This window comes from Streptomyces sp. NPDC047853, from assembly GCF_043204535.1.
GTDB lineage: Bacteria > Actinomycetota > Actinomycetes > Streptomycetales > Streptomycetaceae > Streptomyces.
The window spans coordinates 222,791-335,209 of the sequence record NZ_JBIDCI010000007.1 but is presented as its reverse complement, the minus strand read 5'-3'; the positions used below and the strand labels follow the sequence as shown (position 1 = coordinate 335,209).

The following is a 112,419-nucleotide window of genomic DNA, read 5'->3' as shown; positions in this document are numbered from 1 at the left end:
TCGACGGCGACCCGGGAGGTCGGGTCCTCACGCAGAAGCGCGTCGAGAATGGTGTCGCTGATCTGGTCAGCGATCTTGTCGGGGTGACCTTCGGTCACGGACTCCGAGGTGAAAAGGCGACGGGACACAACGCTCCCTGGGGTTGCAGCGGCTGCTGGCTGATCATTGGTGGACGGCACGGGGAGCTGCACCCGGCGACGTCCGAGAACAGTTTATCGGTCGCACTCGGCCGCGGACCCACCCGTCTCAGCTCTCGGGAGTGCTGTGACCTGCGGCACGGGCATTCTGCCCAGAACGAAGCGCCGATGGCCAGGGGCGCCACGCTCGAATGCGCGGGGTTCGCGAGGACCGGCGGAACGAATGAGTCATTCAGCCGAGCCGTTCGGCCACGAGGTCCCACACGGTTTCGGCCAGCTCCTCCTTCGGACCGTGGGCCACCGGGGTCTCGGTGCCGTCGGCGCCGAGGACCACGGCCTCGTTCTCCTCGGAGCCGAAGGTCTTGCGCTCCCCCACCTCGTTCACCACGAGGAGGTCGCAGCCCTTGCGCTTCAGCTTGGCCCGTCCGTTGGCGAGGACGTCGTCCGTCTCGGCGGCGAAGCCGACGACCACCTGCCCCGGTCGGGCCCGGTCCGCGGCGATCTCCGCGAGGACGTCCGGGTTGCGCACGAGGGTGATCGGCGCGGGTTCCTGGTCGTCCTTCTTCTTGATCTTGCCGGTGGCGTACGTCGCCGGGCGGAAGTCCGCGACCGCCGCCGCCATGACCACGGCGTCGGCGTCCGCCGCGGCGGTGAGCATCGCCTCGCGCAGCTCGACGGCGGTGCCCACCGGGACCACGTCCACGCCGGCCGGGTCCGGCAGCGAGGCGTTGGCCGCGACCAGCGTGACGCGGGCGCCCCGGGCGGCGGCGGTGCGGGCCAGGGCGTAGCCCTGCTTGCCCGAGGAGCGGTTGCCGAGGAAGCGGACCGGGTCGAGGGGCTCCCTGGTGCCGCCGGCGCTCACGACCACGTGGCGGCCGGCGAGGTCGGGCTCGGCCGCACCGCGGGCGAGGACCCGGCGGCACACCTCGAAGATCTCGCCCGGGTCGGGCAGCCGCCCCTTGCCGGTGTCGACGCCGGTGAGGCGGCCGACGGCGGGTTCGACGACGACGGCCCCGCGGCGGCGCAGCGTCGCCACGTTCTCCTGGGTGGCCGGGTGCTCCCACATCTCCGTGTGCATGGCGGGGGCGAAGACGACCGGGCAGCGGGCGGTGAGCAGCGTGTTGGTGAGGAGGTCGTCGGCGAGTCCGTGGGCGGCCTTGGCGAGCATGTCCGCGGTGGCCGGGGCGACGACGACCAGGTCGGCGTGCTGGCCGATGCGCACGTGCGGGACCTGGTGGACGTCGTCCCACACCTCGGTCGACACGGGGTTGCCCGAGAGGGCGGACCAGGTGGCGGCGCCGACGAAGTGCAGCGCGGAGGCGGTGGGGACGACCCGTACCTCGTGTCCCGACTCGGTGAACCTGCGCAGCAGCTCGCAGGCCTTGTAGGCGGCGATACCGCCGCTGACCCCCAGAACGACCTTGGGCTTGTCCACCGTCTCTCCCCGGCTCGGATAACGCGCTCGGACCACGCGTACGACCCATCACACACCACAGGCCCGACAGTCGGACTGCCGGGCCTGTGGAAAAGTCAGCGCGAGGCTGAAAATAGTACCGCCGGTGTTACTGCGCCGGGCCTTCGATGGCCTCGGAGGTCAGCAGCCCCGCGTTGATCTCGCGCAGCGCGATCGAGAGCGGCTTCTCGTGGACGTGGGTGTCCACCAGCGGACCGACGTACTCGAGGAGGCCCTCGCCGAGCTGCGAGTAGTACGCGTTGATCTGGCGGGCCCGCTTGGCCGCGTAGATCACGAGGCTGTACTTCGAGTCCGTGGCCTCGAGGAGCTCGTCGATCGGCGGGTTGATGATGCCCTCGGGCGCGGAGATGGAAGAGGACACGCTCTACCTTCCGATGGATGGGAAAGATGAAGTCGGGGTGATCACAGGGTGATCAGTACAGACTGACCAGTAACGATCACACGACGTTCGTCAAGGCTAGCAGCTCGCGGGCCACGTCCTCGACGGAGGTGTTGACCAGGGTCTCGTCGAACTCCGACTCGGCCGCCAGCTCCACCTTGGCCGCGGCGAGCCGGCGCTCGATCACCTCCGGCGGTTCGGTCCCCCGGCCGGTGAGCCTGCGCACCAGCTCCTCCCAGGAGGGCGGGGCCAGGAAGACCAGCTGGGCCTCCGGCATGGACTCGCGGACCTGCCGCGCGCCCTGGAGGTCGATCTCCAGGAGCACCGGCTCACCGGCCTCCAGGCGCTCCAGGACGGCCGTACGCGGTGTGCCGTAGCGGTTGCCGGCGAACTCGGCCCACTCCAGCAGCTCACCGTTGGCGATCAGCTTGTCCATCTCCTCGTCGGTGACGAAGAAGTAGTGGACGCCGTGCTGCTCGCCGGGGCGGGGCCGGCGGGTCGTCGCCGAGACCGACAGCCATACCTCGGGGTGTTCCATGCGCATATGGGCGACGACCGTGCTCTTGCCGACCCCCGAGGGGCCGGAGAGCACGGTCAGCCGCGGACGTGCGTCCGGGGGTACGGGGGACGTCCCCCGGGGTGTTGCAGCCATGCAGCGATTATTCCAGCAATCCCGGAGTGGTCCGGACTCAGCTGCCGGTGCTGCCGAACTCGCGCTCCAGGGAGGCGATCTGGTTGGAACCGAGCCCGCGCACACGGCGGCTCTCGGAGATGCCCAGTCGCTCCATGATCTGCTTGGCACGGACCTTGCCCACGCCCGGCAGGGACTCGAGGAGGGCGGAGACCTTCATCTTGCCGATGACGTCGTTCTCCTGGCCCTGCTTGATGACCTCGTGGAGGGAGGCGCCGGAGTGCTTGAGTCGATTCTTGACCTCGGCCCGCTCCCGGCGAGCCGCGGCGGCCTTTTCGAGCGCGGCTGCGCGCTGTTCAGGGGTAAGGGGCGGAAGAGCCACGCCTACGTCACCTCGGATGTCGAACTGTCGGATACGGACCGGTGAGGAACCTAGTCGCCCCACACCTGGGGAGCCACGAGCAACACGCTCGCCCGTTGACTCTTCCCGGAGACTAGCGTCCAAGTCCTTCAGAGTCAGCGAGAACAGCGGAAAAGTCCTGGTCAGCCTCCGTCAGGACGGACATTCCTGACATATTGCCTCGGATTTGAGGATGTATCCAGGCTCAGGCGGTCGTGACCGCGCCACGGATCTCCTCCGCGAAGCGGTCCGCGGCCGTCCGCAAGGCGTCCACATCGGGGCCGTGACGGAGAACACCCCGGCTGACGTTGGGTACGACGTTGCGCGACGCGGCGCCGAAGACCCGCGGCAGATCCGCGGGGGTGGCCCCCTGGGCGCCGATGCCCGGTGCCAGGAGCGGGCCGTTGATGTCCAGGTCGTACGACGACAGGTCGCCGAGGGTGGCGCCCACCACGGCGCCGAAGGAGCCGAGCGGCTCCTCGCCCGCGTTCTCGGCGGCCAGGTGCGCCAGCATCGTCGCCCCGACGCCCCGCCCGTCCGCGCGCACCGCGTGCTGGACCTCGCCGCCCTCCGGGTTCGAGGTCAGCGCCAGGACGAACAGGCCCGCGCCGTTCTCGCGCGCCATGTCGACGGCCGGCTTCAGGGAGCCGTACCCGAGGTACGGCGAGACGGTCAGCGCGTCGGAGAACAGCGGGGCGTCCCTGTGCAGGAACGACTCGGCGTACGCGGCCATGGTCGAGCCGATGTCGCCGCGCTTGGCGTCCATGACGACCAGGGCGCCGGCCGCCCGGGCCTCCTCGACCGCCTTCTCCAGGACGGCGACGCCGCGCGAGCCGAAGCGCTCGAAGAAGGCGCTCTGCGGCTTGAGGACGGCCACCCGGTCGGCCACCGCCTCCACCACAGTGCGACTGAAGCGCTCCAGGCCCGCCACGTCGTCGCCGAGACCCCACTCGGCGAGCAGGGAGGCGTGCGGGTCGATGCCGACGCACAGCGGGCCGCGCTCGTCCATCGCGCGGCGCAGCCGGGCGCCGAAGGGTTCGGGTACCGCCGTGCCGCTCATCGGGACTTCCTCACGTCGGCGCCGACCGCGTCGGCGAGGGTGGCGTACGGGCTCTGCCGCAGGCGCGCGGCGAGGCCCTTGTGGACGGCGCGGCCCCAGAAGGGCCCTTCGTAGACGAAGGCGCTGTAGCCCTGGACCAGGGTGGCGCCCGCCAGGATGCGCTGCCAGGCGTCCTCGGCGCTCTCGACGCCGCCGACGCCCACCAGGGTGATGCGGTCGCCCACGCGCGCGTAGAGGCGGCGCAGCACCTCCAGGGACCGCTCCTTGAGGGGGGCGCCGGAGAGGCCGCCGGTCTCCCGGACGAGGACGGGCGAGGAGGTGAGGCCCAGCCCTTCGCGCGCGACGGTGGTGTTGGTGGCGATGATGCCGTCGAGGCCCAGCTCCACGGCCAGGTCGGCGACCGCGTCGACGTCCTCGTCGGCGAGGTCCGGCGCGATCTTGACCAGGAGGGGGACGCGCCGTGCGGTGACCGCGCGGTCGGCGGCCTCGCGGACGGCGCTCAGCAGCGGACGCAGGTGGTCGACCGCCTGGAGGTTGCGCAGGCCCGGCGTGTTCGGCGACGACACGTTGACGACCAGGTAGTCGGCGTAGGGCGCCAGTCGTTCGGCCGACTTCACGTAGTCGCCGGCCGCCTCCTCCTCGGGCACGACCTTGGTCTTGCCGATGTTGACGCCGACGACCGTCCGCAGGACGGGCGTCCGGGAGGCCAGGCGGGCGGCCACGGCGAGCGAGCCGTCGTTGTTGAAGCCCATGCGGTTGATCAGGGCCCGGTCGCCGACCAGGCGGAACAGCCGCTTCTTGGGGTTGCCGGGCTGCGGCTCCCCGGTGACGGTGCCGATCTCGACGTGGTCGAAGCCGAGCATCGCCATCCCGTCGACGGCGACCGCGTTCTTGTCGAAGCCGGCGGCCAGCCCGAAGGGGCCGTGCATCCGCAGGCCGAAGGCCTCGGTGCGCAGCTCCTTGTACCGGGGGGCGAGCACGGCCGCGACGAAGGTGCGCAGGACGGGGACGCGGACGGCGAGGCGGATCCAGCGGAAGGCCAGGTGGTGGGCGGTCTCCGGGTCCATCCGTCGGAAGACCAGGCGGAAGAAGAGTTCGTACATCTCTCAGGCTCTCGGTGTCCTCATGAGGAACCGTCCTCATGAAGAGGGGGACACCGTTTCCGGTGTCCCCCTCGGGGCTGCTAGTCGCGGGCCGCGGTCAGGAACGCGGCGTGTTCCTGGAGGGAGCGCACTCCCACGTCGCCGTGGTTGAGGGCGTCGATGCCCTGGACCGCCGCGGCGAGCGCCTGGACGGTCGTCAGGCACGGCACGGAGCGGGCCACGGCCGCCGTGCGGATGTCGTAGCCGTCGAGGCGGCCGCCGGTGCCGTACGGGGTGTTGACGATGAGGTCGACCTGGCCGTCGTGGATCAGCTGGACGATGGTCTTCTCGCCGTTCGGGCCGGTGCCCTCGGACTGCTTGCGCACGACGGTGGCGTTGATGCCGTTGCGGCGCAGGACCTCGGCGGTGCCGGAGGTGGCCATCAGCTCGAAGCCGTGGGCGACCAGCTCACGCGCCGGGAAGATCATCGAGCGCTTGTCGCGGTTGGCGACCGAGATGAAGGCGCGCCCCTTGGTCGGCAGCGGCCCGTAGGCGCCCGCCTGCGACTTGGCGTAGGCCGTGCCGAAGACGGAGTCGATGCCCATGACCTCGCCGGTGGACCGCATCTCCGGGCCGAGGACGGTGTCGACGCCGCGGCCGTGGATGTCCCGGAAGCGGGACCACGGCATCACGGCCTCCTTGACGGAGATCGGCGCGTCCAGCGGCAGCTCGCCGCCGTCACCGGTGGCCGGGAGCAGGCCCTCGGCGCGCAGCTCGGCGATGGTGGCGCCGAGCGAGATGCGGGCGGCGGCCTTGGCCAGCGGCACCGCGGTCGCCTTCGAGGTGAAGGGGACGGTGCGCGAGGCGCGCGGGTTGGCCTCCAGGACGTAGAGGATGTCCCCGGCCAGCGCGAACTGGATGTTGATCAGGCCGCGCACGCCGACGCCCTTGGCGATGCCCTCGGTGGAGGCGCGCAGCCGCTTGATGTCGAAGCCGCCCAGCGTGATCGGGGGCAGGGCGCACGCCGAGTCACCGGAGTGGATGCCGGCCTCCTCGATGTGCTCCATGACGCCGCCGAGGTACAGCACCTCGCCGTCGTACAGGGCGTCGACGTCGATCTCGATGGCGTCGTCCAGGAACCGGTCGACCAGGACCGGGCGGGACGGGCTGATCTCGGTCGACTCGGCGATGTACGACTCCAGGCGGGTCTCGTCGTAGACGATCTCCATGCCACGTCCGCCGAGGACGTAGGAGGGCCGCACGAGGACCGGGTAGCCGATCTCGTCGGCGATGGCCTTGGCCTCGGTGAAGGTGGTGGCGGTGCCGTGCTTGGGGGCGGGCAGGCCCGCCTCCTTCAGGACCCGGCCGAAGGCGCCGCGGTCCTCGGCGGCGTGGATGGCCTCGGGCGAGGTGCCGACGACCGGCACGCCGTTGTCCTTGAGCGCCTGGGACAGGCCCAGCGGGGTCTGGCCGCCGAGCTGGACGATCACGCCCGCGAGGGGGCCGGCCTGCTGCTCCGCGTGGACGATCTCCAGGACGTCCTCCAGGGTGAGCGGCTCGAAGTACAGCCGGTCGGAGGTGTCGTAGTCGGTGGAGACGGTCTCCGGGTTGCAGTTGACCATCACGGTCTCGTACCCGGCGTCGCTGAGCGCGAAGGAGGCGTGCACGCAGGAGTAGTCGAACTCGATGCCCTGGCCGATGCGGTTCGGACCGGAGCCCAGGATGATCACGGCCGGCTTCTCGCGGCGCGCGACCTCGCTCTCCTCGTCGTAGGAGGAGTAGAAGTACGGCGTCCGCGCGGCGAACTCGGCGGCGCAGGTGTCGACCGTCTTGTAGACCGGGCGGATGCCGAGCGCGTGCCGGACCTCGCGGACGACGTCCTCGCGCAGGCCGCGGATCTCGCCGATCTGCTGGTCGGAGAAGCCGTGTCGCTTGGCCTCGGCGAGCAGGTCGGGGGTCAGCTCGGGGGCTGCGGCCAGCTCGTCGGCGATCTCCTTGATCAGGAAGAGCTGGTCCACGAACCAGGGGTCGATCTTCGTGTACGCGAAGACCTCCTCGGGCGTGGCGCCGGCGCGGATGGCCTGCATGACGGCGTTGATCCGGCCGTCGGTGGGCCGGACGGCCTCTTCGAGGAGCGCGGTCTTGTCGCCGGGCTCGCCGACGAAGGTGAACTGGCTGCCCTTCTTCTCCAGGGAGCGCAGCGCCTTCTGGAAGGCCTCGGTGAAGTTGCGGCCGATGGCCATGGCCTCGCCGACCGACTTCATGGTGGTCGTCAGCGTGGAGTCCGCCGAGGGGAACTTCTCGAAGGCGAAGCGCGGAGCCTTGACCACCACGTAGTCGAGCGTGGGCTCGAAGGAGGCCGGGGTCTCCTGCGTGATGTCGTTGGGGATCTCGTCCAGCGTGTAGCCCACGGCGAGCTTGGCCGCGATCTTCGCGATCGGGAAGCCGGTCGCCTTGGAGGCGAGCGCCGAGGAACGCGACACGCGCGGGTTCATCTCGATGACGATGACGCGGCCGTCCGCCGGGTCGACCGCGAACTGGATGTTGCAGCCGCCCGTGTCGACGCCGACCTCGCGGATGATCGCGATGCCGACGTCGCGCAGCACCTGGTACTCGCGGTCGGTCAGCGTCATCGCGGGGGCGACGGTGATCGAGTCGCCGGTGTGGACGCCCATGGGGTCGAAGTTCTCGATGGAGCAGACGACCACGACGTTGTCGTTCTTGTCGCGCATCAGCTCCAGCTCGTACTCCTTCCAGCCGAGGATGGACTCCTCCAGGAGCACCTCGGTGGTCGGCGAGAGGGTGAGGCCCTGCCCGGCGATGCGGCGCAGCTCCTCCTCGTCGTGCGCGAAGCCGGAGCCGGCGCCGCCCATGGTGAAGGAGGGGCGGACGACGACCGGGTAGCCGCCGAGTTCCTCGACGCCCTTGAGGACGTCGTCCATGGAGTGGCAGATGTAGGAGCGGGCCGACTCGCCGTGCCCGATCTTCTTGCGGACCTCCTCGACGACCTCCTTGAACAGGTCGCGGTCCTCGCCCTTGTTGATGGCCTCGACGTTGGCGCCGATCAGTTCGACGCCGTACTTCTCCAGGACGCCGTTACCGTGCAGCGAGATGGCGGTGTTGAGCGCCGTCTGGCCGCCCAGGGTGGGCAGCAGCGCGTCGGGGCGCTCCTTGGCGATGATCTTCTCGACGAACTCGGGGGTGATCGGCTCGACGTAGGTGGCGTCGGCGATCTCCGGGTCGGTCATGATCGTCGCCGGGTTGGAGTTCACCAGGATGACGCGCAGGCCCTCGGCCTTGAGCACGCGGCAGGCCTGGGTGCCGGAGTAGTCGAACTCGGCGGCCTGGCCGATGACGATCGGGCCGGAGCCGATGACCAGGACGGACTGGATATCGGAGCGCTTAGGCACGCTGGCCCTCCATCGAAGCGGTGCTCATCAAAGACGTGAAGCGGTCGAACAGGTAGGCGGCGTCGTGCGGGCCGGCCGCCGCCTCGGGGTGGTACTGGACGCTGAAGGCCGGCCGGTCGAGGAGCTGGAGGCCTTCCACCACGTTGTCGTTGAGGCAGACGTGGGAGACCTCGGCGCGCCCGTAGGGGGTGTCGGAGACCTTGTCGAGCGGGGCGTCGACGGCGAAGCCGTGGTTGTGCGCGGTGACCTCGACCTTGCCGGTCGTGCGGTCCTGCACCGGCTGGTTGATGCCGCGGTGGCCGTACTTCAGCTTGAAGGTGCCGAAGCCGAGGGCGCGGCCCAGGATCTGGTTGCCGAAGCAGATGCCGAAGAGCGGGGTGCCGCGCTCCAGGACGCCCTGCATCACGGAGACCGGGTGGTCGGCGGTGGCGGGGTCGCCGGGGCCGTTGGAGAAGAACACGCCGTCGGGGTTGACGGCGTAGACGTCCTCGACGGTGGCCGTGGCGGGCAGGACGTGCACCTCGATGCCGCGCTCGGCCATGCGGTGCGGGGTCATGCCCTTGATGCCGAGGTCGATCGCGGCGACGGTGAACTTCTTCTCGCCGATCGCCGGGACGACGTACGCCTCGGTGGTGGCGACCTCGGCGGAGAGGTCGGCGCCGGTCATCTCGGGGGCTTCCTGGACGCGGACCAGCAGCGCGGCGTCGTCCTGGATCGCGTCGCCGCTGAAGATGCCGACGCGCATGGCGCCGCGTTCGCGCAGGTGGCGGGTGAGGGCGCGGGTGTCGATGCCGGAGATGCCGACGACGCCCTGGGCGGCCAGTTCCTCGTCCAGGGTGCGCGTGGAGCGCCAGCTGGAGGGCACGCGCGCGGGGTCGCGCACGACGTAGCCGGAGACCCAGATCTTCTTGGACTCCATGTCCTCGTCGTTGACGCCGGTGTTGCCCACGTGCGGGGCGGTCATCACGACGACCTGGCGGTGATACGACGGGTCGGTGAGGGTCTCCTGGTAGCCGGTCATGCCGGTGGAGAACACGGCTTCGCCGAACGTGGCCCCCACGGCCCCGTAGGCGCGGCCGCGGAAGATCCGGCCGTCCTCCAGGACGAGTACGGCGGGAGTCCTGGACACTCCCCTGGTGGAGGTCGTCATCGTGCGCCTTCCGTTTCCGTCTTGTTGATCATGTCGTTCAGTGTTTCGACCCACTCGTTGTGCTCGGCCGCGTGGTCGGAGCGGAAACCGGAGTCGATCAGCTTGTCGCCGTGCTCCCAGGTGACGACCAGCAGGCCGCCCTCGGTGAGCACCTTGCCGGCGATGCCCTTGTCGAGCCGGGCCTCGCGCAGCGCGGTGACGGGGACGAAGAAGTCGGTCGCGCCGGGCCGCACCACGTCCAGTCCCGCGTCCGTCAGGGTGAGCTCGACCCGGCTGCGGGTGCCCAGGCCGTGCGCCACGATGCGGTCCAGCCACTGACCGGCGGTGGTGGAGCCGTGGTAGCGGCCGCTCATGCCCAGTCTCGCCGGGCCGGGGGCGTCCGGCGCGTCAGGAAGCTCCGGAAGGTCGCCCTGGAGGGTGCTGCGCCACTTCCAGCCCTCGCGCATCAGCCAGTAGACGAGCGCGACGAACAGGCCGAGGCCGACGACCCAGCCGATACGGGCGGCCCAGTCGGTCACTTCCGCCGATTCCTTCTCGGCGGCCAGCAGGATTACAGGTGTCACGTGAGCTTCCCGTCGACGAGCGTGGCCTTGCCCCGCAGCCACGTGTGCGTCACACGGCCCGGCAGCTCACGCCCCTGGTAGGGGGTGTTGCGGCTGCGCGAGGCGAAGCCCGCGGGGTCCACCTGGCCACGGTATGCCGTGTCGACGAGGGTGAGGTTGGCGGGCTCACCAGCCGAGACGGGACGGCCGTGCCCGGTGGCCTGTCCGATCTGCGCGGGCTTGAAGGACATCCGGTCGGCGACGCCGGCCCAGTCCAGCAGGCCCGTGTCCACCATCGTCTCCTGGACCACCGACAGGGCGGTCTCCAGGCCCACCATGCCCATGGCGGCGGCGGCCCACTCGCAGTCCTTGTCCTCGTGCGGGTGCGGGGCGTGGTCGGTGGCGACGATGTCGATGGTGCCGTCGGCGAGCGCCTCGCGCAGGGCGAGCACGTCCCGCTCGGTGCGCAGCGGCGGGTTGACCTTGTAGACCGGGTTGTACGACCGGACCAGCTCGTCGGTGAGGAGCAGGTGGTGCGGGGTGACCTCGGCGGTGACGTCGATGCCGCGGGACTTGGCCCAGCGGACGATCTCGACGCTGCCGGCCGTCGAGAGGTGGCAGATGTGGACGCGGGAGCCGACGTGCTCGGCGAGCAGCACGTCCCGCGCGATGATCGACTCCTCGGCGACCGCCGGCCAGCCGCCGAGGCCCAGCTCGGCGGAGACGACGCCCTCGTTCATCTGGGCGCCCTCGGTGAGCCGGGGCTCCTGGGCGTGCTGGGCGACGACGCCGCCGAAGGCCTTCACGTACTCCAGGGCGCGGCGCATGATCACCGCGTCGTGGACGCACTTGCCGTCGTCGGAGAAGACGGTGACGCCGGCCGCGGACTCGTGCATCGCGCCCAGCTCGGCGAGCTTGCTGCCCTCCAGGCCGACGGTGACGGCGCCGATGGGCTGCACGTCGCAGTAGCCGGACTCCTGGCCGAGCCGCCAGACCTGCTCGACGACGCCGGCGGTGTCGGCGACCGGGAAGGTGTTGGCCATGGCGAAGACGTTGGTGTAGCCGCCGCTCGCCGCCGCGCGGGTGCCGGTCAGGACCGTCTCGGAGTCCTCGCGGCCGGGCTCGCGCAGGTGGGTGTGGAGGTCGACCAGGCCCGGCAGCAGCACCTGGCCGGCCGCCTCGACGACCTCGGCGCCCTCGGCGGACAGGCCGGTGCCGACCTCGGCGACGGTGCCGCCGTCGATCAGCACGTCCTGCGGCTCGCCGCCGAGCACCTTCGCACCGCGGATCAGGGTCTTGCTCATCGTCTTACTTCTCCTCGGTGGTGCGGAGTTCGGAGGCGGGCGCGGAGCGCCTCGTTGAAAGGGTGGTGGCGGGCGACGGGTGGGCGACGGCGGGCTCGGCGCCGCCGAGCAGCAGGTACAGGACGGCCATCCGGACGGAGACGCCGTTGGTGACCTGCTCGACGACGGTGCAGCGGTCGGAGTCGGCGACCTCGGCGGTGATCTCCATGCCCCGCACCATCGGGCCGGGGTGCATGACGATGGCGTGGTCGGGCATCTTCGCCATGCGCTCGCCGTCGAGGCCGTAGCGGCGGGAGTACTCGCGCTCGGTGGGGAAGAACGCGGCGTTCATGCGTTCGCGCTGCACGCGCAGCAGCATCACCGCGTCGGACTTGGTCAGCGTGGAGTCGAGGTCGTAGGAGACCTCGCAGGGCCAGGTCTCGACGCCGACCGGCAGCAGGGTGGGCGGTGCGACGAGGGTGACCTCGGCGCCGAGGGTGTGCAGCAGGTCGACGTTGGAGCGGGCGACGCGGCTGTGCAGGATGTCGCCGACCAGGGTGACGCGGCGGCCGTCGAGGTCCTTGCCGAGGCCGGCGTCGCGGCCGACCAGCCGACGGCGCATGGTGAAGGCGTCCAGCAGGGCCTGCGTGGGGTGCTGGTGGGTGCCGTCACCGGCGTTGATGACGTGGGCGTCGATCCAGCCCGAGGTGGCCAGGCGGTAGGGGGCGCCCGAGGCGCCGTGCCGGATGACGACGGCGTCGACGCCCATCGCCTCCAGGGTCTGCGCGGTGTCCTTGAGCGACTCGCCCTTGGAGACGCTCGATCCCTTGGCGGTGAAGTTGATGACGTCCGCGGACAGGCGCTTCTCGGCCGCCTCGAAGGAGATCCGGGTCCGGGTCGAGTCCTCGAAGAAGAGGTTGACGACGGTACGGCCGCGCAGGGTCGGCAGTTTCTTGATCGGCCGGTCCGCGACCCGGGCCATCTCCTCGGCGGTGTCGAGGATCAGGACGGCGTCGTCGCGGGTGAGGTCGGCGGCCGAGATGAGATGACGCTGCATCTGTCAGGCTCCGTAGGGCGATTCTTGCGGAAGAGCGGGATAATTCGGGCGGCCGGGCGTGCGCGTGGGCACACCGAGCGGGTGTACGGCACGAGGGCGCGCGTACGTGAGGTTGCTACGGGTGGGCGCCCGGGGCGGCCGGCTTGGCGCCGAGCAGCACGGTGTCGCGACCGTCCTCCTCGGCGAGCTGGACCTTGACCGTCTCCCGCAGCGACGTCGGGAGGTTCTTGCCGACGTAGTCGGCGCGGATGGGCAGTTCACGGTGGCCGCGGTCGACGAGGACGGCGAGCTGCACCGCGCGCGGGCGGCCGATGTCGTTCAGCGCGTCGAGGGCGGCGCGGATGGTGCGGCCGGAGAAGAGCACGTCGTCGACGAGGACGACCAGGCGGCCGTCGATGCCGTCACCGGGGATCTCGGTGCGGGCCAGGGCGCGCGGCGGGTGCATGCGCAGGTCGTCGCGGTACATGGTGATGTCGAGCGAGCCGACCGGCATCTTCCGCTCGGTGATCTGCTCCAGCTTGTCGGCGAGCCGCCGGGCGAGGAAGACGCCACGGGTCGGGATGCCGAGGAGCACCACGTCGTCGGCGCCCTTGGCGCGTTCGACGATCTCGTGGGCGATGCGGGTCAGGACCCGTGCGATGTCGGGCCCTTCGAGAACGGGCCTGGCGTCCGCCTGGGCGTCGGCCCGCGTGCCCGGCTCGTCACGCTCGTCGTGCCTGCTGTGCTTGTCCATACGAAACGGACCTCCTTCTCCGCCTCACGGGACGGACCTTAAAGGACGTCGGGATGTGCGTCACCCACGGTATCAGGCTCACAGAGCGGCCCCGGTGACCCCCCGGACACTCCCCCGTCACCCTTCTGCCGCCCTCATGTCACCCGCTTGGAGCAATGGAGAGCGGATATCACGGAAGCGTCGGTGCGGACCATTCGGCTTGACGCAGGAGAGTAACGCTGCGTAACCTCACAGTGAGTTACCAGCCGCGCGGCACGCAACAGCAGTCCGCGTCGACACCTTGTCCGGGGAGCCATATGTCCAGCGAATACGCCAAACAGCTCGGGGCCAAGCTCCGGGCCATCCGCACCCAGCAGGGCCTTTCCCTCCACGGTGTCGAGGAGAAGTCACAGGGCCGCTGGAAGGCCGTCGTGGTCGGTTCGTACGAGCGCGGTGACCGAGCCGTGACCGTGCAGCGCCTCGCCGAGCTGGCGGATTTCTACGGCGTCCCCGTGCAGGAGCTGCTGCCGGGCACCACCCCCGGCGGCGCCGCCGAGCCGCCGCCGAAGCTGGTCCTGGACCTGGAGCGGCTGGCCACCGTGCCGGCCGAGAAGGCGGGCCCGCTGCAGCGGTACGCGGCCACGATCCAGTCGCAGCGCGGTGACTACAACGGCAAGGTGCTCTCGATCCGCCAGGACGATCTGCGCACGCTCGCCGTCATCTACGACCAGTCCCCCTCGGTCCTCACCGAGCAGCTGATCAGCTGGGGCGTCCTGGACGCGGACGCGCGCCGCGCGGTCGCGTCGCACGAGGAGCTCTGAGGCCGCGACCGGCTCAGCAGAAACGTGCCGCCGGGGTGGCCGGGACCAAGGGTCCCGGCCACCCCGGCGGCTTTGTCATGAGCCCCGTGCGGCGCGCGGCGGCCGGAGAACGCCGCAGGGCCCACAGCACATGGCCGTGGGCCCTCCGGCAGGGTGGGCGTCTCCCCCGGGGCGCCGCTCAGCTCTCGTCGTCGCGACGCAGCGAGGGCTTGAGGTCCTTCAGCCGGCCGAGCAGGCCGTTGACGAAAGCGGGCGACTCGTCCGTGGAGAACTCCTTCGCCAGCTGCACCATCTCGTCCAGGACGACGGCGTCCGGGGTCGCGTCCATCCAGATCAGCTCGTACGCACCCAGACGCAGGATGTTGCGGTCGACGACCGGCATGCGGTCCAGCGTCCAGCCGACCGAGTACTGGGCGATGAGCTCGTCGATGCGCTTGGCGCGCTCGGCGTAGCCCTCGACCAGCTCCATCGTGTACTCGCTCACCGGCGGCTGCCGGGTGTCGGACCGGGAGTGCCGGACCCAGTCGGCGAGCACCGTCAGGACGTCGGCGCCGCGCTGATCGCCCTCGAAGAGGATCTGGAAGGCGCGCTTGCGGGCCGTGTTGCGGGCAGCCACGGTTAGCTGTTCACCCGGCCGAGGTAGTCGCTCGTGCGGGTGTCGACCTTGATCTTCTCACCGGTGGTGATGAAGAGCGGGACGTTGATCTGGTGACCGGTCTCCAGGGTGGCGGGCTTGGTGCCGCCGGTGGAGCGGTCGCCCTGCACGCCCGGCTCGGTCTCCTGGATGACCAGCTCGACGGCGGCCGGCAGCTCGACGAAGAGCACCTCGCCCTCGTGCTGCGCGACGGTGGCGGTGAAGCCCTCGATCAGGAAGTTGGCGGCGTCGCCGACGGCCTTGCGGTCGACGTGCAGCTGGTCGTAGGTCTCCATGTCCATGAAGACGAAGTACTCGCCGTCCATGTAGGAGAACTGCATGTCACGCTTGTCGACAGTGGCCGTCTCGACCTTGACGCCGGCGTTGAAGGTCTTGTCGACGACCTTGCCGGAAAGCACGTTCTTGAGCTTGGTGCGCACGAAGGCCGGGCCCTTGCCGGGCTTGACGTGCTGGAACTCGACGACGGACCAGAGCTGGCCGCCTTCGAGCTTGAGCACCATGCCGTTCTTGAGGTCGTTCGTGGAAGCCACGGTTGCGGAATCTCCTGGACTGGACTGACGTGGACGACCCCGGTGCCGGCCTGCGCACAGCGTGAAGGCTAGAGCGCGAGCAGCTCCTTGGTCGTGATGGTGAGTAGCTCGGGTCCGCCGTCCGCCTCGGGGCGCACGACGAGCGTGTCATCGATCCGGACCCCGCCCCGGCCCGGGAGGTGGACCCCCGGTTCGACGGTGACCGGCACACAAGCGTCCAGTTTACCCATGGCCGCGGGGGCCAACTGCGGGTCCTCGTCGATTTCGAGTCCGACGCCGTGACCGGTGAGGTTCGGAAGGTTCTCCGCGTACCCGGCCGAGTCCAGTGCCTGGCGGGCCGCGCGGTCCACGTCACGGCAGGCGGCGCCCGGTGCGAGGGCCTCCCGGCCGGCCCGCTGGGCGGAGAAGACCAGGTCGTACAGCTCGATCTGCCAGTCGGCCGGCGAGGTGCCGATGACGAACGTACGGCCGATCTCGCAGCGGTACCCGCGATAGGTCGCGCCCAGGCAGACGGAGAGGAAGTCGCCCTCCTCCACCCGCCGGTCGGTGGGCCGGTGGCCGCGGCGCCCGGAGTTCGGGCCGGTGCCGACGGAGGTGGGGAACGCGGGGCCGTCGGCCCCGTGGTCGACGAGCCGGCGCTCCAGTTCCAGGGCGAGGTGCCGCTCGGTGCGGCCGACCAGGATGGACTCCAGCAGTTCACCGAGGGCCTGGTCGGCGATCTCGGCGCCGATGCGCAGACAGGAGATCTCCTCCTCGTCCTTGACGACCCTGAGCTGCTCGACCGCCTGACCGAGGTCGGTCAGGCGCAGCCGGGGTGCGACCGAGCCCATGGCGCGGTGCCGGACGACGGTGAGGTGGTGGTCCTCGGTGGCGAGGGACTCCGCGCCCTGGGCCGCGGCGAGGCCGGCGGCCGAGACGGCCGGGTCGCCGCCGGGGCCGGGCAGGGCGCGCACCGGGAGGGAGTCGTCGGGCCGGCCCTCGGTGGGCCGGTCGTCGAGCGGGCCGGAGCAGACCAGCAGGTCCTCGGTCTTGCCCAGCAGCAGCACGGCGCCGTGCGGGGCGGCGCCCGCGAGATAGCGCACGTTGGCGGGCCGGGAGACGAGCGCCGCCGCGCTGCCGCCCGCGTTGCAGCGTTCTCGTAGGCGCGTCCGGCGGGCCGCGTACACCTCTGACATGAGCCGAGCGTAAGAGCTCCGCCCGCAAGGCGCCGCTCGGGAGAGGCCGAGTGGGGAAGCGCGGGTGGTCGGTCCGCGGGAGCCGCTGGAGGTCGTGCGCCGTCAGGCCGCCGGTGAGGGCTGGTCGCGCAGTCCCCCGCGCCCCTTCGGGCGCCCCCGGTCCCTCTCGCTACCAGTTCGGGGGGCTCGCTATGGAACGGGCGAGGACCTCGTCCAGGACCCGGGCCGTTTCCGGTACGCCGAGCTGCGAGTTGTCGATGATCGGCAGGCCCGATCCGTACCAGCCGGCCATCCGGCCGTGGATGCGGGCCACCTCCTCGTCGGTGAGGCGGCGGTTGCCGCTGCGTTCGGCGTTGCGCTCCAGGACGACGTCCAGGCCCGGCAGGAGGACGACCGGGAGCAGGCCGGGGCCCACGTGCCGCTTCCAGCCGCCGAGCCCGACGACCGGGCGGTCCGGGAAGACGGCGTCGTCGAGGATGCAGGAGATGCCGTTGGCGAGGAAGTTGCGCGCGGAGAAGCCGCAGGTGCGGCGGGCGAGGCGGTACTGGGCCTCGGAGTTCTCGTTCCACCCGGTCTGGGGGTCGGCGAAGCCGGAGCGGACCCACTCGCGGACGTCGTCGAGGCTGATGTGCGCGGTGGGGACCCGGCGGTGGTCGGCCCAGTACTTGGCGACGCTGGTCTTGCCGGCGCCCGCGGGGCCGATGAGGAGCACCGCGAGGGTGGTCGTCGTCGGGTCGGGGGCGGCGGCCGTGGCCGGGGGCACGGCGACGGGCCCGCCGGGCGGCAGCGGTACGTGACCGGTGGTGTCCGGCGGGGGCGGGACGGGCGCCGCCCGGTGCGGTCCCGGGGCCGCGGCCTGGTGGGGCGCCACGGGGGGCGGGGCCTGGTGGGGCGCCACGGGGGGCGGGGCCTGCATCGGGTAGCCCGGCGCCGCGGGCGGCGGCACGGGGGCGGGGCCCTGCTGCGGGCCCGGGTGGTGCGCGGCCGGGGACCAGCCGACGGCCGGTCCGTGCCCCGGCTGATGGGGCGGCGGCAGCGGAGAACCCACTGCGTGCTGCATCCGGTGCCACTCCGTCTCGTACAGGCGATGGGCGCTGACAGCAGGAGGGGTCCCCCGCTTTCCCCCACAGCCTAGAGGGCGTGGGAGGACGACCGACCGAACGGTACCGCCCCCGGCCGTCGTTTGGTGAACGGCCGGGGGCGGCACGAAGTGCCCGTCGCGCGAGGCGAATCGGACGGAAGGTGCGCCGGGGTACTACTCGCCCACCTCGCCGTAGGCCGCGAGGAGGACGGCCGGGTCGGGTCCCTCCAGCACGGTGGGCTTGCCCAGGCCGTCCAGGACGATGAAGCGCAGCAGGTCCCCGCGGGACTTCTTGTCGATCTTCATGTTCTCGACGAGCTTGGGCCACTGGTCGTAGCGGTAGTGCAGCGGCAGCCCGACCGCTTCCAGGATGGTGCGGTGGCGGTCGGCGGTGGCGTCGTCCAGCCGGCCCGCGAGGCGGCCCAGTTCCGCGGCGAAGTGCATGCCGACGGAGACCGCGGCACCGTGGCGCCACTTGTAGCGCTCGTTCTTCTCGATGGCGTGGCCGAGCGTGTGGCCGTAGTTGAGGATCTCGCGGCGGCCGGCCTCCTTGAGGTCGGAGGAGACCACCTCCGCCTTCACCTTGATCGAGCGCACGATCAGCTCGGCCGTGTGCGGTCCGGCCGGGGTGCGGGCGGCCTGCGGGTCGGACTCGATCAGGTCGAGGATCGCCGGGTCGGCGATGAAGCCGGCCTTGATGACCTCGGCGAGGCCGGAGACGTAGTCGTTGACCGGGAGGGAGTCCAGCGCGGCCAGGTCGCACAGGACACCGGCGGGCGGGTGGAAGGAGCCGACGAGGTTCTTGCCCTCGGCGGTGTTGATGCCGGTCTTGCCGCCGACGGCCGCGTCCACCATGGCCAGCACGGTGGTCGGTACGGCGATCCAGCGGACACCGCGCAGCCAGGTCGCGGCCACGAAGCCCGCCAGGTCGGTGCTGGCGCCGCCGCCGACACCGACGACGACGTCGGTGCGGGTGAAACCGGACTGGCCGAGCGCCTTCCAGCAGTAGGCGGCGACCTCGGCGGTCTTCGCCTCCTCGGCGTTGGGCACCTGGATGGCGACGGCCTCGTAGCCCTGCTCGGCGAGGTCGGCGCGCAGCGCGTCGCCGGTCTCGGCGAGCGCCTCGGGGTGGATCACCGCGACCCGCTTGGCCTTGGTGCCGATCAGGCCGCCGAGCTCGCCCAGGAGCTGCCGCCCCACCAGGACCTCGTAGGGGTCGGACCCCTCGGTGCCGCCGACCTGGATCCGGGTGACTGCCTCGCTCATGCTTCCTTCAACTCCAGTGCGTCCAGGGCGGCTCGGGTGACTTCTTCGGGGGTGCGGCCGTCCGTGGCCACGACGACCGTGGCGAGCTCCTCGTACAGGTGACGGCGGGCCTCCATCAGCTCGCGCCACTGCTTGCGCGGGTTGACCGCGAGCAGGGGGCGGGCGGCGTTCAGGCCCGTGCGCCTGACGGCCTCCTCGACGTCCATGGAGAGGTAGACGACCCGTCGGCCGGCGAGCAGGGCCCGGGTGTCCGCGTCCAGGACGGCGCCGCCGCCGAGGGCGAGGACCCCGTCGTGTTCGGCGAGCGCGGTCCGTACGGCCTCCTTCTCCAGGGAGCGGAAGGCGTCCTCGCCCTCGTCCACGAAGATCTCGGCGATGGTCCGCCCCTGCGCGGAGACGATGTCCTCGTCCGTGTCCCGGTAGCCGGTGCCGAGGCGCTCGGCCAGCAGCTGCCCGACCGTGGACTTGCCGACGCCCATCGGTCCGACCAGCACGATCAGCGGCGTGCTCATCGGATGGCCAGGTTGTCGAGGTAGGAGCGCACGTTGCGGCGCGTCTCCGGCACGCTGTCGCCGCCGAACTTCTCGGCGACCGCGTCCGCCAGGACCAGGGCGACCATCGCCTCGGCGACGATGCCGGCGGCGGGCACCGCGCACACGTCGGAGCGCTGGTGGTGGGCCTGCGCGGCCTCGCCGGTGGCGACGTCCACGGTCTGCAGGGCGCGCGGCACCGTCGCGATCGGCTTCATCGCCGCCTTGACGCGCAGCAGCTCGCCGGTGGTCAGACCGCCCTCGGTGCCGCCGGAGCGGCCGGTGGCGCGCTTGATGCCGTCGGGGCCGGTCAGGATCTCGTCGTGCGCCTTCGAGCCCGGCACCCGGGCCAGCCCGAAGCCGTCGCCGACCTCGACGCCCTTGATGGCCTGGATGCCCATGAGGGCGGCGGCCAGCCGGGCGTCCAGCCGGCGGTCCCAGTGCACGTGCGAGCCGAGCCCGACCGGGACGTCGTACGCCAGGACCTCGACCACGCCACCGAGGGTGTCGCCGTCCTTGTGGGCCTGGTCGATCTCCGCGACCATCGCCTTCGAGGCGTCCGCGTCGAGGCAGCGCACCGGGTCGGCGTCCAGCTTCTCCACGTCGGCCGGGGTCGGGTACACGCCGTACGGGGCCTTGGCCGCCGCCAGTTCCACGACGTGGCTGACGATCTCGATGCCCGCCGTCTCCTTCAGGTACGACCGCGCCACGGCGCCGAGGGCCACCCGGGCGGCCGTCTCCCGCGCGGAGGCGCGTTCCAGGATCGGCCGGGCCTCGTCGAAGCCGTACTTCTGCATGCCCGCGAGATCGGCGTGGCCGGGGCGGGGGCGCGTCAGCGGGGCGTTGCGGGCGAGGCCGGCCAGCACCTCGGGGTCCACCGGGTCGGCGGCCATGACCTGCTCCCACTTCGGCCATTCGGTGTTGCCCACCATGACCGCGACCGGGGAACCGAGGGTGAGGCCGTGCCGGACGCCGCCGAGGAAGGTGACCTCGTCCCGCTCGAACTTCATCCGGGCACCGCGTCCATAGCCGAGCCGCCGCCTCGCCAGATGGTCCGCCACCATGTCCGTGGTGATCGGCACGCCGGCGGGCAGTCCCTCCAGCGTCGCGACGAGTGCGGGACCGTGGGACTCCCCCGCGGTCAGCCAGCGCAACCTGCTCAACGATGCTCCTCAGTGCTCGCGCCCCGGTATGCCCTGCGCACGCGTCTGCTCCGCGTGCGGCAACGGCCCGACCGGGTGCGCGGCCCCGGCCCGCCACCGACGATCCTCCCACGTCCGGAGGTACGGGCCGGAATCGGTCCGCTGGCCGGACAGGGTGCGGGGGGCGCCGGGGACCGCCTCCGGCGGGCGCGGGGATGCTCCGCTGTCAGCCGCCGGCGAGGGCGCGCTCCCCGGCGGACCGCATCGCCGCGAGCGGTACCGACGGGCTGCCGGTCATCTGCTCCACCTGGAGCACCGCCTGGTGCAGCAGCAGGTCGAGGCCGCTGACGACGGCACCGCCGTGTGCCGACCAGCGGGCGGCGAGCGCGGTCGGCCACGGGTCGTAGAGCACGTCGAAGAGGGTCGCGGGCATCTCGGGTACGGCGGCGGCGAGCGCGTCGGTGGTACCGGCCGGGGTGGTGGAGAGGACCAGCGGGGCGCGCAGCGCCTCCTCGGCGTCCGCCCAGTCGGCGATGCGCACGCCGACGTCCAGCCGCTCGGCCCAGCCCCGCATCTCGGCGGCGCGGGCCTCGCTCCGCACGTAGACGGCGATCTCGCCGGTGCAGATCCGGGCGAGCGCGGCCAGGGCGGAGGAGGCGGTGGCACCGGCGCCGAGGATGGCGGCGGTCTCGGTCTTCTCGATGCCGTGCTCGCGCAGGGCGGCGACCATGCCGGGGATGTCGGTGTTGTCGCCGGTCCTGCGGCCGTCCCGGGTGAGGACCACGGTGTTCACCGCGTCCACGGAGGCCGCCGTGTCACTGATCCCGTCGAGCAGCGGGATCACCGCCCGCTTCAGCGGCATGGTGAGCGACAGCCCCGCCCATTCGGGGCCGAGCCCCTCGAGGAAGCCCGGCAGCGCCGCCTCGTCGACCTCGAAGCGGTCGTACGTCCAGCCTTCGAGGCCCAGCTCCGCGTAGGCGGCGCGGTGCAGTACCGGGGAGAGGGAGTGGGCGATCGGGGAGCCGAGCACAGCTGCCCGACGGGGCTCAGTTGCCCGAGCTGGCATCGAACTTTTCCTTCAGCTTCAGGAACTCGTCGTGGGTCTTGGCGAACTCGGTCTTGCTCACGCCGTCGGTGGCCACGAAGTAGATCCAGCCGTCCTTCGTGGGGTTCAGCGCCGCTTGCAGGGCCTCTTCGCCGGGGTTGCCGATGGGTCCGGGCGGCAGGCCCCGGTTGGTGTAGGTGTTGTACGGGTCCATGTTGCTGTTGATCTCGGACTCGCTGATGTGGATCTTGCTCTGACCCATCAGGTAGTTGAAGGACGAGTCGAACTGGAGCTTCTGGTTGGTCTCGGTGTTGGTGGGCTTGAGCCGGTTGTAGATCACTTCGGACATCATCCGGAAGTCGTCGTGCGTCTTGCCCTCCGCCTGCACCAGGCTGGCGACCGTGAGCAGCTGCCACGGTCCGTCGAGTCCGAGGCCCTCGGCCTTCTCCGCCAGGCCGATCCGCTCGTACTGCTCGTCGGCCCGCGCCACCATCTGCTTCAGCACCTCCGCCGGCTTCTGGCCCTTGGCCGCCGAGTAGCTCGACGGGTAGAGGAAGCCTTCGAGCGGGTCCTTGACGTTCTCGTGGTTGAGCGCCCAGTCGGGCAGACCGAGGCTCTTCCACTCCGTCTTGGCCACCTTGGCCGTGGTGCCCTGGGCCACTCCGAGCTGCTTGTCGATCATCTTGTAGACGTCGACGTTGCGTTTGCCCTCGGCGATGATCAGGTTGCTGCGGCTCTTGGGGCTGAGCAGGAGTTCGACCGCGCTCTCGGCCGACATCTCCTTCTGCAGCGTGTAGGCGCCGTCCTGGATGCTCTTGCCGCGGGGGTTGCTCTGCTGGGCGGCGATGAAGGCGTCGACGCTCTTCACCACGCCCGCGCGCTTGAGCTCCTGGCCGATCGTCGAGCCGCCGGCTCCCTTGGGGATGGTGACGGTCACCTGCTCGCCGTTGCCCTCGCCCGCGTAGTCCGGAGCCGCGCCGAAACGATCCTGGTAGAACTGGAAGCCGAAATATCCGACTCCCGCCACGCCGCCGCCGAGAACCAGGCAGACCACGAGGCACGCGACTCCGTTGCGTCCCTTCTTGGGCTTGCCGCCCCGTCCGCCCCGGCGGTCACCGCGCCCGCGACCGCCCGCGTCGTCGTCCTCCCCGTCCGCGGCCCCGCCCGCGAAGAAGGCGTGCTCCCCCTGGTCGGGGCCCGGGTCCCAGTCGTCCTGCCGCGGCTCGGGATCGGCGCGCCGACGGCCGGGCGGCTCGGGGGGCGGGTACGCCTCCGGGGTGCCGTAGAAGTCGGGCTGCTCCGCGTCGAAGGCGGCCGGCTGCGGACCGTAGGGGTCCGACGGGTCGGCGGGGTACTGCGCGGGGGGATGCGCGCCGGTGTCCCAGCCACCCTCGCCGTAGCCCTGCTGCTGGTGCTGGTGCTGCGGCTCATGCTGGTGCTGGTGCTGGTGCTGGTGCTGGTGCTGCTGGGACGCGTACTGCTGGTCGTACTGCGGCCGGCCGTACTGGTCGTACTGCGGCTCGGGATGCTGCTGCCCGTACGGGTCGTACTGCGGCTGCTGACCATAGGCGGACTGACCGCCGTCACCCCAGTCGCCGTACTGCTGCTGCGACTGCTGCTGCTCCGGATACTGCTGTGGCTGGCCGCCGTAGGGGGACTGCTGACCCGTGTGGGCCTGCTGTCCGCCCCATCCGCCGTCCCCGTACAACGGGTCCTCCGGATGCCACGGTTCGGAGCCTGGGCCCCGGCCATACTCAGTCATCGATCCCCTAGAGCCGCGAGGCGACGGGGCGTGCCCGGCCTGACAGGGAGGGCCGGCTTCCGTTCCGCCTCTTGCTGTGCGGTGGCTGTTCGAATGCCTCCGCATCGCGCGGAACGTTACCGTATCGCGATCAGATGACCACTTCGACGCCCTCGCCGGGCGCTCTGCCTGACACCCGTTCGGATTCCAGTGCCTGCTGGAGGATGATCACAGCGGCGGCCTGGTCGATGACGGACCGGCCCTTCTTGGACTTCACCCCCGAGGCACGCAGTCCCTGACCGGCCGTCACCGTCGTCATCCGCTCGTCGACGAGACGCACCGGGACGGGTGCGATGCCGCGGGCCAGCTCCTGGGCGAAGCCTCTGACCTTGACCGCGGCCGGGCCCTCGCCCCCCTTGAGGGAGCGAGGGAGCCCGACGACGACCTCGATCGCCTCGTACTCCTCGACCAGCTGCCTGAGGCGGCGGTGCGCCGCCGGGACGTCGCGGCCGGGGACGGTCTCCACCGGGGTGGCGAGGATCCCGTCGGGGTCGCACGAGGCGACCCCGATCCGGGCGTCGCCCACGTCGACGGCGAGGCGGCGGCCCCGGCGCAGCGCCGGGGCGTCCTGCTGGTCGGCGCTCACTTGGCGGTGTCCGCCACGAGACGCTCGACGGCGTCGACGGCGTCACCGATGGCGGCCGGGTTCTGGCCGCCGCCCTGGGCGACGTCCGGCTTGCCGCCACCGCCGCCGCCGAGCGTCTTGGCGGCGGTGCGGACCAGGTCGCCGGCCTTGAGACCGCGCTCACGGGCGGCCTCGTTGGTGGCGATGACCGTCAGCGGCTTGCCGTTGACCGTCGTGAACAGGGCCACGACCGCGGCCCGGCCGCCCTGGATGCGGCCGCGCACGTCGAGGACCAGCTTGCGCAGGTCGTCGGCGGTGGTGCCGTCCGGCACCTGACCGGTGACCAGGGCGATCCCGCGGACGTCCTTGGCGGACTCGGCGAGACCGGCGGCGGCCTGGAGGACCTTCTCCGCGCGGAACTTCTCGATCTCCTTCTCGGCGTCCTTCAGCTTGCCGAGCATGGCGGAGACCTTCTCCGGCAGCTCCTCCGGGCGCCCCTTGATCAGCTCCTGGAGCTGGGCGACGACGGTGTGCTCACGGGCGAGGAAGTTGTAGGCGTCCACGCCGACCAGGGCCTCGATGCGGCGCACGCCGGAGCCGATGGAGGACTCGCCGAGCAGCTTCACCAGGCCGAGCTGGGCGGTGTTGTGCACGTGGGTGCCGCCGCACAGCTCCTTGGAGAAGTCGCCGATGGTCACGACGCGCACGCGCTCGCCGTACTTCTCGCCGAACTCGGCGATGGCGCCCTGCTTCTTGGCCTCGTCGATGCCCATGACCTCGGCCTGGACGTCGAGGTCGCGGGCGAGCACCTCGTTGATCTTCTGCTCGACGTCGGTCATCACGGCCGTGGGCACGGCGGAGGGCGAACCGAAGTCGAAGCGGAAGCGGCCGGGCTGGTTCTCGGAACCGGCCTGGGCGGCCGTCGGGCCGAGCGCGTCGCGCAGGGCCTGGTGGGTGAGGTGGGTGGCCGAGTGGGCACGGGCGATGGCCGTGCGGCGGCGGCCGTCGATGGAGGCGTGGGCCTTGGCGCCGACGGTGATCTCGCCGACCTGGACGACGCCCTTGTGGACGTAGACGCCCGGGACCGGCTTCTGGCAGTCGCGGACCTCGATGACGGCACCGGTGTCGACCTTGATCCGCCCGGTGTCGCCGATCTGGCCGCCGCCCTCGGCGTAGAACGGGGTGCGGTCGAGGACGATCTCCACCTCGTCGCCCTCGGTGGCCGCCGGGGAGGAGGCACCGTCGACGAGGATGCCGACGATCGTCGACTCGCTCTCGGTGTCGGTGTAGCCGATGAAGTCGGTGGCACCGGCCTGGTCGGCGATCTCGCGGTAGGCACCGACGCCGGCGTGGCCGGTCTTCTTGGCCTGGGCGTCGGCCTTGGCGCGCTCGCGCTGCTCCTTCATCAGACGGCGGAACCCGTCCTCGTCCACGGAGAGGCCCTGTTCGGCGGCCATCTCCAGGGTGAGGTCGATCGGGAAGCCCCAGGTGTCGTGGAGCAGGAAGGCCTTGTCCCCGGCGAGGACGCTGCCACCGGCGGCCTTGGTGTCGCTGACCGCGGTGTCGAGGATGTTGGTGCCGGCCTTCAGCGTCTTCAGGAAGGCGTTCTCCTCGGCGAGGGCGACCTTCTCGATCCGCTCGCGGTCGGTGATCAGCTCGGGGTACTGCTGCCCCATCATCTCGATCACGACGTCGATCAGGTCCTTGACGACCGGACCGGTGGCGCCGAGCAGGCGCATGTTGCGGATGGCGCGGCGCATGATGCGACGCAGCACGTAGCCGCGGCCCTCGTTGCCGGGGGTGACGCCGTCGCCGATGAGCATCACGGAGGTGCGCATGTGGTCGGTGACCACGCGCAGGGAGACGTCCGAGGCGTGGGCGTCGCCGTAGGCCACGCCGGTGAGGTCGGTGGCCTTCCTGATGACGGCCATCGAGGTGTCGATCTCGTACATGTTCTGCACGCCCTGCAGAATCATGGCGAGCCGCTCCAGGCCGAGGCCCGTGTCGATGTTCTGGCTCGGCAGGTCCCCGAGGATCTCGAAGTCCTCCTTGCCGATGCCCTCGCCCCGCTCGTACTGCATGAAGACGAGGTTCCAGATCTCCACGTAGCGCTCGTCGTTGACGGCGGGGCCGCCCTCGACGCCGAAGTCGGGGCCGCGGTCGTAGTTGATCTCGGAGCAGGGACCGCAGGGGCCGGGGACGCCCATGGACCAGTAGTTGTCCTTCTTGCCGAGGCGCTGGATGCGCTCGGACGGGACACCGACGACGTCGTGCCAGATGCGCTCGGCCTCGTCGTCGTCCTGGTAGACGGTGATCCACAGGCGCTCGGGGTCGAGGCCGTAACCGCCCTTGTCCTGGGCGCTGGTGAGCAGCTCCCAGGCGTACTTGATGGCGCCTTCCTTGAAGTAGTCGCCGAAGGAGAAGTTGCCGCACATCTGGAAGAACGTGCCGTGGCGCGTGGTCTTGCCGACCTCTTCGATGTCGGGGGTGCGCACGCACTTCTGCACGCTGGTGGCGCGGGCGAAGGGCGGCTTGACCTCACCGAGGAAGTAGGGCTTGAAGGGCACCATGCCGGCCGGGACCAGGAGCAGAGTCGGGTCGTCCGCGATGAGCGACGCCGAAGGGACGACGGTGTGACCGCGCTCCTCGAAGAAGCTCAACCAGCGGCGACGAATCTCGGCCGACTCCATCAGTGGTCCTCATTCCGGTTGTACGAGTCCGTCGTCCTGACGTCGACGACGGACTTGGGGTTGTTGCGGTTCTCGATGGTGCGGTTCTCGATGGCGGCGCGGCGCCGGGACGCGGGGAGTTCACCGTCGACGGGGGCGTTCAGCCCGAGCGCGTCGTCCAGTTCGGCCTCCCGCTGGGCCATGTTCTCCCGGACGTCGAGTGCGAAGCCCACCGCGCGGTCCCTCAGCCGGGTGCCCGCGTCGAGTGCCTTGTTCGCCGCGGTCGCGGCGAGGCTCTCGGGGGTCAGCTGCTTGAGCTTCCGGTTGACCTTGGTGGTGGCCCAGACTCCGGCGGCGACACCGGAGCCGAACCAGAAGGTACGGCGGAACATCGCTGGATCAGTCCTTCTTCCGCTTCGTCCGCCGCGCGGCCGGGATCGTACGGCCGACGATCACGGTGCGCCGCGGCTCCTTGGCCGGGCCCGCGGGGCCCTCCTTGCGACCGCCGAGTGCCCGGCGAACGCCGTAACCGAACGCGGCGACCTTGACCAACGGCCCGCCGAAGGTGGAGGCCACGGTGGTGGAGAGCGCGGAGGCGTTCGACGTGACCTCCTGGACGTCCGTGGCGATCGCGTCGACCCGGTCGATCTGGGTCTGCGCGGAACGCACCGCCGACGAGGCGTCGGCCAGCAGGGGGACGGCCTGGTCGGTGACGTCCGCCACCAGCTTGGTGGTCGCCCTGAGCGTCTGGGCCAGTCTCGCCAGTGCCACGGCGAGGAAGGAGACCAGGATCGCCCAGAAGACGGCCACCAGGATTCCGGCCACCTCGCCACCGGACACTGTGCACCCGCTCCCTGGAAGTCGTGCCTGAACATCGGGAAAAGTCGTGCACCGAGCCTATCGCGCCGGGCGCGAAGCTCCGTACCGGATTACCGCCCGCGGCCGGGGGCGTACGGCGGAGGCGCGTGAACCGATTGTACGGAGTGAATACGGTTCAGTACGCTCTGTGTTCCATGCGAGACCATCGACGCGACGGCATCCCGCACGGCAACCTGCCGCTGGAACTCGACGCCTTCGTGGGGAGAGCGGCGGAACTCGCCGCACTGGCCGGTGCGCTGGACTCCGGTCGACTGGTGACCGTGACCGGGACCGGCGGGGTCGGGAAGTCGCGCCTGGCGGCGAGGGCGGCCTCGCGGTGCGCGCCCCGGGACGGGGTGTGGCGGGTGGATCTGGCGCCGGTGCGCGACGAGGAGTTCGTCGACTACGCCGTCGTGGAGGCGCTGGGGCTCACCGACCACACGACCCGGCTGCCGCGCGAGACGCTGATCGCCCACCTCGCCGAGCGGGAGCTGCTGCTGGTCCTGGACGGGGTCGAGCACCTGGTGGACGCCTGCGCCGCGCTCACGGCGGAACTGCTGGGCCGCGCGCCGGCCCTCCGCGTGCTGGCGGTGGGCCGCAGACCGCTGGGGGTGCCCGGGGAGCGGCTGATACCGCTGGCGCCGCTGCGGCCGCATGAGGCGGTGGAGCTGCTGACGGTGCGGGCCGGGCAGCGGCACCTGCCGGGCGGGCACGACGCCGCGTCGGTGGAGGGCGACGAGGAGGTACGCGAGCTGTGCCGGCGCCTGGACGGGATTCCGCTGGCCATCGAGCTGGCGGCCGGGCGGCTGGACGCGTTGTCGCCCGGCCAGGTGCTGCGCCGGCTGGACGACCGGTTCCGCCTGCTGACCGGCGGCGACCGTACCGCTCTCCCCCGGCACCGGACGCTGCGCACGGCGATCGGCTGGAGCCACGAGCTGTGCACGCCGCAGGAGCGGCTGCTGTGGGCGCGGCTGTCGGTGTTCGCCGGGCCGTTCGACCTGGAGGCGGCCGAATACGTGTGCAGCGGGGAGGGCCTGGCCGCCGACGACGTCCTGGACGTGCTCTCCGCACTGCTCGCCCAGTCCGTGCTGACCCGTGAGGAGACTCCGGCCGGGGTGCGCTACCGGATGCTCGACACGGTGCGGGCGTACGGCGCCGACTGGCTGGAGGCGACGGGTGACGCGGCGCGGCTGCGCAGGCGGCACCGGGACTGGTACGTGGGCCTGGCGACCTGGTGCGAGCTGGAGTGGTTCTCGCCACGCCAGCGGGAGATCGCCGTGCGGGTGGACGCGGAGCTGCCCAACCTGCGCAACGCGCTGGAGCACTGCCTGACCGAGCCGGACGAGGCGCACCTGGGCCAGTACCTGGCGGGCGCCCTCTGGTTCCACTGGGTGGGCTGCGGACGGCTGTCGGAGGGGCGGCGCTGGCTGGAGCAGGCGGTGCGGCTGGACGCGGAGGGCACGGCGGGCGAGCAGTCCCGGCTGAAGGCGCTGTGGGTGCTCGGCTACGTGGCGATCCTGCAGGGCGACACGGTGCCCGCGCTGGCGGCGCTGCAGGAGTGCCGGGAGGAGGCCGAGCGGTCGGCGAACCCGACGGCGGTGGCCTACGCGGAGCACCGCACCGGCTGCCTGGCCCTGGTCACGGACGACATGCAGCGTGCGGAAACGCTGCTGCGCTCCGCGCTCGACCGCTATCGGGAGATCGGGGAGCTGAACAGCAACGTACTGATGGGCCAGGTGGAGCTGGCCATGACGCGGGCCTTCCAGGGCGATCTGGCGGACGCCGTGCGTCTGTGCGAGGACGTGCGCCAGGTGTGCGAGGACCACGGGGAGCGCTGGGCCCGGGGCTACGCCCTGTACGTCCTGGCCTACGCCGCCTGGAGCGAGAGCCGGCCGGAACGAGCCCGCGAGCTGCTCACCGACTGCCTGAGCGGCGCCCACCGCTTCCGCGACCAGCTGGGCTCGGTGCTCGCGGTGGAACTGCTGGCCCTGGTCACGGTGGCGCAGGGCGATCCGGCGGAGGCCGCGGTGCTCCAGGGCGCGGCCGGGCGGATGTGGCCGTCGGTGGGGCTGCCGCTGTTCGGCTCGGCGCACTACAACGCGCCCCACGAGCTGTGCGAGGCGGCGGCGCGGGAGCAGCTGGGCGACGAGCGGTACGAGGAGTGCGTACGGCACGGGGCGCGGCTCGGCCGTCGGGAGGCGGTGTCGCGGGCGCTGCGGCGGCCCGGGGCCCCGCTGCCGGTGCCGCGCGGCGCGGGGCGGCGCGCCAAGGCGGGCACGCGTACGGCGAAGCCCGCCGCCTCACCCACCCGGAAGGGCGAGGAGACGACGGGCTGAGTACCGCTGGTACTGCGCCGGGGCTGGGATCAGCGGGCGTAGTACTCGACGACGAGCTGCTCGTCGCAGATCACCGGGATCTCCTTGCGGTTCGGCTCGCGGTCCAGGCGGAACGCCAGGGCCTTGAGGTTCACCTGGAGGTAGCGCGGGGTCTCGCCGTCGGGGGCGAAGCCACCCTCACGGGCGATGGTGAAGAGCGTCTTCTCCTTGGAGCGCTCGCGCACCTGCACGACGTCGTCCGGGCGGACACGGAAGGACGGCTTGTCGACCTTCTGGCCGTTGACCTGGATGTGGCCGTGGACGACCATCTGGCGGGCCTGGTAGATCGTGCGGGCGATGCCCGAACGCAGGACCAGCGCGTCGAGGCGGCGCTCGAGCTCGATGACCAGGGCCTCGCCGGTCTTCATGTTGGTCTTGGAGGCGCGCTCGTAGGCGCGGACGAGCTGACGCTCGCTGAGGTCGTACTGCGCGCGCAGACGCTGCTTCTCGAGCAGACGGACCTTGTAGTCCGAGTTCTGCTTGCGGCCGCGGCCGTGCTCGCCCGGCGGGTAGGGGCGGGCCTCGAAGTACTTGACGGCCTTCGGGGTCAGCGCGATGCCGAGGGCACGCGACTTCTTGACCTTGGGGCGGGGCTGGTTCGCCACTGTGTGTCTCTTTCCTGGATTTCCGGCTTGTCAGGGTTGAGGGAGGTCGCAATCCGCAGCCGGGGAAACCCGCCGGGTCCGCGTGGGACCTGTCGGGCAGCCGCTCCCCTGGTCTGGGCACATACGTGCAGCACGCGAGTGGCCCACCGACCGCTCCCGGAACTCCGGGTGGTGGTGGGCTGCCCGCGACACCTATCGACGGTGCGCGACGCTCCTGGAACCCGCTGAGGGCTCCGGCCGGTTGTCCCGTTCTGACTGCACGGGACTCGGCACTCCGGGCGAGTCTACAGGTTGCTCAGCTCCGCTTGCGACCGAGGTGTCCGCGGGTCCACTCGACGGCGTCCGCGTACCGGGCCTCGGCGCCGTGCCGGGTGGGCTCGTAGTAGGTGCGGTCCTTCAGCTCGTCCGGGGCGTACTGCTGGGCGGCGATGCCCTCCGGGAGGTCGTGCGGGTACACGTAGCCCTGTCCGTGACCGAGCTTGCCCGCTCCCTTGTAGTGGCTGTCCCGCAGGTGCGACGGCACGGGACCGGCGAACCCCTTGCGTACGTCCTCCAGGGCGGCGCCGATGGCGGTGGTCGCCGCGTTGGACTTGGGGGCGAGCGCGAGGGCGATGGTCGCGTGGCTCAGGGTGAGCGCGGCCTCCGGGAAGCCGATCATCGCGACGGCCTGGGCGGCGGCGACGGCGATCGGCAGCGCGTTCGGATCGGCGAGGCCGATGTCCTCGCTGGCGGAGATCATCAGACGGCGGGCGATGAACCGGGGGTCCTCGCCGGCCTCGATCATGCGGGCCAGGTAGTGCAGGGCGGCGTCCACGTCGGAGCCGCGGATGGACTTGATCAGGGCGCTGGCCACGTCGTAGTGCTGGTCGCCGTCGCGGTCGTACTTCACCGCGGCCCGGTCGACCGTCTCCTCCAGCGTGGTGAGGGCGATCTCCGTCTCGCCCTTGTCCAGCGCGGCCCCGGCGGCGGCCTCCAGCGCGGTCAGGGCGCGGCGGGCGTCGCCGCCGGCGATGCGCAGCAGGTGCTCCTCGGTGTCCCCGGGCAGGCCCACGGTGTCCTTCAGGCCGCGCTCGTCGGTCAGGGCCCGGCGGAGCAGGCCGCGGACGTCGTCGTCGGTGAGGGGTTCGAGGGTGAGGAGGAGGGAGCGGGAGAGCAGGGGGGAGATCACCGAGAAGTACGGGTTCTCCGTGGTGGCGGCGATCAGGGTGACCCAGCGGTTCTCGACGGCCGGGAGCAGGGAGTCCTGCTGGGCCTTGCTGAAGCGGTGGATCTCGTCGAGGAAGAGGACGGTCTCCTTGCCGTACCCGCCGACCGCGCGGCGGGCGCCGTCGATGACCGCGCGGACCTCCTTGACGCCCGCGGTGATCGCCGACAGCTCCACGAAGCGCTTGTTGGTGGCCTTGGAGACGACGTACGCCAGGGTGGTCTTGCCGGTGCCCGGCGGGCCCCACAGGATGACCGAGGACGGCCCGGCGGGACCGGACGCGCCCTCGCCGACCAGGCGGCGCAGGGGCGAACCGGGCTTGAGCAGGTGCTGCTGGCCCACGACCTCGTCGAGGGTGCGCGGGCGCATCCGCACGGCGAGGGGACTGCCGGTCGGGTCCTTCTCCTGGCGTTCTTCGGCTGCGGCGGTGAACAGGTCGGGCTCCACGCTTGAACCCTAGTTCACCGCACCGACAACGCGACGGGCGCCGTCGAAGGCCGACGGCCGGCCCGTCAGCTGGTCCAGAAGTCCCACCAGCGGGTCAGGATCATCATGCCGACGATGCCGATGTGCAGCACCGGCAGGACCCAGGTGAACTCGCCGAAGAAGCCCTTGAGCCAGGTCGGCGCCGGCAGGAAGCCCTTGCGGACGTTGAAGGACGTCACGTACCAGAACATGATGATCGTGGCGACCCAGGCCAGGCAGCACCACAGGCACAGCGCGTTGATCCGGTACAGGGACTGGAACTGCAGCCAGGTGCAGAATCCGACGCCGAAGAGGGTGCCCGCGTTGAAGGTCAGCCAGTACCAGCGCGGGAAGCGCGCCCCGGCGAGCAGGCTCATGCCGACGCAGACGACGATGCCGTAGGTCACCAGGCCGAGCACGGGGTTGGGGAACCCGAAGACGGCGGCCTGGTCGCTCTCCATGACGCTGCCGCAGGAGACGACGGGATTGAGGCTGCACCCGGGCGTGAAGGTGGTGCCCGCGACCTTCGCCTCGAGCAGCTTGAACTTGTCCAGCGTGATGACCCAGGCGGCGAGCACTCCGGCCGCGCCGGTGATCACCAGCAGCAGGGCCAGGGCGCGGCTGCCGCCCTCGGCCCGCGAGGCTCCGGCGGTGGGTTCCGGCGCGGACTCCGCCACGGTGGAGACGTCCTTCACTGTCGTCTTGCTCATCACGCCGATTCCGTCACTTGAGTCGGACCTGCTTCGGGCAGGGCCATTGTGCCGTACGACCCTGTATGGCCACCGTTCGATGAACATAAGAACGCACCGGCGATCGCCCCGGAGAGTTGCGTTCCGGCCGATTCCCGTTCCCCGGGGGCACACGCGGACGAATGCGCGTGCCCCGGGGGCGGCAGAGCCGCGGGCCCTCAGCCGAGCCGGGACTCCAGCTCCGCGACGATCTCGTTGACACCGATCGCGGTCTGCTCGCCGGACTCCATGTCCTTGAGCTGGACGACGCCCTCGGCGAGGTCGCGCTCGCCGAGGACCAGGGCGTAGCGGGCGCCCGAGCGGTGCGCCGCCTTCATCGCGGCCTTGAGGCCCTTGCCGCCGTAGGAGAAGTCGGCGGCCACGCCGTTCTTGCGCAGTTCGGTGACCTTCGAGAAGAGGACCCGGCGGGCCTCCTCGCCGAGCGGGACGGCGTAGACGGAGGTGACCGACGGGATGTCCAGCTCGATGCCCTCGGCCTCCAGGGCGAGGACGGTGCGGTCGACGCCCAGGGCCCAGCCCACGGACGGGAGGGCCGGGCCGCCGATCATCTCGGACAGTCCGTCGTAGCGGCCGCCGCCGCCCACCGCGGACTGGGAGCCCAGTCCGTCGTGGACGAACTCGAAGGTCGTGCGCGTGTAGTAGTCCAGGCCGCGCACCAGCTTGGGGTCGTCCTCGAAGACCACGCCGGCCGCCGTGATCAGCTCGCGCACCTCCTCGTGGTACGCCTTGCAGGCGTCGCACAGGTAGTCGCGCAGCAGCGGTGCGCCGGTGAGCTGCTTCTGCACCTCGGGACGCTTGTCGTCCAGGACGCGCAGCGGGTTGATGTCGGCGCGGCGCAGCGTCTCCTCGTCCAGGTCGAGGCCGCGCAGGAAGTCCTGGAGCGCTGCGCGGTAGACCGGGCGGCACTCCTTGTCGCCCAGGGAGTTGAGCAGGATGCGGAAGTCCTGCAGGCCCAGCGCCCGGTACGACTGGTCGGCCAGGATGATCAGTTCGGCGTCGAGGGCCGGGTCCTCGGCCCCGATGGCTTCGGCGCCGACCTGGGAGAAGTGGCGGTAACGGCCCTTCTGGGGGCGCTCGTAGCGGTACTGCGAGCCCGAGTACCAGACCTTCACCGGCAGGTTGCCCGCCTTGTGCAGGTTGGCCTCCAGGACCGCGCGCAGCACGGGGGCCGTCGTCTCCGGGCGCAGCGCCAGACGGTCGCCGCCCTTGGTCTCGAAGACGTACATCTCCTTGGTGACGATGTCGGTGGACTCACCCACACCGCGCGCGAAGAGTTCGACGTTCTCGAAACCGGGCGTCTCGATGTAGCCGTAGCCGGAGTTGCGCAGCGGGGCCGCGATCGCCTCGCGGACCGCCAGGAACTTGGCGGAGTCGGGCGGCAACAGGTCGTACGTGCCCTTGGGGGCCTTGAAGGTGCTCACGGAGGGTCTCGTCACATTCCTCGTCGGGGAGCCCCGGGGGCTCTGTTCCCTTGGCGGCCGGCGGCCACTTCCCGCAAGTACGGGTTGGTGGCGCGCTCCTGGCCGATGGTCGTCTGGGGGCCGTGCCCGGAGAGCACCACGGTCGAGTCGTCGAGCGGCAGGCACACGCGTGCCAGGGACTCGAGCATGTCGTCCATGGAGCCACCGGGGAAGTCGGTGCGTCCGATGGAGCCGGCGAACAGCAGGTCGCCCGAGAACATGATCGGCGGGATGTCCGCCGCCTCGGGCAGGCCGAAGGTCACCGACCCCTTGGTATGGCCGGGGGCGTGCGCGACCGTCAGCTCCATGCCGGCCAGCTCCAGCCTGGTGCCGTCGGTCAGCTCCTTGACGTCGTCCGGCTCTCCGACGGTCAGTTCACCCATGAGCGGCATGCCGATGGACCGGCCGATCCCCTTTTCGGGGTCGCTCATCATGAAGCGGTCCTCGGGGTGGATCCAGGCCGGCACGTCGTGCGCGCCGCAGACCGGGACGACCGAGGCGACGTGGTCGATGTGGCCGTGGGTGAGGACGACGGCGACGGGCTTGAGCCGATGCTTGGCGAGTGCTTCCTCGACCCCCTGTGCGGCCTGGTGGCCCGGGTCGATGATCACGCACTCCTCACCGGCGGCGGGGGCGACGAGATAGCAGTTCGTCCCCCAGGCCCCGGCGGGGAACCCGGCAATGAGCACGATCGTCCTTCGTTTGTGGCGGTACGGGTGGGCTTGCGAACGGGCCGCGCCCATGGTCAGAGCCTACCGGCGGTGCCGTTTCCTCAGCGAACCCATATACGGTACGGGGCTACACGCCCACGGTCGGCTCATCGCACGCACGCGTACCGGTCGGCACTCGAAGACGCATGAGGAGAGAACCCGGTGGTCACCCAGGAGCAGCGGCGGCGTCAGCTCGCCCGGGAGAAGTTCTTGCGGCAGCAGCAGCGACGTACCTCCGCTCGACGCAAGGCGCGCATGCGCAACGCCGCTATCGCGTCGGTGCTCGGCGTGATTCTGATCGGCAGTGTCGCGCTGTACACGACCGGGGTGGTCCTGGGCGACGACGACACGAAGTCGAACGCGAACGCGGAGGTCACCCCGAGTGCCTCGGCGAGCAGCAAGGCTCCGGACCCGTGCGAGAAGCCGGCCGCGGGCAAGGTCAAGACGCAGACCTGGAAGAAGGAACCTGCGATGACCGTCGACAAGTCGGCGAAGTACGCGATGAAACTGGCCACGACCTGCGGCGACATAGACATCGCCCTGAAGGCGTCGGCGGCCCCGCACACCGTCAACTCGTTCAGCTTCCTGGCCGGCAAGGGCTTCTTCGACCACACGCCGTGCCACCGGCTCACCACCAACGGGATCTTCGTGCTCCAGTGCGGCGACCCGACGGGACAGGGCAACGGCGGCCCCGGCTACACCATCCCGGACGAGAATCTGAAGGACAAGAGCCTCAAGAAGAACACGTACCCGGCGGGCACGGTGGCGATGGCGAACACCGGCCAGCCGGGCTCCGGTGGCAGCCAGTTCTTCCTCGTGTACCAGGACAGCCCGCTGCCCCCAAGCTACACGCCGTTCGGCACCATCTCGGACGACGGCATGAAGGTGCTGAAGAAGATCGCCGCCGCCGGTGAGAGCACGGGAGCGGGCGACGGAGCGCCCAACGCGACGGTCGTGATCGACAAGGCGACCGTCGCCAAATCCTGACCCTCATCAGCGGAAGTTCGGTCGCGCGGGATGCGGACAGGCCACCCGCCGGTCGCCTATGTTGGCCGTGACGAAACTGTGGACGATGCCCGGGGGTAGCGAAGCCCTCCGCAGGCATCATGTGGAGGAGGCGCTGTGAGCAGCGACCCGTGGGGCCGCGTCGACGAGACGGGGACCGTGTACGTGCGTACGGCCGACGGCGAGCAGGTCGTCGGTTCCTGGCAGGCAGGCTCCCCCGAGGAGGCGCTGGCCTATTTCGAGCGCAAGTACGAAGGCCTGGTTGTCGAGATCGGCCTCCTCGAGAAGCGCGTGAAGACCACCGACCTGTCGGCGAAGGACGCCCAGACGGCCATCGACCACCTGCGTGAGCAGGTCGACGCGCATCACGCGGTCGGTGACCTGGACGCCCTGCGGGCCCGGCTGGACAAACTCGTGGAGCTGGTCGACAAGCGCCGCGAGGAGCGGAAGGTCCAGCGGGCGAAGCAGTCCGACGAGGCGCGCGGCGCCAAGGAGGCACTGGTCGCCGAGGCCGAGGAGCTGGCCGGGTCCGACCAGTGGCGGGCGGCCGGTGAGCGGCTGCGCTCGCTGGTCGACACCTGGAAGGGGCTGCCGCGGCTGGACCGCAAGTCCGACGACGAGCTGTGGCACCGCTTCTCGCACGCCCGGTCGGCGTTCTCCAAGCGCCGCAAGCAGCACTTCGCGCAGTTGGACGCGCAGCGCGAGGACGCCCGGCAGACCAAGGAGCGGCTGGTCGCCGAGGCCGAGGCGCTGTCGAACTCGACGGAGTGGGGGCCGACGGCCGCGCGGTACCGCGACCTGATGTCCGAGTGGAAGGCCGCGGGTCGCGCCCAGCGCGAGCACGAGGACGACCTGTGGAACCGCTTCCGCGGTGCCCAGGACGTCTTCTTCGCCGCCCGCAGCTCGGTCTTCGCGGAGCGCGACGCCGAGCAGACGGAGAACCTCAAGCTCAAGGAGGAGCTGGCCGAGGAGGCCGAGAAGCTCCTGCCGGTGACCGACCTGAAGGCGGCCCGCGCCGCGTTCCGTTCGGTCAACGAGCGCTGGGAGGCCATCGGCCACGTACCGCGCGACGCCCGGCCGAAGGTCGAGGGCCGGATGCACGCGGTCGAGCGGGCGCTCCAGGAGGCCGAGGAGAGCGAGTGGCGCCGGACGAACCCGGAGGCACGCGCGCGTGCCGAGGGTCTGACCGGTCAGCTCCAGTCGGCCGTGGACAAGCTGCGTTCCCAGATCGAGCAGGCACGCGCCCAGGGCAACAACGCCAGGGCCGACAAGCTCCAGCGTGAGCTGGAGGGCCGACAGGCGCTGCTGGACCAGGCGCTGAAGGGGCTGCACGAGTTCGGCGGCTGACCCGCACGACGAAAGGGGCTCCGGTACGCGTCGCGTACCGGAGCCCCTTTCGTCTGCGCGGCCGCTTCTACGAGGGCCTGCGCGCCGATGTCACGCGGTAGACGTCGTAGACGCCCTCCACGCCGCGTACGGCCTTCAGGACGTGCCCCAGGTGCTTGGGGTCGCCCATCTCGAAGGTGAAGCGGGAGGTGGCGACGCGGTCGCGGGAGGTCTGGACGGCCGCGGAGAGGATGTTGACGTGCTGGTCGGACAGCACCCGGGTGACGTCCGAGAGGAGCCGGGAGCGGTCCAGGGCCTCGACCTGGATGGCGACCAGGAAGACGGAGGACTGGCTGGGGGCCCACTCGACGTCGAGGATGCGCTCGGGCTCGCGGGAGAGCGAGTCCACGTTCACGCAGTCGCTGCGGTGGACGGAGACACCGCTGCCGCGGGTGACGAAACCGATGATCGGGTCGCCGGGCACGGGCGTGCAGCACCGGGCGAGCTTGATCCACACGTCGTCGACGCCCTTGACCACGACACCCGGGTCGGCGCTCGTGCGGCGTTTGCGGCCGCGACCGCGGGCCGGCGGCACCGACTCGTCGATCTCCTCGGTGGCCGCCTCCTCGCCGCCGAGCGCGTGGACGAGCTTCTGCACGATGTTCTGCGCGGAGACGTGGCCCTCGCCGATCGCCGCGTACAGCGCGGAGATGTCCGAGTAGCGCATCTCGTGGGCGAGGGTGACCAGGGAGTCGCCGGTCAGGATGCGCTGGATCGGCAGGTTCTGCTTGCGCATGGCGCGGACGATGGCGTCCTTGCCCTGCTCGATCGCCTCGTCGCGGCGCTCCTTGGAGAACCAGGCGCGGATCTTGTTGCGGGCGCGCGGCGACTTCACGAAGCCGAGCCAGTCGCGGGACGGGCCCGCGCCGGCCGCCTTGGACGTGAAGACCTCCACCAGGTCCCCGTTGTCCAGGGTGGACTCCAGCGGGACGAGGCGGCCGTTGACGCGTGCTCCTATGGTGCGGTGTCCGACCTCGGTGTGGACGGCGTACGCGAAGTCCACGGGGGTGGCGCTCGCCGGGAGCGCTATGACGTCGCCCTTGGGGGTGAAGACGAAGACCTCGTTGCGCGAGAGGTCGAAGCGCAGGGACTCCAGGAACTCGCCGGGGTCCTCGGTCTCCTTCTGCCAGTCCAGCAGCTGGCGCAGCCACGCCATGTCGTTGAGGTGGTCGTCCTTGCCCTTGCCGGACGACTTGGGCGCGTCGGAGCGGACCTTGGAGGCGCCGGCGACGGCCTCCTGCTTGTACTTCCAGTGCGCGGCGATGCCGTACTCGGCGCGGCGGTGCATGTCGAAGGTGCGGATCTGCAGCTCGACCGGCTTGCCGTTGGGCCCGATGACCGTCGTGTGCAGCGACTGGTACATGTTGAACTTGGGCATCGCGATGTAGTCCTTGAACCGCCCCGGAACCGGGTTCCAGCGGGCGTGGACCGTGCCCAGCGCCGCGTAGCAGTCGCGGACCGTGTCCACCAGGACGCGGATGCCGACCAGGTCGTAGATCTCCGCGAAGTCACGGCCGCGGACGATCATCTTCTGGTAGACGCTGTAGTAGTGCTTGGGGCGTCCGGTGACGGTCGCCTTGATCCGGGCCGCGCGCAGGTCCTGCTGCACCTCGTCGGTGACGATGGCGAGGTACTCGTCGCGCTTGGGGGCGCGCTCGGCGACCAGGCGGACGATCTCGTCGTACATCTTGGGGTAGAGGATCGCGAAGGCGAGGTCCTCCAGCTCCCACTTGATGGTGTTCATGCCCAGCCGGTGGGCGAGCGGCGCGTAGATCTCCAGGGTCTCGCGCGCCTTCTTCTCCTGCTTCTCGCGCTTGAGGTAGCGCATGGTGCGCATGTTGTGCAGGCGGTCGGCCAGCTTGATGACGAGGACGCGCGGGTCCTTCGCCATCGCGACGACCATCTTGCGCACGGTCTCGGCCTGCGCCGCCTCGCCGAACTTGACCTTGTCGAGCTTGGTGACGCCGTCGACGAGGAGGGTGACCACGTCGCCGAAGTCGCGGCGCAGGTCCTCCAGGCCGTACTCGGTGTCCTCGACGGTGTCGTGCAGCAGGCCCGCCATGAGCGTGGCCGGGTCCATGCCCAGCTCGGCGAGGATGGTGGTGACGGCGAGCGGGTGCGTGATGTACGGGTCGCCGCTCTTGCGCTTCTGGCCGCGGTGCCAGCGTTCGGCGACCTGGTAGGCGCGCTCGATCTGGCGCAGGGTCGCCGTCTCGATCTTGGGGTCGTTGCCGCGCACTATCCGCAGCAGGGGCTCCAGGACCGGGTTGTACGGGTTGGCGCGCTGCACGCCGAGACGGGCGAGGCGGGCTCGGACGCGGTTGGAGGAGCCGGAGCGGGCGGGCTGGCCGGCGGGCGCGCGGACCACGGGCGCGTTCCGGCCGCGATCGGGCGGGATCGGCTTGGGACGCGGCTGCTGGTCGGCCGGCTTGTCCACGGGCGCCGCCGGGGCGTGCTGGATCGGCCCGTGCGTGTCGTTCTTCGCCTGCGGCGCGCTCGGTACGGGCTTCGCCGCGGGCGCCGAGGCGGACTCGGGCTTGGCGGCGGTCAGTGGCTGGGCCTCGTCTGGCAAGAGGACTCCTCGTGCGCGATCCGGGTCCCCCGGTCAGGCTCCGGAGTCCCCATGGTAGCGATCCTGCACGCCAGGATCGCCTTCAGGCCACTGTGAGGGCCGTCAGGACCGCCAACGTACGAGGCGGGCCCCGGATTCCTCCGGGGCCCGCCTCGGGCGAGCGGTGCGAGCGGTCAGACCGTGAGCAGCGCCTCCAGCGGCGCCCCGACCAGGGCCGGCTCCAGCCGGGCCCGCCCGCCGAGGAAGCCCAGCTCCATCAGGACGGCGAGTCCCGCGACCCGCGCGCCCGCCCGGCGGATCAGCTCCAGCGAGGCCTCGGCGGTGCCGCCGGTGGCGAGGACGTCGTCGATGACCAGGACCCGGTCGTCGGCGCTCAGGTCCTCGGCGTGCACCTCGATCTCGGCCGAGCCGTACTCCAGCTCGTACGCCTGGCTGAGGGTGGCTCCGGGGAGCTTGCCCGCCTTGCGTACGGGGATGAAGCCGAGCCCGGCCCGCAGGGCCACCGGAGCCCCCAGGATGAAGCCGCGGGCCTCCAGGCCGACGACCTTGGTGGCGCCGGTGCGCCCGGCGACCTCGGCGAGCGCGTCGGTCAGGGCGGCGAAGGCCACCGGGTCGGCCAGGAGCGGGGTGATGTCCTTGAACATCACACCCGGCTCCGGGTAGTCGGCCACGTCACGGATGCGGCTGAGCAGCAGCTCCGTGATGTCGGTGGTCCCGGTCATCGGCGCTTCCCCGAGGGCCGGCCGCGTCCCCTGTTGCGGGAGGCGGGCTGGTTGCGGGGGCCGACGACCGCGGGGGCGGCGTCGTCGGTGTCCTCGGGGTCCTCGTCGGTCTCGTCGTCGGCGTAGCGCTCCTCGTCCACGGCGTTCTCGGCCGGCACGCCCGCGGCCGCGGCCTGGGCGCGCTTGGCGAGGACGCGCTTCTTGAGCGCCTTCATCTGCGGCTCGGCCTCCTTGAGGTCGGCGACGAGCGGCGTGGCGATGAAGATCGACGAGTAGGCACCCGCGGCGAGACCCACGAACAGCGACAGCGAGATGTCGTTGAGCATGCCGGCGCCGAGGACACCGCCGCCGATGAACAGCAGGCCGCCCACCGGCAGCAGCGCGACCACCGTGGTGTTGATGGACCGCACCAGGGTGCTGTTGATCGAGCGGTTGGCGATCTCGCCGTAGGTCCAGCGGGTCTGTTTGGTGATGTCTCTCGTCTGTTCCTTGAGACTGTCGAAGACCACGACCGTGTCGTACAGCGAGTAGCCGAGGATCGTGAGCAGACCGATCACCGTGCCCGGTGTGACCTCGAAGCCCACCAGCGCGTAGATGCCGACCGTGATGGTGATGTCGTGGATCAGCGCGACGAAGGCGGCGAGTGCCATTCGCCACTCGAAGGCGATGGCCAGATAGATCACCACCAGGACCATGAAGATCCCGAGGCCCTGCCATGCCTTGTTCGCGATCTGGTCACCCCAGCTGGGGCCGACCAGGTCCGCGTTGATCCGCTCCGCCGGGACGTCCAGGTCCTTGGAGAGCTCTTCCTTGATCCGGTCCGACGCCTCGGTGTCGGTGCCCGCGATCTGGATGCGGAGGCTGCCGTCGCCGAGCTTCTGGACGATCGCGTCGTGGCCGGAGGCTTCTTCCGCCCACGTCTCGGTCTGCGAGACCGAGGCGCTCATGTTCTTCGGGGTGGTGAAGACCGCGCCGCCCTGGAACTCGATGCCCATGTGCAGACCGCGCACCGCCAGGCCGACGATGGCCGTGATGGTGATGAGGATCGAGATGCCGTACCAGAGCTTGCGGTTCTTGACGAAGTCGTAGCCGATTTCGCCATGGTGCAGTCGAGCGCCGAGGGTGCCGAGCTTTCCCATCTCACGCCTCCTTCGGGTCGACAGGGCCGGCGGGGCGGGCGGTACGACGGGTGCGGCGCAGCGGCGGCTTGGCACCCAGGCTCTTCGGGTCGAGGCCGGACCACTTGTGGCCGCTCGCGAAGAACTTGCGCCGGGCCATCAGCGTCAGCAGCGGCTTGGTGAAGAGGAACACCACCACGACGTCGAGCAGCGTGGTCAGCCCCAGGGTGAAGGCGAAGCCCTGCACCTTGCCGACGGTGACGATGAAGAGCACCGCGGCGGCGAGGAAGGACACGAAGTCGGAGACCAGGATGGTGCGCCGGGCGCGCGGCCAGGCCCGCTCGACGGCGGGACGCAGGGTGCGTCCCTCGCGGATCTCGTCGCGGACGCGTTCGAAGTACACGATGAACGAGTCCGCCGTGATGCCGATGGCGACGATGGCACCGCAGACGGCCGGCAGGTTCAGCGCGAAGCCGATGGCCGGGCCGAGCAGCGACATGATCACGTACGTCAGGGCCGCGGAGATCAGCAGCGAGGCGACGGCGATGAACGACAGACCGCGGTAGTAGACCAGCAGGTAGAGGACGACCAGGGCGAGGCCGATCGCACCCGCGATCAGACCGGCCTTGAGCTGCTCACCGCCGAGTGCGGCGGTGACGGTGGTGACGCTGTCCTCCTTGAAGGTCAGCGGCAGCGCGCCGTAGGACAGCATGTTGGCGAGGCCCTGGGCCTCCTCCTGGTCGAAGTTGCCGGAGATCTCCGCGCTGCCGCCGGTGAGCGCCTGGCTGACGTAGGGGTCGGAGACGACCTCGTTGTCCAGGACGATGGCGAACTGGTTCTGCGGGGACTGGTTCTGCGCCAGCTTGCCGGTGATGTCGGCGAACTTCTTGGCGCCGCCGTCCGTGAACTTCATCGTCACGGTCCAGCCGGCGGCGGTCTGCGTGTTGAAGACCGCCTCGGAGCTGTCGACGTCCGTGCCGTCGACCGCGGCCGGGCCGAGGATGTACTTCTGCCACTGGCCCTGCGCGTTCTGGCCGCAGGCGACCATGGACTCGCCCTGCTTGGCGCCGGCGCCCGCCTTGGCCCGGGCGGATGCGTCGGTGCAGTCCAGCGCGGCGTACGCGGCCTGGAGCTTGGCGGTCGCGTCGTCGCCGGAGGCGCTGGCGCTGGCGGAGGGGGAGGCGCCGTCGGTGGCCCCGCCGGACGGGCTGGGGTCGGCCTTCAGGGCGTCGCTGGCGGCCCGGCCCTGCGGGCTGGAGCTCGCCGAGGCGGAGCCGGAGGGCGCGTCGCTCGCCTTGTCACCGTCGGTGGCCTTGTCCTTGTCGGCGGTGCCGTCCGTGGCCTTGTCGGTCGCCTTGTCGGTGGCGTTGCCGGTCGGGCTCGGGGAGGGGCTGCCGGTGGCGCCCGCGCCGGACAGCTCGGTGGCGACCACCGGGCGGAAGTAGAGCTTGGCGGTGGTGCCGACCTGCTCCCGGGCTTCCTTCGAGTTCGTCCCCTTGGGGATGTTGACGATGATGTTCCGGTCGCCCTGGGTCTGCACCTCGGCCTCGGAGACACCCAGACCGTTGACGCGGCGCTCCATGATCTCGACCGCGGTGTCCATGTTGGTCTTGTTGATCGCGGACTCCTGGCCCGCCTCCGGCACCGCGCGCAGCGTGATGCTGGTGCCGCCGGCCAGGTCGATGCCGAGACGCGGAGTCGTGTGTCCGGAGGCGAACATGCCGCCGGTGAGCGCCACGATGGCGATCAGCATCAGGGCCAGCGAGCGCCCGGGCTTACTCTGAGCGCTCGCATTCTTTCCCTTTTTAGGTGCTACCACCTTTGCGTACTCCCTCTCGGGCCGCTCGCGCCGGGTAGGCGTCGCCGGCGGCCATCACATGGTGTCCGGATCCGTGCGAGCCGCGCGTCACACGGGGCGGCGGGAACGTCCCGCTCGCCCCGGAGCACGGTTACTTCGCCTCGGAGCCGCCGTCGGACTTCTTCGCCTGCTCGTCCGTCTTCGCCTCGGCGGGCGCGGTGTCGGCCGTCGGCTCGTCGGCCGCGTCCTTCTTGCCGAGGTCGACGGGCTTGTCGTCGGAGACGGCGGCGTCGTCGGCGGGGGCGTCGGGCCCGGTGAGGGAGGAGGCATCGTCCGGGACGATGTCGGCGTCGGACTTCAGGTCGTGCTCGACGCCGTGGACGATGCGGTTGTACTCGTCGTCGGTGAGGACGGCACCGATGCTGTTCTTGGCGAAGAGCAGCTCGACACCCGGGCCGGCGTCGAGGAGGACCGTGTCCTCGTTGACCTCCTTGACCGTGGCGTACATGCCCCCGATGGTGCGGACGCCGGAACCGGGCTGCATCTGGTTCCGCATGTCGACGGCCTGCTGCTGCTTCTTCTTCGCCGACCGGGTCATCAGGAACATGGCCCCGATGAGCACGATGAACGGGAGGAGGGTCACGAGACTCACGGGTCGGTACTTCCTTCACACGACCGCGATGGTGAGCGGCCTGATGGTTGGGGGTGTGTGCGCCGCCGACAAGGGCGGCATCGGCGGAGTCTAAGCGAGTCCGCGCGCATGGAACAACGCTCAGCATGGCACCGGGGTTCCTGCCCCGGCGAATGTCCTCTTCGTGACGGTGGCGTCACGCCCCGAACAGGTCCTGTTGTCCGTTTCCGGAGTTCTGGGACCGCGGTGGGGTGAGGCCGAGGTGCGCCCATGCCGCCGGGGTCGCGACCCGTCCGCGCGGGGTGCGGGCCAGCAGGCCCTCCCGTACGAGGAACGGTTCGGCGACCTCTTCCACGGTCTCACGTTCCTCCCCCACCGCGACAGCGAGCGTGGACAGGCCGACGGGGCCGCCGCCGAACAGCTTGAGAAGGGCCTCCAGCACGCCCCGGTCCAGCCGGTCCAGACCGCGGGCGTCGACCTCGTAGACCGCGAGGGCGGCCGCGGCGATCTCCTGGGTGATCAGGCCGTCGGCCTTGACCTGGGCGTAGTCGCGGACGCGGCGCAGCAGGCGGTTGGCGATGCGGGGCGTGCCGCGGGAGCGGCCGGCGATCTCGGCGGCGCCGGCCGTGTCGATCCCGACGTCGAGGAGGCCCGCCGAGCGGTGGATGACCCGCTCCAGCTCGGTGGGTCCGTAGAACTCCATGTGCGCGGTGAAGCCGAAGCGGTCGCGCAGCGGGGGCGGCAGCAGCCCCGCGCGCGTGGTGGCGCCGACCAGGGTGAACGGCGGCAGCTCCAGGGGGATGGCGGTGGCGCCCGGGCCCTTGCCGACGATGACGTCGACGCGGAAGTCCTCCATCGCCATGTAGAGCATCTCCTCGGCGGGCCGCGACATGCGGTGGATCTCGTCGAGGAAGAGCACCTCGCCCTCCTGGAGGGAGGAGAGGATCGCCGCGAGGTCCCCGGCGTGCTGGATGGCGGGCCCCGAGGTGATCCGGATCGGGGCCTCCATCTCGGCCGCGATGATCATCGAGAGGGTGGTCTTGCCGAGGCCGGGCGCGCCGGAGAGCAGGACGTGGTCGGCGGTCGCCCCGCGCGCGCGGGCGGCGCGCAGGACGAGGTCGAGCTGCTCGCGGACCTTCTCCTGGCCGATGAACTCGCCCAGGTCCTTGGGGCGCAGGGCGGCCTCCACCGCCTGGTCCTCCCCGTCGGCGGACGCACCGACGAGCCGCTCGGCGGTGGCGTCGGTGTCGGTCGTGTCGTCCCAGTTCATAGCGGTGTGTGCCTCGGGGGTCGGGGTGGTGGTGCGGCGGGCGCGGTGGTGGGTCAGCGGGCTCGGCGGTGGTTCAGCGGGCGCGGTTCAGGGTCTGGAGGGCCGACTTCAGCAGCTGCCCCACCTGGGGCGTGCCGCCGGCGGCCTCCGCCTGGGGGGTCACGGCGGAGACGGCCTCGTCGGCCTCCCGGGTGGCGTACCCGAGGCCGATCAGGGCCGCGTGCAGCTGGTCGCGCCAGCCGGTGCTGACCGGAGCGCCGACGGCGGGGGCGCCGACGGGTTCGCCGAGGCGGTCCTTCAGTTCCAGGAGCAGCTTCTGCGCGCCCTTCTTGCCGATGCCGGGGACTGCGGTGAGCGCTTTCTCGTCGCCGGTGGAGACGGCTCTGCGCAGGGCGTCGGGGCTGTGCACGGCGAGCATCGCCTGGGCGAGCCTGGGTCCGACACCGCTGGCGGTCTGGAGCAGCTCGAAGACCTGGCGCTCGTCGTCGTCGGCGAAGCCGTACAGGGTGAGCGAGTCCTCGCGGACGACGAGCGAGGTGGCGAGCTTGGCGGACTTGCCGAGGCGGAGGGTGGAGAGCGTGTTCGGCGTGCACTGCACGGCCATGCCGACGCCACCGACCTCGACCACCGCGGCATCGGGAGCGAGGGCGGCTACGGTGCCGCTGACGAAGGCGATCATGCCGGGTGGCCTTTCGGTGCGTGCGGGGTGTCCGGGGACTGCTGGGCGGCGTGGGGCTGTTCGAGGGTCGGGCTGCGCCGGGGGGTCGGGGTCTGCCGGGGGCTCGGGGAGAGCGGGCCGGCCGCCGTGCGCCGGGCCGGTGGCGTCCGCGGGACGGGCTGGGCGGCGCGGGCCACGGCCTGTTGGAGCCGGTTCTGCGCGGGAGCGCGCCAGATGTGGCAGATGGCGAGCGCGAGGGCGTCGGCGGCGTCGGCCGGCTTCGGGGGCGCGGCGAGCCGCAGCAGGCGGGTGACCATGGCGCCGACCTGCGCCTTGTCGGCTCGGCCGCTGCCGGTGACGGCGGCCTTGACCTCGCTCGGGGTGTGCAGGGCGACGGGGATGCCGCGGCGGGAGGCGCACAGGATGGCGACGGCGCTGGCCTGGGCCGTGCCCATCACCGTACGGACGTTGTGCTGGCTGAAGACGCGCTCCACGGCGACGTACTCCGGCCGGTGCTCGTCCAGCCACTGCTCGATGCCCTGCTCGACGGCGACGAGGCGGTGGCCGAGGTCGGCGTCGGCGGGGGTGCGGACGACGCCGACACCGATCATGGTGAGCGGTCTGCCCGCGACGCCCTCCACGACACCGACCCCGCAGCGGGTCAGCCCCGGGTCCACCCCCAGTACGCGCACGTGCCCTCCCGTTCGATCGCCTGTTTGTGCAGGCTATCGGGTGCCACCGACAACGGCGGTGGGCCGGGGGACGTGTCCCCCGGCCCACCGCGGCCGTCATGTGCGCCGCGGCGCTACGCGTCGACCTTCTCCATGACCTCGTCGCTCACGTCGAAGTTGGCGAAGACGTTCTGCACGTCGTCGCTGTCCTCCAGGGCGTCGATGAGGCGGAAGATCTTCCGGGCGCCCTCCTCGTCCAGCTCGACCTGCATGGTCGGGACGAAGTTGGCGTCGGCGGACTCGTAGTCGATGCCGGCGTCCTGGAGGGCGGTGCGCACCGCGACCAGGTCGGTGGCCTCGCTCAGGACCTCGAAGGTCTCGCCGAGGTCGTTGACCTCCTCGGCGCCCGCGTCCAGGACGGCACCGAGGACGTCGTCCTCGCTCAGCTCGCCCTTGGGGACGATGACGACGCCCTTGCGGTGGAACAGGTACGACACCGAGCCGGGGTCGGCCATGGAGCCGCCGTTGCGGGTCATGGCGACGCGGACGTCGGAGGCGGCGCGGTTGCGGTTGTCGGTGAGGCACTCGATGAGCACCGCGACGCCGTTGGGGCCGTACCCCTCGTACATGATCGTCTCGTAGTCGGCACCGCCGGCCTCGAGACCGCCGCCCCGCTTGACCGCGGAGTCGATGTTCTTGTTCGGGACCGACTGCTTCTTCGCCTTCTGGATGGCGTCGTAGAGCGTCGGGTTGCCCTCGATGTCGACGCCGCCCATGCGCGCCGCGACCTCGATGTTCTTGATCAGCTTCGCGAAGAGCTTGCCGCGCTTGGCATCGATCACGGCCTTCTTGTGCTTCGTCGTAGCCCATTTAGAGTGGCCGGACATCTGCCTGTCTCCTTCGCGTAACCCATCTCTGCAACGAACGCAGGAATCCTACAAGGACCGAGCCGCGCGGTTCGCGCGCACCATGTCGGCGAAGAGCCGGTGCACGCGGTGGTCGCCGGTCAGTTCCGGGTGGAACGACGTGGCGAGCGCGTTGCCCTGGCGGACCGCGACGATGTGGCCGTCGTGCTCGGCGAGCACCTCGACGGAGGCGCCCACGGACTCCACCCAGGGAGCGCGGATGAACACGCCCTCCACGGGGTCGCCGTCGACGCCCTCGATGGCGACGGCCGCCTCGAAGGACTCGTTCTGCCGTCCGAAGGCGTTGCGGCGCACGATCATGTCGATGCCGCCGACCGTCTCCTGCCCGGAACGCGGGTCGAGGATCTTGTCGGCCAGCAGGATCATGCCGGCGCAGGTGCCGTAGACGGGCAGACCGTCACGCACACGCGCGCGCAGGGGGTCCATCACCTCGAAGAGGACGGCCAGCTTGGAGATGGTGGTGGACTCGCCACCGGGCAGGACCAGGCCGTCCACCTCGGCGAGTTCTTCGGGGCGCCTCACCGGCCTGGCCACGGCGTCGGCCGCGGCCAGGGCCACGAGGTGCTCCCGTACGTCGCCCTGGAGGGCCAGGACGCCGATGACGGGGGTGTCACTCATCGGATCGGGTGCCTTACCAGCCGCGGTTGGCGTAGCGCTCGGTCTCGGGGAGGGTGTCGCAGTTGATGCCGACCATGGCCTCGCCGAGGTTGCGGGACGCGTCCGCGATGATCTTCGGGTCGTCGTAGAAGGTGGTCGCCTTCACGATGGCGGCGGCGCGCTTGGCCGGGTCGCCGGACTTGAAGATGCCGGAGCCGACGAAGACGCCCTCGGCGCCGAGCTGGCGCATCAGCGCGGCGTCGGCCGGGGTGGCGACGCCACCGGCGGAGAAGAGGACGACGGGGAGCTTGCCCAGCTCGGCGACCTCACGGACCAGCTCGTAGGGGGCGCGCAGCTCCTTGGCGGCGGCGTACAGCTCGTTGTTGTCGTAGCCGCGCAGGCGGGCGATCTCGTTCTTGATCTGGCGCAGGTGGCGGACCGCCTCGACGACGTTGCCGGTGCCGGCCTCGCCCTTGGAGCGGATCATCGCGGCGCCCTCGGCGATGCGGCGCAGGGCCTCGCCGAGGTTGGTGGCGCCGCAGACGAAGGGGGTGGTGAAGGCGAACTTGTCGCTGTGGTTGACCTCGTCGGCCGGGGTCAGGACCTCGGACTCGTCGATGTAGTCCACGCCGAGGGACTGCAGGACCTGGGCCTCGACGAAGTGGCCGATGCGGGACTTGGCCATCACGGGGATGGAGACCGCGCCGATGATGCCCTCGATCATGTCCGGATCGGACATCCGGGCCACGCCGCCGTCCTTGCGGATGTCGGCCGGGACCCGCTCCAGGGCCATGACGGCGACGGCGCCCGCGTCCTCGGCGATCTTCGCCTGCTCCGGCGTGACGACGTCCATGATCACGCCGCCCTTGAGCTGCTCGGCCATGCCGCGCTTCACGCGGGCGGTGCCGGTCTCGGGGGCCTGGTTCTCGGAGAGCGTGCTGGACACGGGGTACCTCGCTGCGGGGAAGGGGACGTGTGCAGCTCTGAGGAAACGCGACGCGACCAGGCCACAGCAAGGGCCAATGAGGAGGCGGTGGATCGTTTTCGGTGCGCGACCGGCGGCGGCCGTCAGGCGACCCGCTTCACCAGGGCAGTCGGCGACTCGTCGTCCATCTCGAAGGCCAGCGGGAAGGGAGCGTGTCCGGCGAGGCGGAACCAGCGGACCTTTCGGTGCTCGCGGAGCCTGCGCACCGCTCCCACCGTGTCGTTGTGGAACCGCCGGGCCATCGGGACGCGCCGCACGGCCTCGGCCAGTTCGCGGGCGGCCTCCTCGCCACCGGGGGCCTCCCGCAGCGCGTCCACCTGCTGCGGCTCGGCGAAGACCGCCCGCAGGGCCTGGCTCAGCTCGCTCTCGGCCACCTCCCGCTGCTCCTCCTCGGCCTGCCGTGCGGCGTGCGCGGCCTCGTACAGCACGATGGAGGCGGCCGGGTCGAGGACGCCGGAGGTGGCCAGTTCCTGGGCCACGGACGCCCTGCGCAGCAGCTGCGCGTCGAGTGCGGCGCGGGCGGCGTCGATCCTGGCGTGCAGCCGGTCCAGCCGCCCTGCCGTCCAGCTCAGGTACAGGCCGATCGCGACGAGGACGACCAGGATCCAGATCAGGGTTGCGGTCACGGGCCGCAAGCCTACGGGGGCGCTCCGCGGAGAGGGCGCGGCGCCCTCGGTGCGGGGCCACGCCGGGCGACCCCGCGCGTGGTCCGCCGGCCGCACGGCCCGTCGCGTCGCTCCTGGGACGCCGACGGGCCGTCACGCCCGAGACCCTCCACTCCGGAGAGGCGTCCCTGCCTCGCCTCGCCGGGGCGCCGGGGCGCCAGGTCGACCGTCACCGCGTCGCCCGCCCGCGGGCGGGCCACCGCGGCCCGGTCGGGACGGCCCGCCCGGCCCTCAGTCCCTCGCCAGTCCGAAGCGCGCCCTGAGCCCCGTCGCCCGGTCGTCCGTGGCCACCGCCGCCGCGCCCGCGGTGACCGTCTCGTAGACGGACAGGATGTCGGCGCCGACGGTCGACCAGTCGAAGCGCCGTACGTGCGCGCTGCCCCGCTCCCGCAGCTCGGCCCGGCGCTGCGGGTCGGCCAGCAGCCGCACCGCCGCGTCGGCGAGCGCGTCGGCGTTCTCGTTGGGGAACAGCTCACCGGCCGCTCCCTGGTCGAGGACCTGTGCGAAGGCGTCCAGGTCGGAGGCGAGGACGGGCGCGCCCGCCGACATGGCCTCGACGAGGATGATCCCGAAGCTCTCGCCGCCGGTGTTGGGCGCCACGTACAGGTCGACGCTGCGCAGGAAGCGGGCCTTGTCCTCGTCGCTGACCATGCCGAGGAACTCCACGCGGGAGCGCAGCTCCTTCGGCAGGCTCTCCACGGCCTCCTCCTCGTCGCCGCGGCCCGCGACCACCAGCCGGGTCTGCGGCCGGGCGGCGAGGATCCTCGGCAGCGCCCGCATCAGCACCGGCAGGCCCTTGCGGGGCTCGTCGATGCGCCCTATGAAGCCGATCGTGTCGCCCTGCCACTCGGGCTTGGGCTCGGCGCCGGCGAAGAAGTCGACGTCGACGCCGTTGGGGATCACGACGGCGTCCCCGCCCAGGTGCTCGACGAGGGTGCGGCGGGCGTACTCGCTCACCGCGATCCGGGCGCTGATCTTCTCCAGGGCGGCCTGCAGGATCGAGTACGCGGCGATCATCGCGCGGGAGCGCGGGTTGGAGGTGTGGAAGGTCGCCACGATCGGGCCCTGCGCCGCCCAGCAGGTGAGCAGCCCCAGGGAGGGCGAGGTCGGCTCGTGGATGTGGATGACGTCGAAGGCGCCGTCGTGCAGCCAGCGCCGCACCCGGGCCGCCGACAGGAAGCCGAAGTTCAGCCGGGCCACCGAGCCGTTGTACGGCACCGGCACCGCGCGGCCGGCGGAGACGACGTACGGGGGCAGCGGGGTGTCGTCGTCGGCGGGGGCGAGCACGGAGACCTCGTGGCCGAGGCGGACGAAGTACTCGGCGAGGTCCCGGATGTGGAACTGGACGCCGCCCGGCACGTCCCAGGAGTACGGGCAGACGATGCCGATCCTCACGGGGCGACCTGCCCCTCGGCCGCCGCGGGTGCCTTGGCGGGATCGAGGTCCTTCAGCCACAAGCGCTGGAGCATGTGCCAGTCCTCCGGGTGGTCGGCGATCCCCGTGGCGAAGGCGTCGGCCAACGCCTGTGTCATGACGGACGTCTTCTCCGCGCGGGTACCTGACTCGGGCACGTCGACCGGCGGATGGATCCGGCCCCGCATGACGGGCGAGTCGTCGTACCAGAGCGTCACCGGCAGCAGCCGGGCGCCGGTGTGCAGCGCGAGCAGGGCGGGCCCGGCCGGCATGCGGGCCGTCTCGCCGAAGAAGTCGACCTCCACGCCGGAGGCGGACAGGTCGCGGTCGGCGACCAGGCAGACCAGACGGCCGTCGCGCAGCCGCCGGGCGAGCGTGCCGAACGCCGTGCCGCCGCTGTGCGGCAGGACCTCCATGCCGAGGCCCTCGCGATAGGCGACGAAGCGGTCGTAGAGGGTCTCCGGCTTGAGGCGCTCGGCGACCGTGGTGAAGGGGATGCCCAGCTTGGTGGTGGCCCAGGCACCGGCGAGGTCCCAGTTGGCCAGGTGCGGGAGGGCCAGGACCACGCCCTTGCCCGCGTCCATGCCGTCGGTGAGGTGGTGCAGGCCCTCGGGAGCGAAACCCGCCTCGACGCGCTCCCGGCTCCAGGCCGGGAGCCGGAAGGACTCCATCCAGTAGCGCAGGTACGAGCGCATGCCTGCGCGCGAGAGCGCGGCGAGCCGTTCGGGGCCCGCGCCCGGCACCACGCGCGCGTAGTTGCTCTCCAGCCGGCGGACGCCCGCGCCGCGCCGTTTCCAGGCGATGTCCGCGATCGTGCGGCCGAGCCGTGCGGCGACCGGCTCGGGCAGCTTCTTCACGGTGCTCCAGCCGGCGCCGTACAGGCCGTCGGCCAGCCGGTCCCGAGCGCTCACTTGGCCGCCTCGGTGCCCTGGTCCTCCTGCGCGGCGGCGTCCGCCTCGGCGGCCTCGCGGCGGACCGTGACGACGCGCTGGACGAGCGTGACGAGGCTGCCGACGGCGACGATCCACAGGGCGACGGGGAGCAGGTACTGGATGCCGGGCACGCCGAACTTGTGCAGCCCCGCGAAGCCGGCGGCGACCAGGGAGACGACGAGCCGCTCGGCGCGCTCGACGAGTCCGTTGACGGCGACGGGCAGGCCGATCGCCTCGCCGCGCGCCTTGGTGTACGACACCACCTGGCCGCTGGCCAGGCAGAAGATCGACACGGCGCACAGCACGTTGTCGTCACCGCCCCCGGCGTACCAGAGGGCGAAGCCGCCGAAGATCGCGCCGTCGGCGACCCGGTCCAGGGTGGAGTCCAGGAAGGCGCCCCAGCGGCTGGAGCGGCCGAGCTGGCGGGCCATGTTGCCGTCGACGAGGTCGGAGAAGACGAAGAGCGTGATCACGACCGTGCCCCAGAAGAACTCACCCAGGGGGTAGAAGACCAGCGCTCCCGCGACCACACCGGCGGTGCCGATCAGCGTGACCGTGTCCGGGCTGACGCCCCGGCGGATGAGAAACGCGGCGAACGGTGTGAGGACACGCGTAAAAAATGCACGCGCGTACTTGTTCAGCATGGCCTTCCCGACGGTCGGTGTGGCCGCGGCCCCTGCTGGCCACCGGCTGGCCCATCGTAGCCACGCGCGCGCGTGGGTGACGGCCGGGCACCCTGTCCCCCCGGTGGACGGGCGGTGGGCGGCCGGTGGGCGGGGGGATCGGGCCCTTCGTATGGACGGCGCGTGACGGGAGTGGAAAGCTCGAAGGACCGCGGGCGTCACCGGAGCCGCCGGCACGCGGCCTGGCGTGTCCGCGCCCACAGCGACCTCACCGTGCACGGGAGGCAAGGACATGGGCGACAAGGCGCACACCCACCCCGGAGCCGCCGGAAGAGCGACGGCGGCCGACCATCCCACGTCCGTACGGAATGTGGTGCTGGTCGGCCACTCCGGATCGGGCAAGACCACCCTGGTCGAGGCGCTCGCGCTGACGGCGGGAGCACTGAACCGGGCGGGCCGCGTGGAGGACGGCGGCTGCGTCTCGGACTACGACGAGATGGAGCACCGGCAGCACCGGTCCGTACAGCTGTCGCTGGTGCCGGTGGAATGGGACGGCATCAAGGTCAACCTCCTGGACACTCCCGGGTACGCCGACTTCGTCGGTGAGCTGAGGGCCGGTCTGCGCGCGGCGGACGCGGCCCTCTTCGTCGTCTCGGCCGCCGACGGCGTGGACGGCTCGACCCGCATGGTGTGGGAGGAGTGCGCCGCCGTCGGCATGCCGCGCGCCATCGTGATCACGCATCTGGAGGCCGCCCGCGCGGACTTCGAGGAGATGACGCGGATCTGCGCGGAGGCCTTCGGCGGGGACGACCCCGACGCCGTACTGCCGCTGTACCTGCCCCTGCACGGGCCGCGGGCGCCCGACGGGCACGCACCGGTGACCGGACTCATCGGGCTGCTGTCGCGGAAGCTGTACGACTACGCCTCCGGCGAGCGCGAGGAGTCCGAGCCCGGTGGGGAGCAGGTGCCGTCGATCGACGAGGCGCGCTCCCTGCTGATCGAGGGGATCATCTCGGAGAGCGAGGACGAGACCCTCATGGAGCGCTATCTCGGCGGCGAGCAGGTCGACGTCAGGACCCTCGTCGAGGACCTGGAGCGGGCCGTCGCCCGCGGGGTGTTCTTCCCGGTCCTGGCCGCCGCCCCCGCGGCCGAGGGCGCCCGCCAGGGACTCGGTACGGTCGAGCTGCTGGAGCTGGTCACGCGCGGCTTCCCGACCCCCTTGGAACGTGAGGCGCCCCGGGTCACCACGCTGGACGGCGCTCCGCGCGAGCTGCGGAGGTGCGATCCCGAGGAGTCACTGGTGGCGGAGGTCGTCAAGACGTCCTCCGATCCGTACGTCGGCCGGATCTCGCTGGTCCGCGTCTTCTCGGGCACCCTGCGCGCCGACCAGACGGTGCACGTCTCCGGGCACGGGCTGGCCGACCGCGGCCACGAGGACCACGACGTCGACGAGCGGATCGGCGCCCTGTCGACGCCCTTCGGCAAGCAGCAGCGGCCCGTTTCGCACGTCATCGCGGGCGACCTGGCCTGTGTGGCCAAGCTGGGCCGCGCGGAGACCGGGGACACGCTCTCGGCCAAGGACGACCCGCTGCTGATGGCCCCCTGGGAGATGCCCGACCCGCTGCTGCCGCTCGCCATCGAGGCACACAGCAAACCCGACGAGGACAAGCTCTCCCAGGGCCTTGCGCGGCTGGTCGCCGAGGACCCGACGATGCGGCTGGAGCAGAACCAGGACACGCACCAGGTGGTCCTGTGGTGCCTGGGCGAGGCCCACGCCGACGTGGCGCTCGAACGGCTGCGCGGCCGGTACGGCGTCCAGGTCGACGTCGTACCGCACCGGGTGTCGCTGCGGGAGACGTTCGGGAGCAGGGCGGCGGGGCGCGGCCGGCACGTCAAGCAGTCCGGCGGGCACGGGCAGTACGCCATCTGCGAGCTCGAGGTGGAGCCGCTGCCGAACGGTTCGGGCATCGAGTTCGTGGACAAGGTGGTCGGCGGCGCGGTGCCCCGGCAGTTCATCCCGTCCGTCGAGAAGGGCGTGCGCGCGCAGGCCGCCAAGGGTGTCGCCGCGGGCCATCCGCTGATCGACGTGCGGGTGACGCTCCTCGACGGCAAGGCGCACTCGGTGGACTCCTCCGACGCCGCGTTCCAGACGGCGGGCGCGCTGGCGCTGCGGGAGGCGGCGGCCGACGCGAGGATCCATCTGCTGGAGCCGGTCGCCGAGGTGAACGTCCTGGTCGGTGACGCCTACGTGGGCGCCGTCATGAGCGACCTGTCGGGGCGGCGCGGCAAGGTGCTCGGCACCGAGCAGACCAGCGGGGGACGGACCGTGATCCGGGCCGAGGTGCCCGAGCTGGAGATCGGCCGGTACGCCGTGGACCTGCGCTCCCTGTCGCACGGCACCGCCCGTTTCGACCGCCGGTACGCACGGCACGAACCGATGCCGCAGCAGATCGCGGACCGAGTGCTGGAGGAGCCGCGGGCCGTGTCGTAACGCTGCCGTGTCCGGCGCGGGACTCCCCCGCGCCGGTGGCGGCGACCCGGCGCGCGACGGCGCGCGTGCGGGGCCGATCCGCGCGTCCGGAGGCGCCTTTGGGCGTCCCGTGACGCATGTCGGTGCCGGCGGATACGCTGATGACCTGATCAACAGGTGTGCGGGGCAGGGAAGTCGGGAAGGCCGCAGAACGACAGTGGTGGCGATCGGGGGCGGGAATGACCGTTGACGGCGGTTACGCGGACTTCTTCGGGCCGCAGGTGCCGCGTACGGACGGCGGGGGGCAGACGGCCACCTTCGCGCTGGCCTCGGCCGCCTACCGGGACAACCCGATGGAGGAGATCAAGAAGGCCGACAACGAGTGGCACCAGACGGCCGTCAACGCGGGCCGGTCCTGGGCCACGATCTTCCGGCCCAACCTCGGGGAGGCGTTCTCCCGCGCGGTGGCCGACCGGATGCTGGGCGGCGGACGCAAGCCGCTCATCCAGTCCTTCGGCGCCGAGCCACAGGTGGTCGTCGAGCACTGCCTGGCGGCCAACGGCATCCGCAAGGCCCGCGACGCGCGGCTGGCCACGGTGATCGTGCTGTGCGGCGTGCTGTTCCTGCCCGGCATGCTGGTGTGGCTGCTCGGCTTCCAGATCCGCACCACGGTCGCCAAGGCGGAGAACAAGCAGGCCGGGGCGCTGGGCACCGCGGTGCTCGTGGCCATCGCCGCGCTGGCCGTGCTGTTCCTCGTCAAGATGCCCTTCTCGGGCTTCTGGGCCTGGTACGCGCGCGCGGCGGTCGTCCTGCCGGTCGTCGGCTGGTTCTGGGCCAAGCGGATCTGCGAGGGCACGGCGCGGGACCTGCGGGAGCGCTGGGACGGCCTGCTGTCGGGCAGCGGTGTCGGCGCCAAGGTCCCGGAGGCGGTGCCCAGCAATCCGGGCGAGACGGCGGCCGAGCAGCTGCGGCAGTCCCTGGCCAAGCTCGGCGCCGAGCAACAGTCCAACTCGGTCTTCTACGCCGGTCCCAAGGGCATACTCGGCATGGGCACGCGCTGGGGCAGCTGGCAGCTCGCCGAGAACCTGGTGCCGGCCGACCCGACCCGGGAGATCCACCCCTTCCGCAGCTGGGACGTCGTCCGGGCCGTCCACGACCAACTGCGCATGCTGGAGCGCGGCCCGCTGAACACCGGCGGCTTCCCCAAGCCGTCCATACGGCACTGGGTGGTGACGCCGATCGGCGAGAACGCCAAGGCGGTGTCGCGTCCGGAGGGCACGGACGTCGAGGCGTACCAGGTCAAGTCGCACGCGATACAGGACATCTGCAACAAGCAGCAGTTCGGCGCCGGTGACCGGCACTACCTGGGCGTGCAGTGGACCCTGTGGGACGGCCAGCTGGTCATCACCATGCTGATCACCGTGACCGTGCTGCACGAGACGCTGCGCATCGAGGTCACGGGGCACGCGCTGGGCCCGGTGAACCCGCTGTTCACCACCAAGCCGGAAGCGCCCTCCAAGGAGGTCGCCAAGTCGTTCAAGCCGTGGGAGACCCGCAAGGTGATGCTCCCGCTGGTCACCGCGAACGAGGTGGTACGCCTCGCGGTGCGCGCGCCGCTCACCTGGTATCCGCCGCTGCTGAACTGGCTGGGCGGTTCGATCGGACTCCCCGAGCCCTTCGGGCTGCGGCACGCGTGGGCGGACCAGCCGTGGCGGCACCGCTTCATGGCCGACGACGCGCTGCGGGCGGCCGCGCCGGTGCTGCGCGTGGTGCACTCGGCGGCGATCAAGGTGCTGCAGGAGAACGGGGTGGACACGGAGAAGTTCGGGAACCGGTCGGCGTTCCTCAGCACCGCCGTGCAGGACCCGGCGCCGGGGAAGGCGGATCTGTACAACGCGTAGGCCCCTTCCGGGGCCCGCGCGCCGCTACTCGCCGGAGGGCCACGCCTCCGCCAGCATCTTGCGGGTGTCCCCCAACAGCTGCGGCAGCACCTTGGTGTGGCCGACGACCGGCATGAAGTTCGTGTCCCCGCCCCAGCGGGGCACGACGTGCTGGTGGAGGTGGGCGGCGATGCCCGCGCCGGCCACCGAGCCCTGGTTCATGCCCAGGTTGAACCCCTGCGCCCCGGAGGCCGTACGCAGAGCCGTCATCGCCTGCTTCGTCAGCTCGGCCAGCTCGGCGGTCTCCACCGCGGTCAGCTCGGTGTAGTCGGCGACGTGGCGGTACGGCACCGTCATCAGGTGGCCGCCGTTGTACGGGTACAGGTTGAGCACCGCGTACACGTGCTCACCGCGCCGGATGATCAGCCCGTCCTCGTCGGACGTGGCCGGGATCGAGCAGAAGGGACAACCGTCGTCGGCGCCCGGGCCGCTCGGCTTGTTCTCGCCCTGGATGTAGGCCATCCGGTGGGGCGTCCACAGGCGCTGGAACGCGTCCTGCGTCCCGACTCCGATCTGCTGCTCCGGCTCACTCGTCATGCGTGCAGCATATGGCGTCGCGTACGACGACAGGGAAAGGCCCCCGGGAAGATCCCGGGGGCCAGTGCGCCCTGTGATCGCGGCGGACCCGCGATCAGACCTGCGCCCGCTCCTCGACGACCTTCGCGATCTTCGCGAGTGCCTCCTCGACGGGGATGCCGTTCTCCTGGGAACCGTCGCGGTAGCGGAAGGAGACGGCGTCGTTCGCCATGTCCTCGTCGCCCGCGATGACCATGAAGGGGACCTTCTGCTTCTGGGCGTTGCGGATCTTCTTCTGCATCCGGTCGGACGAGGAGTCGACCTCGACGCGCAGTCCCTGCCTGCGAGCCGCCGCGGCGAACTTCTCCAGGTGCTCGATGTGCGCGTCACCGATCGGGATGCCGACCGCCTGGACGGGCGCGAGCCAGGCCGGGAAGGCACCCGCATAGTGCTCCAGGAGCACCGCGAAGAAGCGCTCGATGGAGCCGAACAGCGCGCGGTGGATCATCACCGGCCGGGTCTTGGTGCCGTCGGCGGCCGTGTACTCCAGGTCGAAGCGCTCCGGCAGGTTGAAGTCGAGCTGGATGGTCGACATCTGCCAGGTGCGCCCGATGGCGTCCTTGGCCTGCACCGAGATCTTCGGGCCGTAGAAGGCGGCGCCACCCGGGTCCGGGACCAGGGGCAGGCCCTGCTTCTCGGCGACCTGGCGCAGCGTCTCGGTGGCCTCTTCCCAGGCCTCGTCGGAGCCGACGAACTTCTCCGGGTCCTTGGTGGACAGCTCCAGGTAGAAGTCGGTCAAGCCGTAGTCCCGCAGCAGGTTCAGGACGAAGGTGAGCGTCTTGTCGAGCTCCTCCGACATCTGCTCACGGGTGCAGTAGATGTGCGCGTCGTCCTGGGTGAAGCCGCGGGCCCGGGTGAGGCCGTGCACGACGCCCGACTTCTCGTACCGGTACACGGTCCCGAACTCGAAGAGGCGCAGCGGCAGTTCACGGTAGGAACGCCCGCGCGCGTCGAAGATCAGGTTGTGCATCGGGCAGTTCATGGGCTTCAGGTAGTAGTCCACGCCCTCGTCGAGCTGCATGGGCGGGTACATGCCGTCGGCGTACCAGTCCAGGTGGCCCGAGGTCTCGAAGAGCTTCCCCTTCGTCGCGTGCGGGGTGTAGACGAACTCGTAGCCCTCCTCCTCGTGGCGGCGGCGCGAGTAGTCCTCCATGACCCGGCGGATGATGCCGCCCTTGGGGTGGAAGACCGCCAGGCCCGAGCCGATCTGCTCGGGGATCGAGAAGAGGTCCAGTTCGCTGCCGAGCCTGCGGTGGTCGCGCTTCTCGGCCTCGGCGAGGAACTCCAGGTGCGCCTTCAGCTCGTCCTTGGTCGGCCAGGCGGTGCCGTAGATGCGCTGGAGCATCGGGTTCTTCTCGCTGCCGCGCCAGTAGGCGGCGGCGTTGCGCATGAGCTTGAACGCCGGGATGTTCCGGGTGGTCGGCAGGTGGGGGCCTCGGCAGAGGTCCTTCCAGCACAGGTCGCCGGTCTTGGCGTCCAGGTTGTCGTAGATCGTCAGCTCGCCGGCGCCGACCTCGACGTCCGCGCCGTCGTCGTGCGACGCGGAGCCCTTGATGCCGATCAGTTCCAGCTTGTACGGCTCGTCGGCGAGCTCCTCGCGGGCCTCGTCGTCGGTCACGACGCGGCGCGAGAAGCGCTGGCCGCGCTTCTGGATCTCCTGCATCTTCTTCTCGATGGCCTTGAGGTCATCGGGGTGGAAGGGCTTCTCGACGTCGAAGTCGTAGTAGAAGCCGTCCTTGACCGGCGGGCCGATGCCCAGCTTGGCCTCGGGGAACAGCTCCTGCACGGCCTGCGCCATGACGTGCGCGGTCGAGTGGCGCAGGATGTTCAGGCCGTCCTCGGAGGAGATCTCGACGCCCTCGACGGTCTCGCCGTCCCGGACCTCGTGGGCGAGGTCCTTGAGCTCGCCGGCCACGCGCGCCGCGATGATCGAGCGCTGGCCCGCGAAGAGCTCGGCGGCCGTGGTGCCCGTCGTCACCACGCGTTCTTCCCGCTCGGAATCGCGTTGGATGATCACACGGACGTCTGACACCGGTCTCTCCTGACTGAAGGTGGGGCCGCGGCGCCATACCGGAGCGCACGCGTGAGGGCGATCGTACCGACCCGGACCCGTGCATCGCGAAATCATTCCCGCCGCCGCACCCGGTGGTCAGTCCGCGCAGTCCCCTCCGCAGGTCTCCTCGAAGAAGGCCGCCACCTCGACGTGCTCCTGCACGGCCTTCAGGAGCCGGTCCCGTTCCGCGTCGTCGACCGGCACGGGGGCGATCTCGCAGGCGCCGGTGAGCCGGCGGAACCCGCCCCGGCTCTCCAGCCGGCCCAGCACCCGTACCGGCAGCCCGACCAGGTGGGCGTGCCCGGCGATCCGGTAGGCCTCCTCGTCGAGCGTGATCCGCACGTGCGGGACGTCCGCCCCGGCCAGCACGCGCAGCCGTACGGTGCCCGCGCCGCGCGGGCCGGGCCGGCGCATCCGGACGACGGTGCCGGTGATCCGCACCGGCACGGAGGGCTCCGCGCGCAGGTAGCGGGCGGCGGCCTCCCGCAGGGCGGGCAGATCGCCGGGCGAGAACTCCACGGGCTCGGCGAGGGCGGCGCAGCCCTCGGGGACCCCGGCGGCCGGTGCCCAGTCGACGGCGACGCGGGCGCCCTCCGTGCCCCGGATCAGGGCGACGAGCGCCTCGGTCAGTTCGTGGCTGACGCCCGCCGCCACCGCGGCGTCGAAGGCCTCCGTGCCGCCGGTGGCGCGCCGGTAGTCGACGGCCTCGCGGGCGGCGTACAGGGCGTGGTGGAGGCGTACGGCGAGGGGGCGGCCGGTGGTGACGGGCACGAACGCGGTGAGCCGGCGGCCGCCGGGGGCGGGGCCGACCAGGACGTTCTCCAGTGCTTCGGTCGCGGCCCGCCGGTGCCGGGCGCCGTAGTAGCCCGCCCGCGCGCGCGTGGCGAGCGCTCCGGCGAGCAGCATCCGGCGGGCCGCGGAACGCAGCTGCTCCTCCGCGGCCCACGAGGTGGCGTCACCGGGTCCGGCCGGCACGTCGCGCCCCCAGCGGATCTCGTCGCTGGGCACGGAGAGGGAGACGAGGATCTCGCGGGCGGCGGGTGTGCCGCTGCGGGTCAGGGCGAGCAGCGCCTCGCCGATCAGGTCGTCGCTGTCGGGGAAGGCGCGGCTGACCGGCACCAGCACGCTGGTGGCCCCGGCGCCCGGTCCGGGCGGGGTCCAGCGGCCGTAGCGGCCGGGGGCGCCACCGCGACGCCGCCAGCCGTGCCGGTGGAGCAGGGCGGCCAGCACGGCCGGGTCCACGGCCGTGGGATCCGGCGTGTGGTCGTCCGGGCCGCGGTCGCCCGTGGCGTGGTCGGGGTGCGGTCGCAGGGGCCGCGGCGGTCCACCGGTCGGGCGGTGCGTCATGGTTTCCCTCCCGTCCCGACCCGCGTCATGATCTCGCACAGCGCCCGGTCGTCGAAGACCCGTGCGGTCGGTATCCGCACGGTGGTGCGCCGCCGGCCGGTGACCGGATGTCCGGCGAGGTTGGTCCAGTAGCAGCAGTGCCTGAGGTCGAGCCGGTCGTGGCCGGCGCGCAGCCACTGGTCCCGGGACCGGGGGACGATCATCACGACCAGGATCTTGTGCACGGAGACCGGGGTGCGGGCGAGCTTCGCCAGGTGGTCGTTGTCGAGCGTGAAGGAGAAGAACCGGCCCGGTGGACTCGGCGGGATCTGGTACGTCGCCTTGAGCTGCACCTTGATGGTGACCTCGTCGTCGACCGTGTGCCCGGGGGCGCTGTGGCTGACGTGCCAGTCGATGCCGTTGTCCGGGAAGGGCTGCGAGAGCGAGCAGCCCGCCGCCGCGGCGACCGCGTGCAGGTAGCCGACCTGCAGGGTCTCCATGCAGGCGGTGGTGGCGAGGGAGCCGCGAGTGGGCGCGATGCGCTCAGGCAGCAGCCCGCCCCGTTCGGGCTGCGCTATGGCCATGACCAACAGCCTTCCAGAACTGGTGCGTTCCGCACTGCGGGTCTCTGAACTGCAAGGACCCGTACTCCTGTTGTGTCCTTCCGGCGTACGCCGCAAACAGCCCGGGTATCACCGAACCGGGACAGAAGACGGCGCGTCAGCGGCCGTTGCAGCAGGAGGAGTTGAGTGCCCTATGACGTGCTGGTTCGAGGGGCCCCTGGCCGCCTTCGACACGGAGACCACGGGTGTGGACGTCGAGACCGACCGGATCGTGTCGGCCGCCCTCGTCGTCCAGGACGCCCCGGGCCTCAGGCCCCGGGTGACCCGGTGGCTGGTGAATCCGGGTGTCCCGGTGCCGGAGTCGGCGACGGCGGTGCACGGGCTGACGGAGGAGCATCTGCAGCGCCACGGCCGTTGGCCGGCGCCGGTGATGTACGAGATAGCCGAGGCGCTGGCCGAGCAGGCCCGCGCGGCGCGCCCGCTCGTCGTGATGAACGCACCGTTCGACCTCACACTGGTGGACCGGGAGTTGCGCCGGCACCGCGCCTCGTCCCTGGGCCGCTGGCTGGAGCGGACGTCACTGCACGTCCTGGATCCACGCGTGCTCGACAAGCACATGGACCGCTACCGCAAGGGCCGCCGCACCCTCACCGACCTGTGCGCGCACTACGGCGTCGAGCTGGAGGGCGCGCACGACGCGGCGGCCGACGCGCAGGCCGCGCTGGAGGTCGTGCGGGCGGTGGGCCGCCGCTTCCCGGGGCGGCTGGAGCGCCTCTCGGTCGCCGAGCTGCACACGCTGCAGGCGGTGTGGCACGCGGGGCAGGCGCGGGGGCTCCAGGCGTGGTTCGCGCTCAACGGGAGCGAGGAGGCGGTGGACCCGGCCTGGCCACTGCGTCCGGACCTGCCGGCGGCGGCGTGAGCCGGTGACGCGCACACGAAGAAGCCGGCCCGTCGTGCGACGGACCGGCTTTTCCCGGTGGGCGATACTGGGTTCGAACCAGTGACCTCTTCGGTGTGAACGAAGCGCTCTCCCACTGAGCTAATCGCCCGGGAACGCACTGAACCATACAGGGCCCGGCACGCTCTCTTCAAACCGCTTCGAGGCGGGCGGCGAGCCCGCGGCGCCCCGCCCGCATCATCAGCCGGTGGTTGGCCCGGAACAGCGGCCGTCCCGGTACGGCGAGGCGGCGCAGCAGCGGCTTGCGCACGACGACCTCCTGGTCGTAGCGGGCGAGGGTGCCGGAGCCCCGGGGGCCGAGCGTCCAGCGCGCCCAGCCCTCCATGTCCCCGCTCATCGCGACCTCCAGCACCCCGGCCTCCGGGTCGCGCCGTCCCTCGCGCAGGGTCGCGGTCAGGTCGTAGGGCAGGAGGGAACGGAAGCGGACGAGGCCGCTGGTGTCGTCGAGCCGGGTGACCTCGCGCACCTGCGGCCACCAGCGGGGGTAGTCCTCGATCCGTTCCAGCTCCCGGTAGACGGCGGGGACGGGCGCGGGCAGGGTCCACAGGCTGCGGAATCGGTAATGGTTCCAGTCCACGTACCGGAGTGTGCCCGTCCCCGCGTCCGTCACGTGCGCGCTACGGCATCCGGTCGCCCAGAAGGGCCAGGTTCTCGATGGCGGCGAGTCCGTAGAGCGCGGTGTCGTTGGTGGACACCCAGGTCGCCTCGCTGCCCGGTACCAGCGCGGCCGGGCCGCTCAGCTTCTCGGTGCTCCAGGGCGCCGACTCCTTGTAGCCGTCGGAGTCGTAGAACTTCCGCCACGCGCGCGTGGCGAGCGCCTCGTCCCCGGTCCGTACGGCCGCGTAGGCGTCGAGGCGCGAGTGGCCCTGGAAGAGGATGAGGCTGCCGAAGTCGCGGCCGTAGCGGGCCGCCTGTTCGGCCTTGGTGGCGTTGAAGTAGCGGCAGTAGTCGTAGTACGCCTCGTGGAACTCCGGCATGTCGACGAGGTCGATCAGCTCGGCGCACAGCTCGTTGAGGCCGAAGACGGCCGACAGGTGGGACACCTCGACCTTCGGGGCGTCGGCGACGGCGAACCTGCCCGTGTCGAGGTCGTACAGGCCGCTGCCCTGGACGAAGCCGTTGGGCTGGGCGGCGATGGTCTCCATCGTGGACAGCACGCGCGCGCGTGCCTTCTCCCACTGGGGTCCCCTGCGTTCCCACTCGGTCAGCCACGCCGAGACCAGGCCGCTCCAGTCGGTGCCGAAGCCGATCGACAGGGCGTGCCGGTCGGGGGTGTAGGGCTCGGTGCGGATCTTGCGGAGCGGGTCGAGGGCGAGGAAGGTCTCGTCGGAGTCGACGTTGGCCCGCATGAGGTCGCCCACGCGTTCGTCGGCGGTGAGGAAGTAGTAGAAGCGCCGGTAGGTGGTGTTGGCGATGCGCTGCTGCTTGGCGCTGTCCGCGTAGTGCTGGACGCCGTGCCGGGTGCCGAGTCCGGCCCACTCCCCCAGGTGGTAGACGTCGACCTCGCCGGTGTGGCGGGTCATGGCCTCGGCGAAGCGGAAGATGTCGGCGCGGCCGGAGCGCAGGTAGGCGTACCAGAGCCAGAGGTCGGGCGACAGCTCGGAGTTGTCCCAGGCGTAGCCGCCGATGTCGTAGCGCCACTGGTGGCGGGCGGTGTCGTAGGTGTGCATGATGTCGCCGTAGTCCCAGAAGCCGTACCAACGGCGCTGCTCCACCTGGTCCTTGTAGTAGGTGAAGAGGAAGTCGAGGTGGTCCTCGATCCTGGCCTTGGCGGGGGTGGACCGGTCGGGCTCGGAGTAGAGGCCGGGGCCGAAGACCCCGGCCTCGATGAGCTGGGCCGGTGGGGCGGCCAGCTGGGGCAGGACGCGCACGGCCTCGACCTGCTGCGCGAGCCGCTGCGCGCTCGGGGTGGAGGCGTTGGCCCAGAACAGCAGTTCAGAGGTGCGGGCGATGCCGTACGGGGTGCCGAACCCGGGCTCGTAGTCCTCGTAGGTGATGTTGAGGCCCTCGATCTGCTCGGGAAAGGTGTCCTGGCCCAGGCCGTCGTGGTAGAAGCGCAGGTCCATGGGCTGGGCCTCGGGTGACCAGAGCCAGAGGGTGACCTCGGCCGCGTCGGTCCGGGCGTCGCGGATGTCCAGCTGGGCGGGGTACTTCTCCCAGAAGTCGCGCAGGCCGAAGGAGAGTCCGCCGCTCGTTCCGCCGACGTAGCCGAAGCCCGAGGCGCGCCGCCCGCCGCCGGCGCCGATCCAGCCGTGCCCCTTCCCGGTGCGCTTGCGCAGGGTGAAGCCGTCGGCGGAGAGCTGGGAGAGGGTGTAGTCGCCCCACTCCGGGATGTACTGCAGGCGGGTGGTGACCCGCTGGTCCCAGGTGGCGGGGTCGGGCAGCTTCTCCCCCGCGTACTGCGCCGCCTGGACGGCCGCCCCGGGGTCGCGGCGCAGTCCGGTGATGCCCTTGACGGCCTCGCGCAGCAGGCCGGTGCCTTCGCCGCCGATGCGGATGTGCCGGTCGTAGGGCGCGTCGCGCATCGGCACGGTGAAGCGGACGCCGAGGCCGCGGACGAAGTCGCCGCTCGCCTTCCCGGGCTCCTGCTTCCCGTCGAACGTGACGGTGTGCACCATGCGGAAGGAGTCGGCGCCGGCGTAGAAGTAGAGGCGCAGGGAGAAGGGCAGCCTGGCCCGGCGCCCCTTGCGGTGCGTGCCGTCGATGCGGACGACGGCGCGGACGGGGCCCTCCTGCTCGACCTTCACCTCGTCGATCGCGCCGTCGAAGCGTTCGTGCGTCACGGTGCCCTGGTCGCCGTCCTCGATCTCCGGCTGGCGCAGCAGTACGAGGCGGCCGTTGCGGGCGATCTCGGTGGAGCCTCTGGTGACCGACTTGATCAGGGTCGATCCGGAGAGGCCGATCCTCGCGGTGATGACGCCGGTCGATATGTCGATCGTTCCGCCGCGTCGGGAGACGGTGACCTTCTCGGCGGGCGCCGCGGGGGTGCCGGCGGTCAGGGTGAGCGCGCCGTCGCCCGAGCCGACGGCGTGCGCGGTCCACTTGAGGGAGCCGTCCGGCCAGTACGCGAGCGGCCAGGACTGCGCGGGTACGGCCTTGCCGTCCGCGTCCGTGACGGCGAACGTCTGGTCCTCCCGGTACGTCCCCCGGGGCCAGGGGACGCCGACGGTGGAGCCGGGGGCGGCGCCCAGGCCGCCGTCCTCCAGCCAGGTCAGGGTGACGGGGGCGGCCTCGCCGGTCTCCGCGGCCGGGGCGGCCTGGGCGTTGCCCGCGCCCGGGGCCCAGCTGAACTGGGCGGCGGCGCCGGCGACTGCGGCCGCCTTGAGGAGGGACCTGCGGGGGATGGGGGACATGGCCTTTCCTTCCGTTGCGTGCGGGTGCCGGGCGTGTCGAGACTGAATGTCAGGGGCATGACAGAAGGGAGGGTGCGGCGCCGGAGCGCCGAACCGGGGACGGGTGACGCCGTCAGCGCCGGCGGTGGCGCTCCTCCACGGCGACGGCCGCCGCGGCGACGGCGCCGAGGACGGCGACCGCCAGCGGGACGCTGAACCAGGCGGAGCAGACCACCACGGCCAGCCCGCCGACGATCAGGAAGGAGCCGGCGGGGTCGAGCACGGTGCGCCGGCCGGCCCGCGCGAGCAGCGACCGCCAGGAGGCGCCGGGGTGCCAGGTGGCCGCCGCGCGCAGCCCCGCCACGGCCGCGCCGATCAGGGCGAGCACCCCGACGGAGCCCACCAGGGGGCCGAGCGGAACACCCTCGCGCACGGCCCGTACGTCCACCCAGACCACCGCCAGGGCGGCCCACCCGGCGACCCCGACGATCCACCCGCGTCGCAGTGCCGCCCGGAAGTCGGCGGCGAACTCCCGCAGGCCGCCGCGCTCGTGGGCGAGCAGGCGCCCGAGGTGCCGGGACCCGGCCGCGAACGCCGCGGGGTAGCTGACCAGCGGCAGCGAGGCCACCGCGATCCACACGCCGGTGAGCAGGCACTCGGCGAACAGGGCGAACCCCTGGGCGAACCGTGACTCTCCCCGCTCGGTGCGGGCCCGCGCACGCGCCTCGGTCATGATCGGTTCACCTCAGCCCTTCAGACCGGACGTCGCCATACCGTCGATCAGATAGCGCTGGAAGGCCAGGAAGAAGGCGAGGACGGGCAGCAGGGCGACGAGCGACATGGCGATCATGCCGCCGTAGTTCGCCAGCCCTTCCTGGTCGACGAACATCTTCAGGCCGAGGGACACGGTGTACTTGCTCGGCTCGTTGAGGTAGATCAGCGGGCCCATGAAGTCGTTCCACGCGTTGATGAAGGTGAAGATCGCGCTGGTGATCAGGGCCGGGCGGCACAGTGGAAGCACGATCGACCAGTAGATGCGCAGGTGCCCGCAGCCGTCGAGCCGCGCCGCCTCGTCCAGCTCGCGGGGCAGGTTGCGCATGAACTGCACCATGAGGAAGACGAAGAACGCCTCGGTGGCCAGGTACTTCCCCAGCAGCAACGGGGTGTACGTGTTGATCATGTCCATGTTGCGGAACAGCACGTACTGCGGGATCAGCAGCACGTGGTACGGCAGCAGCAGCGTGCCGATCATCAGGGTGAAGAGCAGGTTGCGGCCCGCGAACCTGATCCTGGCGAAGGCGTACGCCGTCAGCGAGCAGGACACCACGATCCCGACGACCGACCCCACAGCGAGGAAGAGCGAGTTGAGGAAGAAGGTGGAGATCGAGATGTCGGCGATGCCGTCGGCCAGGCTCGTGTAGTTGGAGACGATCGGGTCGGCCGGGAAGAGGTCCAGGCTGCCGACGATGTCCCCGCTCTCCTTGAAGGAGCCGCCGACGACCCAGACCACCGGATAGAGGATCACCGCCAGGATCGCCAGGGACCCGAGGTGCCAGGCGAGCGAGCCCGGCAGCCTGCGCCGCAGGGCGCCCTTCGTGGACGGGGCCGGTGTGACGTCGGTGGCCTGCGCGCTCATCGGCCGCCCTCCTCGTAGTGCACCCAGCGCTTCTGGGACCAGAACAGCACCGCGGTGACCAGGGCGACCGCGACCAGCAGCATCCACGCCATGGCGGAGGCCAGGCCCATGCGGCTGTTCTCGAAGCCCTGGACGTACAGATAGCAGGTGTAGACCATGGAACCGTCGGCCGGACCGCAGGCGTTGCCCCCGGCCCCGCCGCCGACGATGTAGGCGGAACTGAAGATCTGGAAGGAGTGGATGGTCTCCAGCAGGACGTTGAAGAAGAGCACCGGGGAGATCATCGGCAGCGTGATGTTCCAGAACTGCCGCAGTCGGCTCGCCCCGTCGACGTCGGCCGCCTCGTACAGCTCGCGCGGGACCTGCTTCAGGCCGGCCAGGAAGATGACCATCGGGGCGCCGAACTGCCAGACGGTGAGGGCCACCAGACTGTAGATGATCAGATCCGGGTCGCCGGTCCACCCGCCGGCGTCGATCCCGAAGAACTGCTGCGTACGGTCCACGGCCGCGTCGTCCGAGAAGATCGCCTTCCACACGACGGCGACGGACACGCTCGCGCCGATCAGCGAGGGCGCGTAGAAGGCGGCCCGGTAGAAGGCCTGTCCGCGCCGCTTCTGCGCCAGCAGCAGCGCCACGCCCAGCGCGGCGACCAGCTTGATCGGCGTGCCGACGACGACGTACCAGAGGGTGACCTGGACCGAGTGACGCCAGCGCGGGTCGCCGAACATCTCGGAGAAGTTGTCCAGGCCGATCCACTTCGGGGCGTCGAACAGGTTGTAGTCGGTGAAGGCGAAGTAGAGCGAGGCGACCATCGGTCCCGCGGTCAGCAGCAGGAACCCGGCGATCCAGGGGGACATGAAGAGGTAGCCGGCCAGGTTCTCCCGGCGGCGCCGCCGCTTCAGCTCGGCGGGGCGCGGGGGCTTGACCGGGCCGTGGCGCGGCTCGGAGCCCTCGGCCAGGCCCTCCCGCGCGGGGGCGTGTGTCACGGCGCTTCCCATCAGCCGACGAGAGCCGTCTTCGACTCGGTGAAGAACTGCTTCACGGCGTCCCCGACGGACCGCTCGCCGAGCGCCATCTCCTCGGCGATGCGCAGGAACGCGGCCTCGCAGATGTCGGCGCCGTTCGGGTGCGGGGTGATGTCCTCCAGGACGCCCGCGTCGACGAGGGACTGCTCGTAGGCGGCGATCGCCTTGTTGACCGGGTCGGCCGGGCGGTAGGCGTCGTACTGGGCCCGCGTCGTCGGCACGCCGCGGTCGTAACCCATGATCCTGGCGACCTCGGGGTCGTGGACCATGAAGTCGATGAACTGCGCGACTTCCCTGGGGTGCTCGGTGCGCTTGTAGGCGCTCAGCATCAGCGAACCGAGGTACTGGCCGGTCCGCTTGCCGTCCGTGGTGGGGATCGGTGCGAGACCGTACTCGCTCTTGCCCTCCGAGGTGTAGCGGACGGTGAAGTTGTCCCAGGTGTACTCGCTGCCGGCGAGTTCGGCGGAGAGCGCCGACTTGGGCTTGATCTGGGCGACCTTCTTCGGGTCGGCGAAGAGACCGGACCGCACGTCCTTCTCCGCCCTGCTCCACCACGCGGTCAGATCCGCCTCGGAGAAGCCGAGGCCGTCCTCGGTGAAGAAGGCCTTGCCGTTCTGCCGCAGGTACAGGTCGTAGAGGTACATGACGCCGTACATGCCGCTGTCGCCCGCACGCCCCGTCCGGTCCCGGACCCTGGTCATCGCCTCGTGGAAGTCGTCCCAGGTCCAGCCCTGTTCGGGCTTGATCCCGGCGCGGGTGTAGACGGGCTTGTCGATGACGAGGGCCATCGAGTTCGAACCGACGGGCACACCGAGGAGTCTGCCGTCGATCTCACCGAACGTCTCCAGGCCCTCGCGGAAGCCGTCCATGGAGAGGTTGCCCGCCTCGACCTGTGCGCTCAGATCGAGCAGGACGTTCTTCGCGTCGTATTTGCGCAGGAATCCGATGGCATTCTGGAAGACGTCGGGTGGATTCCCGCCGGAGGCCTGGGTGTTGAACTTCTTCCAGAAGTCCGTGTACGGCTGAAAGTCGGTCTTGACCTTGATCTTCGGGTATTTCTTCTCGAAGAGGGCGATGGTCTTGTTGATGCGCTGCGCCCGGTCCTCCGCACCCCACCAGGAGTAACGGATCGTCACCGTCCCCCCTCCCGAACCACTGCCGCCGCCGCACGCGGTGGCCGTCGCCCCCAGCCCCGCGACGGCCAGCGAGGCGCCCGCCGCCTTGAGGATCGTCCGCCTCTCCATCTTGCTGCCCTGCTGCATATGAGCCTCCCCGCGACGTGGCGTCCGCTGCATGAATCGTTTCAAGTAAGCGCTTGCTGGCACAAGGTACGAAGGTCCCGGGGGCCCGTCAATGAGTCGGACGGTACGGATGTGCGCGGGGCACCGACCGCGAGGGAGGCCCATCGCCGGCTCACCCGCGGGCGGGCCGGCCGATCCCGCAGGTGGGCGCGGCGTGACCGAGGGACCGAACGCCACCCGGTCCACCGGAACCGGCGCCACGGAAGGTCACGGTTGAGTGACGCGGCCGGACGGGCGCGCGGCCGCCCGGCACACGACGAAGCGGCCCGGCTCACGATCGTGAGCCGGGCCGCCTGCTGATCCGGTGGGCGATACTGGGTTCGAACCAGTGACCTCTTCGGTGTGAACGAAGCGCTCTCCCACTGAGCTAATCGCCCGGACGCAGGAAGAACATTACCCCATGTCAGGCAGTGCCCGTGACCAGCGGGGGCCGGGTGGCCGCACCCCCGCCGCGGGTCACTGGTCCTTGATCTTCCAGGGCATCTGCAGTCCGAACTTGTACAGGTAGATCCCGGCCAGCACGGCGACGATCAGCAGACCGACCGAGGTCAGGATGATGTTCCGGCGCCGCACCCGGGGGTCGAGCGCGCGCTGCGCCGCCTCCGTGACCTTGCGCTTGGTCCAGCGCAGGACGAGCTGGGCCCAGACGAACTCGGTCGCCCAGATCGCCATGCCCCCGAAGATCACGACCCAGCCCGGCCCGGGCAGCGGCAGCATGATGATGCCGGCCACCACGACCGCGAGACCGACGATGAAGACGCCGACCTGCCAGCTCAGGTGCAGGGCGCGGCGCGCTTTGACGAAGTCCGGCGCCCGCGACCCGAGGGCTCGCTCGGCCGCGGCCTCGTCGTCCGTCCCCGTACGGTCCTCCGCCACGGCTGCCTCGCCGCGCTTGTTACTCCCCGTGTTCATACAGCCAAACACTACCGGAGCGAAACCTGTCACCGGAATGGGCGCAGGACCCGAACGACCGCTCGGCCGGAAGAGTTACGTAAACACCCGCAAAACGCTCAGAGGGGTTTACAACGGCACCGTAGGTGGCATGTCGATTTCGCCGACGTGCGAATCCCCGAGCGCACACTGAGCGAAAGGCCCTGGCGCTTATGAACACCACGGTCAGCTGCGAGCTGCACCTGCGCCTCGTTGTGTCGAGCGAGTCCTCCCTGCCTGTCCCCGCAGGCCTGCGGTACGACACGGCCGACCCCTACGCCGTGCACGCCACCTTCCACACCGGAGCCGAGGAGACCGTCGAGTGGGTGTTCGCCCGCGACCTCCTCGCCGAAGGTCTCCACCGTCCCACCGGCACCGGCGACGTCCGTGTCTGGCCGTCGCGCAGTCATGGCCAGGGCGTCGTGTGCATCGCTCTGAGCTCCCCTGAGGGCGAGGCACTGCTGGAGGCCCCGGCGCGGGCCCTGGAGTCCTTCCTGAAGCGCACAGACGCCGCCGTGCCGCCCGGCACGGAACACCGGCACTTCGATCTCGACCAGGAGCTCTCGCACATCCTGGCGGAAAGCTAGGGCGAGGCCCCGTGAAGCCGCCCGTCGCCGTCGACTCGGGGTGACGGCACGGGCCCGGACAACCGCATACGGCACACCCGGCGTCGTCGCCGCGGATCTCCGCGGAGGCGGCGTCGGCATGTTCCGGCTCCGTACAGCGCCGGGGGACGCCCCGGGGCGACCTGACGTGCCCCACGCCCCTCACGCTCCTCGCACTCCCCTGACGCCTCACAGGCCGCTCTCGCGGCACCGCACGGGAACGAAGACCGGACGGCTGCCGTTGTACGGGCGACCGGTGGACCGGCGCCGCCGGTGCGCGAGGCCGTGGGCGACGGGCGAGGGGCCGCCGGTACCGGGGACCGGAATCGGAGCCGGTTCACCCGCCGCGGAAGCCACTACCATCGGCCAGCATCGGCGGGCGCTCGCCCGACCCCAGGCCAGGGAGCGAAATGTGCTGATCACCCACGACACCCGGTGCGCCCTCGACACCGTGGTGGATCTGGTGAACACCGTGCCGGAGGACGATACGGCGCCGGACGGGCTGCCGGATGTCGCGGCCCTCCAGGAATTCGTGGGATCGCACGAAATCAGCGACGTCGGCGTGCTCTCCGAGCTCGACCTGTCGGCGGTGCGCAAGATCCGCGGCCGGTTCGCGGCGGTCTTCGCGGCCCCCGAGGCCCGTACCGCGGCGGGGCTGATCAACGACCTGGTCGCCGCCGCGGGGACCACGCCCCGGCTCACCGACCACGACGGGTACGACTGGCACATCCACTACTTCGCCCCCGGCGCCTCCGTCGCCGACCACCTGGCCGCCGACTGCGGGATGGCGCTGGCCTTCTTCGTGGTCGCGGGGGAGCAGGAGCGGCTGCGGCGGTGCGAGGCCCCGGACTGCCGGCGCGCCTTCGTCGACCTCTCGCGGAACCGCTCCCGGCGGTACTGCGACAGCCGTACCTGCGGAAACCGGCTGCACGTGGCCGCGTACCGGGCACGGCGCAAGGAGGCCGCCGGCTGACGTCGGCCCGGCCCGTCCCGGCGTCGGCCGCGGCTGGTGTCCGGACGGCGACGCGGTCCCCGGCGGGTGGCGCCGGGGAACGCGGGTACGGCTCACAGCAACAGCAGGTCGTGCAACGCGGCCATGAGCAGCAGACACCCGATCACCGCAAGGAAGATCATGAGCGGTGGCTGGGAAAGGGCGAAGAGGCAGCCGCGCGGTTCACTCTGCGTGGGCGCGGTTTCGCTCTGTCTCGTGTCCAGCTGGGGATCCAGCTGAGTGGTGTCCGGCATCTCGCCGCGATGATGACGCAGTGCACGGGGCCCGCGCGATCAACACGCCAGCAAGGTCCGGGAGTTCGTTGAATCAGCAAGGTCGGGGTCGGAACGTGATCATTCCGGAGCACGCCGTGACGGCCTCGGACCGCTGTGTCGTTTCAGTGGCGGCGGACGGGTGTCAGATGCCGTGCTTCTTCAGGATGGCCTCGATGTCGCTGAAGTCCTCGTCACCCCGGGGCGCGGCCGCCGGCCGGGAGGGGGCGGGCCGGGCGGACGGGCGGGTACCGGGTCCGAGGGACGGTTCCGAGGCCGCCGGGGCGACCGCGTCGCGCCGGGCCGCGGCCCTGGCCTCCTTGCGTTCCTTGCGCGTGCCACCACGGCGGCGCTCCACGGCGCGTGTGGTCATGAAGAGCACCCAGGAGACGCCCAGCACTCCGAAGCCCGCCCAGGCCACCGGGCTGAAGGCCGTGTCGGCCAGCCACTCGACGACACCGGTCATCACCAGGCCGACCGGGACCAGCGCGTAGGCGGCGATGCGGGTCGCGGTGAGGAAGCGCCTGCGGTACGCGGTGACCGCCGCGATGCCCAGGCCCGCCGCGGACACCGCGGAGCAGACGGTCTCGGCAATCATCCGGTCCTCCAGGCTGGGCTCGGTCGGGCACGAGTACTTCCCTTCCATCCTGCACCGTCCGGACACCGTCGGGCCATGCTCCGGCCGGAGATCAGGGAGATCTCGGGGGTCGGCTCCTCCCCAGGTGCCGGTGAGCGGTCTCCCGCGGTGGCCGGACGCCGTCCCGTGGCTGGGAGAATGGGGGCATGAGCGACCTCTCCCCCGACCGTCCCGCCGCGCCCGTCCTCGACGTCTGGTGCGAGCTCCAGTGCCCGGACTGCCGCACCGCGCTGGAGGACCTCCGCGCCCTGCGCGCCCGCTACGGCGACCGCCTGGAGCTGCGGCTGCGGCACTTCCCCCTGGAGAAGCACAAGCACTCCTTCGCCGCCGCGCAGGCCGCCGAGGAGGCCGTGGCCCAGGGGCAGGGGTGGCCGTACGCGGAGGCCGTGCTGGACCGGGTCGCGGAGCTGGACCGCAGGGGTGAGCCCTTGCTGGTCGAGGTGGCCCGGGAGCTGGGGCTGGACGCCGAGGAGTTCGACACGGCCCTGATCGACGGCCGGCACATCCTGATCGTCGACGCCGATCAGGCCGAGGGCAAGGCGATCGGCGTGACCGGCACCCCCACGTACGTGATCGGCGGCGAGCGCCTCGACGGCGGCAGGAGCCAGGAGGGGCTGCGCGAGCGCGTCGAGGAGATCGCGGACCGGCTGCTGGCCGAACAGGGCTGATTCGGGGTGGCGCCCCGGCGCCCCGGCCCGCGCCGCCCTTAGAGCAGCGGTTTGTAGAAGCCGTACCGCGTGGTCGTGTAGCCGAGCGACTCGTACAGCCGTTCGGCCGGGGTGTTCCCGGCGAAGACGTTGAGGCCGATCAGGGACCGTCCGGCGGTGATCGCCTGCGCCTCGGCCAGCAGCATCAGCGTACGGCCGTGCCCCCGGCCCCGGTGGGCCGCGTCTGCCTCGACGTCGAAGACGTAGGCCCGGTCCTCCTGCAGCGCCAGCCACAGGACCCCGACCCGCACGCCCTCCTGCTCCAACACGCTGAACAGCATGTTCTCGGTGTCCCGCCCGTGCGGCAGGAGCAGCTCGTGATCGCGGCGCGCCTTCGCGTGCGCCTCGGCCTCGGGGAGCCCCCGCTCGATCCAGGTACGGGCGTACTCCCGCGACTCGTAGGCCTGCCAGGCGGCGAACTCGTCCCGGGTCATGGGCCGTGCGGCGCTGCCCGCGGGCAGGGCGGGCGGCGTGTCGCCGAGCGGCTTGGTCATGCCGCGGCTGCGCGGGACGTAGCCGAGTGCCCGCGCGAGGCCCAGGCCGGCCTCGGCGTCGCCGGGGACCTGCGCCTCGATCTGCCGGCAGCCCCAGCCCCGCGCGACCTCCTCGGCCGCGAGCGCGGCGACGGTGCCCCGGCCGCGTCGGCGATCCGGTGCGTCGATGCGCAGCTCGTCGATGACGGCGACCGAGTCGCCGAGGGAGGGCGAGGTGCCGAGGTGTATCGCGCCGACGGGACGGCTGTTCACACAGACCTGGTAGCGGCGTGAACGTGTCCCGTCGGCGGCGCGCTGAAGCGGCTCGGTCGGCCGCAGGGTGGTGGTCATCACGGGTGTTCTACCCGCCGGGGACCCGAAGGGCAGCCGAATATCCGCGCTCAGGGATCCAGGTCGTCCCCGGAACGCTCCTCGAAGATCCGCATCGCCTTCGCGGTCACCGGTCCCGGGGCGCCCGGGAGTTCGCGGTCGTCCACACGGTGCACGGCCTGGACGTCCCGCAGGGTGGAGGTCAGGAAGACCTCGTCGGCGCGCTCCAGGACGTCCAGCGGAAGGTCGGTCTCGCGGGCGCCGGTCCACTCGACGGCCAGGGCGCGGGTGATGCCGGCGAGGCAGCCGGAGGCGACGGGCGGGGTGTGGATCTCGCCGTCGAGGACCACGAAGACGTTGGACCCGGTGCCCTCGCAGAGCTGCCCGACCGTGTTGCCGAACAGTGCTTCCGACGCCCCCCGTTCGCGGGCGCGGGCGAGGGCGACGACGTTCTCGGCGTAGGAGGTGGTCTTCAGGCCGGTGAGCGCGCCGCGCTCGTTGCGGGTCCAGGGCACCGTGACGACGGCCGTGGAGTCGGGTCGGCGACCGGTCTCGCCGAGGGCGACGACGAGGGTCGGGCCGTGTTCGCCGCGGTCGGAGCCGAGCGGGCCGTGGCCGCCGGTGTAGGTGACGCGCAGCCGGCCCAGGGGCATCGGGTTGGCCTCGATGACGGCCGCGCAGGCGCGGCGGACCTCGTCGAGGTCGGGATCGGGCAGCCCCAGACCGCGTGCCGAACGGGTCAGCCGGTCGAGGTGCCGGGTCAGCGCGAACGGCCTGCCGTCCGCCACCTTCACCGTCTCGAAGATGCCGTCGCCCACGGTCAGCCCGTGGTCGAAGACGGAGACGCGGGCGGAACCGGTGTCCCGCAGCCCTCCGTCGAGCCAGATCTTCACGTCTGTACCGCCTCTCCGCTTCCGGTCACCTCGTACGCCCCCGACGCTACCGCGAGCAGCCGGGACGCCTTCAGCTCCGTCTCCCGCCACTCCCCCTCGGGGTCGGACCCCCAGGTGATGCCGGCGCCGGTGCCGAAGCGCAGCAGCCTCGCGGACCGGTCGATCCAGAAGGTGCGGATGCCGACGGCCAGCTCCCCGGTGCCTTGGTCGGCGTCGACCCAGCCGATGCCCCCGCAGTACGGGCCCCGGGGCGCGCTCTCCAGCGCGTCGATGATCCGCAGGGCGCTCGACTTGGGCGCGCCGGTGACGGACCCGGGCGGGAAGGCCGCGTCGAGCAGCTCCGGCCAGCCGGCCCCCGCGCGCAGCTCACCGCGCACCGTCGACACCAGGTGCACGAGTCCCGGGTGCTTCTCCACGGCGCACAGGTCGGGCACCGTCACACTCCCCGTGGCGCAGACCCGCCCGATGTCGTTGCGGACCAGGTCCACGATCATCACGTTCTCGGCGTAGTCCTTCTCCAGCAGGTCGGCCTCGGTCCGTCCGGTCCCCTTGATCGGCCCGGACTCGACGACGCGGCCGTCGCGGCGCAGGAACAGCTCCGGGGACGCGGTGGCGATCTCGACGCCGTGCCCGGGCAGCCGGATCGTCCCGGCGTACGGCGCCGGGTTGCCGCGGGCCAGCAGGGCGGTGAGGGCGTCCACGTCGGCGCCGGGGGCGACGGGCGCCGAGAGCACCCGGCAGAGGTTGGCCTGGTAGACCTCGCCGGCGGCTATGTGGGCGCGGATGCGCCGCACGGCCGCCGTGTACGCGGCGCGGTCGAGGGAGGACGTCCAGTCGCCGACGGCCGGCCCCCGCCACCCGCCCGGCACGGGCGCCGGCACCGCCTCCGTCCGTACGTCCGCGAAGCGGGCGCAGGTCAGACGGCCCTCGAAGTCCACGCAGACGGCCCAGAAGCCCTCGGACTCCAGGGCCGCGGGATCGCTCGTGACGTCGAGGAGACCGGTGGCGAGGCGGTCGCCGAAGCGGGCGAGGGGAAGCAGGTCGAGCACGTGACCGAGTCTAGGCCGGTGTCCCCGAGGTGACCCGAACGTGTCGCTCCAGGTGCCCTGACCAGGTGCGCGAGCATACGCACCGCAGCACGCTGCACAAACGCGTTTTTGTGCTGGCTCCGGAATCCGCTAGAGTTCATCACGTCGCCGGGACGCGCAAGCGCACCGCACCGACAGGCGGACGTAGCTCAGTTGGTAGAGCGCAACCTTGCCAAGGTTGAGGTCGCGAGTTCGAACCTCGTCGTCCGCTCGCAGGAACAGGGGGCCTCCCGGGTCCCCTACACTCCTGGTGGAGTGGCCGAGAGGCGAGGCAACGGCCTGCAAAGCCGTCTACACGGGTTCAAATCCCGTCTCCACCTCCAAGGACGATTAGCTCAGCGGGAGAGCGCTTCCCTGACACGGAAGAGGTCACTGGTTCAATCCCAGTATCGTCCACTGGATCTTCGAGTCCTCGATCCCCGGATCCTGGTTCTCCCGGGTCCCCCGCGCGATTAGCTCAGCGGGAGAGCGCTTCCCTGACACGGAAGAGGTCACTGGTTCAATCCCAGTATCGCGCACGCAGCACTCCCAGGACGATTAGCTCAGCGGGAGAGCGCTTCCCTGACACGGAAGAGGTCACTGGTTCAATCCCAGTATCGTCCACACCCACCGAAGCCCCCGGCCGTCTCGCACGGCCGGGGGCTTCGTCGTGTCCTTGGCCGGTCAGCTGGAGAAGAGCATGCGGCCGAAGCTCTTCTGGCGGTGGTGACCGTGGTGGCCGTGGTGCCCGGCGTGCGGGGCGCCCCAGGCGGGAGCCGGGGCGGCCGGGTAGGCCTGCGGGGCCGCGGGCGGGGGCGGCGGAGCGGGCTGGGACCACTGCGCCTCCAGGCGGGTCAGTGACTCCAGCTCGCCGTAGTCGAGGAAGATGCCTCGGCAGCCGCTGCACTGCTCGATCTGAACGCCGTTGCGGTTGTAGGTGTGCATGGGTGCGTGGCACTTGGGGCACTGCATGGTCGGCTCAACTCCTCGCCGGTCGGTGCTGATTCGCGTATCGCCAGGACAGACTCTGTCCGGGCGTGGGTCGGTTGCACCCTACGTCGCGCGCATTCGCGTCAACCGCGGAGGGCTCGGGGGCGACCCGAGGGCATCCGCGCGCAGGCGTCGACCAGCGCCTGCTCCACCTCGTCCGGGGTCCGGCCCGCCGCTGCCGCCTTGGTGAGGGCCCGGGCGGCGGTCTGGACGGTGAGGGCACGGGCCGGAACGTCCAGGGCGGTCCAGGGGTCCGCGTGGGACGGGACGGCCGGGCCGCCGGCCGTGCGGTAGGCGGTCAGGAAGCGGTGCCAGTCGTCCGGCGGCAGCAGTCCGCAGGCGTACCAGGCCGCCGGACGGGCGAGGTCCCATGCCGGGACGCCGGTGCCGAGGTCGTCCACGTCTATGAGCAGCCAGGGCCCGTCGGGGGCGGGGTGGCGTACGAGCTGGCCGAGGTGCAGGTCGCCGTGGCACAGGGTGGTCGTGTCCGGCATGGCGGCCTCCCCGCGGGCCCAGGCGGGGAGGCCGGCCCAGGCGTCCAGTACGGAGGCGGTGGCGGGGTGGTCGGGGGCGGTGGCCCGGAGCCGGACGACCGCCTGGGCCGCCTTGGCCGGACCGCGCATCGGCGGCAGGGCGGCGGGGGCCGGGGAGCGGTGGAGGCGGGCGAGGAGGGTGGCCGCGGCCTCCCACGGCGCCGCGTCCGGGTCCTGCGGGTCGACCGGGGTGCCGTACGGCCAGTAGGTGACGAGCCGCTCGTGCAGGGTGACGGGCCTCGGGCCACCCGGCTGAGCGTCTGCGGCGTGGGGGTCCGCAGCGGTGGGAGCGAGCGGGGGCAGGAGGATGCCGGGGAGTCGGGCGGCGACGGTGACGCGGCGGGCCAGCTCGACGGGGTCGGTGTCGGCCGCGTGCGCCTTGGCGACGGTCCCGGCGTGCCGGACGACGGTGGCGTCGGGGCGGTCGGCGAGCGTGGTGTCGGCGGGGGGCGCGGGCTTGGCCTCCGTGCGGGACGCGGGCGTGGCCTCGGGGCGGTCCGCGGTGCCGCAGGGGCAGGCGGGGGTGCGGGCGTGGGCCGCTTCCCTGGCCCGGGCGGTCAGGGAGGGGAGGAGGGCGTCCGTGGTCACGGGGTGAGGGTACGCAGGGGTTCGGCGCCGTCTGCTCGGAGGCTCCTGCGCCGGTGGCGGGGAGGCATGTCCTCGGCGTCCGCCCGGGGGCTGGGGCGCCCCGGTGCCGTTCGCCCGGATGCTCCGGGGGACGACGAGAGCTGCGGTCGGTGCCGGTGCCGTGGCTCCGTGGTCGTGCCGGGGAAGAGCAATGCCGGCGCAGCTCCCCAGCTGCGCCGGCATTTTGCCGTCCGCCGCACCCCCGTCCCCACGGGGTTTCATGGATGGATGTCCCCGCCCGGACCGCTCTTCCGGGCCTGGGGGTCGCCTCTCAGCGCCCCAGCATCACACCCACGGACGACGCTTGTGTGGCCACTGTCTCCCACCCGTCGAAGACGAGGAGGAGCAGAGCCGCCAGGGGCAGGGCCATGAGCGTCGCCACCACCGGGTGGCGCCGCGCCTGACGGCGGTCCTGCCGCGTGCGGACCAGCGTCCGCGGTGCCGTCTGGGCCATGGTCCCTCTCCTGACCGTTCGGTTGTTGTCTTCGCAGCGGCGGGCGTCCGACCTCGGGGGACGAGTGCTGCACCCGCCGCTTGACCTCAAATCTAGGTGTCCCGCGCCCACCGGTCGTCATGCCCTCGTACCGATTGCCGGGCCTCCCGGAGGATGAGCCGCCTCCCGAGGCGTACTCCCCTGGGTGGAGACCGGGCGCCCCGCCTCGGGGTCTTCCCGGAGGGGGCGTCCTCGTGACGTGCCCCGGACCCGGCAGTCCGCAGCACCCGGCCCGTGACATCGCTCACTTCCGCCGCGCTCCGGCGGGCCCCTGACCCCGCTCGGCGCACGTCCTCGCCCACCGCCGCGCCGTGGGCACCGGTCGGCCCCCGGACACCCCCCTCCCCCTCCGCGCCCGCACGCTCCCCCCGTCCAAACCGCCCTCCGCGCGCGCCGGTTGGGATCACCGGCCGGCCGGGACCGGCTCGCTCACGTGTTCCCTGACCGTCCCTCAACTCTCGCACCCCGCACTGACAATCCGTTGCCCGCGGAGGGCGCGGCCTCTGCGCGCGGGCGGCCGTGGAAACGTAAGCTGGGGCTCGTCACAGGGACCGGGCAGCGGGGATGAACATGGCGATGATGCGCCTGAGGCGCGAGGACCCGCGCGTCGTCGGCTCGTTCAGGCTTCACAGACGGCTCGGCGCGGGTGGGATGGGCGTGGTCTACCTGGGCTCCGACAAGAAGGGGCAGCGGGTCGCGCTGAAGGTCATCCGGCCGGACCTGGCCGAGGACCAGGAGTTCCGCTCGCGGTTCGCCCGGGAGGTGTCGGCGGCCCGGCGCATCCGCGGTGGCTGCACGGCGCGGCTGGTCGCCGCCGACCTGGACGCGGACCGCCCCTGGTTCGCCACGCAGTACGTGCCCGGCCCCTCCCTGCACGACAAGGTCGTCGACGGGGGGCCGCTCGGCGCGGCGGACGTCGCCGCCGTCGGCGCCGCCCTGTCCGAGGGGCTGGTCGCCGTGCACGAGGCCGGGGTGGTGCACCGGGACCTGAAGCCGTCCAACATCCTGCTCTCCCCGAAGGGGCCGCGGATCATCGACTTCGGCATCGCCTGGGCGACGGGCGCCTCGACGCTCACGCACGTCGGCACCGCCGTCGGCTCCCCCGGGTTCCTCGCGCCCGAGCAGGTGCGCGGGGCGGCCGTCACTCCGGCCACGGACGTGTTCTCGCTCGGCGCCACGCTGGCCTACGCGTCGATGGGCGACTCACCGTTCGGGCACGGGAGTTCCGAGGTGATGCTGTACCGCGTGGTGCACGAGGAGGCGCAGCTGCACGGCGTCCCGGACGCCCTCGCTCCGCTGGTGCGGGCGTGTCTGGCCAAGGACCCCGAGGAACGCCCGAGCACGCTGCAACTGTCCTTGCGGCTCAAGGAGATCGCCGCCCGGGAGGCCCAGGGCCTGGCCGACGTACGGCCCCCCGCGCCGCGCAGCGCGGAGGCCGACCTGCCCACGGGACGGCTCGCCGACACCTATCCGGAGCGTGCTCAGCGGCGTCCGCAGAGCCGGCCGGGCGCGCAGGGCACGCCCGCTCCACGGAGCACGTCGGGATCCCGTGGGCCGGCGCCCGCACGCGGCGGCGCGCCCTCGCGCGGCGCCGATCCCTCCCGCGGTGGCACGCCGTCACGGGGCGGGTCCGGCGCACGGGGCGGCAGCGCCCCGCGCGGGGGCAACGGTTCGGGCGCCCGCTCCGGGGGGCGGCCCACACCCGCCTCCCGCAGCAACACCGGCCGCAGCACCTCCCGCCACGACAGCGGGGGCCGGCCCACGCCGCGCGGCGGCCCCGGCCGTACGGCGCCGAGGCCGACCGGGACCCGCTGGCGGCGGCCCGCCAATCCGCGGCTGCTGCGGCAGCGTCTGTTCGTGTTCGTGGTCGTGACCCTGCTGGTCGCGCTGGGTATCGCCGCCGCGCAGGGCTGCCAGGGACCGTCCAGGGGGCTGGGCGACGACCGGGGCGGTGTGCGGGCGCAGCAGGAGCGCGTCGACGGACGCGGCGACACGCCCGGGTGGCATGCGGTCGGACTCTGAGGGCCGGACCGGACCGTACGGCGGCTGCGGAGGTCCGGATCACAGGGCGGGCTCCCGCACGGCGACGGCCGGACCGCAGCCTCACTCCGGGGGTCGGCCCGCCGTCACCGCGTAGAAGGCGACCGCTGCCGCCGCACCCACGTTCAGGGAGTCGACACCGTGGGACATGGGGATGCGGACCCACTCGTCGGACGCCGCCAGGGCCCGCCGGGAGAGTCCGTCGCCCTCGGCGCCCAGCATGAGCGCCACCCGGTCCATCCGGTGCGGGGCCACCTCGTCGAGGGCCTTGGCCCGTGCGTCGGGAGTGAGGGCGAGGAGCGCGAAGCCCGCCTCGCGGACCGCCTCGAGTCCGGCCGGCCAGGTGTCCAGGCGGGCGTACGGAACCGAGAAGACGGCGCCCATGGAGACCTTCACGCTGCGCCGGTACAGCGGGTCGGCGCAGTCCGGTGAGAGCAGGACCGCGTCCAGTCCGAGGGCGGCGGCGGAACGGAAGATCGCGCCGATGTTGGTGTGGTCGTTGACCGACTCCATGACGACGACGCGGCGGGTGGCCGTCAGGAGGTCGGACGCCGTCGGCAGCGGCTTGCGCTGCATCGAGGCGAGGGCGCCGCGGTGCACGTGGTAGCCGGTGACCTGCTCGGCGAGGGCCGGGTCGACGACGTACACCGGGGCGGGAGCCTCGTCGATGATGTCGCGCATCGTGTCGACCCACTTGGCGGAGAGCAGCATCGACCGCATCGCGTAGCCCGCTTCGCCGGCCCGTCGGACGACCTTTGCGCCCTCGGCGATGAAGAGGCCCTCGGCGGGCTCGCGGCGGCGGCGCAGTTCGACGTCGGTCAGGTTGGTGTAGTCGTGCAGGCGCGGGTCGTCGGGGTCGTCGATCGTGAGGAGTTCGCCCATGTCACACCGCCCCGTGCGGGCCGGTGCCGGCGTGCGGGCCGACGCCGACGACCTCGCCGACGACGATGACGGCGGGTGGCCTGACCTCCTGCGCGACGACCGTGTCGGCGACCGTCGCGAGGGTGGCGTCGACCCGGCGCTGGGCGGCCGTGGTGCCCTCCTGGACGAGGGCGACCGGGGTCTCGGGGGACTTTCCGTGCGCGACGAGGGTCTCGGCGATCCGGCCGATCTTGTCGACGCCCATGAGGATCACGAGGGTGCCGGTCAGCTTGGCGAGGGAGGGCCAGTCGACCAGGGAGCGCTCGTCGTCGGGGGCGACATGGCCGCTGACCACGGTGAACTCGTGGGCGACGCCCCGGTGGGTGACCGGGATGCCGGCTGCTCCGGGGACCGAGACGGAGCTGGAGATGCCGGGGACGACGGTGCACGGGATACCCGCTTCGGCCAGCGCCTGCGCCTCCTCCATCCCCCGCCCGAAGACGTACGGGTCGCCGCCCTTCAGCCGTACGACGGCCTTGCCCTGCTTGGCGTGCTCGATGAGCGCGTTGTTGATGGCCTCCTGGGCCATGAAACGGCCGTAGGGGATCTTCGCCGCGTCGATGACCTCGACGTGCGGCGGCAGCTCGGCGAGCAGGTCGCGCGGGCCGAGCCGGTCGGCGATGACCACGTCGGCCTCGGCGAGCAGGCGGCGGCCGCGGACGGTGATCAGGTCGGGGTCGCCCGGGCCGCCACCGACGAGGGAGACCCCGGCGGTGCGGGTGCGGTGGTGCGGGGCGACGAGGGTGCCGTCGCGCAGGCCCTCCACGACCGCGTCCCGGATGGCGGCGGTGTGGCGGGGGTCGCGGCCGCGCGCGTCCGTGGTGAGCACGGCGACGGTGACGCCCTCGCTGTGGCCGGTCGCCGGTGTCCACGCCGTGGCCTCGTCGGCGTCGTCGGAGCGGACGCACCAGACGCGGTGCCGCTCGGCCTCCGCGGAGGCGGCGGCGTTGGCCGCGGTGTCGCTGGTGGCGATCAGGGCGTACCAGGCGTCCGCGAGGTCGCCCTCCGTGTACGGGCGCCGCTCCCACGCGATCTCTCCCGCGTCCGCCATCGCCTCGACCGAGGGGGTCGCCGCGGGGGACACGAGGCGGATGTCCGCGCCCGCCGCGATGAGGGCGGGCAGGCGGCGCTGGGCGACCTGACCGCCGCCGAGGACGACCACGCGACGGCCGGTGAGGCGGAGGCCTACGGGGTAGGCGGGGTGTTCGGCCATGAGGGAGGGCTCCTCGTCCTGGCGGTGCGGTGGGCGCTACGGCGGTGGAGCGGCCCTGACGTGGGGATACGTGCGGATTCTAGGAGACGTGCGGGGACGGCACGAGGTCGGTCCAGCGTACGGCGGGCCGGGGCGGCGACGGATCTCCGGTCGCGCCGCCCCGGCCCCGTCGCGGCTACTTCTCGGTGACGCCCGCCGAGTCGAACGTCGCCACCTCGTGCATCGCCCGCGCGGTGCTCTGCACCATCGGCAGGGCCAGCAGCGCGCCGGTGCCCTCGCCGAGGCGGAGGTCGAGGTCGACCAGGGGGCGCAGGCCCAGCTTGTTCAGGGCGGCGACATGGCCGGGCTCGGCGCTGCGGTGGCCCGCGATGCAGGCCGCGAGGACCTCGGGGGCGATGGCGCGGGCCACCAGGGCGGCGGCGCCGGCGCTGACGCCGTCCAGCAGCACGGGGGTCCGCAGGGAGGCGCCGCCGAGCAGCAGACCGACCATGGCGGCGTGCTCGAAGCCGCCGACCGCGGCGAGCACGCCGATGGGGTCGGCCGGGTCCGGCTGGTGGAGTTCCAGCGCGCGGCGGACGACCTCGGTCTTGCGGGCCAGCGTCTCGTCGTTGATGCCGGTGCCGCGACCGGTGACCTCGGCCGGGTCCGCACCGGTGAAGACGGAGATCAGCGCGGCGGACGCGGTGGTGTTCGCGATACCCATCTCACCGGTGAGCAGGGCCTTGTTGCCGGCCGCGACCAGGTCGCGGGCGGTCTCGATGCCGACCTCGATGGCCTGCTTGGCCTCCTCGCGGGTCATCGCGGGGCCGGTGGTCATGTCGGAGGTGCCCGCGCGGACCTTGCGGGGCAGCAGACCGGGGGTGGCGGGCAGGTCGGTGGCGACACCGACGTCCACGACGCACACCTCGGCGCCGACCTGGGTGGCGAAGGCGTTGCAGACCGCTCCCCCACCGAGGAAGTTCGCCACCATCTGGGCGGTGACCTCCTGCGGCCAGGGCGTGACGCCCTGGGCGTGCACCCCGTGGTCGCCGGCGAAGACCGCGACGGCCGCGGGCTCCGGGATCGGCGGCGGGCACTGCCGGGACAGGCCGCAGAGCTGGGCGGAGATGATCTCCAGCATGCCGAGCGCGCCGGCCGGCTTGGTCATCCGCTTCTGCCGTTCCCAGGCCTCGCCGAGCGCCTTGGCGTCCAGCGGGCGGATCTGCGCGACGGTCTCGGCGAGCAGGTCGTGCGGCGCCTCGCCGGGCAGGGCGCGACGGCCGTACGTCTCCTCGTGCACCACCCAGGAGAGCGGGCGGCGCTTGGACCAGCCGGCCTGCATCAGCTCGGGCTCGTCCGGGAACTCGTCGACGTAGCCCACGCACAGGTAGGCGACGACGTCCAGGTGTTCGGGCAGGCCGAGGGCGCGGACCATCTCGCGCTCGTCGAAGAAGCTGACCCAGCCGACGCCGAGGCCCTCGGCGCGGGCGGCGAGCCAGAGGTTCTCGACCGCGAGGGCGGAGGAGTACGGGGCCATCTGCGGCTGGGTGTGCCGGCCCAGGGTGTGGCGGCCGCCGCGCGTCGGGTCGGCGGTGACGACGATGTTGACCGGGGTGTCGAGGATGGCCTCGATCTTCAGTTCCTTGAACTGCTTGGCCCGGCCCTTGGGGAGGGACTTGGCGTAGGCCTCCCGCTGACGCGTCGCCAGTTCGTGCATGGCACGCCGGGTGTCGGCGGAGCGGATGACGACGAAGTCCCAGGGCTGCGAGTGGCCGACGGAGGGCGCGGTGTGGGCGGCCTCCAGGACGCGCAGCAGCACCTCGTGCGGGATGGGGTCGCCGCGGAAGCCGTTGCGGATGTCGCGGCGTTCCCGCATGACCTTCAAAACGGCCTCGCGTTCGGCGTCGGCGTAGGCGGGGGCCGCCGGGCCGGTGGACTGGCGTGCTTCCGCCGTTGCGGCCGTGCTCACGTCGTGCGGGTCTTCCTGGTCTGCGGGGACGTCCGGGCGCGGCTGCGCGGCCGGTTCCGTGCGGGCCGCGTCGTCTTCCTGGTCGGCGCCGCGGGTGTCGAGGTCGTCGGCGTTCTGGGCGACGTCGGGGTCGGCCTCGCGCGGAGCGGGGACCGGGGTCGCCGAAGCGGGCACCTGGGCCTCCGCCGGGAGGACGAGGCCCTCGGGCGGCGTCGGCGCGAGCTGCGGGGTCGTGGGCACCTGGCCGCCGGCGACGGGCACGAACCCGGTCGGCGACTGGTCGGGATACGCGCCTTCGGGCTGCGCCGGGTGTCCGGGCTGCGCCGCGTGTTCGGGCTGCACCGCGTGTTCGGGCTGCACCGCGTGTTCGCCGGGCATGTCCGCGGGCTGCTCCGCGTAGGCGCCGGGCGCGTCTGCGGGCTGCTCAGGGTGAGGCACCGGTTCCGCGGCCACCGACGATGCACCCTCCGTCTCCACGGCTTCGGGCAGGGGCCGGGGCGCGTCCGCTTCCCACGTCGGGTCGGCTTCCGGCAGGGACCGGGGCCCCTGAGCCGGCTGCGGGTCGACCGGGTCGGCCTGGAGGACCGGCGCGACCGGGGCGGCGGGCTCGGGGGCAACGGGTTCGGCAGCCGGGGCGGCGGCCAGGACGTCCGACGCGGTCCCTGTCTCCGGCGCGGCCTCGGTGACGGCCTCGGTGGCCGGCGCGGCCACGGCGCCGGGGAGGACGTCCGACGGCGGGGCGACAGCCGGCGGCACGGCCTGCGCGTCCGGTTCCGGGTGCGTCGCCGTGGGCTGGACGTCCGGTCGGGGCGGCTCGGGCTGTGCGGACTGCTCGGGTAGCGAAGGCGGTTCGGGCTGCGCGGACGGCTCCTGTACGGGGTCCGGCTGCTCGGCGGAGGTCGGCGCCTCCGGCAGCTGCTGGGCCTCGGCGGACGGTTCGGCCACCGCGAACTCGGGACCGGCCGCCTCGGACGCCTGGGCATCCTCATGGGCGTCGGACGCGTCGGATGCCTGGACGCCCGGCGCCTCGGGGGCCTCGGGGGCCTCGGGGGCCTCGGGGGCCTCGGCTAGGAGGGTGCCCTGCGGCTCATGCTGCTCATGCGTCACGGTCGGCTCGACGGCCTGGACCGTCGCCTGGGGCTCGGCGGCCTGGGACGCCTCGGGTTCCCCGGCCGCCGGCTGCTCGGCGACGGCCTGGAAGGGCTCGGCGGGCGGAGCGGGCTGGACGGTGTCGTCGGCACCGGGCACGGGTGCCGCGTCCGGCTCGCCCACCTGCACGGCCTCGACCTGTACCGCCTCGCCCTGCGTCGCCTCGACCTCCGGGGCCGAGGGAGCGGTGACGGCCGGGTCGGCCGCGGGCACCGAAGCCTCCGTCGGAACGGACCCCTCACCGGCCGCTGCGTCGGCGACCGCCTCCGGAACACCGGCACCGGGGGCCGGGGCCGACGGGCCGTCCGGCACCTCGCTACCCGCCACCGCGTCGCCACCGTCGGAGGGTCCGGGCACAACCCCGGGCACGGCGTCGCCCCGGACGTCGGCGACGATCTCCCCGTCCGGCCCGGTCTCCCCGGTCGGCGCAGCGAGCTCGGCGGGTTCGGCGGACTCGTCCGTGATGCCCGGCTCCCCCGTCGCCCCGCCCGTCGCCGCCACGGCCTCCGTCGCCACGCGGGTCACGAGCGCCTGCGCGGCACCCACCGGCTCACGCTCCTGCTCCGGTACCGGAACAACCGTTTCCGCATGCATCGCCCCGGCCTCCGCCGGGGTCCCCGGCGTCTGCGGAGCCGCCTGCGCGGCCCAGGGCGCCGCGCCTTGCGGGGGCATCGCGACGGGCTGCGGCACGTCGAGGTACTCGGGGCCGGCGGTCGGCGGCCCGGCGTGCCGTACCGGGACGTCGGCGGGGCCGCGGTCGGCGAGGGAACGGACCGGGCTCGCCGAGGTGTCGGGGATCGGCGGACCGAGGTGCAGGGGCCTGCGCGGCGGAGCCGGGGCGGACGCGGACTCCTGGGCCGGATCGGGCAGACGGACTCCGCCGAGGTCGACCGAGCCGCTGTCGCGGCCGGACATCTCGTGCGGTCCCGGCTGGTGCACGGTCTCGACGACCGGCTCCGGCGCGGGCGGCGCGACCTCGTTGCCCCAGGCGCTCTGCGCGCCCGGCAACAGCAGGAGGTCCTCGTCCTCGGCGGTGGTCTCGGAGAGGTAGGTGTACGCGCCGGGCGCGGGGACGCCCGGCTGGTCCACCATGCCTGCGTTCTCCGGCAGCCCCTCGCCCGGGATCTGGCCGGTGTCGGTCATGCGTAACCCCTCGCCCATCGGTTAGTGCTTCTACGACCAGCTCGCCCGGGACGGCGCACCGACCGCCCCCACAGTGGAGAACGAGCGTGCGTGCCCAGCGGCACGAACGACCCGCCGGAAATGACGACAAAGCCACTGAGTGGCATTGTCGCGGTCGTTCCCCCGTCACGACAGCTTGATCCGCGACGGCCCGCTGTGGACTGCGCCACGTTGCGCGTCCCTCGGTTCTGCCGTACCACACCCCGCCCGGAACAGACGGGTTTTCAGTGACTTCGACCGACGAAGTGCCGGGTGTCCCACTGCGGTACAACAGTCCGCCAGCCTACCCCGCGAGGTATGACAACCCGATCACGGGGCGCGGTGCCGGGCGGTCCCGCCCGGCACCGTTCAACGGGGCGCTTCGCGCCGCTGGATCTCCCCGCTGAGCAGGAACACCACGCTCCGCTCCGTCTCCGTCCAGGACTGCGTGTCGAGCCCGATGGACTGCAGCAGGGCGCACTCGACCCGGTAGCCGTGCTCCTTCAGGTTCCTGCCCACGAGTTCGGCCGCGTCGCGGGTCGCGGCGTGCGCCACGATGCGCTGCGGTCGCCGGTCGGCGACGGCGGAGACCACGGCCGCTCCCCCGCCACCGACGCGGACGACGTCCGGCTCGGGGAGGTCCTCCAGGACGTGCGGAGCGGTGCCGTGCACGGTCTGGACCTGGACGCCGAAGTGCCGTGCGGCGGCCTCGGTCCGGGCGCAGGCGTCCGGGTCGCGGTCCACGGCGATGACGGCGGCGCCCCCGCGGGCGGCATCCGTGGCGAAGGCGCCGCCGCCGCAGCCGATGTCCCACACCAGGTCGCCGAGGCGAGGTCCGAGCCGGGCGAGTTGGGCGGTGCGGATCAGGTCGCTCTCGCCCTCTCCCGGTTCACCGCCGTATGCCTCGGCGGGCAGCGACCAGCCGCGCGGCCCGGCGGCGGGATCGCGTCCGGCGATCCACCCGGTGCCGTCGGTCGGGGCGCCCGGCCCGAGCGCCCCGCCGGCGACGATGACGACGTTCGGGTCGCGCCAGGTGTGGTCGGCGGCCTTCTCGGAGGTGACGACGGTGACCTGTTCGCGCGTGGTACCGAGTTCCTCGCAGATGACGAAGGTGCGGTGGATGCCCTCCATCAGCAGACCGAGTTCGGCCGGCCCGGCACCCGGGGAGGTGAGAACGGCGACCTTGGTGTGCGCTCGGCATACGTTCACCGCGCGTCGCAGGGTACGGGGGTGGGCGACGACCACATGGGCGTCGTCCCAGGGCATGCCGGCGCGCGCGAAGGCGGTGGCCACGGAGGAGACCGCGGGGACGACTTCGACCTCGAGGCCGAACTCGGGAGCGCGCAGGGTGCGTACGACGCCGAAGAAGCCCGGGTCGCCGTCGGCGAGGACGACCGCCGTGCCGCGGTGGGCGGCGATGCGGCGGGCGGCGAGGGCGGCGCTGCCGAGGCGGATGCGTTCGGCGGCGGGCGGTACCTCGGGAAGTGCCAGGTGGTGGGAGGCACCGGCCACCAGTGTGGCGGCTCCCAGTGCGGAGCGTGCCGCGGCGGTCAGTGGCGAACCGTCCCAGCCGATCACCGTGACCCGGTCGGCCATCGTCGTCAGTCTCCAGGTTTCGCAGGTCGTGTCGCGGAGCCGTTCGCGGGCGCGCCCCGTGAGGGTACCCGGTGCGGCCTCGGGACGGGGTCGTGCCGGGCTGTCGGGGCCCTGTGGATCAGTTCCAGTCCGTGAACCCGGTGAAACCGTTCTCGTCCGCCAGTTGTCCGGCGGTGCCCTCGATGTCCTCCGGCAGCAGGCTCCACACGATGAAATCGGTGCGTACGTCCGTCCAGACGTCCCCGTCGGTACGGACGCGGGCTATGCAGGCGTTGCGCAGCACGCCCTCGCTGATGCAGCCGATCTTCTGGGCGACCTGCTGGGAGGCGGTGTTGTCGGCGGCGGTGCGCAGCTCGACGCGTTCGAACTTCTGGTCGCCGAAGAGCCATTGGGTGGTGGCGAGCGCCGCCTCCGAGGCGTAGCCCTCCCCCCGGGCCCAGGGGGCGACGATGTAGGACAGTTCGGTCGACCGTACGTGCCAGTCGGTGTTGGTCAGCCGGACGGTGCCCACCAGGCGCTGGGTGAGGAACTCGGTGACGGCGAGGTCGAGTCCCCGGCCCGCCGCGCGTTCCGCGGGGACGTGCTCGGCGATCCAGGTGCGGGCGGTGCGCTCGGTGTAGGGCTGGGGCACGTGGGTCCAGGCGGCGACCTGCTCGTCGTTCATCATGGCGGCGAGGGCGGGGACGTCGTCCTCGTCGAGGGGGCGCAGCACCAACCGCTCCGTGCTGATGGAGATGTTGGGGAAGGTGCTCGTCATGCGCCGCTCCGTAACCTGTGGAACCGTCGGGGCCTACTCGAACTGCCCAGCATGCAGCATGTGAGCACGCAACCGCACCACGGGGTCCGCTCCGGTGGAGGGACCCCGTGGTGTGCGGCGGGAGGATCAGAAGGTCGGGAGCACGGACCCGGCGTAGTTGTCCTCGATGAACTTCTTGACCTCGGGCGAGGTGAGGAGCTTGGCGAGCTTCTTCACGCGCGGGTCGTCCTCCTGACCCTCCTTGACGACGAGGAGGTTGACGTTCGGGTTGTCCTCGGCGGACTCCAGGACGAGGGCGTCCTTCGCGGGCTTGAGGTCGGCCTCGAGGGCGTAGTTGCCGTTGATGACCGCCGCGTCGACGTCACCCAGGGAGCGGGGGGTCTGGGCCGCCTCCAGCTCCTTGAACTTGAGGTTCTTCGGGTTCTTGGTGATGTCGGCGGGAGTGGCCGAGTTGCCCGCGCCGTCCTTGAGGGTGACCAGGCCCTCCGAGGCGAGCAGCTGCAGGGCGCGGGCCTCGGTGACGGTGTCGTTGGGAAGGGCGATCGTCGCGCCGTTCTTCAGGTCGTCGACCTTGTCGGCCTTCTCGGAGTAGAGGCCGAGCGGCTCCAGGTGCACCGAGGCGAGGGACTTCAGGTGGGTGCCGTTCTTCTTGTTGAAGTCCTCGAGGTAGGGCTCGGTCTGGAAGTAGTTGGCGCCCACCGAGCCGTCCTCCGTCGCCGTGTTCGGCGTGACGTAGTCGGTGAACTCCTTGACCTCCAGGTCGAGGCCCTCCTTCTCCGCCAGGTTGTCCTTGACGTAGTTGAGGATCTCGGCGTGCGGTACGGGCGTCGCGGCGACGACCAGCGGGCCGGAGGTGTCGGAGGCGGAGTCCTTGTCCGAGCCGCAGGCGGAGAGGCCGAGGGTGAGGGCTCCGGCGGCGAGGACAGCGGTGGTGATCTTGGCAGTGTTACGCACGAAAAGTGCCTTTCCTGAGGTGGTGCGACCCGTCACGGGTGGAACGGGGGGTCTTGGGGGGCGGCGGGGCGGGCGGGTCACGCCGCCTTGCTCACGTCGGCCGCCGCGGGCTCCTTGGCCCGGAGCAGCCGGAGGCGGGGCCCGGCGCCCCCGCGTCCGCCGCGGCGGTGCAGGGCGCGGGCCGCGGCGTCGCCGGCGAACTGGATGAGCGAGATGACGACGGCGAGGAGCGCGACGGTGATCCACATCAGGCCGGTCTCGAAGCGCTGGTAGCCGTAGCGGACGGCGAGGTCGCCGAGGCCGCCGCCGCCGACGGTGCCGGCCATGGCGGAGTAGCCGATGAGGGCGATGACCGTGGTGGTGGTGCTCGCGATCAGTGACGGGAGCGCCTCGGGGACCAGGACCTTGCGGACGATGGTCCAGGTGTTGCCGCCCATGGCCTGGACGGCCTCGACGAGACCGCCGTCGACCTCGCGGACGGCCGTCTCGACCAGCCGCGCGAAGAACGGGATGCCGCCGATGGCGAGCGGCACGATCGCGGCCTCGCTGCCAATGGTCGTGCCGGTGATCCAGCGGGTGAAGTTCATCAGGGCGACCATGAGGATGATGAACGGCAGCGAGCGGCCGATGTTCACGATCTGGCCGATGACCTTGTTCACCACGGTGTTCTGCAGCAGGCCGCCCTTGTCGGTCAGCACCAGCAGGATGCCCAGCGGGAGTCCGCCGACGACGGCGATCAGGGTCGACCAGCCGACCATGACCAGGGTCTCGCGACAGGCCTGCTCCAGCAGGGGCTGCATCTCGGACCAGGTCACTTGGCACCTTCCTTCACCAGCAGCGGCTGGTCCTCGTTCACCGTGTCGCCGTCGGGGGTGTCGGCGTTCACCACGTCGATCTGGAGTCCCTGTTCGCGCAGGAAGCCGACGGGTACGACGTTGTCCTCGTAGCGGCCGGGCAGTTCGATGCGCATCCGGCCGACCTGGAGGCCGCCGACGGTGTCGATGGCGGCGCCGAGGATCGAGATGTCGATGTTGTAGGTGCGGGAGAGCTGGGAGATGACGGGCTGGGTGGCGGCCTCGCCGTGGAAGGTGACGTCCAGGACGGTGCGGTCGTCCGCGGACGCCTCGCCGCCGACCGGGAAGAGCGCGGCGGCCAGTTCGGAGCCCGGGGTGGCGAGCAGGTCGCCGACGGTGCCGGACTCCACGATCCGGCCCCGGTCCATGAGGGCGGCCGAGTCGCAGACGCGCTTGACGACGTCCATCTCGTGGGTGATGAGCAGGACGGTCAGACCGAGCTGCTGGTTGAGGTCGCGCAGCAGCTGGAGGATGGAGCGGGTGGTCTCCGGGTCGAGGGCGCTGGTCGCCTCGTCGGAGAGCAGGACCTTGGGGTCGCCGGCCAGGGCGCGGGCGATGCCGACGCGCTGCTTCTGGCCGCCGGAGAGCTGGGCCGGGTAGGCCTTGGCCTTGTCGGCGAGACCGACGAGGTCGAGCAGCTCCAGTGCCTTGCGGGAACGTTCCTGCCCGGACTTGCCGAGGATCTCCAGCGGCAGTTCGACGTTGTCCTGCACGGTCCGGGTGGAGAGCAGGTTGAAGTGCTGGAAGACCATGCCGATCCGGCTGCGGGCCTCCCGCAGTTCCCGGCCGGCGCGCGGGCCGCGGCCGGCGAGCGCGGTGAGGTCCTGGCCCGCGACGGTGACCGTGCCGGCGGTGGGGCGCTCCAGGAGGTTGACGCAGCGGATGAGCGAGGACTTGCCGGCGCCGGACTGGCCGATGACGCCGTACACCTCTCCCTCGCGGACGTGCAGGTCGACGCCGTCCAGGGCGGTGACCTCGCGGCCGCGGGAGCGGTAGACCTTCGTGAGGCCCGATGTGGTGATCACGTGGGTTTCCGTCACTGTCGAGTGCGCGGCGCGGTGGTGGGTGCCGGCACGGGGCGTGTTTCTTCGGAGTTCAGGGGGTCCATCGGAACGCGGCATGGTTCTCGCGGTGGCGATGCGCGGTGGTGGAGCCGGGGAGAAACGTGTGCGCGGGGCGTGGCTCGGCCGGGTGCGGGGACGCGGTGGCGGCCGTGAGCGGGCGCTCGCTTCGGGGCGCGAGGCTCAGGTGGTGCAGGGGCCCTCTAGAAGGCGCACATTCGACACGTACAACGAGCACCGGGCGTCATCGTCGCCTCGGTCGCAGGGGTGCGGTCGCTCGTCGTGCTCATGCGATCAGTAAAGCAGACGTGCGGTCCCGCCCGGACGCCGCTGTCCGGATGCTGGACAGCGATGGACGGTGAGCGGACGCGCCGGGCGCGGTTCAGTTCCGTACGGAGATGTCGATTCCTCCGTCGGTGACCAGTACCGACAAGGCCGACAGGTCGGGGACCACGAGGTCGGCGTCGAGCTCGTCGGCGCGGTGGGTTGTGGCCAACGCCACGGTCGTCATGCCGGCGGCGCGGCCGGCCTGGAGTCCGGCGGGGGCGTCCTCGAAGACGACGCAGGCGGCCGGGTCCACGCCGAGGGCGCGGGCGCCGAGCAGGTAGGGCTCGGGGTCGGGCTTGCCGCGGGTGATGTCGTCGGCGGCGACCAGCGTCTTGGGGAGGATGCCGACGGCACCGAGCCGGGCCTCGGCGAGCCGCCGGGTGGCCGAGGTGACGACGGCCCAGCGGTCGGCGGGCAGCGCGGCGAGGAGGTCCCGGGTACCGGGCAGCAGGTGCACGCCGCCGTCCGGCACGTCCTCGACCTCCAGCTGTTCGATCCGCACGACGGCCTGCGGCACCACGTCGGCGGGGAGCAGGTCCGCGGCTATCTCCGCGGCCGGCCGCCCGTGCAGCTCGACCCGCCCGAACTGCTCCGCCGTGATCCCGTACTCACCGGCCCACCGCGTCCAGCAGCGGCGCACGGAGTCGAGGGTGGAGACGAGGGTGCCGTCGTTGTCGAACAGGAGGGCCTGTGCGTGGAGGTGCATGCCCTCGACCCTACGGGGAGGCCGGGTGTTGCCGTCCCCCCGCCCGGGCCCGCCGCGGCGCCGGGGCGGGCCCGGGCGCGGCGAGGCTTTTCGGGCGTAATAGGGTCGCTGCCATGCTTGACGTCCTGACGCTGGTGACCGGCGTCGCCGCGCTGCTGCTCGCCGCCTGGTGCGGCTGGGCCGCCTACCGTGACCAGCCGACGAAGGACTGGCACTTCATCGGCATGGCCGTGGTCACCCTGCTGGCGCTGATCCAGCTGGTGGTCGGGATCGTGCTCCTGGCGCGGGGCGAGGAGCCGGAACAGGGCACGACGATCTTCGTGGCGTATCTGCTGGGTTCCTTCGCCTGCGTGCCGGCGGCGGGCTTCATGTCGCTGGCCGAGCGCACCCGCTGGGGCTCGGTGACGGTCGCCGCGGGCGGGGTCGTCCTCGCCGTCCTCCAGGTGCGGCTGTACGACATCTGGGGAGGCTGACATGGCGGCGACGGAGCGACAGCGGGACGGGAAGCGGCTGATCGGCGGGCCCGGCATCCTGCTGGTGTGGCTGTACGGGGTGATGGTGGTCGGCGCCGTGTCGCGGTCCGCGTACCAGATCGCGACCGAGTTCGACCGGGCCCCGCTCCCCTACACGCTGTCGGCGATCGCGGGTGTCGTCTACGGCTTCATCACCTACACCCTGGTGCGCGGCGGCGAGACGGCCCGCCGGGTGGCGCTGGTGTGCTGCGCCGCGGAGCTGGTGGGTGTGCTCGCGGTCGGCACCTGGACGCTGGTGGAGCCGTCCGCCTTCCCCGACGCGACGGTGTGGTCGGACTTCGGGATGGGGTACCTGTTCATCCCGGTGCTCCTGCCCCTGTCGGCACTGTTCTGGCTGCGCCGGGCCCGCGCCGCCTAGCGACCGGGCCCGGCGGTGGCCGGTGCCTCAGGCCGTCGTCACGTACGCGCCGGCCGGCTTCTCCAGGATGATCATGGGAACGCCGTCCGCGCCCTGCGCGGTCCCGACCGTCTCGTAGCCGACCCGCCGGTACAGCCGCAGGTTGCTCTCGCTGCGCCCGGTGTGCAGGCGGAAGCGCTTGGCGCCCCGCTCCCCGGCGAGTGCCGACTCGGCCGCGCGCAGCAGCCGGGCACCGATGCCGTGTCCCTGCAGCCGGGGGTGGACGCACAACGTGCCGATGGACGCGGCCCCGTCCTCGGTCACCCTGCCGCGCACCGATCCGACGACCTCGTCGCCGAGCCGCGCGACGAAGACGCAGTCGGCGCCGACCTCCTCGCGCACGGAGTCGAGGGTCTGGACGAGCGGGTCGATGCGGTAGTTGCCGTGCAGCGCCGCCTCGCCCTGGAAGCAGAGGTACTGCAGCCGGAAGATCTGCTCGGCATCCTGCTCGGTCGCCGCCGAGATGGTCACGCTCATGCCCATGTGCGCATGCCTCCCGCTCACCTGATCAGTTGTGGTCCCCCACTCCTATCCCCGTCCTCAGCGGGCCGCAACCTCCGGTGCCAGCAGCCGTCGCAGACATCCGAGACATCGGGAACGTTCCGGACCGAGGCTGCCCTGTGAGATACCCAACTCGCCCGCGATCTCGCGGTAGGTGAGGTCCCTGGGCGACAACAGTGCCTCCAGCAGCCGGGGGCAGCGGCCGGGCAGCCGGCGCACGGCCTCGCGCAGGGCTCGGTGGCGTGCCGCGCTGAGCGCGAGCTGCTCGGGTTCCTGCTCGGCGGCGACGGCGGGTTCGGTCGCGTAGGGGCGCTCGTCGCGGCGGATGCGGCGGGTGCGGCGGGCCTCGCTGCGGACGGCGCTGCGCAGCCAGCGGTGGGGGTCGGGGGGCGGTCCGTCGGCCTCCAGGTGTTCCAGCAGGCGCAGCCAGACCGCCTGTTCGAGGTCGCCAGCCTCGGCCCCGGACGCATGGGCCTCGGCCGAGGCCTCGGCGGTGAGCAGCGGACGCAGGGCGGCGACCAGGTCGGATGTCATATGCAGGTCGACGCGGCCGCCCGGGCGGCGGGTTGCCCGGGCGGCCGAAGCTCACCCCAACCGGGGTCTCACGCGTGACCGTTGACGAAGTCCTCGCGGGCCAGGACGCCCGTGTCCGGGTGGTCGGTGAAGACACCGTCGATGCCGGTCGCGAAGTAGGTCCGGAAAGCGGCGAAGACGTCGCCGTAGGCGTCGGGGTCGCCGCCCTTGCGGAAGTCCGCGGGGAGGAAGGGGTTCTCGTTGCGCATCGTGTACGGGTGCAGGATCAGGCCCGCCCGGTGCGCGTCGCGGACGAGCGTGGTCGGCTCGGTGAGCCGGCCGGCGGAGTCCTTCGGGATGATCAGGTCGAGGGTCGGGCCGATGCCCTGCGCGTAGCCGGCGATCTCCTTCAGGCCCTTCGGCGTGACGAGGTCGGCCGTCGTACGCGGGTCGCCGGTCTTCACGAAGTCCCAGGGCCGGCTGTTCGCGCCGGACAGCAGGACGGCGAGGGGGTTGCCGACGAGCCTGTTCATCCGCTGGATGCTGGTGGGCTCGAAGGACTGGATGATGACGGGCGAGTTCTTCCCGTCCTTGCCGTACTTGCGCAGCAGCCGTGCGAGGCGCTCCTCGGTGCCGAGGCCCAGCTCCCGGAAGTAGGTGGGGTGCTTCAGCTCGGGATAGATCCACACCTGCCTGCCGCGCCTGCGGGTCTGCTCGTTCTGCCAGCGCAGCACCTCCTCGAAGGTGGGGATCTCCCAGCGGCCGTCGTAGAGGGTGTTGTGCGGGCGGTTGGCGGGGATGCGTTCGGTCGCGCGCAGCGTCTTGAGTTCGGCGAGCGTGAAGTCCTCGGTGAACCAGCCGGTGGTGGAGACGCCGTCGAGCAGCTTGGTGCGCTTGCGGTCGGCGAACTCGGGGTGGTCGGCGACGTCCGTGGTGCCGCCGATCTCCGGCTCGTGCCGGCAGACGAGATGACCGTCCCTGGTGGGGACCAGGTCTCCGGCCTCGACGATGTCGGCGCCCATGTCGAGGGCGAGGTCGTAGGCGCCGAAGGTGTGCTCGGGCCGGTATCCGCTGGCGCCGCGGTGACCGATGACGGTCGGGACCGGCAGGCTCTTCACGCCGCCGCCGTGACCTCCGCCGTGCCGGGGGTCGGCGGCTCTCGCCGTGCCGGACAGGCCGAGTACGGCTCCGCCCGCGCCGAGCACCGCCGCTCCGAGGAGCGCCCTGCGTCCGGTGCCGCCCGTCCGTTCGTCCGAGTCCTGCGTTCCCATGGGGCCCTCCTGCCGTCGACCGTCAGTGCGGGCCGATCGTAGGGGCGCGTACATGACCAACGGGAGACCGCGGCCGGAACACGCGGGTGCGTGAGGATGTCGCATGGGCGTGGAGGTACCGGTGGGGCGCGATGTCTGACGTCTCGTCGGCTTCGGGGCGGCGGAGCGGGGTACGCGGTCGGTGGCCGCGGTCGTCAGGGCGCCATGGGACGAGCCGTGGCCGGAGAAGGGGTCGGCGGCCCGGCTCCGGCGGCGCGCCTCGCGCAGTCCGCGCGTCGCGTGTGTTTCGATCCGGGCCGTGCCCGGACCCCCCGGCGGACCGGCGACGCCGGTCCCCGCGGACCGGGACGGTGACGGTGACGGCGGTACGACGACACGGAGCACGGTGGGAGAGACGAGGACCGGCGCGGGATTCCGCACCCGCGGACGCGACCTGCCTCACACTCCCGTCGCCGCGTCGCGCCCGCCCGACGCCGTCGCACCGCAGGTGAACGCACGTCAACACCGTGTAAGACCCGCATGACCCGACGTGCGCGACCCCCTCGGCCGCGAGTAATGTCCTCACCTGCACAGACACATACCGCATCCCCGACACCGGAGGACCCGTTGTCCCGCTTCGCGCTCATCAAGGCAGTGCTCGGACCGATCATGCGCCTGATGTTCCGCCCACGGGTGGAGGGCGTGGAGAACATCCCGGGCGACGGTCCGGTGATCCTGGCCGGCAACCACCTCACCTTCATCGACTCGATGATCCTCCCGCTCGTCTGCGACCGGCAGGTCTTCTTCATCGGCAAGGACGAGTACGTCACCGGCAAGGGCTTCAAGGGCCGGTTGATGGCCTGGTTCTTCACCGGCGTCGGCATGATCCCGGTGGACCGCGACGGTGGCCGGGGCGGTGTCGCCGCGCTCATGACCGGGCGCCGGGTGCTGGACGAGGGGCGGGTCTTCGGCATCTACCCCGAGGGCACCCGCTCCCCCGACGGCCGCCTCTACCGGGGCCGCACCGGCATCGCGCGCCTCACGCTGATGACGGGCGCCCCCGTGGTGCCGTTCGCCATGATCGGCACCGACAAGCTCCAGCCGGGCGGCGCGGGTCTGCCCCGGCCGGGCAGGGTCACGGTCCGCTTCGGCGAGGCGATGGAGTTCTCCCGCTACGAGGGGATGGACCGCGACCGCTACGTCCTGCGGGCCGTCACCGACTCCGTGATGACCGAGGTCATGCAGCTGTCCGGCCAGGAGTACGTGGACATGTACGCGAGCAAGGCCAAGGCGGCGTAGGCCGCGCGGCGCGAGGACGGAGAACGGCGGGTCGCTCGGTGAGCGGCCCGCCGTTCCGTGTGCGACGGCTTGGGGAGCGGAGCGGGGCGACGCCTGGTCCGGCAGGGCGCCCGGGCGGCCCTCGGTGGCGCCCTGCCCGGTGTGGCGGCGGAGGGCCGTCGTCGCCGTCGCGCGGACGCCGCCGGGCCGGTCCGTGCACCAGCGTCCTGGTCACCCCCCTGCCCGAGGGGCCCCGCGCCGCTCTCTCCCGGTGCGGCCGGACGGCCCCGCGGTACGGGCGACGGACGACCGCGGGGAAGGACGGTGCCCTCCCCCGCGGTCGTCCGTCGCCGCCGTGCGGTCGCCGGGCCGCCGGCTCTCCTCACCTGCCGGCGGTCAGGGGTGTTCCACCCCGTCCTCCAGGCGCTGACCCCGCAGCAGGAACCAGGAGGCCGCCGCGGCGGCCAGGAGGACGGCCGCGCCCACGCCCGTCGCGAGGGTCAGGCCGTCGACGAAGGCCTGGCGGGCGGCGTTCAGCAGGACGTCCGCCGAGGGGGCGGGGAGGCCGGACGCGATCTCCACCGCGCCGCCCAGCGACTCGTGGGCCGCCTCCGGCGTGCCGGCCGGGCCGGAGAAGTCGCGGTAGACGCCGGTCACGATCGAGCCGAGCACCGCGATACCGAGGGCGGCACCGAGTTCGTACGCCGTCTCCGAGACCGCCGAGGCGGAGCCCGCCTGCTCCTTGGGCACGCTGGACAGGATCACGTCGGCGGTGACGGTGAACGAGAATCCGGCGCCGACGCCGACGACGAGCAGGGCCGCGCCCAGCAGGGGGTAGCCGGTGTGCTGGCCGACGAAACTCAGCGCGGCGAGCGAGAGGCCGACGGCGGCGAGGCCGCCGGAGACCACGGCGCGGACCGAGAAGCGCCGGGCCGCCCGCCCGGCGAGCAGGCCCGCCACGACCGCGCCGACGGCGGCCGGCAGTTCGGCCAGCCCCGCCTCGAACGGCCGCCTGCCCTGGACCAGTTGCAGGTACTGGGAGAGGAAGAACACCACGCCGGAGAGCCCGAGGATGGTCAGCAGGTCGGCCAGCACCGCGCCGCTGAAGCCGCGGCTGCGGAACAGCCGCATGTCGAGCAGCGGGACCGGCATGGTCAGCTGGCGGCGGACGAAGCCGTGGAGGGCGGCGGCGCCCAGCAGGCCCGCGGCGAGCGTGGCCCAGGCGAAGCCGTGCGCGGCGGCCTCCTTCACGGCGTAGACGACACCGACCATGCCGACCAGGGAGAGGACGACGCTGACCATGTCCCAGGGGCCCGGGTTCGGGTTGCGGGACTCGGGCAGCAGCTTGATGCCGACGACGACCAGGACGGCCATCACGGGCAGGTTGATCAGGAACACCGAGCCCCACCAGAAGTGCTCCAGCAGGAACCCGCCGACGACCGGACCGACCGCGGCGCCGGCCGAGGCCGCCGCGCCCCAGACGCCGACGGCCAGGCTGCGTTCGCGCGGGTCGTGGAAGAGGTTGCGGATCAGTGCGAGGGTGGCGGGCATCAGGGTGGCGCCCGCGACGCCGAGCAGGGCCCGGGCGACGATCATCAGCTCGGGCGTGGACGCGTAGGCGTTGAGCACCGATACCGCGCCGAAGGCCGTGGCGCCGATGAGCAGGATGCGCTTGCGTCCGATGCGGTCGCCGAGGCTGCCCATGGAGACGAGCAGGCCGGCGATGACGAAGGAGTAGACGTCGCCTATCCAGAGCAACTGCGTGCTGGAGGGCGCCAGGTCCTCGCTGATGTAGGGGGTCGCGAGACCGAGGACGGTCGCGTCGACGGCCACCAGCAGTACGGCCAGGACGAGGACGGCCAGCGCGAGCCAGCGGCCGGGGCGCTTCACCGCCTCGGTGGTCTGCGCCGACTGCAGGGTGCGGGTCATGTTCACTCTCTCCGAAGTGCGCCGCCGAGCAGCAGCTCGACGATCATGTGGGTGAAGTCGTTGCGGGCCACGCGGCCCTCGGCCACGGCCCAGGCGCCGGCCCCGAGCAGCCCGTAGAGGGCCTCGGTGAGCCAGGCCGGGGACAGGTCGATGCGGAACTCGCCGTCCTCCTGGCCGCGGCGGAAGACCGCCGCCATCCGGGCGTCGATGTGGGCCCAGCCCTCGTTCTGCTCCTCGCCCTCGAACAGCTGGTTCTCGGTGTAGAGGAAGCCCAGCAGGCCGGCGGCCGGTTCGATCTCGCGCACCAGCCGGCGCACCGCGTCGGCCGCCGGACCCTCGTCCAGACGGGCGGCGTCCAGGGCGGCCTCGCACTCGGCGATGCCGAGCGATTCCAGCGCGCGGACGAGGGCGTCACGGCCCGCGAAGTGCCGGTGCAGCGTGGCCCGGCTGAGACCGGCGGCCCTGGCGACCTCGTCCATGGTCGCGGTGGACTTGCGGGTCAGCAGGGCCGCGGCGCTGCGCAGTACCTGTTCTCGATCAACGGCCATGAGACAACGATAACCCACATGAGACATGTCTGTCTCATGCTGGGCATGCGTGACTCACCTCTCGGGGCACGCGCCGACGCGGCTCAGTGCCAGGGGAGCTGTCCGCGCCTCTCCCAGTAGGCCTCCGGCGTCTCGACCAGCGCGCCGAGGCGCGCCACCTGGTCGTCGTCCAGGTCGACCACGGCGGCGTGCAGGTTGGAGCCGAGCTGGTTGACGGTCGCGGCTCCGGAGAGGACGACGCCGGCCCAGGGCTGCCGGAGGACCAGCGCGAGGGCGACCGCGTCGCAGCCCAGGGTGGTCTCCTCCGCCACGGCCTTCAGCGCGCCGGGCGCGTGGGGCTCCGCGAGGCGGCCGTTGGCCATGCCCTCCTTGACGATCACGGTCAGCCCCGCCTCGTGGGCCTCGGCCAGCGCGGGCCCGGCGGAGGTCTCCAGCACGTTGTACGTCGACTGCACGGTACGGAAGAGGGGCTCGCCGTCGACGGTCACGGCGAGCGCGGCCCTGATGGCGTCGGCCTGGGCGGGACCGCTGGTGGAGAAGCCCACGGTGACACCGCGCGCGGCGGCCTCGGCCAGCTTCGCGTGCAGGTCCTTGTCGGTCAGCGCCGGGCTGTCGGGGGTCAGCGAGTGGATCTGGTAGAGGTCGAGCCGGTCGCCGAGCAGGGCGTCGGTCTCGCCCCACTGGCGCTCGTACGTCGCGACGCCGTGGTCCTTGACCTCGTGCCGCTCGGCCTCGGCCGACCAGTCGGCGGTGTACGTGTAGCCCCACTTGCTGCCGACGACCACGTCGTCGATGTCGGGACGGTCGCGCAGCCAGCCGGCCAGGAACTCCTCCGAGCGCCCGTAGGAACGGGCCGCGTCGAAGTACCGCACGCCCTGCGCGTAGGCCGCGTCGAGGAGGTCGTGGGTGCGCTCGCGCATCGCCTCGACGCTGCGGTCGGGCGGCAGGTCCCGGTCGCGTCCGAGGGTGATGTAGCCGGGGCGGCCGACGGCGGCGAGGCCCAGCCCGATGTGAAAGGTGGGGGTCGTCGCGGTGGCGAGGCGGGCGAAGGGCATCGCGGGCTCCGTTCGGTCGACTGCCGGCAGCTGAGGACCAACGTAACCGCGATGCCCTCCGGTCACACGGGCGACTACCGCTTCGCGTTCGCCCACTCGTGCTGCGCGGCCACGTCCGCCTTCACCTCGGCGAGCTGGACGGCGACCGCGCTGGGCGCGGTTCCGCCGCGGCCGTTGCGGGAGGCGAGGGCGCCGGGGACGTCGAGGACGGTGCGCACCTCGGGGGTGAGGTGGGCGGAGATCTTCGCGAACTGCTCGTCGGTCAGCTCGTCCAGCTCCTTGCCCTCGGCCTCGGCGGCCTTCACGCACTCGCCGGCCACCTCGTGCGCGACCCGGAAGGGCACGCCCTGGCGGACCAGCCACTCGGCGATGTCCGTAGCGAGCGAGAAGCCGGCCGGGGCCAGCTCCTCCATCCGCTCGCGGTGCACGGTGAGGGTGGCCATCATGCCGGTGAAGGCGGGGAGCAGGATCTCCAGCTGGTCGATGGAGTCGAAGACCGGCTCCTTGTCCTCCTGGAGGTCGCGGTTGTAGGCGAGCGGGAGGGCCTTGAGGGTGGCCATCAGGCCCGTCAGGTTGCCGATGAGACGGCCCGACTTGCCCCGGGCCAGCTCGGCGATGTCCGGGTTCTTCTTCTGCGGCATGATCGACGAACCGGTGGAGAAGGCGTCGTGCAGGGTCACGAAGGAGAACTCCTTCGTGTTCCAGATGATGATCTCCTCGGCGATCCGGGAGACGTTGACGCCGATCATCGCGGTGATGAAGGCGAACTCCGCGACGAAGTCGCGGGAGGCCGTGCCGTCGATGGAGTTGCCGGCGCTGCCGCGCTCGAAGCCGAGGTCCGCGGCGACCGCCTCCGGGTCCAGGCCGAGGCTGCTGCCCGCGAGCGCCCCGGAGCCGTACGGCGAGACGGCCGTGCGCTCGTCCCACTGCCGCAGCCGCTCCGCGTCCCGGCCGAGGGCCTGGACATGGGCGAGGACGTGGTGGGCGAAGAGCACCGGCTGGGCGTGCTGGAGGTGGGTGCGGCCGGGCATCGCCACGTCCGGGTGGGCCTCGGCGAGGCCGACCAGCGCGTCCTGGAGGTCGGCGATCAGACCGCCCACGGTCCGGGCGTGGTCGCGCAGGTACATGCGGAAGAGGGTCGCCACCTGGTCGTTGCGCGAACGGCCGGCGCGGAGCTTGCCCCCGAGGTCGGGGCCGAGGCGCTCCAGCAGGCCGCGTTCCAGGGCGGTGTGCACGTCCTCGTCGGCGATGGTGCCGACGAAGGAACCGTCGGCGACGTCCGCCTCCAGCCGGTCCAGTCCCCCGATCATCCGGCTCAGCTCGTCCTCGGTGAGCAGGCCCGCCTTGTGCAGCACGCGCGCGTGGGCACGCGAGCCGGCGATGTCGTAGGGCGCGAGCCGCCAGTCGAAGTGGACGGACGCGGACAGCTTGGCCAGGGCCTCGGCGGGACCGTCGGCGAAACGCCCGCCCCAGAGCCGTACGTCACCGCTGTTGCTGCTCACCTGTGTCGCTCCTCACCGTACGGACGCTTGCTATGCATGAGTATGCAGAGGTCTGCATGTTTCGTCAATCTCGTCGGCGGGCGGGACGGGACGGGCCCGCGTCCGGATAATCGTTAGACATGGGAAAGACTTACGCACGCATAGACGGCAGGCTCCGCTCCTTCATCGAGGCACAGCCCGTCTTCTTCACCGCCACCGCCCCCCTGTCGGGCGACGGCACGGTCAATCTCTCCCCCAAGGGCCTCACCGGCAGCTTCGCGGTGCTCGACGAACACACCGTGGCCTACCTCGACTTCGCCGGTTCCAACGCCGAGACCGTCGCCCACCTGCGCGAGAACGGGCGGATCACCCTGATGTGGTGCGCCTTCCAGGGCCCGCCGAACATCGTCCGGGTGCACGGCCGCGGCGAGCCGGTCTTCCGCGACGACCCCCGCTTCCCGGAGCTCCTCGGCCACTTCCCGGACATCGACACCTCCGCGCACGGGCTGCGCGCCGTCATCGTCGTGACCGCCGAACTCGTCCGCGACACCTGCGGGTACGCCGTCCCCTTCATGGCCTACGAGGCGGACCGCGACCTGCACGGCAAGCGGTTCGCCCGGGAGGACGACGCCTCGCTCAGCGAGTACTTCACCAAGAAGGAGCACGTGGCGACCAGCCTGGACGGCCTTCCCGGGCTGCCGTTGCCGCTGCCCCCGTCTACCGTCTGAGCCATGCGCCCCGGTGTCGTCGCCGCCCTCCTGTCCGCCTCGCTCCTCGTCCTCGGTGCCGCGCCCGCCGGCGGGTCCGGGTCCCGGCCGCTCCCGGCCCGGATGGCGGACACCGGCGGCGGCACCCAGCTGATCACCGCGGTCGCGCCGGACCCCGGCTCGACCACGGGCCGGGTCACCTGGTGGGACCGCAGGGGCGCCGGGGACGGCCGATGGGTGAGGGCCGGGTCCGCTCCCGCCCGCTTCGGGGCCAACGGACTGACCGACGGGGCGACGCGCGCACAGGGCACGAACACCACCCCGACCGGGCTGTACGACCTGCCGTACGCCTTCGGCATCCGGGCGGCGCCGCGCGGGACGGCGTACCGGTACCGGGCGGTGCGCGCGGACTCCTGGTGGTGCCAGGACAACGACGCGCGCGCCTACAACCGCTGGACCCAGCCGCGCCCCGCCGACTGCCGCGCCACCGAGGCCGAGCACCTGATCACCTACCGGGCGCAGTACGCGCACGCCCTGGTCATCGGCTTCAACTACGAGCGCCCGGTGCGCGGACGCGGCGCGGGCATCTTCCTGCACGTGAACGGGGAGGGGGCGACCGCCGGCTGCGTGTCGGTGCCCGCGGAGGCGATGCGGCGAATCCTGCGGTGGGCCGACCCGGCGGCCGCGCCGCACATCGCGATCGGGACCTCGGGCGGGGCGACGGCGATCACGCGCTACTGAACGGCGGCAGGAGTACCGCGACGGCGTGAACGCTCGGCCGGCGCGGCGCGTATGTGTGGGCCAAGGGCCACGTCCCCCGGAGGAACCCACCGTGACCACCACGCTCGCCGGCGGCCGTGCCGCACGCCGTCAGACGATGCGGCGCATCCGTCCGCGCCGCTCCCCCGCCGTCCCCCTGCTGCTCGCCGTGTGGGCGGGCGCGGCGGGCGTGTTGTGGCTGTGGTGGCGCAACACGCCCGCCATCTCCGACGACGCCGGCCGGATCATGAACGCCGGCCGGATCACCGGACTGCTCGCCGGGTACCTGATGGCACTGGTGGTGCTCCAGATGGCCCGCGTACCGGCCCTGGAGCGGCGGGTGGGGTCCGACCGGGTCGCCCGCTGGCACGCCATGACCGGCCGGTACACGCTCTGCCTGGTCCTCGCCCACATCTTCCTGATCATGTGGGGGTACGCCGTCCAGTCCGGCAGGGGCCTCGGCGGCATCGTCCAGCAGACGGTCGACTCCGTGACCCAGCTCCCGGACCTGGGCAAGGCCGCCATCGGCACCGGCCTGCTGGTGCTCGTCGGACTGTCGTCCGTGGGCTCCGTGCGCCGCCGCATCCCGTACGAGGCCTGGTACCACGTGCATCTGCTCACCTACGTGGCCGTGTTCCTGGTCTTCTGGCACCAGCTGACCACCGGCAACGACTTCGCCGTCGAGCCGGTCGCGAAGACCGTCTGGTACGCGCTGTACGGGTCGGTGACCGCGCTCGTGCTCTGGTACCGCTTCCTGACCCCGCTGCGGCTCAACCTGCGGCACCGGATGCGGGTCGAGGCGGTCATCGAGGAGACGCCCGGCATCGTGTCGGTGCTGATCGGCGGGCGCCGCCTGCACCGGATGGGCGCGGAGGCCGGGCAGTTCTTCCGCTGGCGGTTCCGGGCGCCGGGAATGCGGTTCAGCTCGCACCCGTACTCGCTGTCGGCGGCGCCGCGCCCGGACATGCTGCGGATCACGGTGAAGGCGATCGGCGACCACAGCGCCCGGCTGCGGGAACTGGAGCCCGGGACCCGGGTGTGGGCGGAGGGTCCGTACGGCGCCCTGACCGCCCAGCGCCGCAGCCGGGGCAAGGTGCTGCTGGTGGCGGGCGGGGTGGGGATCACCCCGATGCGGGCGCTGTTCGAGACGCTGCCCGGCGCGTCCGGGGACATCACCCTGCTCTACCGGGCCAACAGCACCCAGGACCTGGCGCTGTGGGACGAGCTGGCCGGGATCGCCGACGAGCGCGGGGCCCGGCTGATGTACGCGGTCAACAGCCCGGACGGGGAGCGTCCGGACATCTCCGCGGAGACCCTCAGCCGCAAGATCCCGGACGTCGAACGCCACGACGTCTTCCTGTGCGGACCGCCCGGCTTCGCCCAGTCGGTGTACGAGGCACTGCGCGGCGCGGGGGTCCCCGCCCGCCGTATCCACCACGAGTCGTTCGAGATGTGAGCGACGGACGTCAGGAGTCCAGGACAGATGAGGAAGAGCCACCCCGTCCGGCGCGCCGTGCTCGCCGGCGCCGCGACGGTGTCCGGGATCGTGCTGCTGCTGTCGCTGAAACCGGCGTCCGACCCGGGCGCCGCCTCGGCGGCGGGCGGTGCCCCGCCGGCTGCCGCGCAGTCCCCGCAGGGCGGCCGGGGCGCGGGGTCCGGCACGGTCACGGGTGACGCGGTCCGTACCGAGTACGGGCCCGTGCAGGTCCGGGTCACGGTCAGCGGCGGGCGCGTCACCGCGGCGGAGGCCGTGCAGGCCCCCAGGGGCGGACGCAGCGACCAGGTCACCGCCGACGCCGTACCCCGCCTCAACCAGGCAGCCGTCGCCGCCGGCAACGCCGACATCGACGCCGTCTCCGGCGCCACCTACACCAGCGCCGGCTACCAGCGGTCCCTCCAGTCGGCGCTCGACAAGGCGGCCGCGGGGTCCGCCGAGGGCGGTCCGGGCGGGCAGGACTCCGGCGGTGCGGACCGGGAAGCCCTGACCCTCACGGGTTCCGTCGCGCAGACCCAGTACGGGCCCGTGCAGGTCCGGGTCACCGTCAGCGGCGGGCGCGTCACCGCGGCGGAGGCCCTCCAGGCACCCAGGGGCGGACGCAGCGACCAGGTCACCGCCGACGCCGTACCCCGCCTCAACCAGGCAGCCGTCGCCGCCGGCAACGCCGACATCGACGCCGTCTCCGGCGCCACCTACACCAGCGCCGGCTACCGGCAGTCCCTCCAGTCGGCACTGGACCGGGCCGGTGGCTGACACCGTGACCGGGTCCGCTCAGGCTCCCGCCGCGGTGCGTCACGTGGAGGAGGCGATGGGGACCGTCTTCTCCTTCGACGTCCGCGGCGGGGAACCCGCGGCGGTCCGGGCAGCGCTGGACGCGGCGGTCGCGGGGCTGCACCGGGTGGACGAGGTGTTCAGCACCTACCGGGCCGACAGCCAGGTCTCGCGGCTGGCCCGCGGGGAGCTGACCGTCGGCGCGTGCGTGCCCGAGGTGGCCGAGGTGCTGGAGCTGGCCGTGGAGGCGGAGCGGGTGAGCGACGGCTGGTTCAGCACGTCGTACCGGGGCCGCCTCGATCCCACCGGGATCGTCAAGGGCTGGGCCGTGGAGCGGGCCGCGCGGCGGATCGCGGCGGCCGGGGCGACGGGCGTGAACGTCAACGGGGGCGGGGACGTGCAGGTGCTCGGGGCCCCGGGCGCGGGGCGGCCGTGGCGGGTCGGGGTGGCGGACCCGCTGCGCCCGGGTGGGCTGGCGGCGGTCGTCTCCGCGGCGGCGGCGGCCGAGCTGGCCGTCGCGACGTCCGGTACGGCGGAGCGGGGCGCGCACATCGTCGATCCGCGCACGGGGCGCTCCGCGGTGACCGACCTGGTGTCGGTGACGGTGGTCGCCCCCCGGCTGACCTGGGCCGACTGCTGGGCGACGGCGGCCTTCGCGAGGGGGGCGCGGGAGGGGCTGCGCTGGCTGGAGTCCCTCGACGGGGTCGAGGCGCTGCTGGTGACCGCGGAGGACGAGGTCCGGTGCACGGGGGGCCTGGCGAGGTGGCTCGGCTGAGGCCACGGAGCGCCCCCGGGTGAGGCCCCTCGGGAGGGCGACTCGGGGAGCGTCTCAGCGGCGTGACCCCAACGCCCTCGGGGGCGCGGGGAAGTGCGCGACCAGCCACCCCCTGCCCGCACCCCGGACCCGACAGTCACCCCCGCCGCGGCGCAGCCCTCAGTGCCCGTTCTGAGCCAACCGCAGCAGATGGTCCGCGAGCGCCTGCCCACCCGTCGGCTCCCGGCTGATCAGCATCAGCGTGTCGTCGCCCGCGATCGTGCCCAGGATGTCGTGGAGTTCCGCCTGGTCGATCGCGGAGGCCAGGAACTGCGCCGCCCCCGGAGGGGTCCGCAGGACCACGAGGTTCGCCGACGCCTCCGCGGAGATCAGCAGCTCCGCGGAGAGCCGCCGCATCCGCTCCTCCTTCGCCGACTCCCCGAGCGGCGCCCGCGGGGTGCGGAAGCCGCCCTCGCTGGGCACCGCGTAGATGAGGTCGCCGTCGGTGTTGCGGATCTTCACCGCGTTCAGCTCGTCCAGGTCCCGGGAGAGCGTCGCCTGCGTGACGGTCAGCCCGTCGTCGGCGAGCAGTTTCGCGAGCTGGCTCTGCGAGCGCACCGCCTGCCGGTTGAGGATGTCCACGATCCGGCGGTGACGTGCGGTGCGGGTCTGCGGTACGGCAGCCCCACCGGTCTGCTCGTGCTCCTGCGCCTGGCTCATCGTCGTCTCATTCTCCGGATCGTCCGTCCCCGTGGGCCGCCGGGGCGGCCTGGTCAAGGATGCCGGGCAGGGCCCCGAGGAACGCGTCCACCACGTCGTCGCCGACGTTCAGCGGCGGCATCAGCCGTACGACATCGGGCGCGGGCGCGTTCACCAGGATTCCGGCGTCCTGAGCCGCCTGCTGCACCTGGGCGGCGAGCGGCTCGGTGAGCACGATACCCAGGAGGAGTCCGGCGCCCCGGACGTGGCCGATCAAGGGGTGGCCGAGCGCCTCGACGCCGCCGCGGATCTTCTCGCTCTGCCGCTTGACGTTGTCCAGCAGGCCCTCGTCCGCGATGGTGTCGAGCACGGCGAGTCCGGCGGCGCAGGCCACCGGGTTGCCGCCGAACGTGGTCCCGTGGTGCCCGGGACGCAGGAACTCGGCGGCCCGCCCGAAGGCGACCGTCGCGCCCAGCGGCAGCCCGCCGCCGAGCCCCTTGGCGAGGGTGACGACGTCCGGCAGCACGCCCTCGTGGGCCTGGTACTCGAACCAGTGCCCGGTGCGGCCGATGCCGGTCTGCACCTCGTCCAGGACGAGCAGCGCACCGGTCGCGGCGGTGATGGCCCGGGCCGCCTTCAGGTAGCCGGGGGGCGGGACGACGACACCGTTCTCGCCCTGGATCGGCTCGATGACGACGAGGGCGGTCTCCTCGGTGACCGCGGCCGCCAGCGCCTGCGGGTCGCCGTAGGGCACGTGCGTGACGTCACCGGGCAGCGGCAGGAAGGGCTCCCGCTTGCCGGGCTGGCCGGTCAGCGCGAGGGCGCCCATGGTGCGGCCGTGGAAGCCGCCCTGGGTGGCGACCATGTGCGGCCGGCCGGTGAGCCGGCCGATCTTGAAGGCGCCCTCGTTGGCCTCGGCGCCCGAGTTGCAGAAGTAGACCTTGCCGTCGCGGCCGAAGCGCTGGAGCAGCCGTTCGGCGAGCAGGACGGGCGGCTCGGCGATGAAGAGGTTGGAGACGTGGCCGAGGGAGGCGATCTGCCGGCTCACCGCCTCGACCACCGCGGGGTGGGCGTGGCCGAGCGCGTTGACCGCGATGCCGCCGACGAAGTCCAGGTACTCCCTGCCGTCGGCGTCCCAGAGCCGGGGGCCCTCGCCGCGCACCAGGGGCAGGCGCGGTGTGCCGTAGTTGTCCATGAGCGCGCCCCGCCAGCGCTCGGTCAGCTCCTCGTTGCCCACGGCTCCCCCTGTGTCGCTCACGGCTCCCCCTGTTCGTCCGGCACGACCATCGTGCCGATGCCCTCGTCGGTGAAGATCTCCAGCAGGATCGAGTGCTGGACCCGGCCGTCGATGACGCGGGCGGTGGTGACGCCGCCGCGCACGGCGTGCAGGCAGCCCTCCATCTTCGGCACCATGCCCGAGGACAGGTCCGGCAGCAGCTTCTCCAGCTGGGACGCGGTGAGGCGGCTGATCACCTCGTCGGAGTTCGGCCAGTCCTCGTAGAGGCCCTCGACGTCGGTGAGGACCATGAGAGTCTCGGCGCCGAGCGCCGCAGCGAGTGCCGCAGCCGCCGTATCAGCATTGACGTTGTAGACATGTCCGTCGTCCTGGGAGCGGGCGACCGAGGAGACGACCGGGATGCGGCCGTCGGCCAGGAGCGCCTCGATGGCACCGGTGTCGAGTTCGGTGATCTCGCCGACCCGGCCGATGTCGACGGGCTCGCCGTCGATCTCGGGCCGGTGCCTGGTGGCGGTGATGGTGTGCGCGTCCTCGCCGGTGAGGCCGACGGCGAGCGGTCCGTGCTGGTTGAGCAGGCCGACCAGTTCGCGCTGCACCTGTCCGGCCAGCACCATCCGTACGACGTCCATGGCGTCCTCGGTGGTGACGCGCAGACCGGCCTTGAACTCGCTGACGATGCCGTGCTTGTCGAGGGCGGCGCTGATCTGGGGGCCGCCGCCGTGCACGACGACGGGCTTGAGGCCGGCGTGGCGCAGGAAGACCACGTCCTGGGCGAAGGCGGCCTTCAGGTCCTCGTCCACCATGGCGTTGCCGCCGAACTTGATGACGACCGTCTTCCCGTGGTGCCGGGTGAGCCAGGGCAGCGCCTCGATGAGGATCTGGGCCTTGGGCAGCGCGGTGTGCTTCCGCGTGGGTCCTTGGCTCATGACGAGTACGCGCTGTTCTCGTGGACGTAGTCGGCGGTGAGGTCGTTGGTCCAGATGGTGGCGGTGGCGTCGCCGGCGGCGAGGTCGGCGACGATGTGGACCTCGCGGTAGCGCATGTCGACCAGTTCGCGGTCCTCGCCGACGCCGCCGTTCTTGCAGACCTCGACGCCGTTGATGGCGACGTTGAGCCGGTCGGGCTCGAAGGCGGCGGAGGTCGTGCCGATCGCGGAGAGCACGCGGCCCCAGTTGGGGTCCTCGCCGTGCAGGGCGCACTTGAGCAGGTTGTTGCGGGCGATGGTGCGGCCCACCTGGACGGCGTCCTCCTCGGTCGCGGCGTTCACGACCTCCACCTTGATGTCCTTGCTGGCGCCCTCGGCGTCCCGGATGAGCTGCTGCCCGAGGTCGTCGCAGACGGTGCGCACGGCCTCGGCGAAGTCGTCGTACCCGGGGGTGACGCCGGAGGCGCCGGAGGCCAGCAGCAGCACGGTGTCGTTGGTGGACATGCAGCCGTCGGAGTCGATCCGGTCGAAGGTGACCCGGGTGGCGTCGCGCAGGGCGCGGTCGAGCACGGCGCTGTCGGCGTCGGCGTCGGTGGTGAGCACGACCAGCATGGTGGCGAGGCCCGGCGCGAGCATGCCGGCGCCCTTGGCCATGCCGCCGACGGACCAGCCGTCCTTGGTGACGACGGACGTCTTGTGCACGGTGTCGGTGGTCTTGATGGCGATGGCGGCCTTCTCGCCGCCGTGCTCGGAGAGCTGCCCGGCGGCGGTCTCGACGCCCGGGAGCACCTTGTCCATGGGCAGCAGTACGCCGATCAGTCCCGTCGAGCAGACGGCGACCTCGCCCGCCCCGGTCCCGAGCACCTCGGCGACCTTCTCGGCGGTGGCGTGGGTGTCCTGGAAGCCCTGGGGGCCGGTGCAGGCGTTGGCGCCGCCGGAGTTGAGGACCACGGCGGACACCTGCCCGCTCTTCAGCACCTGCTCGGACCAGAGGACCGGGGCGGCCTTGACGCGGTTGGAGGTGAAGACACCCGCGGCGGAGCGGCGGGGGCCGGTGTTGACCACGAGGGCCAGGTCGGGGTTGCCACTCTCCTTGAGCCCGGCCGCGATGCCCGCCGCCGTGAATCCCTTCGCTGCCGTCACACTCACGGCGCAACTCCGATCGTCGTCAGTC

105 protein-coding genes and 7 tRNA genes (2 of these 112 only partly in view) are annotated in these 112,419 nt (G+C 72.0%); 24 read left to right on the top strand and 88 right to left on the bottom strand.

Going from position 1 to position 112,419, the window contains the following annotated elements:
• From metK to pyrR, 13 genes are all read right to left on the bottom strand, one after another.
• Positions 1-128, bottom strand: the 5' portion of a protein-coding gene (gene metK, locus ACGF5T_RS16765; protein WP_356605652.1) for a methionine adenosyltransferase. It extends 1,081 nt beyond the left edge of the window; only the first 128 of its 1,209 coding nucleotides appear in the window; its start codon is at positions 126-128; its stop codon lies beyond the left edge, outside the window.
• A gap of 241 nt (positions 129-369) precedes the next feature.
• Positions 370-1,572 carry a bifunctional phosphopantothenoylcysteine decarboxylase/phosphopantothenate--cysteine ligase CoaBC gene (gene coaBC, locus ACGF5T_RS16760; RefSeq protein ID WP_356605654.1) on the bottom strand — a complete coding sequence of 401 codons (1,203 nt, stop codon included), beginning with the start codon at positions 1,570-1,572 and terminating at the stop codon, positions 370-372.
• A gap of 127 nt (positions 1,573-1,699) precedes the next feature.
• The gene (gene rpoZ, locus ACGF5T_RS16755; protein ID WP_003977348.1) at positions 1,700-1,972 is read right to left on the bottom strand and encodes a DNA-directed RNA polymerase subunit omega; all 273 of its coding nucleotides are present in this window, start codon (positions 1,970-1,972) and stop codon (positions 1,700-1,702) included.
• A 76-nt stretch (positions 1,973-2,048) separates the two neighbouring features.
• The gene (gene gmk, locus ACGF5T_RS16750) at positions 2,049-2,642 is read right to left on the bottom strand and encodes a guanylate kinase (protein WP_356605656.1); all 594 of its coding nucleotides are present in this window, start codon (positions 2,640-2,642) and stop codon (positions 2,049-2,051) included.
• 37 nt (positions 2,643-2,679) lie between these two features.
• Complete coding sequence (locus ACGF5T_RS16745) at positions 2,680-3,003, bottom strand: integration host factor (protein ID WP_003977346.1); 324 nt, start codon at positions 3,001-3,003, stop codon at positions 2,680-2,682.
• Between the two features lie 223 nt (positions 3,004-3,226).
• Complete coding sequence (pyrF, locus tag ACGF5T_RS16740; protein ID WP_356605658.1) at positions 3,227-4,081, bottom strand: orotidine-5'-phosphate decarboxylase; 855 nt, start codon at positions 4,079-4,081, stop codon at positions 3,227-3,229.
• Positions 4,078-5,184: a quinone-dependent dihydroorotate dehydrogenase gene (locus ACGF5T_RS16735; RefSeq protein ID WP_366769257.1), complete on the bottom strand. Its 1,107-nt coding sequence runs from the start codon at positions 5,182-5,184 to the stop codon at positions 4,078-4,080. Before ACGF5T_RS16735 ends, pyrF begins: the two co-directional genes overlap by 4 nt.
• Before the next feature lie 80 nt (positions 5,185-5,264).
• Positions 5,265-8,573 (bottom strand): carbamoyl-phosphate synthase large subunit, encoded by a 3,309-nt coding sequence (gene carB / locus ACGF5T_RS16730; RefSeq protein ID WP_366769256.1) that lies wholly within the window; start codon positions 8,571-8,573, stop codon positions 5,265-5,267.
• On the bottom strand, positions 8,566-9,723 hold the full coding sequence (gene carA, locus ACGF5T_RS16725; protein WP_366769255.1) for a glutamine-hydrolyzing carbamoyl-phosphate synthase small subunit: 1,158 nt from the start codon (positions 9,721-9,723) through the stop codon (positions 8,566-8,568). Before carA ends, carB begins: the two co-directional genes overlap by 8 nt.
• Positions 9,720-10,286, bottom strand: coding sequence for a hypothetical protein (locus tag ACGF5T_RS16720; protein WP_356605666.1), 567 nt, complete (start codon positions 10,284-10,286; stop codon positions 9,720-9,722). The genes carA and ACGF5T_RS16720 overlap by 4 nt, the downstream gene beginning before the upstream one ends.
• Entirely contained in the window at positions 10,283-11,569 is a 1,287-nt protein-coding gene (locus ACGF5T_RS16715) for a dihydroorotase (RefSeq protein WP_356605668.1), read from the bottom strand. Before ACGF5T_RS16715 ends, ACGF5T_RS16720 begins: the two co-directional genes overlap by 4 nt.
• 4 nt (positions 11,570-11,573) lie before the next feature.
• Positions 11,574-12,605 (bottom strand): aspartate carbamoyltransferase catalytic subunit, encoded by a 1,032-nt coding sequence (locus ACGF5T_RS16710; RefSeq protein ID WP_356605670.1) that lies wholly within the window; start codon positions 12,603-12,605, stop codon positions 11,574-11,576.
• Positions 12,606-12,720: 115 nt separating this feature from the next.
• Positions 12,721-13,338: a bifunctional pyr operon transcriptional regulator/uracil phosphoribosyltransferase PyrR gene (pyrR, locus tag ACGF5T_RS16705; RefSeq protein ID WP_356605672.1), complete on the bottom strand. Its 618-nt coding sequence runs from the start codon at positions 13,336-13,338 to the stop codon at positions 12,721-12,723.
• Positions 13,339-13,634: 296 nt separating this feature from the next.
• On the opposite strand from pyrR, the gene bldD reads away from it, so the two are divergent.
• Positions 13,635-14,138, top strand: coding sequence for a transcriptional regulator BldD (bldD, locus tag ACGF5T_RS16700; RefSeq protein ID WP_007447547.1), 504 nt, complete (start codon positions 13,635-13,637; stop codon positions 14,136-14,138).
• Between the two features lie 178 nt (positions 14,139-14,316).
• On the opposite strand, the gene nusB is transcribed toward bldD, so the two are convergent.
• The 13 genes from nusB to ACGF5T_RS16635 form a co-directional block, all read right to left on the bottom strand.
• Positions 14,317-14,754, bottom strand: a complete 438-nt coding sequence (gene nusB / locus ACGF5T_RS16695) for a transcription antitermination factor NusB (RefSeq protein ID WP_356605674.1) — start codon at positions 14,752-14,754, stop codon at positions 14,317-14,319.
• A gap of 2 nt (positions 14,755-14,756) precedes the next feature.
• Positions 14,757-15,323, bottom strand: coding sequence for an elongation factor P (efp, locus tag ACGF5T_RS16690; RefSeq protein ID WP_095933031.1), 567 nt, complete (start codon positions 15,321-15,323; stop codon positions 14,757-14,759).
• A gap of 68 nt (positions 15,324-15,391) precedes the next feature.
• A complete protein-coding gene (locus ACGF5T_RS16685; protein ID WP_356605677.1) occupies positions 15,392-16,498 on the bottom strand; it encodes an aminopeptidase P family protein in 1,107 nt (368 codons plus the stop codon).
• A 169-nt stretch (positions 16,499-16,667) separates the two neighbouring features.
• Positions 16,668-17,558, bottom strand: coding sequence for a Pro-rich N-terminal domain-containing protein (locus tag ACGF5T_RS16680; RefSeq protein ID WP_366768994.1), 891 nt, complete (start codon positions 17,556-17,558; stop codon positions 16,668-16,670).
• Positions 17,559-17,753: 195 nt separating this feature from the next.
• A complete protein-coding gene (gene aroB, locus ACGF5T_RS16675; protein WP_356605681.1) occupies positions 17,754-18,845 on the bottom strand; it encodes a 3-dehydroquinate synthase in 1,092 nt (363 codons plus the stop codon).
• Positions 18,842-19,357 carry a shikimate kinase gene (locus ACGF5T_RS16670; protein WP_356605683.1) on the bottom strand — a complete coding sequence of 172 codons (516 nt, stop codon included), beginning with the start codon at positions 19,355-19,357 and terminating at the stop codon, positions 18,842-18,844. The genes aroB and ACGF5T_RS16670 overlap by 4 nt, the downstream gene beginning before the upstream one ends.
• On the bottom strand, positions 19,354-20,538 hold the full coding sequence (aroC, locus tag ACGF5T_RS16665) for a chorismate synthase (RefSeq protein ID WP_356605685.1): 1,185 nt from the start codon (positions 20,536-20,538) through the stop codon (positions 19,354-19,356). The genes ACGF5T_RS16670 and aroC overlap by 4 nt, the downstream gene beginning before the upstream one ends.
• 205 nt (positions 20,539-20,743) lie before the next feature.
• Positions 20,744-21,583, bottom strand: coding sequence for a shikimate dehydrogenase (locus ACGF5T_RS16660; protein ID WP_366768995.1), 840 nt, complete (start codon positions 21,581-21,583; stop codon positions 20,744-20,746).
• Positions 21,564-23,324 carry an endolytic transglycosylase MltG gene (mltG, locus tag ACGF5T_RS16655; protein WP_366768996.1) on the bottom strand — a complete coding sequence of 587 codons (1,761 nt, stop codon included), beginning with the start codon at positions 23,322-23,324 and terminating at the stop codon, positions 21,564-21,566. The genes ACGF5T_RS16660 and mltG overlap by 20 nt, the downstream gene beginning before the upstream one ends.
• A gap of 130 nt (positions 23,325-23,454) precedes the next feature.
• Entirely contained in the window at positions 23,455-23,949 is a 495-nt protein-coding gene (gene ruvX, locus ACGF5T_RS16650) for a Holliday junction resolvase RuvX (RefSeq protein ID WP_356605691.1), read from the bottom strand.
• Positions 23,946-26,618 (bottom strand): alanine--tRNA ligase, encoded by a 2,673-nt coding sequence (gene alaS, locus ACGF5T_RS16645; RefSeq protein WP_356605693.1) that lies wholly within the window; start codon positions 26,616-26,618, stop codon positions 23,946-23,948. The genes ruvX and alaS overlap by 4 nt, the downstream gene beginning before the upstream one ends.
• Entirely contained in the window at positions 26,618-26,989 is a 372-nt protein-coding gene (locus ACGF5T_RS16640; RefSeq protein WP_366768997.1) for a hypothetical protein, read from the bottom strand. Before ACGF5T_RS16640 ends, alaS begins: the two co-directional genes overlap by 1 nt.
• Positions 26,990-26,996: 7 nt before the next feature.
• Positions 26,997-27,437 carry a DUF948 domain-containing protein gene (locus ACGF5T_RS16635; RefSeq protein ID WP_356605697.1) on the bottom strand — a complete coding sequence of 147 codons (441 nt, stop codon included), beginning with the start codon at positions 27,435-27,437 and terminating at the stop codon, positions 26,997-26,999.
• Positions 27,438-27,610: 173 nt separating this feature from the next.
• Between ACGF5T_RS16635 and ACGF5T_RS16630 the strand changes: the two genes are divergently transcribed.
• Positions 27,611-29,791, top strand: coding sequence for a regulator (locus ACGF5T_RS16630; protein ID WP_366768998.1), 2,181 nt, complete (start codon positions 27,611-27,613; stop codon positions 29,789-29,791).
• Positions 29,792-29,820: 29 nt separating this feature from the next.
• On the opposite strand, the gene rpsD is transcribed toward ACGF5T_RS16630, so the two are convergent.
• The 5 genes from rpsD to ACGF5T_RS16605 form a co-directional block, all read right to left on the bottom strand.
• On the bottom strand, positions 29,821-30,435 hold the full coding sequence (gene rpsD, locus ACGF5T_RS16625) for a 30S ribosomal protein S4 (protein ID WP_003977321.1): 615 nt from the start codon (positions 30,433-30,435) through the stop codon (positions 29,821-29,823).
• A gap of 295 nt (positions 30,436-30,730) precedes the next feature.
• Positions 30,731-32,086: a replication-associated recombination protein A gene (locus ACGF5T_RS16620; RefSeq protein WP_356605701.1), complete on the bottom strand. Its 1,356-nt coding sequence runs from the start codon at positions 32,084-32,086 to the stop codon at positions 30,731-30,733.
• Positions 32,087-32,151: 65 nt separating this feature from the next.
• Positions 32,152-32,814 (bottom strand): vitamin K epoxide reductase family protein, encoded by a 663-nt coding sequence (locus ACGF5T_RS16615; RefSeq protein WP_356605703.1) that lies wholly within the window; start codon positions 32,812-32,814, stop codon positions 32,152-32,154.
• 197 nt (positions 32,815-33,011) lie between these two features.
• Positions 33,012-34,274: a histidine--tRNA ligase gene (hisS, locus tag ACGF5T_RS16610; RefSeq protein WP_356605705.1), complete on the bottom strand. Its 1,263-nt coding sequence runs from the start codon at positions 34,272-34,274 to the stop codon at positions 33,012-33,014.
• 11 nt (positions 34,275-34,285) lie between these two features.
• Positions 34,286-35,002, bottom strand: a complete 717-nt coding sequence (locus ACGF5T_RS16605) for an MBL fold metallo-hydrolase (protein WP_356605707.1) — start codon at positions 35,000-35,002, stop codon at positions 34,286-34,288.
• Positions 35,003-35,185: 183 nt separating this feature from the next.
• Between ACGF5T_RS16605 and ACGF5T_RS16600 the strand changes: the two genes are divergently transcribed.
• On the top strand, positions 35,186-36,010 hold the full coding sequence (locus ACGF5T_RS16600) for a peptidylprolyl isomerase (RefSeq protein WP_356605709.1): 825 nt from the start codon (positions 35,186-35,188) through the stop codon (positions 36,008-36,010).
• A gap of 135 nt (positions 36,011-36,145) precedes the next feature.
• Positions 36,146-37,375, top strand: a complete 1,230-nt coding sequence (locus ACGF5T_RS16595; protein ID WP_356605711.1) for a DUF349 domain-containing protein — start codon at positions 36,146-36,148, stop codon at positions 37,373-37,375.
• A gap of 67 nt (positions 37,376-37,442) precedes the next feature.
• Here the strand turns inward: ACGF5T_RS16595 and relA are convergent, their stop codons facing one another.
• From relA to pgsA, 15 genes are all read right to left on the bottom strand, one after another.
• The gene (gene relA / locus ACGF5T_RS16590) at positions 37,443-39,986 is read right to left on the bottom strand and encodes a GTP pyrophosphokinase (RefSeq protein WP_356605712.1); all 2,544 of its coding nucleotides are present in this window, start codon (positions 39,984-39,986) and stop codon (positions 37,443-37,445) included.
• 173 nt (positions 39,987-40,159) lie between these two features.
• A complete protein-coding gene (locus tag ACGF5T_RS16585; protein ID WP_366768999.1) occupies positions 40,160-40,708 on the bottom strand; it encodes an adenine phosphoribosyltransferase in 549 nt (182 codons plus the stop codon).
• A complete protein-coding gene (secF, locus tag ACGF5T_RS16580) occupies positions 40,705-41,847 on the bottom strand; it encodes a protein translocase subunit SecF (RefSeq protein WP_366769000.1) in 1,143 nt (380 codons plus the stop codon). Before secF ends, ACGF5T_RS16585 begins: the two co-directional genes overlap by 4 nt.
• 1 nt (position 41,848) lies before the next feature.
• Entirely contained in the window at positions 41,849-43,645 is a 1,797-nt protein-coding gene (secD, locus tag ACGF5T_RS16575; RefSeq protein WP_366769001.1) for a protein translocase subunit SecD, read from the bottom strand.
• A 130-nt stretch (positions 43,646-43,775) separates the two neighbouring features.
• On the bottom strand, positions 43,776-44,276 hold the full coding sequence (yajC, locus tag ACGF5T_RS16570) for a preprotein translocase subunit YajC (protein ID WP_366769002.1): 501 nt from the start codon (positions 44,274-44,276) through the stop codon (positions 43,776-43,778).
• 175 nt (positions 44,277-44,451) lie between these two features.
• Positions 44,452-45,525: a Holliday junction branch migration DNA helicase RuvB gene (gene ruvB, locus ACGF5T_RS16565; protein ID WP_356605722.1), complete on the bottom strand. Its 1,074-nt coding sequence runs from the start codon at positions 45,523-45,525 to the stop codon at positions 44,452-44,454.
• Between the two features lie 73 nt (positions 45,526-45,598).
• Entirely contained in the window at positions 45,599-46,204 is a 606-nt protein-coding gene (gene ruvA / locus ACGF5T_RS16560; protein ID WP_356605724.1) for a Holliday junction branch migration protein RuvA, read from the bottom strand.
• Positions 46,201-46,875 (bottom strand): crossover junction endodeoxyribonuclease RuvC, encoded by a 675-nt coding sequence (gene ruvC / locus ACGF5T_RS16555; RefSeq protein WP_356605726.1) that lies wholly within the window; start codon positions 46,873-46,875, stop codon positions 46,201-46,203. The genes ruvA and ruvC overlap by 4 nt, the downstream gene beginning before the upstream one ends.
• A 113-nt stretch (positions 46,876-46,988) precedes the next feature.
• On the bottom strand, positions 46,989-47,741 hold the full coding sequence (locus ACGF5T_RS16550) for a YebC/PmpR family DNA-binding transcriptional regulator (RefSeq protein WP_356605728.1): 753 nt from the start codon (positions 47,739-47,741) through the stop codon (positions 46,989-46,991).
• Positions 47,742-47,789: 48 nt separating this feature from the next.
• Complete coding sequence (gene pdxT / locus ACGF5T_RS16545) at positions 47,790-48,398, bottom strand: pyridoxal 5'-phosphate synthase glutaminase subunit PdxT (RefSeq protein WP_361012316.1); 609 nt, start codon at positions 48,396-48,398, stop codon at positions 47,790-47,792.
• A gap of 13 nt (positions 48,399-48,411) precedes the next feature.
• Positions 48,412-49,323 (bottom strand): pyridoxal 5'-phosphate synthase lyase subunit PdxS, encoded by a 912-nt coding sequence (pdxS, locus tag ACGF5T_RS16540; protein WP_053128068.1) that lies wholly within the window; start codon positions 49,321-49,323, stop codon positions 48,412-48,414.
• A gap of 122 nt (positions 49,324-49,445) precedes the next feature.
• Positions 49,446-49,988, bottom strand: a complete 543-nt coding sequence (locus tag ACGF5T_RS16535; RefSeq protein WP_356605732.1) for a hypothetical protein — start codon at positions 49,986-49,988, stop codon at positions 49,446-49,448.
• 270 nt (positions 49,989-50,258) lie between these two features.
• Positions 50,259-51,422 (bottom strand): glycosyltransferase family 4 protein, encoded by a 1,164-nt coding sequence (locus ACGF5T_RS16530; protein WP_356605734.1) that lies wholly within the window; start codon positions 51,420-51,422, stop codon positions 50,259-50,261.
• A complete protein-coding gene (locus tag ACGF5T_RS16525; protein WP_361012320.1) occupies positions 51,419-52,351 on the bottom strand; it encodes a phosphatidylinositol mannoside acyltransferase in 933 nt (310 codons plus the stop codon). The genes ACGF5T_RS16530 and ACGF5T_RS16525 overlap by 4 nt, the downstream gene beginning before the upstream one ends.
• Positions 52,348-53,016: a phosphatidylinositol phosphate synthase gene (gene pgsA, locus ACGF5T_RS16520; protein WP_383645967.1), complete on the bottom strand. Its 669-nt coding sequence runs from the start codon at positions 53,014-53,016 to the stop codon at positions 52,348-52,350. The genes ACGF5T_RS16525 and pgsA overlap by 4 nt, the downstream gene beginning before the upstream one ends.
• A 271-nt stretch (positions 53,017-53,287) precedes the next feature.
• Here pgsA and ACGF5T_RS16515 point away from each other — a divergent pair, with 271 nt between their 5' ends.
• Positions 53,288-55,486: an elongation factor G-like protein EF-G2 gene (locus tag ACGF5T_RS16515; protein WP_356605738.1), complete on the top strand. Its 2,199-nt coding sequence runs from the start codon at positions 53,288-53,290 to the stop codon at positions 55,484-55,486.
• A 218-nt stretch (positions 55,487-55,704) separates the two neighbouring features.
• Complete coding sequence (locus tag ACGF5T_RS16510; RefSeq protein WP_356605740.1) at positions 55,705-57,366, top strand: hypothetical protein; 1,662 nt, start codon at positions 55,705-55,707, stop codon at positions 57,364-57,366.
• Positions 57,367-57,390: 24 nt separating this feature from the next.
• On the opposite strand, the gene ACGF5T_RS16505 is transcribed toward ACGF5T_RS16510, so the two are convergent.
• The 4 genes from ACGF5T_RS16505 to ACGF5T_RS16490 form a co-directional block, all read right to left on the bottom strand.
• Positions 57,391-57,942: an HIT domain-containing protein gene (locus ACGF5T_RS16505; RefSeq protein WP_356605742.1), complete on the bottom strand. Its 552-nt coding sequence runs from the start codon at positions 57,940-57,942 to the stop codon at positions 57,391-57,393.
• 94 nt (positions 57,943-58,036) lie between these two features.
• A complete protein-coding gene (gene thrS / locus ACGF5T_RS16500) occupies positions 58,037-60,013 on the bottom strand; it encodes a threonine--tRNA ligase (protein ID WP_356605744.1) in 1,977 nt (658 codons plus the stop codon).
• A gap of 117 nt (positions 60,014-60,130) precedes the next feature.
• Complete coding sequence (locus tag ACGF5T_RS16495; protein ID WP_361012324.1) at positions 60,131-61,381, bottom strand: hypothetical protein; 1,251 nt, start codon at positions 61,379-61,381, stop codon at positions 60,131-60,133.
• A complete protein-coding gene (locus ACGF5T_RS16490) occupies positions 61,378-61,944 on the bottom strand; it encodes a DUF4365 domain-containing protein (RefSeq protein WP_356605748.1) in 567 nt (188 codons plus the stop codon). Before ACGF5T_RS16490 ends, ACGF5T_RS16495 begins: the two co-directional genes overlap by 4 nt.
• A 172-nt stretch (positions 61,945-62,116) precedes the next feature.
• On the opposite strand from ACGF5T_RS16490, the gene ACGF5T_RS16485 reads away from it, so the two are divergent.
• Complete coding sequence (locus ACGF5T_RS16485) at positions 62,117-62,842, top strand: 3'-5' exonuclease (RefSeq protein WP_356605750.1); 726 nt, start codon at positions 62,117-62,119, stop codon at positions 62,840-62,842.
• A 58-nt stretch (positions 62,843-62,900) separates the two neighbouring features.
• Here ACGF5T_RS16485 and ACGF5T_RS16480 read toward each other — a convergent pair.
• From ACGF5T_RS16480 to ACGF5T_RS16440, 9 genes are all read right to left on the bottom strand, one after another.
• A tRNA-Val gene (locus tag ACGF5T_RS16480) sits at positions 62,901-62,972 on the bottom strand.
• A gap of 39 nt (positions 62,973-63,011) precedes the next feature.
• The gene (locus ACGF5T_RS16475) at positions 63,012-63,458 is read right to left on the bottom strand and encodes an SRPBCC family protein (protein ID WP_053142249.1); all 447 of its coding nucleotides are present in this window, start codon (positions 63,456-63,458) and stop codon (positions 63,012-63,014) included.
• Between the two features lie 40 nt (positions 63,459-63,498).
• Positions 63,499-66,234, bottom strand: a complete 2,736-nt coding sequence (locus ACGF5T_RS16470; protein WP_366769129.1) for a Tat pathway signal sequence domain protein — start codon at positions 66,232-66,234, stop codon at positions 63,499-63,501.
• A gap of 112 nt (positions 66,235-66,346) precedes the next feature.
• On the bottom strand, positions 66,347-66,946 hold the full coding sequence (locus tag ACGF5T_RS16465; RefSeq protein WP_356605754.1) for a hypothetical protein: 600 nt from the start codon (positions 66,944-66,946) through the stop codon (positions 66,347-66,349).
• Between the two features lie 12 nt (positions 66,947-66,958).
• A complete protein-coding gene (locus ACGF5T_RS16460; protein ID WP_361012333.1) occupies positions 66,959-67,849 on the bottom strand; it encodes a carbohydrate ABC transporter permease in 891 nt (296 codons plus the stop codon).
• A complete protein-coding gene (locus ACGF5T_RS16455) occupies positions 67,846-68,847 on the bottom strand; it encodes a sugar ABC transporter permease (protein ID WP_356605758.1) in 1,002 nt (333 codons plus the stop codon). Before ACGF5T_RS16455 ends, ACGF5T_RS16460 begins: the two co-directional genes overlap by 4 nt.
• On the bottom strand, positions 68,847-70,136 hold the full coding sequence (locus ACGF5T_RS16450) for an extracellular solute-binding protein (protein WP_366769130.1): 1,290 nt from the start codon (positions 70,134-70,136) through the stop codon (positions 68,847-68,849). Before ACGF5T_RS16450 ends, ACGF5T_RS16455 begins: the two co-directional genes overlap by 1 nt.
• 344 nt (positions 70,137-70,480) lie before the next feature.
• Positions 70,481-70,552, bottom strand: a tRNA-Val gene (locus tag ACGF5T_RS16445).
• Between the two features lie 79 nt (positions 70,553-70,631).
• On the bottom strand, positions 70,632-71,087 hold the full coding sequence (locus ACGF5T_RS16440) for a TIGR02611 family protein (RefSeq protein ID WP_361012339.1): 456 nt from the start codon (positions 71,085-71,087) through the stop codon (positions 70,632-70,634).
• Positions 71,088-71,278: 191 nt separating this feature from the next.
• Here ACGF5T_RS16440 and ACGF5T_RS16435 point away from each other — a divergent pair, with 191 nt between their 5' ends.
• Together ACGF5T_RS16435 and ACGF5T_RS16430 are read left to right on the top strand one after the other, a co-directional pair.
• On the top strand, positions 71,279-71,692 hold the full coding sequence (locus ACGF5T_RS16435; protein ID WP_004002642.1) for an SsgA family sporulation/cell division regulator: 414 nt from the start codon (positions 71,279-71,281) through the stop codon (positions 71,690-71,692).
• Positions 71,693-72,122: 430 nt separating this feature from the next.
• Complete coding sequence (locus ACGF5T_RS16430) at positions 72,123-72,683, top strand: CGNR zinc finger domain-containing protein (RefSeq protein WP_356605764.1); 561 nt, start codon at positions 72,123-72,125, stop codon at positions 72,681-72,683.
• A 92-nt stretch (positions 72,684-72,775) separates the two neighbouring features.
• Here the strand turns inward: ACGF5T_RS16430 and ACGF5T_RS16425 are convergent, their stop codons facing one another.
• Positions 72,776-72,955 carry a hypothetical protein gene (locus ACGF5T_RS16425; protein ID WP_356605766.1) on the bottom strand — a complete coding sequence of 60 codons (180 nt, stop codon included), beginning with the start codon at positions 72,953-72,955 and terminating at the stop codon, positions 72,776-72,778.
• A 163-nt stretch (positions 72,956-73,118) separates the two neighbouring features.
• Positions 73,119-73,571 (bottom strand): hypothetical protein, encoded by a 453-nt coding sequence (locus ACGF5T_RS16420; RefSeq protein ID WP_356605768.1) that lies wholly within the window; start codon positions 73,569-73,571, stop codon positions 73,119-73,121.
• Between the two features lie 185 nt (positions 73,572-73,756).
• Between ACGF5T_RS16420 and ACGF5T_RS16415 the strand changes: the two genes are divergently transcribed.
• Complete coding sequence (locus tag ACGF5T_RS16415; protein ID WP_356605770.1) at positions 73,757-74,278, top strand: DsbA family protein; 522 nt, start codon at positions 73,757-73,759, stop codon at positions 74,276-74,278.
• A gap of 38 nt (positions 74,279-74,316) precedes the next feature.
• Here the strand turns inward: ACGF5T_RS16415 and ACGF5T_RS16410 are convergent, their stop codons facing one another.
• From ACGF5T_RS16410 to ACGF5T_RS16400, 3 genes are read right to left on the bottom strand one after another with little or no spacing between them, the layout of a single operon-like run.
• Entirely contained in the window at positions 74,317-75,141 is an 825-nt protein-coding gene (locus ACGF5T_RS16410; protein WP_366768592.1) for a GNAT family N-acetyltransferase, read from the bottom strand.
• Positions 75,142-75,191: 50 nt separating this feature from the next.
• Complete coding sequence (locus tag ACGF5T_RS16405) at positions 75,192-76,013, bottom strand: aminodeoxychorismate lyase (protein ID WP_356605773.1); 822 nt, start codon at positions 76,011-76,013, stop codon at positions 75,192-75,194.
• A complete protein-coding gene (locus ACGF5T_RS16400) occupies positions 76,010-77,062 on the bottom strand; it encodes a chorismate-binding protein (RefSeq protein ID WP_366768591.1) in 1,053 nt (350 codons plus the stop codon). The genes ACGF5T_RS16405 and ACGF5T_RS16400 overlap by 4 nt, the downstream gene beginning before the upstream one ends.
• A gap of 177 nt (positions 77,063-77,239) precedes the next feature.
• Here ACGF5T_RS16400 and ACGF5T_RS16395 point away from each other — a divergent pair.
• The 5 genes from ACGF5T_RS16395 (at position 77,240) to ACGF5T_RS16375 (ending at position 77,704) form a co-directional block, all read left to right on the top strand.
• A tRNA-Gly gene (locus tag ACGF5T_RS16395) sits at positions 77,240-77,312 on the top strand.
• Positions 77,313-77,350: 38 nt separating this feature from the next.
• Positions 77,351-77,424 (top strand) — tRNA-Cys (locus ACGF5T_RS16390).
• Position 77,425: 1 nt separating this feature from the next.
• Positions 77,426-77,497 (top strand) — tRNA-Val (locus tag ACGF5T_RS16385).
• A 50-nt stretch (positions 77,498-77,547) separates the two neighbouring features.
• Positions 77,548-77,619: transfer RNA gene (locus tag ACGF5T_RS16380), tRNA-Val, on the top strand.
• 13 nt (positions 77,620-77,632) lie between these two features.
• Positions 77,633-77,704 (top strand) — tRNA-Val (locus ACGF5T_RS16375).
• A 60-nt stretch (positions 77,705-77,764) separates the two neighbouring features.
• Here ACGF5T_RS16375 and ACGF5T_RS16370 read toward each other — a convergent pair.
• From ACGF5T_RS16370 to ACGF5T_RS16360, 3 genes are all read right to left on the bottom strand, one after another.
• Positions 77,765-78,052: a zf-TFIIB domain-containing protein gene (locus tag ACGF5T_RS16370; protein WP_356605777.1), complete on the bottom strand. Its 288-nt coding sequence runs from the start codon at positions 78,050-78,052 to the stop codon at positions 77,765-77,767.
• A gap of 101 nt (positions 78,053-78,153) precedes the next feature.
• Positions 78,154-79,191 carry an aminoglycoside phosphotransferase family protein gene (locus ACGF5T_RS16365; protein WP_366768590.1) on the bottom strand — a complete coding sequence of 346 codons (1,038 nt, stop codon included), beginning with the start codon at positions 79,189-79,191 and terminating at the stop codon, positions 78,154-78,156.
• Between the two features lie 310 nt (positions 79,192-79,501).
• The gene (locus tag ACGF5T_RS16360; RefSeq protein WP_053128126.1) at positions 79,502-79,684 is read right to left on the bottom strand and encodes a hypothetical protein; all 183 of its coding nucleotides are present in this window, start codon (positions 79,682-79,684) and stop codon (positions 79,502-79,504) included.
• A 603-nt stretch (positions 79,685-80,287) separates the two neighbouring features.
• Here ACGF5T_RS16360 and ACGF5T_RS16355 point away from each other — a divergent pair.
• Positions 80,288-81,745, top strand: coding sequence for a protein kinase (locus ACGF5T_RS16355; protein WP_356605781.1), 1,458 nt, complete (start codon positions 80,288-80,290; stop codon positions 81,743-81,745).
• An 81-nt stretch (positions 81,746-81,826) separates the two neighbouring features.
• On the opposite strand, the gene ACGF5T_RS16350 is transcribed toward ACGF5T_RS16355, so the two are convergent.
• The 9 genes from ACGF5T_RS16350 to ACGF5T_RS16310 all read right to left on the bottom strand — a co-directional run bounded on the left by ACGF5T_RS16350 (position 81,827) and on the right by ACGF5T_RS16310 (position 94,410).
• A complete protein-coding gene (locus ACGF5T_RS16350) occupies positions 81,827-82,645 on the bottom strand; it encodes an RNA methyltransferase (protein WP_356605783.1) in 819 nt (272 codons plus the stop codon).
• Between the two features lies 1 nt (position 82,646).
• Complete coding sequence (gene cobA, locus ACGF5T_RS16345; protein ID WP_356605785.1) at positions 82,647-83,897, bottom strand: uroporphyrinogen-III C-methyltransferase; 1,251 nt, start codon at positions 83,895-83,897, stop codon at positions 82,647-82,649.
• 175 nt (positions 83,898-84,072) lie between these two features.
• The gene (gene cobT / locus ACGF5T_RS16340) at positions 84,073-88,137 is read right to left on the bottom strand and encodes a nicotinate-nucleotide--dimethylbenzimidazole phosphoribosyltransferase (protein WP_366768589.1); all 4,065 of its coding nucleotides are present in this window, start codon (positions 88,135-88,137) and stop codon (positions 84,073-84,075) included.
• A gap of 387 nt (positions 88,138-88,524) precedes the next feature.
• A complete protein-coding gene (cbiE, locus tag ACGF5T_RS16335; RefSeq protein WP_356605789.1) occupies positions 88,525-89,751 on the bottom strand; it encodes a precorrin-6y C5,15-methyltransferase (decarboxylating) subunit CbiE in 1,227 nt (408 codons plus the stop codon).
• Between the two features lie 118 nt (positions 89,752-89,869).
• Entirely contained in the window at positions 89,870-90,508 is a 639-nt protein-coding gene (locus ACGF5T_RS16330) for a GNAT family N-acetyltransferase (protein WP_356605791.1), read from the bottom strand.
• A gap of 126 nt (positions 90,509-90,634) precedes the next feature.
• Positions 90,635-91,462, bottom strand: a complete 828-nt coding sequence (locus tag ACGF5T_RS16325) for a MetQ/NlpA family ABC transporter substrate-binding protein (RefSeq protein WP_356605793.1) — start codon at positions 91,460-91,462, stop codon at positions 90,635-90,637.
• A 77-nt stretch (positions 91,463-91,539) separates the two neighbouring features.
• On the bottom strand, positions 91,540-92,277 hold the full coding sequence (locus tag ACGF5T_RS16320; RefSeq protein WP_356605795.1) for a methionine ABC transporter permease: 738 nt from the start codon (positions 92,275-92,277) through the stop codon (positions 91,540-91,542).
• Entirely contained in the window at positions 92,274-93,341 is a 1,068-nt protein-coding gene (locus ACGF5T_RS16315; protein ID WP_356605797.1) for an ATP-binding cassette domain-containing protein, read from the bottom strand. The genes ACGF5T_RS16320 and ACGF5T_RS16315 overlap by 4 nt, the downstream gene beginning before the upstream one ends.
• A 418-nt stretch (positions 93,342-93,759) precedes the next feature.
• Positions 93,760-94,410, bottom strand: a complete 651-nt coding sequence (locus tag ACGF5T_RS16310; protein WP_356605799.1) for an HAD family hydrolase — start codon at positions 94,408-94,410, stop codon at positions 93,760-93,762.
• 113 nt (positions 94,411-94,523) lie between these two features.
• On the opposite strand from ACGF5T_RS16310, the gene ACGF5T_RS16305 reads away from it, so the two are divergent.
• Positions 94,524-94,883 carry a hypothetical protein gene (locus tag ACGF5T_RS16305; protein WP_356605801.1) on the top strand — a complete coding sequence of 120 codons (360 nt, stop codon included), beginning with the start codon at positions 94,524-94,526 and terminating at the stop codon, positions 94,881-94,883.
• 1 nt (position 94,884) lies between these two features.
• Positions 94,885-95,301 (top strand): hypothetical protein, encoded by a 417-nt coding sequence (locus ACGF5T_RS16300; RefSeq protein WP_356605803.1) that lies wholly within the window; start codon positions 94,885-94,887, stop codon positions 95,299-95,301.
• A gap of 27 nt (positions 95,302-95,328) precedes the next feature.
• Here ACGF5T_RS16300 and ACGF5T_RS16295 read toward each other — a convergent pair whose 3' ends face one another.
• The 3 genes from ACGF5T_RS16295 to ACGF5T_RS16285 form a co-directional block, all read right to left on the bottom strand.
• Positions 95,329-95,823 (bottom strand): GNAT family N-acetyltransferase, encoded by a 495-nt coding sequence (locus tag ACGF5T_RS16295; RefSeq protein WP_356605805.1) that lies wholly within the window; start codon positions 95,821-95,823, stop codon positions 95,329-95,331.
• Between the two features lie 57 nt (positions 95,824-95,880).
• Positions 95,881-96,375 (bottom strand): sigma-70 family RNA polymerase sigma factor, encoded by a 495-nt coding sequence (locus tag ACGF5T_RS16290; RefSeq protein ID WP_356605807.1) that lies wholly within the window; start codon positions 96,373-96,375, stop codon positions 95,881-95,883.
• A gap of 68 nt (positions 96,376-96,443) precedes the next feature.
• Positions 96,444-97,625: a glycerophosphodiester phosphodiesterase gene (locus ACGF5T_RS16285; RefSeq protein ID WP_366768588.1), complete on the bottom strand. Its 1,182-nt coding sequence runs from the start codon at positions 97,623-97,625 to the stop codon at positions 96,444-96,446.
• Between the two features lie 606 nt (positions 97,626-98,231).
• On the opposite strand from ACGF5T_RS16285, the gene ACGF5T_RS16280 reads away from it, so the two are divergent.
• On the top strand, positions 98,232-98,903 hold the full coding sequence (locus tag ACGF5T_RS16280) for a lysophospholipid acyltransferase family protein (RefSeq protein ID WP_356605811.1): 672 nt from the start codon (positions 98,232-98,234) through the stop codon (positions 98,901-98,903).
• Between the two features lie 375 nt (positions 98,904-99,278).
• Here the strand turns inward: ACGF5T_RS16280 and ACGF5T_RS16275 are convergent, their stop codons facing one another.
• From ACGF5T_RS16275 to argH, 4 genes are all read right to left on the bottom strand, one after another.
• Complete coding sequence (locus ACGF5T_RS16275) at positions 99,279-100,811, bottom strand: MFS transporter (RefSeq protein WP_356605813.1); 1,533 nt, start codon at positions 100,809-100,811, stop codon at positions 99,279-99,281.
• A gap of 2 nt (positions 100,812-100,813) precedes the next feature.
• Positions 100,814-101,359 (bottom strand): helix-turn-helix domain-containing protein, encoded by a 546-nt coding sequence (locus ACGF5T_RS16270; protein WP_356605815.1) that lies wholly within the window; start codon positions 101,357-101,359, stop codon positions 100,814-100,816.
• 83 nt (positions 101,360-101,442) lie between these two features.
• Positions 101,443-102,414 carry an aldo/keto reductase gene (locus ACGF5T_RS16265; protein WP_356605817.1) on the bottom strand — a complete coding sequence of 324 codons (972 nt, stop codon included), beginning with the start codon at positions 102,412-102,414 and terminating at the stop codon, positions 101,443-101,445.
• A 74-nt stretch (positions 102,415-102,488) separates the two neighbouring features.
• Positions 102,489-103,916 (bottom strand): argininosuccinate lyase, encoded by a 1,428-nt coding sequence (gene argH / locus ACGF5T_RS16260; RefSeq protein ID WP_356605819.1) that lies wholly within the window; start codon positions 103,914-103,916, stop codon positions 102,489-102,491.
• Positions 103,917-104,035: 119 nt separating this feature from the next.
• Here argH and ACGF5T_RS16255 point away from each other — a divergent pair, with 119 nt between their 5' ends.
• The 5 genes from ACGF5T_RS16255 to ACGF5T_RS16235 all read left to right on the top strand — a co-directional run bounded on the left by ACGF5T_RS16255 (position 104,036) and on the right by ACGF5T_RS16235 (position 108,405).
• A complete protein-coding gene (locus ACGF5T_RS16255; RefSeq protein ID WP_366768587.1) occupies positions 104,036-104,623 on the top strand; it encodes a pyridoxamine 5'-phosphate oxidase family protein in 588 nt (195 codons plus the stop codon).
• 3 nt (positions 104,624-104,626) lie between these two features.
• Complete coding sequence (locus ACGF5T_RS16250) at positions 104,627-105,343, top strand: L,D-transpeptidase family protein (protein ID WP_356605823.1); 717 nt, start codon at positions 104,627-104,629, stop codon at positions 105,341-105,343.
• 91 nt (positions 105,344-105,434) lie between these two features.
• Positions 105,435-106,817, top strand: a complete 1,383-nt coding sequence (locus ACGF5T_RS16245; protein WP_356605825.1) for a ferredoxin reductase family protein — start codon at positions 105,435-105,437, stop codon at positions 106,815-106,817.
• Positions 106,818-106,844: 27 nt separating this feature from the next.
• Positions 106,845-107,612: an FMN-binding protein gene (locus ACGF5T_RS16240; RefSeq protein WP_366768586.1), complete on the top strand. Its 768-nt coding sequence runs from the start codon at positions 106,845-106,847 to the stop codon at positions 107,610-107,612.
• Between the two features lie 55 nt (positions 107,613-107,667).
• A complete protein-coding gene (locus tag ACGF5T_RS16235; protein ID WP_356606203.1) occupies positions 107,668-108,405 on the top strand; it encodes an FAD:protein FMN transferase in 738 nt (245 codons plus the stop codon).
• A gap of 159 nt (positions 108,406-108,564) precedes the next feature.
• Here ACGF5T_RS16235 and ACGF5T_RS16230 read toward each other — a convergent pair whose 3' ends face one another.
• The 5 genes in view from ACGF5T_RS16230 to argC are tightly spaced (at most 17 nt apart) and all read right to left on the bottom strand, a layout consistent with a single transcriptional unit that may run on beyond the window.
• Complete coding sequence (locus ACGF5T_RS16230) at positions 108,565-109,104, bottom strand: arginine repressor (RefSeq protein WP_053128183.1); 540 nt, start codon at positions 109,102-109,104, stop codon at positions 108,565-108,567.
• A 7-nt stretch (positions 109,105-109,111) separates the two neighbouring features.
• Positions 109,112-110,320 carry an acetylornithine transaminase gene (locus ACGF5T_RS16225; RefSeq protein ID WP_366768593.1) on the bottom strand — a complete coding sequence of 403 codons (1,209 nt, stop codon included), beginning with the start codon at positions 110,318-110,320 and terminating at the stop codon, positions 109,112-109,114.
• Positions 110,321-110,337: 17 nt separating this feature from the next.
• The gene (gene argB, locus ACGF5T_RS16220; protein WP_366768585.1) at positions 110,338-111,246 is read right to left on the bottom strand and encodes an acetylglutamate kinase; all 909 of its coding nucleotides are present in this window, start codon (positions 111,244-111,246) and stop codon (positions 110,338-110,340) included.
• Entirely contained in the window at positions 111,243-112,394 is a 1,152-nt protein-coding gene (gene argJ / locus ACGF5T_RS16215; RefSeq protein ID WP_356605831.1) for a bifunctional glutamate N-acetyltransferase/amino-acid acetyltransferase ArgJ, read from the bottom strand. Before argJ ends, argB begins: the two co-directional genes overlap by 4 nt.
• Positions 112,391-112,419: the end of an N-acetyl-gamma-glutamyl-phosphate reductase gene (gene argC / locus ACGF5T_RS16210; RefSeq protein WP_361012398.1), read on the bottom strand. The gene runs 1,000 nt beyond the window's last position; only the last 29 of its 1,029 coding nucleotides appear in the window; the start codon falls outside the window, past its right edge — the gene reads right to left on this strand; it ends in the stop codon at positions 112,391-112,393. Before argC ends, argJ begins: the two co-directional genes overlap by 4 nt.

What these genes read in the sequence shown, in the direction of transcription:
- gmk (WP_356605656.1), bottom strand. Translation starts at nt 2,642, where the DNA reads ATGGCTGCAACACCCCGGGGGACGTCCCCCGTACCCCCGGACGCACGT.
- pyrF (WP_356605658.1), bottom strand. Translation starts at nt 4,081, where the DNA reads ATGAGCGGCACGGCGGTACCCGAACCCTTCGGCGCCCGGCTGCGCCGC.
- ACGF5T_RS16735 (WP_366769257.1), bottom strand. Translation starts at nt 5,184, where the DNA reads ATGTACGAACTCTTCTTCCGCCTGGTCTTCCGACGGATGGACCCGGAG.
- carA (WP_366769255.1), bottom strand. Translation starts at nt 9,723, where the DNA reads ATGACGACCTCCACCAGGGGAGTGTCCAGGACTCCCGCCGTACTCGTC.
- ACGF5T_RS16715 (WP_356605668.1), bottom strand. Translation starts at nt 11,569, where the DNA reads ATGAGCAAGACCCTGATCCGCGGTGCGAAGGTGCTCGGCGGCGAGCCG.
- ACGF5T_RS16710 (WP_356605670.1), bottom strand. Translation starts at nt 12,605, where the DNA reads ATGCAGCGTCATCTCATCTCGGCCGCCGACCTCACCCGCGACGACGCC.
- pyrR (WP_356605672.1), bottom strand. Translation starts at nt 13,338, where the DNA reads ATGGACAAGCACAGCAGGCACGACGAGCGTGACGAGCCGGGCACGCGG.
- bldD (WP_007447547.1), top strand. Translation starts at nt 13,635, where the DNA reads ATGTCCAGCGAATACGCCAAACAGCTCGGGGCCAAGCTCCGGGCCATC.
- ACGF5T_RS16685 (WP_356605677.1), bottom strand. Translation starts at nt 16,498, where the DNA reads ATGTCAGAGGTGTACGCGGCCCGCCGGACGCGCCTACGAGAACGCTGC.
- ACGF5T_RS16680 (WP_366768994.1), bottom strand. Translation starts at nt 17,558, where the DNA reads ATGCAGCACGCAGTGGGTTCTCCGCTGCCGCCGCCCCATCAGCCGGGG.
- aroB (WP_356605681.1), bottom strand. Translation starts at nt 18,845, where the DNA reads ATGAGCGAGGCAGTCACCCGGATCCAGGTCGGCGGCACCGAGGGGTCC.
- ACGF5T_RS16670 (WP_356605683.1), bottom strand. Translation starts at nt 19,357, where the DNA reads ATGAGCACGCCGCTGATCGTGCTGGTCGGACCGATGGGCGTCGGCAAG.
- ACGF5T_RS16660 (WP_366768995.1), bottom strand. Translation starts at nt 21,583, where the DNA reads ATGCCAGCTCGGGCAACTGAGCCCCGTCGGGCAGCTGTGCTCGGCTCC.
- mltG (WP_366768996.1), bottom strand. Translation starts at nt 23,324, where the DNA reads ATGACTGAGTATGGCCGGGGCCCAGGCTCCGAACCGTGGCATCCGGAG.
- alaS (WP_356605693.1), bottom strand. Translation starts at nt 26,618, where the DNA reads ATGGAGTCGGCCGAGATTCGTCGCCGCTGGTTGAGCTTCTTCGAGGAG.
- ACGF5T_RS16640 (WP_366768997.1), bottom strand. Translation starts at nt 26,989, where the DNA reads ATGTTCCGCCGTACCTTCTGGTTCGGCTCCGGTGTCGCCGCCGGAGTC.
- ACGF5T_RS16630 (WP_366768998.1), top strand. Translation starts at nt 27,611, where the DNA reads ATGCGAGACCATCGACGCGACGGCATCCCGCACGGCAACCTGCCGCTG.
- ACGF5T_RS16615 (WP_356605703.1), bottom strand. Translation starts at nt 32,814, where the DNA reads ATGAGCAAGACGACAGTGAAGGACGTCTCCACCGTGGCGGAGTCCGCG.
- ACGF5T_RS16585 (WP_366768999.1), bottom strand. Translation starts at nt 40,708, where the DNA reads ATGACCGGGACCACCGACATCACGGAGCTGCTGCTCAGCCGCATCCGT.
- secF (WP_366769000.1), bottom strand. Translation starts at nt 41,847, where the DNA reads ATGGGAAAGCTCGGCACCCTCGGCGCTCGACTGCACCATGGCGAAATC.
- ruvB (WP_356605722.1), bottom strand. Translation starts at nt 45,525, where the DNA reads ATGAACTGGGACGACACGACCGACACCGACGCCACCGCCGAGCGGCTC.
- ruvA (WP_356605724.1), bottom strand. Translation starts at nt 46,204, where the DNA reads ATGATCGCCTTCGTCAGCGGCACCGTAGCCGCCCTCGCTCCCGATGCC.
- ACGF5T_RS16550 (WP_356605728.1), bottom strand. Translation starts at nt 47,741, where the DNA reads ATGTCCGGCCACTCTAAATGGGCTACGACGAAGCACAAGAAGGCCGTG.
- pdxT (WP_361012316.1), bottom strand. Translation starts at nt 48,398, where the DNA reads ATGAGTGACACCCCCGTCATCGGCGTCCTGGCCCTCCAGGGCGACGTA.
- pgsA (WP_383645967.1), bottom strand. Translation starts at nt 53,016, where the DNA reads ATGCTGAACAAGTACGCGCGTGCATTTTTTACGCGTGTCCTCACACCG.
- ACGF5T_RS16515 (WP_356605738.1), top strand. Translation starts at nt 53,288, where the DNA reads ATGGGCGACAAGGCGCACACCCACCCCGGAGCCGCCGGAAGAGCGACG.
- ACGF5T_RS16510 (WP_356605740.1), top strand. Translation starts at nt 55,705, where the DNA reads ATGACCGTTGACGGCGGTTACGCGGACTTCTTCGGGCCGCAGGTGCCG.
- ACGF5T_RS16505 (WP_356605742.1), bottom strand. Translation starts at nt 57,942, where the DNA reads ATGACGAGTGAGCCGGAGCAGCAGATCGGAGTCGGGACGCAGGACGCG.
- ACGF5T_RS16495 (WP_361012324.1), bottom strand. Translation starts at nt 61,381, where the DNA reads ATGACGCACCGCCCGACCGGTGGACCGCCGCGGCCCCTGCGACCGCAC.
- ACGF5T_RS16490 (WP_356605748.1), bottom strand. Translation starts at nt 61,944, where the DNA reads ATGGCCATAGCGCAGCCCGAACGGGGCGGGCTGCTGCCTGAGCGCATC.
- ACGF5T_RS16485 (WP_356605750.1), top strand. Translation starts at nt 62,117, where the DNA reads ATGACGTGCTGGTTCGAGGGGCCCCTGGCCGCCTTCGACACGGAGACC.
- ACGF5T_RS16470 (WP_366769129.1), bottom strand. Translation starts at nt 66,234, where the DNA reads ATGTCCCCCATCCCCCGCAGGTCCCTCCTCAAGGCGGCCGCAGTCGCC.
- ACGF5T_RS16465 (WP_356605754.1), bottom strand. Translation starts at nt 66,946, where the DNA reads ATGACCGAGGCGCGTGCGCGGGCCCGCACCGAGCGGGGAGAGTCACGG.
- ACGF5T_RS16460 (WP_361012333.1), bottom strand. Translation starts at nt 67,849, where the DNA reads ATGAGCGCGCAGGCCACCGACGTCACACCGGCCCCGTCCACGAAGGGC.
- ACGF5T_RS16455 (WP_356605758.1), bottom strand. Translation starts at nt 68,847, where the DNA reads ATGGGAAGCGCCGTGACACACGCCCCCGCGCGGGAGGGCCTGGCCGAG.
- ACGF5T_RS16450 (WP_366769130.1), bottom strand. Translation starts at nt 70,136, where the DNA reads ATGCAGCAGGGCAGCAAGATGGAGAGGCGGACGATCCTCAAGGCGGCG.
- ACGF5T_RS16440 (WP_361012339.1), bottom strand. Translation starts at nt 71,087, where the DNA reads ATGAACACGGGGAGTAACAAGCGCGGCGAGGCAGCCGTGGCGGAGGAC.
- ACGF5T_RS16435 (WP_004002642.1), top strand. Translation starts at nt 71,279, where the DNA reads ATGAACACCACGGTCAGCTGCGAGCTGCACCTGCGCCTCGTTGTGTCG.
- ACGF5T_RS16425 (WP_356605766.1), bottom strand. Translation starts at nt 72,955, where the DNA reads ATGCCGGACACCACTCAGCTGGATCCCCAGCTGGACACGAGACAGAGC.
- ACGF5T_RS16420 (WP_356605768.1), bottom strand. Translation starts at nt 73,571, where the DNA reads ATGATTGCCGAGACCGTCTGCTCCGCGGTGTCCGCGGCGGGCCTGGGC.
- ACGF5T_RS16415 (WP_356605770.1), top strand. Translation starts at nt 73,757, where the DNA reads ATGAGCGACCTCTCCCCCGACCGTCCCGCCGCGCCCGTCCTCGACGTC.
- ACGF5T_RS16410 (WP_366768592.1), bottom strand. Translation starts at nt 75,141, where the DNA reads ATGACCACCACCCTGCGGCCGACCGAGCCGCTTCAGCGCGCCGCCGAC.
- ACGF5T_RS16370 (WP_356605777.1), bottom strand. Translation starts at nt 78,052, where the DNA reads ATGCAGTGCCCCAAGTGCCACGCACCCATGCACACCTACAACCGCAAC.
- ACGF5T_RS16360 (WP_053128126.1), bottom strand. Translation starts at nt 79,684, where the DNA reads ATGGCCCAGACGGCACCGCGGACGCTGGTCCGCACGCGGCAGGACCGC.
- ACGF5T_RS16355 (WP_356605781.1), top strand. Translation starts at nt 80,288, where the DNA reads ATGAACATGGCGATGATGCGCCTGAGGCGCGAGGACCCGCGCGTCGTC.
- ACGF5T_RS16350 (WP_356605783.1), bottom strand. Translation starts at nt 82,645, where the DNA reads ATGGGCGAACTCCTCACGATCGACGACCCCGACGACCCGCGCCTGCAC.
- cobA (WP_356605785.1), bottom strand. Translation starts at nt 83,897, where the DNA reads ATGGCCGAACACCCCGCCTACCCCGTAGGCCTCCGCCTCACCGGCCGT.
- cobT (WP_366768589.1), bottom strand. Translation starts at nt 88,137, where the DNA reads ATGACCGACACCGGCCAGATCCCGGGCGAGGGGCTGCCGGAGAACGCA.
- cbiE (WP_356605789.1), bottom strand. Translation starts at nt 89,751, where the DNA reads ATGGCCGACCGGGTCACGGTGATCGGCTGGGACGGTTCGCCACTGACC.
- ACGF5T_RS16330 (WP_356605791.1), bottom strand. Translation starts at nt 90,508, where the DNA reads ATGACGAGCACCTTCCCCAACATCTCCATCAGCACGGAGCGGTTGGTG.
- ACGF5T_RS16310 (WP_356605799.1), bottom strand. Translation starts at nt 94,410, where the DNA reads ATGCACCTCCACGCACAGGCCCTCCTGTTCGACAACGACGGCACCCTC.
- ACGF5T_RS16305 (WP_356605801.1), top strand. Translation starts at nt 94,524, where the DNA reads ATGCTTGACGTCCTGACGCTGGTGACCGGCGTCGCCGCGCTGCTGCTC.
- ACGF5T_RS16300 (WP_356605803.1), top strand. Translation starts at nt 94,885, where the DNA reads ATGGCGGCGACGGAGCGACAGCGGGACGGGAAGCGGCTGATCGGCGGG.
- ACGF5T_RS16295 (WP_356605805.1), bottom strand. Translation starts at nt 95,823, where the DNA reads ATGGGCATGAGCGTGACCATCTCGGCGGCGACCGAGCAGGATGCCGAG.
- ACGF5T_RS16290 (WP_356605807.1), bottom strand. Translation starts at nt 96,375, where the DNA reads ATGACATCCGACCTGGTCGCCGCCCTGCGTCCGCTGCTCACCGCCGAG.
- ACGF5T_RS16285 (WP_366768588.1), bottom strand. Translation starts at nt 97,625, where the DNA reads ATGGGAACGCAGGACTCGGACGAACGGACGGGCGGCACCGGACGCAGG.
- ACGF5T_RS16275 (WP_356605813.1), bottom strand. Translation starts at nt 100,811, where the DNA reads ATGACCCGCACCCTGCAGTCGGCGCAGACCACCGAGGCGGTGAAGCGC.
- ACGF5T_RS16270 (WP_356605815.1), bottom strand. Translation starts at nt 101,359, where the DNA reads ATGGCCGTTGATCGAGAACAGGTACTGCGCAGCGCCGCGGCCCTGCTG.
- ACGF5T_RS16265 (WP_356605817.1), bottom strand. Translation starts at nt 102,414, where the DNA reads ATGCCCTTCGCCCGCCTCGCCACCGCGACGACCCCCACCTTTCACATC.
- ACGF5T_RS16255 (WP_366768587.1), top strand. Translation starts at nt 104,036, where the DNA reads ATGGGAAAGACTTACGCACGCATAGACGGCAGGCTCCGCTCCTTCATC.
- ACGF5T_RS16250 (WP_356605823.1), top strand. Translation starts at nt 104,627, where the DNA reads ATGCGCCCCGGTGTCGTCGCCGCCCTCCTGTCCGCCTCGCTCCTCGTC.
- ACGF5T_RS16240 (WP_366768586.1), top strand. Translation starts at nt 106,845, where the DNA reads ATGAGGAAGAGCCACCCCGTCCGGCGCGCCGTGCTCGCCGGCGCCGCG.
- ACGF5T_RS16235 (WP_356606203.1), top strand. Translation starts at nt 107,668, where the DNA reads ATGGGGACCGTCTTCTCCTTCGACGTCCGCGGCGGGGAACCCGCGGCG.
- ACGF5T_RS16230 (WP_053128183.1), bottom strand. Translation starts at nt 109,104, where the DNA reads ATGAGCCAGGCGCAGGAGCACGAGCAGACCGGTGGGGCTGCCGTACCG.
- argB (WP_366768585.1), bottom strand. Translation starts at nt 111,246, where the DNA reads ATGAGCCAAGGACCCACGCGGAAGCACACCGCGCTGCCCAAGGCCCAG.